Annotated in this window: 96 protein-coding genes and 1 other RNA gene (1 of these 97 running past the window's edge); 62 read left to right on the forward strand and 35 right to left on the reverse strand. The window is 32.1% G+C overall.

The genetic code is table 11. The features are described 5' to 3' along the window. Nucleotides 1-862 precede the first annotated feature (862 nt). Entirely contained in the window at nucleotides 863-1,429 is a 567-nt protein-coding gene (locus ACZIYX_RS00005) for a hypothetical protein (RefSeq protein WP_462680127.1), read from the forward strand. Between the two features lie 154 nt (nucleotides 1,430-1,583). On the opposite strand, the gene ACZIYX_RS00010 is transcribed toward ACZIYX_RS00005, so the two are convergent. Next, entirely contained in the window at nucleotides 1,584-2,417 is an 834-nt protein-coding gene (locus tag ACZIYX_RS00010) for an OmpA/MotB family protein (protein WP_462680128.1), read from the reverse strand. A gap of 325 nt (nucleotides 2,418-2,742) precedes the next feature. Between ACZIYX_RS00010 and ACZIYX_RS00015 the strand changes: the two genes are divergently transcribed. After that, nucleotides 2,743-3,711 (forward strand): peptidoglycan DD-metalloendopeptidase family protein, encoded by a 969-nt coding sequence (locus ACZIYX_RS00015; RefSeq protein WP_462680129.1) that lies wholly within the window; start codon nucleotides 2,743-2,745, stop codon nucleotides 3,709-3,711. 694 nt (nucleotides 3,712-4,405) lie between these two features. On the opposite strand, the gene ACZIYX_RS00020 is transcribed toward ACZIYX_RS00015, so the two are convergent. Beyond that, nucleotides 4,406-5,662 carry a response regulator gene (locus tag ACZIYX_RS00020; RefSeq protein WP_462680130.1) on the reverse strand — a complete coding sequence of 419 codons (1,257 nt, stop codon included), beginning with the start codon at nucleotides 5,660-5,662 and terminating at the stop codon, nucleotides 4,406-4,408. 355 nt (nucleotides 5,663-6,017) lie between these two features. Between ACZIYX_RS00020 and ACZIYX_RS00025 the strand changes: the two genes are divergently transcribed. From ACZIYX_RS00025 to ACZIYX_RS00040, 4 genes are all read left to right on the forward strand, one after another. Then, nucleotides 6,018-6,659 (forward strand): hypothetical protein, encoded by a 642-nt coding sequence (locus ACZIYX_RS00025; protein ID WP_462680131.1) that lies wholly within the window; start codon nucleotides 6,018-6,020, stop codon nucleotides 6,657-6,659. Between the two features lie 796 nt (nucleotides 6,660-7,455). Further along, the gene (locus ACZIYX_RS00030; protein WP_462680132.1) at nucleotides 7,456-12,594 is read left to right on the forward strand and encodes a zinc-dependent metalloprotease; all 5,139 of its coding nucleotides are present in this window, start codon (nucleotides 7,456-7,458) and stop codon (nucleotides 12,592-12,594) included. 290 nt (nucleotides 12,595-12,884) lie between these two features. Next, nucleotides 12,885-13,661 (forward strand): DUF3050 domain-containing protein, encoded by a 777-nt coding sequence (locus ACZIYX_RS00035; protein ID WP_462680133.1) that lies wholly within the window; start codon nucleotides 12,885-12,887, stop codon nucleotides 13,659-13,661. A gap of 155 nt (nucleotides 13,662-13,816) precedes the next feature. Continuing rightward, entirely contained in the window at nucleotides 13,817-17,968 is a 4,152-nt protein-coding gene (locus ACZIYX_RS00040; protein WP_462680134.1) for a CUB domain-containing protein, read from the forward strand. A gap of 397 nt (nucleotides 17,969-18,365) precedes the next feature. On the opposite strand, the gene ACZIYX_RS00045 is transcribed toward ACZIYX_RS00040, so the two are convergent. Next, nucleotides 18,366-18,902 carry a hypothetical protein gene (locus ACZIYX_RS00045; protein ID WP_462680135.1) on the reverse strand — a complete coding sequence of 179 codons (537 nt, stop codon included), beginning with the start codon at nucleotides 18,900-18,902 and terminating at the stop codon, nucleotides 18,366-18,368. Nucleotides 18,903-18,915: 13 nt separating this feature from the next. Further along, nucleotides 18,916-19,839 carry an OmpA family protein gene (locus ACZIYX_RS00050; protein WP_462680136.1) on the reverse strand — a complete coding sequence of 308 codons (924 nt, stop codon included), beginning with the start codon at nucleotides 19,837-19,839 and terminating at the stop codon, nucleotides 18,916-18,918. A 346-nt stretch (nucleotides 19,840-20,185) separates the two neighbouring features. On the opposite strand from ACZIYX_RS00050, the gene hisG reads away from it, so the two are divergent. The 19 genes from hisG (at nucleotide 20,186) to pdxH (ending at nucleotide 40,571) form a co-directional block, all read left to right on the forward strand. Next, nucleotides 20,186-21,043 carry an ATP phosphoribosyltransferase gene (gene hisG / locus ACZIYX_RS00055; protein ID WP_462680137.1) on the forward strand — a complete coding sequence of 286 codons (858 nt, stop codon included), beginning with the start codon at nucleotides 20,186-20,188 and terminating at the stop codon, nucleotides 21,041-21,043. Nucleotides 21,044-21,062: 19 nt separating this feature from the next. After that, a complete protein-coding gene (gene hisD, locus ACZIYX_RS00060) occupies nucleotides 21,063-22,373 on the forward strand; it encodes a histidinol dehydrogenase (RefSeq protein ID WP_462680138.1) in 1,311 nt (436 codons plus the stop codon). Continuing rightward, nucleotides 22,370-23,419 (forward strand): histidinol-phosphate transaminase, encoded by a 1,050-nt coding sequence (hisC, locus tag ACZIYX_RS00065; protein ID WP_462680139.1) that lies wholly within the window; start codon nucleotides 22,370-22,372, stop codon nucleotides 23,417-23,419. Before hisD ends, hisC begins: the two co-directional genes overlap by 4 nt. Before the next feature lie 100 nt (nucleotides 23,420-23,519). Then, entirely contained in the window at nucleotides 23,520-24,656 is a 1,137-nt protein-coding gene (gene hisB / locus ACZIYX_RS00070) for a bifunctional histidinol-phosphatase/imidazoleglycerol-phosphate dehydratase HisB (RefSeq protein WP_462680140.1), read from the forward strand. Between the two features lie 54 nt (nucleotides 24,657-24,710). Next, complete coding sequence (locus ACZIYX_RS00075; protein WP_462680141.1) at nucleotides 24,711-25,166, forward strand: GNAT family N-acetyltransferase; 456 nt, start codon at nucleotides 24,711-24,713, stop codon at nucleotides 25,164-25,166. Between the two features lie 46 nt (nucleotides 25,167-25,212). Further along, nucleotides 25,213-25,806, forward strand: coding sequence for an imidazole glycerol phosphate synthase subunit HisH (gene hisH / locus ACZIYX_RS00080; RefSeq protein ID WP_462680142.1), 594 nt, complete (start codon nucleotides 25,213-25,215; stop codon nucleotides 25,804-25,806). A gap of 141 nt (nucleotides 25,807-25,947) precedes the next feature. Further along, on the forward strand, nucleotides 25,948-26,673 hold the full coding sequence (gene hisA / locus ACZIYX_RS00085; protein ID WP_462680143.1) for a 1-(5-phosphoribosyl)-5-[(5-phosphoribosylamino)methylideneamino]imidazole-4-carboxamide isomerase: 726 nt from the start codon (nucleotides 25,948-25,950) through the stop codon (nucleotides 26,671-26,673). A 251-nt stretch (nucleotides 26,674-26,924) separates the two neighbouring features. Then, on the forward strand, nucleotides 26,925-27,680 hold the full coding sequence (gene hisF / locus ACZIYX_RS00090; RefSeq protein WP_462680144.1) for an imidazole glycerol phosphate synthase subunit HisF: 756 nt from the start codon (nucleotides 26,925-26,927) through the stop codon (nucleotides 27,678-27,680). A gap of 53 nt (nucleotides 27,681-27,733) precedes the next feature. Then, nucleotides 27,734-28,330, forward strand: a complete 597-nt coding sequence (gene hisIE, locus ACZIYX_RS00095; protein ID WP_462680145.1) for a bifunctional phosphoribosyl-AMP cyclohydrolase/phosphoribosyl-ATP diphosphatase HisIE — start codon at nucleotides 27,734-27,736, stop codon at nucleotides 28,328-28,330. 173 nt (nucleotides 28,331-28,503) lie between these two features. Next, nucleotides 28,504-31,293, forward strand: coding sequence for a gliding motility-associated C-terminal domain-containing protein (locus ACZIYX_RS00100; RefSeq protein ID WP_462680146.1), 2,790 nt, complete (start codon nucleotides 28,504-28,506; stop codon nucleotides 31,291-31,293). A gap of 4 nt (nucleotides 31,294-31,297) precedes the next feature. Next, nucleotides 31,298-32,215 carry a PorP/SprF family type IX secretion system membrane protein gene (locus tag ACZIYX_RS00105; RefSeq protein WP_462680147.1) on the forward strand — a complete coding sequence of 306 codons (918 nt, stop codon included), beginning with the start codon at nucleotides 31,298-31,300 and terminating at the stop codon, nucleotides 32,213-32,215. Beyond that, the gene (locus ACZIYX_RS00110) at nucleotides 32,216-34,309 is read left to right on the forward strand and encodes an OmpA family protein (protein ID WP_462680148.1); all 2,094 of its coding nucleotides are present in this window, start codon (nucleotides 32,216-32,218) and stop codon (nucleotides 34,307-34,309) included. Between the two features lie 200 nt (nucleotides 34,310-34,509). Further along, complete coding sequence (rpsA, locus tag ACZIYX_RS00115; RefSeq protein WP_462680149.1) at nucleotides 34,510-36,333, forward strand: 30S ribosomal protein S1; 1,824 nt, start codon at nucleotides 34,510-34,512, stop codon at nucleotides 36,331-36,333. A gap of 171 nt (nucleotides 36,334-36,504) precedes the next feature. Continuing rightward, nucleotides 36,505-37,044 carry a bifunctional pyr operon transcriptional regulator/uracil phosphoribosyltransferase PyrR gene (gene pyrR, locus ACZIYX_RS00120; protein ID WP_462680150.1) on the forward strand — a complete coding sequence of 180 codons (540 nt, stop codon included), beginning with the start codon at nucleotides 36,505-36,507 and terminating at the stop codon, nucleotides 37,042-37,044. A 43-nt stretch (nucleotides 37,045-37,087) separates the two neighbouring features. Next, the gene (locus ACZIYX_RS00125) at nucleotides 37,088-38,014 is read left to right on the forward strand and encodes an aspartate carbamoyltransferase catalytic subunit (RefSeq protein WP_462680151.1); all 927 of its coding nucleotides are present in this window, start codon (nucleotides 37,088-37,090) and stop codon (nucleotides 38,012-38,014) included. Between the two features lie 8 nt (nucleotides 38,015-38,022). Next, nucleotides 38,023-38,355, forward strand: coding sequence for a ribonuclease Z (locus ACZIYX_RS00130; protein ID WP_462680152.1), 333 nt, complete (start codon nucleotides 38,023-38,025; stop codon nucleotides 38,353-38,355). Between the two features lie 48 nt (nucleotides 38,356-38,403). Beyond that, the gene (locus ACZIYX_RS00135; protein ID WP_462680153.1) at nucleotides 38,404-38,865 is read left to right on the forward strand and encodes a thioredoxin family protein; all 462 of its coding nucleotides are present in this window, start codon (nucleotides 38,404-38,406) and stop codon (nucleotides 38,863-38,865) included. A 66-nt stretch (nucleotides 38,866-38,931) separates the two neighbouring features. Beyond that, a complete protein-coding gene (locus tag ACZIYX_RS00140; protein WP_462680154.1) occupies nucleotides 38,932-39,837 on the forward strand; it encodes a ribonuclease Z in 906 nt (301 codons plus the stop codon). An 86-nt stretch (nucleotides 39,838-39,923) separates the two neighbouring features. After that, on the forward strand, nucleotides 39,924-40,571 hold the full coding sequence (pdxH, locus tag ACZIYX_RS00145; protein ID WP_462680155.1) for a pyridoxamine 5'-phosphate oxidase: 648 nt from the start codon (nucleotides 39,924-39,926) through the stop codon (nucleotides 40,569-40,571). Between the two features lie 19 nt (nucleotides 40,572-40,590). On the opposite strand, the gene ACZIYX_RS00150 is transcribed toward pdxH, so the two are convergent. Then, the gene (locus ACZIYX_RS00150) at nucleotides 40,591-42,687 is read right to left on the reverse strand and encodes an OmpA family protein (RefSeq protein ID WP_462680156.1); all 2,097 of its coding nucleotides are present in this window, start codon (nucleotides 42,685-42,687) and stop codon (nucleotides 40,591-40,593) included. Nucleotides 42,688-43,185: 498 nt separating this feature from the next. Between ACZIYX_RS00150 and ACZIYX_RS00155 the strand changes: the two genes are divergently transcribed. The 4 genes from ACZIYX_RS00155 to ACZIYX_RS00170 all read left to right on the forward strand — a co-directional run bounded on the left by ACZIYX_RS00155 (nucleotide 43,186) and on the right by ACZIYX_RS00170 (nucleotide 47,388). Further along, nucleotides 43,186-43,671: a SixA phosphatase family protein gene (locus ACZIYX_RS00155; protein WP_462680157.1), complete on the forward strand. Its 486-nt coding sequence runs from the start codon at nucleotides 43,186-43,188 to the stop codon at nucleotides 43,669-43,671. Beyond that, a complete protein-coding gene (ppk1, locus tag ACZIYX_RS00160) occupies nucleotides 43,671-45,776 on the forward strand; it encodes a polyphosphate kinase 1 (RefSeq protein WP_462680158.1) in 2,106 nt (701 codons plus the stop codon). The genes ACZIYX_RS00155 and ppk1 overlap by 1 nt, the downstream gene beginning before the upstream one ends. 5 nt (nucleotides 45,777-45,781) lie before the next feature. Beyond that, nucleotides 45,782-46,681: a Ppx/GppA phosphatase family protein gene (locus tag ACZIYX_RS00165; protein WP_462680159.1), complete on the forward strand. Its 900-nt coding sequence runs from the start codon at nucleotides 45,782-45,784 to the stop codon at nucleotides 46,679-46,681. Between the two features lie 146 nt (nucleotides 46,682-46,827). Then, nucleotides 46,828-47,388 carry a porin family protein gene (locus tag ACZIYX_RS00170; RefSeq protein ID WP_462680160.1) on the forward strand — a complete coding sequence of 187 codons (561 nt, stop codon included), beginning with the start codon at nucleotides 46,828-46,830 and terminating at the stop codon, nucleotides 47,386-47,388. Between the two features lie 61 nt (nucleotides 47,389-47,449). On the opposite strand, the gene ACZIYX_RS00175 is transcribed toward ACZIYX_RS00170, so the two are convergent. Next, the gene (locus ACZIYX_RS00175; RefSeq protein WP_462680161.1) at nucleotides 47,450-48,124 is read right to left on the reverse strand and encodes a Crp/Fnr family transcriptional regulator; all 675 of its coding nucleotides are present in this window, start codon (nucleotides 48,122-48,124) and stop codon (nucleotides 47,450-47,452) included. Nucleotides 48,125-48,469: 345 nt separating this feature from the next. On the opposite strand from ACZIYX_RS00175, the gene ACZIYX_RS00180 reads away from it, so the two are divergent. The 3 genes from ACZIYX_RS00180 (at nucleotide 48,470) to ACZIYX_RS00190 (ending at nucleotide 53,193) form a co-directional block, all read left to right on the forward strand. Then, nucleotides 48,470-51,490 (forward strand): amino acid adenylation domain-containing protein, encoded by a 3,021-nt coding sequence (locus tag ACZIYX_RS00180; RefSeq protein ID WP_462680162.1) that lies wholly within the window; start codon nucleotides 48,470-48,472, stop codon nucleotides 51,488-51,490. Between the two features lie 130 nt (nucleotides 51,491-51,620). Beyond that, the gene (locus ACZIYX_RS00185; RefSeq protein ID WP_462680163.1) at nucleotides 51,621-52,415 is read left to right on the forward strand and encodes an enoyl-CoA hydratase; all 795 of its coding nucleotides are present in this window, start codon (nucleotides 51,621-51,623) and stop codon (nucleotides 52,413-52,415) included. A gap of 31 nt (nucleotides 52,416-52,446) precedes the next feature. Continuing rightward, nucleotides 52,447-53,193, forward strand: coding sequence for a DUF6733 family protein (locus ACZIYX_RS00190; RefSeq protein WP_462680164.1), 747 nt, complete (start codon nucleotides 52,447-52,449; stop codon nucleotides 53,191-53,193). 183 nt (nucleotides 53,194-53,376) lie between these two features. Here ACZIYX_RS00190 and ACZIYX_RS00195 read toward each other — a convergent pair whose 3' ends face one another. Beyond that, nucleotides 53,377-53,958 carry a MiaE family protein gene (locus tag ACZIYX_RS00195; RefSeq protein WP_462680165.1) on the reverse strand — a complete coding sequence of 194 codons (582 nt, stop codon included), beginning with the start codon at nucleotides 53,956-53,958 and terminating at the stop codon, nucleotides 53,377-53,379. Between the two features lie 490 nt (nucleotides 53,959-54,448). On the opposite strand from ACZIYX_RS00195, the gene ACZIYX_RS00200 reads away from it, so the two are divergent. Further along, a complete protein-coding gene (locus tag ACZIYX_RS00200; RefSeq protein ID WP_462680166.1) occupies nucleotides 54,449-55,204 on the forward strand; it encodes a hypothetical protein in 756 nt (251 codons plus the stop codon). A gap of 212 nt (nucleotides 55,205-55,416) precedes the next feature. Here ACZIYX_RS00200 and ACZIYX_RS00205 read toward each other — a convergent pair whose 3' ends face one another. Continuing rightward, entirely contained in the window at nucleotides 55,417-56,238 is an 822-nt protein-coding gene (locus ACZIYX_RS00205; protein WP_462680167.1) for a class I SAM-dependent methyltransferase, read from the reverse strand. Between the two features lie 26 nt (nucleotides 56,239-56,264). After that, nucleotides 56,265-56,555: a hypothetical protein gene (locus ACZIYX_RS00210; protein WP_462680168.1), complete on the reverse strand. Its 291-nt coding sequence runs from the start codon at nucleotides 56,553-56,555 to the stop codon at nucleotides 56,265-56,267. A 213-nt stretch (nucleotides 56,556-56,768) separates the two neighbouring features. On the opposite strand from ACZIYX_RS00210, the gene ACZIYX_RS00215 reads away from it, so the two are divergent. Together ACZIYX_RS00215 and ACZIYX_RS00220 are read left to right on the forward strand one after the other, a co-directional pair. Further along, nucleotides 56,769-57,086, forward strand: a complete 318-nt coding sequence (locus ACZIYX_RS00215) for a roadblock/LC7 domain-containing protein (RefSeq protein ID WP_462680169.1) — start codon at nucleotides 56,769-56,771, stop codon at nucleotides 57,084-57,086. A 39-nt stretch (nucleotides 57,087-57,125) separates the two neighbouring features. Next, nucleotides 57,126-57,500, forward strand: coding sequence for a hypothetical protein (locus tag ACZIYX_RS00220; RefSeq protein ID WP_462680170.1), 375 nt, complete (start codon nucleotides 57,126-57,128; stop codon nucleotides 57,498-57,500). 182 nt (nucleotides 57,501-57,682) lie between these two features. On the opposite strand, the gene ACZIYX_RS00225 is transcribed toward ACZIYX_RS00220, so the two are convergent. After that, nucleotides 57,683-58,141, reverse strand: coding sequence for a GyrI-like domain-containing protein (locus ACZIYX_RS00225; protein ID WP_462680171.1), 459 nt, complete (start codon nucleotides 58,139-58,141; stop codon nucleotides 57,683-57,685). 468 nt (nucleotides 58,142-58,609) lie between these two features. On the opposite strand from ACZIYX_RS00225, the gene ACZIYX_RS00230 reads away from it, so the two are divergent. After that, complete coding sequence (locus ACZIYX_RS00230) at nucleotides 58,610-59,701, forward strand: polysaccharide deacetylase family protein (RefSeq protein ID WP_462680172.1); 1,092 nt, start codon at nucleotides 58,610-58,612, stop codon at nucleotides 59,699-59,701. A gap of 449 nt (nucleotides 59,702-60,150) precedes the next feature. On the opposite strand, the gene ACZIYX_RS00235 is transcribed toward ACZIYX_RS00230, so the two are convergent. Further along, nucleotides 60,151-61,956, reverse strand: a complete 1,806-nt coding sequence (locus ACZIYX_RS00235) for a DNA polymerase III subunit gamma/tau (protein WP_462680173.1) — start codon at nucleotides 61,954-61,956, stop codon at nucleotides 60,151-60,153. A gap of 128 nt (nucleotides 61,957-62,084) precedes the next feature. Here ACZIYX_RS00235 and rnpB point away from each other — a divergent pair. From rnpB to bshA, 3 genes are all read left to right on the forward strand, one after another. Beyond that, nucleotides 62,085-62,396: RNase P RNA component class A (rnpB, locus tag ACZIYX_RS00240), an RNA gene on the forward strand. Between the two features lie 410 nt (nucleotides 62,397-62,806). After that, the gene (locus tag ACZIYX_RS00245) at nucleotides 62,807-63,427 is read left to right on the forward strand and encodes a hypothetical protein (RefSeq protein ID WP_462680174.1); all 621 of its coding nucleotides are present in this window, start codon (nucleotides 62,807-62,809) and stop codon (nucleotides 63,425-63,427) included. Between the two features lie 210 nt (nucleotides 63,428-63,637). Further along, nucleotides 63,638-64,780, forward strand: a complete 1,143-nt coding sequence (bshA, locus tag ACZIYX_RS00250) for an N-acetyl-alpha-D-glucosaminyl L-malate synthase BshA (RefSeq protein ID WP_462680175.1) — start codon at nucleotides 63,638-63,640, stop codon at nucleotides 64,778-64,780. A gap of 73 nt (nucleotides 64,781-64,853) precedes the next feature. Here the strand turns inward: bshA and ACZIYX_RS00255 are convergent, their stop codons facing one another. The 3 genes from ACZIYX_RS00255 to ACZIYX_RS00265 form a co-directional block, all read right to left on the reverse strand. Continuing rightward, nucleotides 64,854-65,381: a hypothetical protein gene (locus tag ACZIYX_RS00255; RefSeq protein WP_462680176.1), complete on the reverse strand. Its 528-nt coding sequence runs from the start codon at nucleotides 65,379-65,381 to the stop codon at nucleotides 64,854-64,856. 93 nt (nucleotides 65,382-65,474) lie between these two features. After that, on the reverse strand, nucleotides 65,475-65,972 hold the full coding sequence (locus ACZIYX_RS00260) for a hypothetical protein (protein ID WP_462680177.1): 498 nt from the start codon (nucleotides 65,970-65,972) through the stop codon (nucleotides 65,475-65,477). A 93-nt stretch (nucleotides 65,973-66,065) separates the two neighbouring features. Beyond that, nucleotides 66,066-66,878: a 2-oxoadipate dioxygenase/decarboxylase family protein gene (locus tag ACZIYX_RS00265; RefSeq protein ID WP_462680178.1), complete on the reverse strand. Its 813-nt coding sequence runs from the start codon at nucleotides 66,876-66,878 to the stop codon at nucleotides 66,066-66,068. Between the two features lie 161 nt (nucleotides 66,879-67,039). Between ACZIYX_RS00265 and ACZIYX_RS00270 the strand changes: the two genes are divergently transcribed. Together ACZIYX_RS00270 and ACZIYX_RS00275 are read left to right on the forward strand one after the other, a co-directional pair. Beyond that, a complete protein-coding gene (locus tag ACZIYX_RS00270) occupies nucleotides 67,040-67,525 on the forward strand; it encodes an Lrp/AsnC family transcriptional regulator (RefSeq protein WP_462680179.1) in 486 nt (161 codons plus the stop codon). After that, nucleotides 67,518-70,436, forward strand: a complete 2,919-nt coding sequence (locus ACZIYX_RS00275) for an FAD-binding and (Fe-S)-binding domain-containing protein (RefSeq protein WP_462680180.1) — start codon at nucleotides 67,518-67,520, stop codon at nucleotides 70,434-70,436. The genes ACZIYX_RS00270 and ACZIYX_RS00275 overlap by 8 nt, the downstream gene beginning before the upstream one ends. Before the next feature lie 251 nt (nucleotides 70,437-70,687). Here ACZIYX_RS00275 and ACZIYX_RS00280 read toward each other — a convergent pair whose 3' ends face one another. Further along, entirely contained in the window at nucleotides 70,688-71,893 is a 1,206-nt protein-coding gene (locus ACZIYX_RS00280; protein WP_462680181.1) for a tetratricopeptide repeat protein, read from the reverse strand. Nucleotides 71,894-72,308: 415 nt separating this feature from the next. Between ACZIYX_RS00280 and ACZIYX_RS00285 the strand changes: the two genes are divergently transcribed. Continuing rightward, nucleotides 72,309-72,494 (forward strand): hypothetical protein, encoded by a 186-nt coding sequence (locus ACZIYX_RS00285; protein WP_462680182.1) that lies wholly within the window; start codon nucleotides 72,309-72,311, stop codon nucleotides 72,492-72,494. A gap of 16 nt (nucleotides 72,495-72,510) precedes the next feature. Here ACZIYX_RS00285 and ACZIYX_RS00290 read toward each other — a convergent pair whose 3' ends face one another. From ACZIYX_RS00290 to gcvT, 3 genes are all read right to left on the reverse strand, one after another. Continuing rightward, nucleotides 72,511-72,924, reverse strand: coding sequence for a thiol-disulfide oxidoreductase DCC family protein (locus tag ACZIYX_RS00290; RefSeq protein WP_462680183.1), 414 nt, complete (start codon nucleotides 72,922-72,924; stop codon nucleotides 72,511-72,513). Nucleotides 72,925-73,004: 80 nt separating this feature from the next. Beyond that, nucleotides 73,005-73,820: a sugar nucleotide-binding protein gene (locus tag ACZIYX_RS00295; protein WP_462680184.1), complete on the reverse strand. Its 816-nt coding sequence runs from the start codon at nucleotides 73,818-73,820 to the stop codon at nucleotides 73,005-73,007. Between the two features lie 83 nt (nucleotides 73,821-73,903). After that, entirely contained in the window at nucleotides 73,904-74,986 is a 1,083-nt protein-coding gene (gcvT, locus tag ACZIYX_RS00300; protein WP_462680185.1) for a glycine cleavage system aminomethyltransferase GcvT, read from the reverse strand. Between the two features lie 397 nt (nucleotides 74,987-75,383). Between gcvT and ACZIYX_RS00305 the strand changes: the two genes are divergently transcribed. The 5 genes from ACZIYX_RS00305 (at nucleotide 75,384) to ACZIYX_RS00325 (ending at nucleotide 82,611) form a co-directional block, all read left to right on the forward strand. Continuing rightward, nucleotides 75,384-75,956: an RNA polymerase sigma-70 factor gene (locus ACZIYX_RS00305; protein WP_462680186.1), complete on the forward strand. Its 573-nt coding sequence runs from the start codon at nucleotides 75,384-75,386 to the stop codon at nucleotides 75,954-75,956. A 65-nt stretch (nucleotides 75,957-76,021) separates the two neighbouring features. Further along, entirely contained in the window at nucleotides 76,022-76,999 is a 978-nt protein-coding gene (locus ACZIYX_RS00310; RefSeq protein WP_462680187.1) for a FecR family protein, read from the forward strand. A gap of 138 nt (nucleotides 77,000-77,137) precedes the next feature. Beyond that, entirely contained in the window at nucleotides 77,138-80,458 is a 3,321-nt protein-coding gene (locus ACZIYX_RS00315; RefSeq protein WP_462680188.1) for a SusC/RagA family TonB-linked outer membrane protein, read from the forward strand. Nucleotides 80,459-80,468: 10 nt separating this feature from the next. After that, nucleotides 80,469-81,941 (forward strand): RagB/SusD family nutrient uptake outer membrane protein, encoded by a 1,473-nt coding sequence (locus ACZIYX_RS00320; protein WP_462680189.1) that lies wholly within the window; start codon nucleotides 80,469-80,471, stop codon nucleotides 81,939-81,941. 100 nt (nucleotides 81,942-82,041) lie between these two features. Next, complete coding sequence (locus ACZIYX_RS00325; protein WP_462680190.1) at nucleotides 82,042-82,611, forward strand: NUDIX domain-containing protein; 570 nt, start codon at nucleotides 82,042-82,044, stop codon at nucleotides 82,609-82,611. A 145-nt stretch (nucleotides 82,612-82,756) separates the two neighbouring features. Here ACZIYX_RS00325 and ACZIYX_RS00330 read toward each other — a convergent pair whose 3' ends face one another. Beyond that, the gene (locus tag ACZIYX_RS00330) at nucleotides 82,757-83,344 is read right to left on the reverse strand and encodes a hypothetical protein (protein ID WP_462680191.1); all 588 of its coding nucleotides are present in this window, start codon (nucleotides 83,342-83,344) and stop codon (nucleotides 82,757-82,759) included. A gap of 97 nt (nucleotides 83,345-83,441) precedes the next feature. Here ACZIYX_RS00330 and ACZIYX_RS00335 point away from each other — a divergent pair, with 97 nt between their 5' ends. After that, nucleotides 83,442-84,326 (forward strand): M28 family metallopeptidase, encoded by an 885-nt coding sequence (locus ACZIYX_RS00335; protein WP_462680192.1) that lies wholly within the window; start codon nucleotides 83,442-83,444, stop codon nucleotides 84,324-84,326. Nucleotides 84,327-84,359: 33 nt separating this feature from the next. Here the strand turns inward: ACZIYX_RS00335 and thrC are convergent, their stop codons facing one another. The 3 genes from thrC to thrA form a co-directional block, all read right to left on the reverse strand. Further along, entirely contained in the window at nucleotides 84,360-85,649 is a 1,290-nt protein-coding gene (gene thrC / locus ACZIYX_RS00340) for a threonine synthase (protein ID WP_462680193.1), read from the reverse strand. 147 nt (nucleotides 85,650-85,796) lie between these two features. Beyond that, on the reverse strand, nucleotides 85,797-86,720 hold the full coding sequence (locus ACZIYX_RS00345; RefSeq protein WP_462680194.1) for a homoserine kinase: 924 nt from the start codon (nucleotides 86,718-86,720) through the stop codon (nucleotides 85,797-85,799). 212 nt (nucleotides 86,721-86,932) lie between these two features. Continuing rightward, the gene (thrA, locus tag ACZIYX_RS00350; RefSeq protein ID WP_462680195.1) at nucleotides 86,933-89,380 is read right to left on the reverse strand and encodes a bifunctional aspartate kinase/homoserine dehydrogenase I; all 2,448 of its coding nucleotides are present in this window, start codon (nucleotides 89,378-89,380) and stop codon (nucleotides 86,933-86,935) included. A gap of 471 nt (nucleotides 89,381-89,851) precedes the next feature. Between thrA and ACZIYX_RS00355 the strand changes: the two genes are divergently transcribed. Together ACZIYX_RS00355 and ACZIYX_RS00360 are read left to right on the forward strand one after the other, a co-directional pair. Beyond that, on the forward strand, nucleotides 89,852-91,387 hold the full coding sequence (locus ACZIYX_RS00355) for an NAD(P)H-hydrate dehydratase (RefSeq protein WP_462680196.1): 1,536 nt from the start codon (nucleotides 89,852-89,854) through the stop codon (nucleotides 91,385-91,387). Nucleotides 91,388-91,488: 101 nt separating this feature from the next. Beyond that, nucleotides 91,489-92,376: an anti-sigma factor gene (locus tag ACZIYX_RS00360; protein ID WP_462680197.1), complete on the forward strand. Its 888-nt coding sequence runs from the start codon at nucleotides 91,489-91,491 to the stop codon at nucleotides 92,374-92,376. 49 nt (nucleotides 92,377-92,425) lie between these two features. Here the strand turns inward: ACZIYX_RS00360 and xerA are convergent, their stop codons facing one another. From xerA to ACZIYX_RS00375, 3 genes are all read right to left on the reverse strand, one after another. Next, nucleotides 92,426-93,325, reverse strand: coding sequence for a site-specific tyrosine recombinase/integron integrase (xerA, locus tag ACZIYX_RS00365; RefSeq protein WP_462680198.1), 900 nt, complete (start codon nucleotides 93,323-93,325; stop codon nucleotides 92,426-92,428). Nucleotides 93,326-93,336: 11 nt separating this feature from the next. Next, nucleotides 93,337-93,876, reverse strand: coding sequence for a hypothetical protein (locus ACZIYX_RS00370; protein WP_462680199.1), 540 nt, complete (start codon nucleotides 93,874-93,876; stop codon nucleotides 93,337-93,339). 239 nt (nucleotides 93,877-94,115) lie between these two features. Then, complete coding sequence (locus ACZIYX_RS00375; protein ID WP_462680200.1) at nucleotides 94,116-94,706, reverse strand: outer membrane beta-barrel protein; 591 nt, start codon at nucleotides 94,704-94,706, stop codon at nucleotides 94,116-94,118. Nucleotides 94,707-94,965: 259 nt separating this feature from the next. On the opposite strand from ACZIYX_RS00375, the gene ACZIYX_RS00380 reads away from it, so the two are divergent. From ACZIYX_RS00380 to aroQ, 3 genes are all read left to right on the forward strand, one after another. After that, nucleotides 94,966-95,610, forward strand: a complete 645-nt coding sequence (locus tag ACZIYX_RS00380) for a porin family protein (protein ID WP_462680201.1) — start codon at nucleotides 94,966-94,968, stop codon at nucleotides 95,608-95,610. 220 nt (nucleotides 95,611-95,830) lie between these two features. Then, nucleotides 95,831-96,460, forward strand: coding sequence for a porin family protein (locus tag ACZIYX_RS00385; RefSeq protein ID WP_462680202.1), 630 nt, complete (start codon nucleotides 95,831-95,833; stop codon nucleotides 96,458-96,460). A 17-nt stretch (nucleotides 96,461-96,477) separates the two neighbouring features. Continuing rightward, nucleotides 96,478-96,903 carry a type II 3-dehydroquinate dehydratase gene (gene aroQ, locus ACZIYX_RS00390; RefSeq protein WP_462680203.1) on the forward strand — a complete coding sequence of 142 codons (426 nt, stop codon included), beginning with the start codon at nucleotides 96,478-96,480 and terminating at the stop codon, nucleotides 96,901-96,903. A 208-nt stretch (nucleotides 96,904-97,111) separates the two neighbouring features. Here the strand turns inward: aroQ and lpdA are convergent, their stop codons facing one another. The 5 genes from lpdA to ACZIYX_RS00415 form a co-directional block, all read right to left on the reverse strand. Continuing rightward, nucleotides 97,112-98,503, reverse strand: a complete 1,392-nt coding sequence (gene lpdA / locus ACZIYX_RS00395; protein ID WP_462680204.1) for a dihydrolipoyl dehydrogenase — start codon at nucleotides 98,501-98,503, stop codon at nucleotides 97,112-97,114. Nucleotides 98,504-98,695: 192 nt separating this feature from the next. Beyond that, nucleotides 98,696-99,196, reverse strand: coding sequence for a hypothetical protein (locus tag ACZIYX_RS00400; protein ID WP_462680205.1), 501 nt, complete (start codon nucleotides 99,194-99,196; stop codon nucleotides 98,696-98,698). Nucleotides 99,197-99,224: 28 nt separating this feature from the next. Further along, nucleotides 99,225-99,620, reverse strand: coding sequence for a peptide-methionine (R)-S-oxide reductase MsrB (msrB, locus tag ACZIYX_RS00405; protein WP_462680206.1), 396 nt, complete (start codon nucleotides 99,618-99,620; stop codon nucleotides 99,225-99,227). Between the two features lies 1 nt (nucleotide 99,621). After that, complete coding sequence (gene msrB / locus ACZIYX_RS00410) at nucleotides 99,622-100,107, reverse strand: peptide-methionine (R)-S-oxide reductase MsrB (protein WP_462680207.1); 486 nt, start codon at nucleotides 100,105-100,107, stop codon at nucleotides 99,622-99,624. Nucleotides 100,108-100,275: 168 nt separating this feature from the next. Further along, complete coding sequence (locus tag ACZIYX_RS00415) at nucleotides 100,276-101,145, reverse strand: alpha/beta hydrolase (RefSeq protein WP_462680208.1); 870 nt, start codon at nucleotides 101,143-101,145, stop codon at nucleotides 100,276-100,278. A gap of 171 nt (nucleotides 101,146-101,316) precedes the next feature. On the opposite strand from ACZIYX_RS00415, the gene ACZIYX_RS00420 reads away from it, so the two are divergent. Beyond that, nucleotides 101,317-102,828 carry a DEAD/DEAH box helicase gene (locus ACZIYX_RS00420; protein WP_462680209.1) on the forward strand — a complete coding sequence of 504 codons (1,512 nt, stop codon included), beginning with the start codon at nucleotides 101,317-101,319 and terminating at the stop codon, nucleotides 102,826-102,828. Nucleotides 102,829-102,873: 45 nt separating this feature from the next. On the opposite strand, the gene ACZIYX_RS00425 is transcribed toward ACZIYX_RS00420, so the two are convergent. Genes ACZIYX_RS00425 through ACZIYX_RS00440 form a run of 4 tightly spaced genes read right to left on the reverse strand, consistent with a single transcriptional unit; the run spans nucleotide 102,874 to nucleotide 105,000 of the window. Beyond that, a complete protein-coding gene (locus ACZIYX_RS00425) occupies nucleotides 102,874-103,659 on the reverse strand; it encodes a PhzF family phenazine biosynthesis protein (protein WP_462680210.1) in 786 nt (261 codons plus the stop codon). An 11-nt stretch (nucleotides 103,660-103,670) separates the two neighbouring features. Continuing rightward, nucleotides 103,671-104,270 carry a short chain dehydrogenase gene (locus tag ACZIYX_RS00430; protein ID WP_462680211.1) on the reverse strand — a complete coding sequence of 200 codons (600 nt, stop codon included), beginning with the start codon at nucleotides 104,268-104,270 and terminating at the stop codon, nucleotides 103,671-103,673. Beyond that, nucleotides 104,267-104,632, reverse strand: a complete 366-nt coding sequence (locus tag ACZIYX_RS00435; protein ID WP_462680212.1) for a cupin domain-containing protein — start codon at nucleotides 104,630-104,632, stop codon at nucleotides 104,267-104,269. The genes ACZIYX_RS00430 and ACZIYX_RS00435 overlap by 4 nt, the downstream gene beginning before the upstream one ends. Before the next feature lie 56 nt (nucleotides 104,633-104,688). Then, nucleotides 104,689-105,000, reverse strand: a complete 312-nt coding sequence (locus ACZIYX_RS00440; RefSeq protein WP_462680213.1) for an ArsR/SmtB family transcription factor — start codon at nucleotides 104,998-105,000, stop codon at nucleotides 104,689-104,691. A gap of 559 nt (nucleotides 105,001-105,559) precedes the next feature. Here ACZIYX_RS00440 and ACZIYX_RS00445 point away from each other — a divergent pair. Beyond that, the gene (locus ACZIYX_RS00445) at nucleotides 105,560-106,774 is read left to right on the forward strand and encodes a class I SAM-dependent rRNA methyltransferase (RefSeq protein ID WP_462680214.1); all 1,215 of its coding nucleotides are present in this window, start codon (nucleotides 105,560-105,562) and stop codon (nucleotides 106,772-106,774) included. A gap of 113 nt (nucleotides 106,775-106,887) precedes the next feature. Here ACZIYX_RS00445 and ACZIYX_RS00450 read toward each other — a convergent pair whose 3' ends face one another. After that, nucleotides 106,888-107,760 carry a pirin family protein gene (locus ACZIYX_RS00450; RefSeq protein ID WP_462680215.1) on the reverse strand — a complete coding sequence of 291 codons (873 nt, stop codon included), beginning with the start codon at nucleotides 107,758-107,760 and terminating at the stop codon, nucleotides 106,888-106,890. A 255-nt stretch (nucleotides 107,761-108,015) separates the two neighbouring features. Between ACZIYX_RS00450 and ACZIYX_RS00455 the strand changes: the two genes are divergently transcribed. The 7 genes from ACZIYX_RS00455 to glgB all read left to right on the forward strand — a co-directional run. Then, the gene (locus ACZIYX_RS00455; protein WP_462680216.1) at nucleotides 108,016-109,329 is read left to right on the forward strand and encodes a cation:proton antiporter domain-containing protein; all 1,314 of its coding nucleotides are present in this window, start codon (nucleotides 108,016-108,018) and stop codon (nucleotides 109,327-109,329) included. Continuing rightward, the gene (locus ACZIYX_RS00460; RefSeq protein WP_462680217.1) at nucleotides 109,326-110,054 is read left to right on the forward strand and encodes a helix-turn-helix transcriptional regulator; all 729 of its coding nucleotides are present in this window, start codon (nucleotides 109,326-109,328) and stop codon (nucleotides 110,052-110,054) included. Before ACZIYX_RS00455 ends, ACZIYX_RS00460 begins: the two co-directional genes overlap by 4 nt. A 48-nt stretch (nucleotides 110,055-110,102) precedes the next feature. Further along, nucleotides 110,103-110,471 carry a hypothetical protein gene (locus ACZIYX_RS00465; RefSeq protein ID WP_462680218.1) on the forward strand — a complete coding sequence of 123 codons (369 nt, stop codon included), beginning with the start codon at nucleotides 110,103-110,105 and terminating at the stop codon, nucleotides 110,469-110,471. An 86-nt stretch (nucleotides 110,472-110,557) separates the two neighbouring features. Beyond that, nucleotides 110,558-111,358, forward strand: a complete 801-nt coding sequence (locus tag ACZIYX_RS00470; RefSeq protein ID WP_462680219.1) for a DNA alkylation repair protein — start codon at nucleotides 110,558-110,560, stop codon at nucleotides 111,356-111,358. Nucleotides 111,359-111,567: 209 nt separating this feature from the next. Further along, on the forward strand, nucleotides 111,568-112,986 hold the full coding sequence (locus tag ACZIYX_RS00475; RefSeq protein ID WP_462680220.1) for a glycogen synthase: 1,419 nt from the start codon (nucleotides 111,568-111,570) through the stop codon (nucleotides 112,984-112,986). Then, nucleotides 112,983-114,254, forward strand: a complete 1,272-nt coding sequence (locus ACZIYX_RS00480) for a glucose-1-phosphate adenylyltransferase (RefSeq protein WP_462680221.1) — start codon at nucleotides 112,983-112,985, stop codon at nucleotides 114,252-114,254. Before ACZIYX_RS00475 ends, ACZIYX_RS00480 begins: the two co-directional genes overlap by 4 nt. 12 nt (nucleotides 114,255-114,266) lie before the next feature. Next, nucleotides 114,267-115,343 carry the 5' portion of a 1,4-alpha-glucan branching protein GlgB gene (glgB, locus tag ACZIYX_RS00485; protein ID WP_462680222.1) on the forward strand. 834 nt of this gene lie beyond the right edge of the window, so only the first 1,077 of its 1,911 coding nucleotides appear in the window; the start codon lies at nucleotides 114,267-114,269; the stop codon falls past the right edge of the window.

Here is a 115,343-nt window from a genome sequence, read left to right on the forward strand (position 1 = left end):
GCGGTAATCTTGTCGAACATAACTGGCTCTTTACGACCATCTCTTTTTACTACATGCATTTTGTTCTATTTTTGAAAATATTAGTTTTTTAAAACAAGAATTATCCAAATTTAATCTCTCAAGAGGATCTGATTTTATAGGCCTGCTTCAAAAACAAAATATATTTTTTTAAAGCATGCCTCGTATACTTGTTCCGAGGTTGTTGATTCTATGCTAAAATTTATCTCATGCATCGTATACCAGTTGTGTGTTTGTAGAGTTAAATTTTCTTAAACTATTTTGGTACTTGCCATAAAAAAGGCAAAATTTTAACCGAAAGCGTTTCATATTAAAACTACATCATCCTTGGGGGGTAATAGAAAGTATACTTAGACTGTTTGTATTAGAAGGGGTAAAAGAAACAAAATCTGATTTAAAATCAAGATTAACCCCTGTTTTCTATACTAATAATTTGTTATTGCATTTTTTCATTTTGTGTTTTCATAGATTGGTTAATAATTAGCTAAAATTATCTAAAAAAAATGTAAGAAAAGTTATTTTTTTTATTGTTCACAAAAAATTAACTAGAATAAAGTAAGAAATGATCAAAAAATAACTAGTGTGTTTTGGTATCGATAATTAAACTTGAAATATTTATGTCTAATTTTAAAAGCTCTTTTATCCTCATTGATCGTCTGGTTCACCAAGGCTTGCCTTAATAGCTATATGTATTTAAGCAATATACTTAGGGAGCTTGCTCCCGACCGGGGTATTGGTTTATTGTAATAAAAAAACAAAGAGGTATTTTAAAATATGTTAAAAACTTGTTTTCTCTTTTTGATAAAAATGTGATTTCTTTGCCATCGGGAAAAAACAATCATAATTGGAACATAAGGAAAAAGAGCATATTAAAACGTATACTCGGTATAATTTTTTTAATAAAACGTACTGTGTTTTTAAAGGTGCTTCGTTACGAGAAATATCAAGAAGAAAACCTGCTTACAGAAGCGAATCAGGGAGTACATATTACTATACAAAACAAGGAGTTTACAGGTTGTCTAATCATTGGGGCAGAGCAGCAAAATGTCAATGGCGTTTGGTTTCGGATTTTCCAGCAGAGATAGATGATTTAAGGTTAGGATTTGCAAATTGGGAAGATTTTAGGGAAAATCTCGACCCAGATGTAGATGCATATTATATTTCTGTGGATTTTGATACCAAAAAGGTAAGTTATATGCATAAGGATAACCCGAGTTATGATACAATAGCTGTACTAAGACCTGCAGATGCTACTCGTAAGCTTATTAAACAAATTAAAAACCTGTTGGAAACCCACAAATGGGCCAAATATTATGATTTTGAAGATCTGGAAGAGTTTAGGGAAGAAGTGATAACCAGATTGATTAATAGTGATGTCACTTTAAATGAGTTACGACGCGAGTTGGTATAAAGTGCAACCAGATAAAAAAAGGGATAAAAGCTATTTTTAGCTTTTATCCCTTTTTTACTCCCTCATTGAGAGTCTAATTCCTTCTGGACTTACTTCCTGAAACAAAATATTTTTTTAGAAGCATAACAACCTCGTGGAACCTGCTCCAAAGTTATTAATTTGAAGAAAGCATTGCAAAAAACTTATCCATATTTGGTAACAAAACAATTCTTGTACGTCTGTTGATAGCCATATTTTCTTTAGTATCGTTTTCTACCAAAGGCTTATAACTACTTCTTCCCGATGCGATTAATTTGGCCGGATCAACAGAGTAATTTGATTGTAATTTTCTAACGATAGATGTAGCTCTCTTTACACTTAAATCCCAATTATCTTCTACAACCGCATTATTAATGGTTCTGGAGTCTGTATGACCTTCTACCATAACTTCTAAGCTTGGTTCAGAGTTAATAACATCTGCTAATTTTTTTAATATACCATCCGCTTTATTGCTAATTTTATAGCTTCCACTATTAAATAGCATTTTATCTGATATCGATATCATCACTACTGTGTTATCTATATCGATAGAAATATCTTCATCATTTTTAATATCATCAGATAATGAATTTTTCAGATTATGTGAAACGGCAAGATTCATAGAATCTTTTAAAGATGTGGCACCTTGTAATTTTTGTTGATCAATTTTGGACAAGGTCTGTCTCATTTTTTCCTTGGTTTTGTTTGATATTGCTACAATATCGTCCACCATCACCATTTTTTCATCATTTTCCTGGGTCAAAGAATTTATTTTTGCGTTATAGTCTGCTACTCTGGATTCTATTTTAGCAAACTTACCTTCTAGCTCTTGTTTTTCTACTGTAGTTTTTTGTAAAGTACTTTGTGTATTTTGTAATTCTTGCTCTAAAGCAACATACTTTTTCTTAGATACACAGGATGTCATAATTAGTACTCCGGACACCGCAACTAGTGTTATTGATCTTTTCATGGTTATTCAATTAATTATTAGTTGTTACATTAACTACAACTAATTTTATTTATTGTAACTCTGTTTATTAATATTTTCACATGAATTTCTTAAAAAATGTTAAATAATAAAAGGGAAATATTAACCTGTAAAAAGCATATAATTATATTAATCAGCGGGTCAATTAATAAGATATTGATTTTCAAAAGCATAAGATAGTTGCTGTAAAATAATTTTGCATTATTAACATTATGTTGTAATAACGTGTTACTTTTACAGTTATTTATTTAAAAAAATATTTATGCCAACAAACTGTTTCTATTTAATTAATAAAGTATAATAATTGATGTTTTTAATTAATAAAAAGCTTTTAACTTCTTTCCTGATTTTCTTACCATTCTTTATCGTATCTGCACAAGAGACATTAGCACAAAAAGAAAACATAGTAGTTGAGCATAAAAAAATAGTGGTACAAGGAAAAATAGTATGTCTGCCAATATATCCAAAAAATTATAATTATTTTGTTGAAGATGAGATTAGTGATGATGATTTACTGATGGAGAATATAGAAGAGTTTACTACAAATTGGGATAACCAACAGTTTAATCCCTATTGGGATGAACAGCTTACTTTTCCTTTTCAGTTAGAATTTAAGGATGAAGATTTTTCGTCTCCGGTTGATGGTAAAATGGTAGTTACATCTCGTTATGGATGGAGAAGGGGGCGACCCCACCAGGGAATCGATATTGATTTACATGTTGGAGATAGTGTGAGATCAATTTTGGATGGAAAAATAAGATATGTAGGATATCATGGGGGACATGGCAATACAGTAGTAATCAGGCATCATAACGGTTTGGAAACCGTATATGCGCATCTCTCGGAGATATTGGTCAAAGAAAATGAAGATATCAAAAAAGGAGAAGCTATAGGAAAAGGAGGGGTTACCGGAAACGCAAGAGGAAGTCATTTGCATCTTGAAGTTAGATATAAAGGAAAGAGTATTAATCCGGAATATCTGTTTGAGTTTGCTAATGATACCAAGGTTAGATCTGATGTTCTTTTTGTTACTAAAAAATGGGCTACTCCCAGATATCATAAATCTACTCGAAAAAGCAACATAGTATTGCATAAGACTATAGAGGATATAGCAAAAATTGAAGAAGAACAAAAAAAGATTTATACAGTACGAAAAGGAGATACTTTAAGCAGGATAGCAAATAAATATGGTTTGGCTATTTCAGAAATTTGTAAAAACAATGCATTAAGATCTAATTCTGTTTTAAAAATCGGGCAACAAATAATAATAAATTAAGAGTACAGAATCAATAAAAGTTTTGAGGGTCTGAAAAGTCAAACATCTTCTTTTTTATTATGAATTTTCTGAAAAAATTAGCTCTAAAAAAAGCTTCACCGAAAGAAGCAAAGAGTTTTTCAGAAGTAATTAATGGTAATTCAATCCGGATTATCCACGTCATTAAGTTACACTGTATCTTTTGAGGATTAAATATCTGTAAAAGCAAAATACCTATAAATACAATGATTTTCTTAGTTTTAGCATAGCAGTTTGTCCTGAGTTTATCGAAAGGAACTATGGTTATAAAAAATCAAATGTAATGGTTGTGTTTGCGGTAGATTAAAGGGATCAAGACCAATTGTTGTGTTTATGCAAAAATTAAAGGTGTAATGCCATTTTAACTTTGAAATAGCACTAATAAATTATTTCTTATTCATCTATTCTTCGTTAAAAAAGATAACCGTAACTACAGCTATGCTTGATACCAGATCAAGTCAGGCACAAGCTTTTTGCCTTGAATACTTAAAAAGTAAATTCAATTTCTATACGCACTATTTCAAAGTTAAAATAGTATAATAGATTTTCTATTGCATAATCCGGATTCAACTAAATTTTACCAAAAATTACTTTTCAGACAGCCCTATTTCCTGAGGCTTGCCCGCAGAAAACAAAATATATTTTTAGAAAGATACCCTTGTTGGTTTTTTATAAGCTACCCGTTTTTCATTTCAGGGTTATTTATATATTTATAAATCATTTCTAATAAATGGCTTTTGTTGTATGGTTTTATTATATAATCATTTAAGCCAGCTTGTACTATTTGTCGGTTTAACTGGGTAATATCTACTGCTGTTAAAGCTATAATAGGGACTTTTGTGTTAAACTCACGTATTCTCTTTGTGGTTCCTATACCATTTAGTTTTGGCATATTAATGTCCATCAAAATTATATTATAGTCATTTTTTTTGACTAATTCTATAGCATCAAAACCATTATTTACCGTTGTGCAATCAAAATGCTCTTTAGACAGTATTTTGTCGGCAACCAGAAGATTTAATTTATTGTCATCTACAATTAAAGCTTTTAAAGGAGCGCCAGAACAGGAGCCAGAACCTTGATTTGTTTCTTCAATGTCTGGTGTTTGTTCTTTAAAATCAACGACAAGTGCATACTCTGATCCTTTATGGGTGTTTTCTGGAATAATTATTTCCCCGTTGATGGACTGAGCAAGAATGTTTACGATTTTTGAATTAATACCAGTACCCAAATAAGTTCTTTTGGTATTTTTAACATTAATGAATTCCTGGTAGATAGATTTTTTATCCTCTACAGATACTTCATCGCCATCATGATTTATTTTAAAAGAAATAGTAGAAATATTGTCTTTTTTCTTAATCAAAGTTACAGAAAAATAAACGTTACCGTTTTTAGTAAATCGTAATGCATTACTCATTAAATTCATAAGTATTTGAGAAAGAATCCCAAAATCCCCATTAATCATTTTATCTATTTCCGGATCAAATTCAAAATGCAATGTGTTATCACTATTCTCAGTAGCATAGCTAAATGAATTTACAAGGTTTTGGATAACTTCTTTTAAGTTAAATAAAGTATTTTGTGCTGTAACTTCTTCAGAATTTAAAAAATTGATATGTAAAACATTATTTATAAGAGTGAACAGATAATCGCCTGAGAATTTTAAAGACTTTAGATTTTTATCATTTTTTAACTCAGGGTATTCTTCTTCTAAAAGATTAGCTAATCCCATTATACCATATAGAGGGGTTCTTAATTCCTGACTGAGGATTGAGATAAGATCCTGTTGTAAATGAAACTGCTTATCCGTTTCTTCAAACAAGGATTGTAATCTTATATCTTTTTCCTTAAGCTCTTTTTTGGTTTTTATATTTTGAAACCATAAAAACAGAAATATGGCAAAAAGTATTGCTCCTGCGATATAATATAGCATGTCGTTTTTTAAGAACAAAATAAGAAATATAGAGATTATCTAACAAGTATGAAGGTGTGTTTTTTCACATAATTTTAATAAATTAAAAGATCCTTAAAAAACAAGTAATTAATATTGTTTTTGTGTTAAAAAAAACAATTAATCTTTAAAATAATGTTAAAAAAATAAATTACAACATATTTTTAATTTCAAATAATTTACTATTTAATGATTATTTGGAGAAAAAAACGTAATTATTGTATAATAATACCGTCCTTTAAGAATAAAAAATGAGTTAATTTATATTTTAAAACGAATTAACAGTATTGAAAAAGTATAATATTTATCTTTACGTTATATATGTAATGCAGGAGCTATGAAAACTAAATTGTTTTTCTTTTTTTTATTATGTCTGGGAAATGTTATCTATGCACAAATAGAAAATAATTCTTCTTTGCGGATACATAATGAAAGTGAATTAAAGACAAATAATTTTAGTTTGTCTAAAGGCTTGTCTTCTCCAAATTTTAATTCCCCTCTATACACTCCTCCAAAAGAATTAGAGGAATACAGCAGACGTACTTCCACTTTTGATATAACAGGTAAGACTGATCTTTTAAAGCCAGAGGCTGAAGCTACTCCAAAATCATTTAAAGCTGAAAAAGAAATTAAAGAAGAATATAAAAAAGATCAATATTTAGGCGGTTTTAAAAGTAATGGTGAGTTTGTGCAATTAATTTTTCGGGATCATGGAGCAGTAGATGGTGATGTTGTTAGGGTTTTTGTTAATGATGATATTATTGTAGGTAGAGTTTTCCTTACCGGAGCCTTCCAGTCAACCAAAATTACACTTCTGAAAGGATTTAATAAAATTGAAATCCTTGCCTTAAATGAAGGGGAAGCAGCCCCTAATACTGCAGAATTTCATCTTTATGACGATCAGGGAAAATTAATAACAGGTAATGAGTGGAATCTTACCACTGGGGTTAAAGCAACCTTAGTTGTTGTTAAAGATTAGGGCAATATTTGTTTAATCCACATTAGTTTGATCCCTCATTAAAAGCCTAATACCATTTTAACTTTGAAACAATACTAATAATTATTTTTTTATCTGTTTTTTTGTTAAAAAAAAAAACATAACCATAACTGTCTTATAGTTAGTTATATAGAATCCCTGTATGCTTGATAGAAGATCAAGTCCGGTACATGCTTTTTGCCTTGAATATTTAAAAAATAGATCCCATTTCTATACACACGATTTCAAAGTTAAAATAGTCTTTAATTTCTCGGAGTTTGCCCAGAAAAAAAATATATTTTAAGAAGCGTATCTCGTGCATTTGCCTGGGTTATTGATTTTTTCTACTTTTTTATTGACTTTCTTAATTCAATACATATCTGGATTAAATAATCGTATATATCATAAAATATTTTAAACAATGTTTTGTGGTTTTTTTGTGTCTTAAATCACTTCGCTAATAAGAAAAAGCAGATCTGTGCAAATTAAAGAATGTGAATTTATATTTTGTTATAAGAACAGTCAACATCCTTAGGTAAAATAAAAACTTCAATAAAGGAATCAAATTAAGAAGTTTCTATAAAAAAATATAATGAAAAAAGGGATAGTAAAAAGTTTGGCATCCTCTTTTTTGTAGTATTAAAAAGCCTTTTTTTTGAGTGTAATTATCTGTTATATATATGTATAAGATTGTTCTTGTAGGATATTTGCATATATAGTATTAGTATGGGGTATTATTCAATATAAAATTTATTTTCATTAGTATAATTTTATTTTTTTAACACAAACTTTATTAATTATGAAATTTTATTTAAAAATACTAGTGGTATTGTTATTGTTTTATGGGGCGGTAATACAATCTCAGGAAGCACCTGATGAACCATGTTCATTTGATCAAGTAAGAAAACAATTTTATGATGATAATCCTGAAGAATACAGAAAATCGATTGCTTTTGAAGAAAAAGTTAAGCAAGAAACTTTATTAAAAAATGCAACTTTTAATAAAGCCGCAGGTAGCTATATTGTACCGGTGGTTTTTCATATCTATGGGGCAAAATATCCCAATGATAGTGATGGAAACATTAGAAATGTTACAGACGAAAGGGTTATGCAAGCTTTAAAAGATATTAATGATGATTTTAAAGGGTTTAACGATGCTGTTGATCCGGCATTTAAAAATGTTGAAGGAGGTATGAATATAGAGTTTAGGTTAGCTCAGGTAGATCCTAAAGGTAATACAACAACCGGTATTATTTACCACGAAACAAAAGAAGGATTTGGTCTGAACAGTAACGATGCAGAAATAGCAAAGTATGCCTGGGATAATTTTAAGTATATGAACATTCATATACAAGAAATTATTAAATCCGGAAGTACAACACAATCTGGTATTGCCTGGTTTCCGGCAAGAAACATGTCTGAAGAAGGTACTGCGAGAGTTGTTTATAACGGAAAGTATATACTTTATGCTCCACCAGCTTCCTCGCTAACGCATGAGTTTGGGCATTTTTTAGGTCTTCATCATACATTTGATAACGGTGGATGTGTTTCAGGCGATGATAATGGAGATAAAGTAGCAGATACCCCTCCAACAGATTCAGGAACGGCTTCAGAGCAAGGAGGCAGATCATGTAAAACAGGAGTTAAAAATTGCTTTGGTAATTTAATAAATCATCAAAATCACATGGATTATAATCCATGTGAATCTATGTTTACCAAAGGACAAGTTACCAGAATGGAGTCTTTTATGGACCATGAAGCTCGAATTACTTTGTGGCAAGATACTAATCTAATAGCCACAGGGGTTAAACAAGCAGATTTAGGTCCCAGAGTAATTTTTACCTATCAAAAAAGCGAAGATAGTGCAGTAGATCAGGCTTTGGCTTTTATAGAGGGGTTTAAAAATAATAATGGAGATATACTCAATAAAAAGAGGATAAAAGCAGTAAGTGGAGCTAAGTTTGCAGTTACAGGACAGATGCAGGAAGGTGTTCATTTTACAACTTCAAATGTTCCAGCTGGTTTAATAACAAAGATTACTGTAGAAGACAGTGAAAATGCATACATTACGTTTTCGGGCAATGCAATTAATCATAGTAAAGCAGATTCTAAAGAAATAAAAATAACTCTGTTAAATCCTTCTATTGTAGGAGGAGTTAATACTTTGTATTCTAAAACGGGGGTTTATGATATAAATTTTATAGATCCGTACAAGCCTTATTACGAAATGTATTCTCCTGCCATAGTAACAGGGCGCTCTGTTCAAAACTATTTTGATGTTATTCCTTCTCAATTCAATTCGTTGGTTATAGGCGGTCAATTTAGAACACGGTTACGTTCGTATGATGGAAATACCATTACTATAGACAATAATGCAATGGAGTTTGATATATTATGTAATACAAATACAATAAATGTAAAAAATCTGGCAGAAGGAACTACTATTAATACTAATATTTCTGGAACCTGGGTAGGAAGACAAGCAGTTGCAACATCTCCTCCCAGAGTAGCCGGGGCTGGTTATAATGCATGGCATGGCAAAACAGGATATGCAGCAATTAGAGTGCCTACAATAACAGGAGATTATGTGTATGGATGGCTAAAAATAACCGTTAAAGCAAATGGAGAATATGGAGAGTTAACCACTTTTGGGTTAAATCCGGATCCGGGTAAATCCATTCAGGCAAAAGTAGCTGTACCCAATTTGGTATACTCTGGCGATCGTTTTTTAGAATCTGTCAAGAATGATGGCACAATTGGTAATGAAATTACGGTACAGGTTAAGGATGCATCCTTATCTGTTTCTGGTACTTTGGTTTCTGGAACTCATTATAACATAAGAAATGTCCCTAAAGGATTAACATTTGTAGCCAAAGTAATAAATAATAAGCAAATTAACCTATCCATGAAAGGTATTGCAACAGAAAGTGACTGGGCTCATTATCAAGGATTTGTAAAAAATATAGAACTAAAATTTAAAAGCACAATTTTTTCTAATGGAGCAGGCTCTCAGGTAGAATTTAAAGAATACCCTCTTAATGTAGAATATATAGGAAGTGCTTATACAAAAGTACCTTCACCAATAAAGAGATTTACTGTAGGAAATGCTAATGAAAACGGAAGTGTTACAGTATTACCGTGGACATATAACCTGGAATTTACATCGGTATCCTATCAATTTCAGGAATATTCGGCAAGTAATTCTGGTAATGAATTTCCGGGAGTAAAATTTATTACATGGAGAAAAGATGCAGTAGCAAATGCTAATTATGAACTTACCCCATTAAGTGAAGGAACTGTTATAGGTATAAATAGTTCCTGGAAAAATGGAAGAGAATATAATGAAGGAAGAGGGCAGCACATGATAGATTCTGAAACTTATAAGGCATGGAGAGGAAAAACAGCTTATGCGGGGATTAGAATAAATAGATCGGGTAGAATGCATTATGGATGGGTTAAGATAAAAGTAGATACAAATGGGAGAACATTTGAAATCCTGGAATACGGACTGCAAGGTATACCCGATACCAGTATAAAAGCAGGAAGTAAAGATTCTAATGATGTAAAAACATATTGCGATGCCAAAACAAATAATGGTACAGAAGGAATTACCAAAGTAGAATTTGCCGGTATAAATAAGTCCTCATCGAGAGATGCCGCGGGATATTCTGATTATACAGGAAATACTGCTTTTGTTGCTCAAGGAAAAAGTTATCCCCTAAAAGTAAATGTTGTAGGATGGAATGGGGGCTCTGCAGCTAAAATTCATGCGTGGTTTGACTGGAATCAAGATTATGACTTTAATGACCCGGGAGAGGCTATAGTGGTAACCAAAACATCTAATGCAGTAGGTGAAATAACAGTAAATATACCTGCCAATGCCAGATTGGGTGTTACCCGTATGAGATTAAGGGTTGATGATAGAAATAGTAACCAGCCTTGTGGTACTTCTATAAACCGTGGAGAGGTAGAAGATTATCAAATTAGTATTGGTATAGCGAATGCATCATGCACAGACGGGGAACAAAATGGGGATGAGACAGGCATAGATTGCGGCGGTTCTTCTTGTAGCGATTGCATACCAGATCCAACCTGTAACGATGGTATCAAAAATGGAGACGAAACCGAAGTAGACTGTGGTGGAGAGTTTTGTGAGCCTTGCGAGATCTTTACAGAAGTTTGTGCTGCAACTGCAACCGGAACCGGAGATGGTATTGATATTAATAAAGTTTCTTTTGGGACAATAAATAACAGTTCTACAGGAGATGCACAGTATACAGACTATTCTAATATTTCTACAAGTCTTACAAGAGGAACCCAGGTATCATTAACTGTAACAACAAAGAACACTTGGAACCCTACTACGGTTGGAGTTTGGATTGACTGGAATAATGATAATGATTTTAGAGATGATGGCGAGCAGGTGTTGTATGTAAAAAATATCGATACAGGTAATTATACAAGCACTGTAACTGTACCAGCATCTGCAATAGGTAATACTTCATTACGTATGCGGGTACGATCCGGATATTATCTGGATATTTTAAAACCCTGCGGGACTATAACCTCTATAGGAGAAGTAGAAGATTACAGGGTATCTGTTGGAGGAATTATTACTCCAACCTGTACAGATGGTATTCAAAATGGAAATGAAACAGGTATAGATTGTGGAGGTTCTTGTTCTCCCTGTCCATCAAACGGAAACTATTGTGACGCTTCTACTACACAAAACACATTACATATTACCAATGTATCGTTTGGAAGTATTAATAATTCTACAGCTCATTCTCCATATTCAAACCATACCAATATTTCTAACAGTATTGAAAAAAATCAGGCAACACCATTAAGTGTAACATTAAATAATAATGGTTGGACATATAATGCAGTAGGGATATGGATTGACTGGAATAACAATGGGGATTTTACGGATTCGGGTGAAAAGGTATACTCCAGGTACGCAGCAGGTCCTTATACCGTAAATATTACTCCGCCAACAGCAGTGATTTCTAATACATCATTACGAATGAGAGTTAGGGTAGGGTATGGAAGTGAATCTAAAATAACTCCGTGTGGTATAGATACCTATCTGGGAGAAGTAGAGGACTATACCATTATTGTTACTGGAGATCCAATGCCTACGTGTACAGATGGTATCCAAAATGGAACAGAAACCGGAGTAGATTGTGGTGGTGATTGTTCTCCTTGTTCAACTAATATTACCTACTGTTCTGCAACGGGTAATAGCGGGCCAGAAGGCATAACTAATGTTGTTTTTGCAGGGATTAATAATAGTTCGACAAGAAATACTACAGGTTATGATAATTTTACCTCTGTATCTGCAAACGTAAATGCCGGAACACGCCATAATCTAAGAGTAACAATAGCAGGTTATAGTGGAGGAACAAATGATGAAATATATTCATTTTTTGATTGGAATCAGGATGGTGATTTTGCAGATCAGGGAGAGAGTTTTGCTCTAACCAAAACAACTGGTCTTATAGGGGATGTATCTGTAACAATACCACAAACAGCAAAAACAGGACTAACCAGAATGCGTTTGTTGGTTTCCTATTATGATAACGAAAAAAATCCATGCGATACAGGTACAAATGATGTACGTTATGGAGAGTACGAAGATTATACAATTAATATTACAGAATCCAAATCACTGTTTTTTGATAACTCATCTTTTACAATATCCCCAAACCCCGTTTCTGATGGGATATTAAATTTGAATTTTAATAGTAAAGAAACAGGATTGGTCAAAATACAAATGTATAATACCAATGGTGTCAAAGTAATGCAACATAATGAGTTTAAAGGCTCAGAACAAACCAAGTCAATTCAATTTAGTAAACAATTAAATAGTGGTTTATATTTGGCAAGAATCCAATTAGGAAACAAAGAACATACAGTAAGAATTATAATTGAATAATTTAGTATTCAAAAATAGTTTTATAAAAACGGAAGCTTTAAAGGCTTCCGTTTTTTTTTGAAATAGTCAATTATCTGGCGGCAAGCCCAAAGAACCGCTTAGCGAAAACTTTTTGTTTCATTTTGAAGCAAGCTTTGAAGAATAAAACCCCATAATGTGTGATTAAATTGGTATTAGACCCTCAATGAGGAGGTAAAATAAAGAAATAAACAAAATGTGTTTCTTTGCAATCAGAGTATTCCATTTTCAAAGGGAGGTACAATAAGTTAAGTAAAAATATAATAAGATTGATGAACAAAATAGATTATATAGAAAGTGAAATTGAAAAACTTCGATTAGAGCTCAAATCTCATAGATTGTACAACAGTTTATCTTCCTTAGAAGATATCAGGGTTTTTATGGAAAATCATGTTTTTGCTGTTTGGGATTTTATGTCTTTGCTTAAGGCACTTCAAATAAAATTAACAAGCATTTCCATACCTTGGTTACCAACAAACAATCCAAGTTTGTCCAGATTCATAAATGAAATTGTCTTTTCAGAAGAAAGTGATGTTAACGAACTGGGAGAAGCAAAAAGTCATTTTGAGATGTATTTGGATGCTATGCAACAAATTAAGGCAAATACAGCTACAATAGACTTGTTTATTCATAATATTAAATCAGGTAATACTATCGATCAGGCATTGTATAATGTTCAAGCCAGTAAAGCTGTTCAGGACTTTGTTAAATTTTCTTTTGCAGTAATAGCAACAAAAAAACTTCACGTAATTGCTTCTGCGTTTACTTTTGGAAGAGAAGACATAATACCAGATATGTTTATAGAAATTTTAAAAAATGCAGATTCAGAAAATAACCTATACAATAAATTGACCTATTATTTAGATAGACATATTCAATTAGATGGGGATGAACATGGACCTCTTGCTCTTAAGATGATTTCAGAATTATGCGGAAGTGATCTGGAAAAGTGGCAAGAAACCTTAGATATTGCTAAGCTGGCTCTTCAAGAAAGAATAAGATTATGGGACTACATAGCGGATTTGATAGAAAAGAGAAATAATAATTAAAAAGGAATAATAAGAGATGTATAATAAAAATAGTGAAGATATGCGAATCCGGTAATTAACATAACTTAAATGTTAATTTTAATTTAATTTTATGTTAAATTTGATTTAAAACCTTAAAAGTACTACTTTTAAACCTTAACTCAACTTTAACAAACATGAAAAAAAAATTGGTTCGCCCCATTTTAATGGGATCATCTTTATTTGCGTTATCATTATTTATGTACAATTCTTTAGAACAAGATAATTTTAAAGAAAATAATGAAACTACCAAAATAGTCAGTTTAAGAGAACAACACTCCGGGTTCTTAAACAAAAGTCCTTTTACAGAAACCCTGCAACTTACCAAAAAAGAAAGAAAAGCCAAAGGTCTTCCGCCAAATAAATATTTTGAGCAGATGTGGGAATTAACTATGAACCCGGCTACAGGAAAAATAGAGCCGGAAAATATCTATGCGGTTCAGGAACGGTTAAAAAACAGAACAACCAAAAGGGCACCGGGAGATGCTCAAAATAACCCTTGGATAGAGAGGGGGCCTAATGATATCGGAGGTCGTACAAGAGCTATTTTATTCGACCCTAATGATGCAACTAACCGAAAAGTATATGCTGGTGGAGTTAGTGGTGGATTATGGGTAAACAATGATATAACATCTGCAGCATCACAATGGGCAAGAGTACAAAATGTACCAGGAAACCTTTCTGTAACCTCTATAACTGTAGACCCAAGAAATAACAACACTTGGTATGTAGGTACAGGAGAGCAATACACTGCAGGAGCAGTTGTCGGTAATGGAGTATATCGCTCTACAGATGGAGGGACTACCTGGCAAGCATTAAATATTCCTGCCGCCGGTGGTGGTAATATCAATCATAATGCAAGTAATTTATTTGTTTCGGGTATTTTTTATGTAAATGATATAATTGCATGGAATAATACAGCACAAAATCGTACAGAATTATTTGTAGCAGTAGGAGCCCATATATATGGAAGTTCATCTTCTCCAAAAAATTGGTTGGGATTACAAACAGCAGGAATGTATCGATCTATAGATGGTGGAGCAAATTGGAACAGAGTAGAATCTGCCAATATGAGATACGAATTTAATGGTAATCCGTATTATTTTATCCCAAATGATTTTGAAGTAGGAGCAAACAACACGCTTTGGATGGGTACTATTAACTCTGCTTTAGGAAGTGGAGGAGGAAGAGTGTTTAGCTCTGCCGATGGTGCTACCTGGACAGAGGCAGCAGCCTCTCCATTAAGAGATTCTAATAGAGTAGAACTGGAGGCTTCAGCTACCAATGCCAATAAAATATATGCATTAACACAAGGAGTAGCACCAGATCCGACCAATGCTAATTTACTTAATGAACCCGTTCATATTTTTCGTTCGTTAGATGCTTTTGCTACTGCTCCTACAGAAACAGCATTGCCAAATGATGTAGATAATGGTATTCCTGCAAAGGATTTTACCAGAGGGCAATCTTTTTATGATTTAATGATTGAAGCAGATCCCACCAATGATAATATCTTGTATGTAGGAGGGATAGATCTTTTTAGATCTTCAAATAGTGGTAATGCATGGAGCCAGATATCAAAATGGTCTAATAACAATAACCTGGCAGGATTAAGAGCTTCTATCGTACATGCAGATCAACATGCAATGACTTTTAGACCAGGAAATTCAAATCAAGCAATTTTCGGTAATGATGGAGGTGTATTTTATGCAAACAGCTTATCTACAGCCGCTAATAATAATGTATTTGGAGCCAGAAACAATAACTATAATGTAACACAATATGTAAAAGCAGGTATAGGCCCTAATGGAGCAGGTGATATTAATGGTATTTTTACTGCAGGAGCACAAGATAATGGATCCCAGGCTTTTAGAAATGTTGTGGCTGGTATAAATGGCTCAGAAAACTTAACAGGAGGAGACGGTTTCTATACTTTTGTGGATAAAGATGGTGAATACATGATTGCTACCTATACCAACAATGTTATATACAGATTTAATTTACCTTGGGATGGTCGTAGCAGAATACAAGGAGGAGCTACCACTCTTGTAAATGATCCTAACAGTGGAGATTTTGTTAACCAGATGGGGTATGATGACAATGCTAATTTTTTATTATCCAATGCCTCAGCTTATAATACTGCAACCAGTTCTTGGGATTATTTTGTAAAAACAATAGATGTTGCAGGAAATAGAAATGCCAACATAACTAATGCAGCATTAACAGCCAAACCAACAGCGTTTGTGGCTTCTCCGTTTGCAAATAACACCTGGTATGTTGGTACAGCTTCAGGAGGTTTATTAAGATTAACAAATGTAGGAGTAGGGGCTGCTAATTGGGCAGCTGTAAATACTCCTTTTGTTGGATCGGTATCCTCTGTTCGATTAGGGGCTACTGCAAATGATATTATGGTAACAATGCATAATTATGGAGTAACCAGTGTTTGGTACTCATCAGATGCAGGGGTTAATTGGGTAAGTAAAGAAGGAGATTTGCCAAACATACCTGTTAGAGATATTTTACAAAATCCATTAGACAGAACCGAAGTTATTTTAGCTACTCAATTAGGAGTATGGGTAACCAGAAACTTTGATGCAGTAAATCCTAACTGGGTACAATCTTATAATGGAATGAGTGATGCAAGTGTTACATCTTTTGACTATTGGGAGATCAATGGAGATAGAAATAACAACACAATTATAGCTTCTACTTATGGTCGTGGGGTATTTACAGGATCATTTGCAGCAAATGGGGTACAAGATAATCAGGCACCAACAGCACCAACAAATTTAATTTCTTCTAATGTTACGCAAACAACAGTTGATTTAAACTGGACTGCATCTAATGATAATGTAGCAGTAACAGAATATGATGTATATCAAGATGGAGCTGTTATAGCAACAGTAAATACTACAAACAGAACAGTAACCGGGTTAACAGCTAATACTTCTTATGCTTTTAAAGTAAGAGCTAAAGATGCTGCAGGTAATGTATCTGCAGATAGTAATGTAGTTAATGTAACTACAAGTGCAGTTCCAGCCGATCCATGTAATGGGGGAACCATATTAACAGCAGACTCCGGAAGCTTTGAAGATGGTAGTGGCAATCAAAATTATGCTAATAATAGAAATTGTACCTGGTTAATTAAACCTGCTAACGGAGGTACTGTAACTCTAAATTTTGATACCTATAATACAGAGTCTGGATATGATTTTGTAACAATATATGATGGAGAGAATGCAAATGCAACTCAATTAGGTAGATTTTCTGGAGCTTCACTACCAAACCAACTAGTTTCTACAGGTAATGCTATGTTTGTTAGGTTTACAACAGATGGTTCTGTTACTGCATCCGGATGGTCTGCAAGATATACCTCTAATGTGCAAGTAGCAGCAACTTGTAATGATGGTATTCAAAATGGAAATGAAACAGGTGTAGATTGTGGAGGAGATTGCGCCCCTTGTAATGTAGTACAACCAGGTTGTGCAAACGGTATTAGTGCATTTCCTTATAATGAAGGGTTTGAAGGTGGATTTGGAAGTTGGACTCAAGGAGGGGGGGATAATTTTGATTGGATTCGCCTTTCGGGAGGAACTCCTTCTCAAAATACAGGACCAACGGCAGCACAAGAAGGTAACTTTTATGTTTATGTAGAAACTTCAACCCCTAATAACCCAAACAAAACCACTATTCTTAATTCGCCATGTTTTGATTTAACCGGAGTAAATTCGCCTGTTTTTTCTTTTAGGTATCACATGTTAGGTAATGCAGTTGGAGAGCTGAAATTAGAAGCAAGTAATGATGATGGAACTACATGGGCATCTGTTTGGAATAAATCAGGAACACAAGGAAATATATGGAACACAGCCAATGTTAACCTGAATGCTTATGCCGGAAGGTCTGTGAAAATGCGTTTTATTGGAACTTCCGGAAACTCCTGGCAAGGAGATATGGCTATAGATAATGTTTCTTTAACAGTTGCAAACGCTGGTCCTGTAGCAGGAAGAGCAAACGAAACTCTTGCTGATTTTACTCTGGAAGAAAAAGAAAAAGAAACATCTCTTAATGTAAGTTTTTATCCAAATCCGGTAGATGGAAACATTTTATATATAGAAACAAAAATAACATCTGAAATGAGTTACAGAATTATGAATATAACAGGTCAGATTGTTAATCAGGGAGTTATCAATAATAATAGTGTGAACGTTCAGGAATTATCTAAAGGAGTGTATATAATAGAATTAAGGACAGATACAAATAAAATAGTAGAACAATTTATCAAGAAATAACAGATTTAAAATTGTAATTGTAGTAAAAGAGGGTAGATGAAAAGTCAAACACCCTCTTTTTTATTGTGATTTTTTAAAAAAAAATAATTTTCAGAGAAGTTTTTATCGAAAGAAAATATCTTTTAAAAAAACAAATATTTTTTAGAAATCATTAATAGTAATCTATATACTGATTCACTCCATTTTTGTCTTTTCCTTATTTCGTAGCACTGCTATGAAGTGCAAAAAACACTTCAATGGATCAAAAAATAACAGTTTTTAGCCAGAATTAAAAAAGTTTAAACGACTTCACAGTATAATAACAAACAACAACGCCTTCATCTATTTTTTGAAGGCGTTATTATATATAGTATGTTTAGTTGGATTATAATTGGTATAAGAACTTATAAATAAAAAACTATTCTTTATTTTTAAGCTTTAGAGCCTGTTTGGTCCATTTATCCCGTTCGATTCTACCAGGAAAAAATTGAATTAAAGTAGTAACTGTTTCTATATCTTCTTTTGTAAACTTGCTAATTTGATCAAAAGTGTAAATACCTATACTATTTAGTTTTTCTTCAATAAACGGTCCTACACCACTTATTAGCTTTAAATCATCTTTCTGGGAAGCATCTGCTTTACCAAAGCTGTCAAAATTTAATTTTGGCTTTTCTTGATCGTTTGCAACAGATATTCCTCCGTGATCTCTGGTTTTAATAGCTTTAATATCATTGTTTGAAATAGGATCGTCCAGATTTATAGACCCGGAGAATGTTGAATTAGCTTTTATATTTGAGGCATTTTTAAGTAATGCATTTCTTTTTTCACAATCATCCAAAGCCTTTTTGTATTTATTTTTAATTGTCCATCGGGATAATAACCAACCTAATAAAAAAGCTAGTAATAATAGCAAGAATAGACACCACCAGTTTGTTTCATTTAAAAAATCCAGCATAGTTGTTATGTATTTAGTTTATTGTTATTTCAATTCGTCTGTTTTTAGCTCTGTTTTCTTCACTGTCATTTGGAGCAATAGGATCAGACTCTCCTTTAGATAAAGCTTTAATTTTATTTTCAGGAATACCTTGCGAAATCAAATAATCTTTTACATTGTCAGACCTTTGTTGTCCATACCATAGGTTAGATTCATCGGTTCCTACATCATCAGTATGCCCGATAATAGTAACAAACTTATTTGGGTATTTATCCAGATAATTTTTTAATTCTAGTGTATAATTAGATAAAGTAGCATCAGGTTGAAAAGTTTTTTGACCAAAGTCAGAATACAATGTTCTGTTGGCAATACTTTTTTCTACTTCAACAACTCGGGTTTCACTTAAGGTTTTAAAATTTAATTCTATTCCTCCTTCATAAGTACCATCATTAGAGTACTGATAGGAATAAGGTTTGGGTTTGGATATAATTCGATCAGGATTAATACCAGCTTCAACAAGTATGTTTTTAATAAAGTTAGCTCTGGCGGTACCTGTATCAATACTGTCGTTGTTTTCATCATTATTTTTGTAGCCGTATATAACAAGCTCTTGATCCTGATGTTTGCCCAGATAATTTGCAATTTGCTTATCAAACCCTTCTAAAGATTTAGGGATAAATACATCTGCATTTGTATTATTGATCTTTAGGTTTTCTACATACCTAAAAACCTCTTGGCTTTGCGGTCCTTTTGCATATAAACCTACCGTTTTTGATAAAGCAGCAATGCTATCCCCGTATGCTTTTTTTGCCAAAGCATCTGTATAAGGATTTATTTTTTCTTCTGTATAAGTAGTATTTATACCAGTATCTTTTCTGCACCAATTACACGAGTAATACCATCGCATTGCCAGACAGGCAAATAACAGGAAAATAAAAAAAGAGAATAAGTTTTTCATAGGCGTTGATTAAGATTAGTTTCTTAAAGTTATAAAAATGTTTATAATCAACCTATTATAGGCTCTAAATTCTATAAGATTAATAGAACAAAAAAGATAAATAACAAAAAAATAAGTTTAAATGCTTTCCATGAAAATAATTTTTTATAAATTCGCCACAGATTTAAAGAAAAAAATGAAAAATATATTCGTACATCATCATCATTCTTACATTTTCGCTCATGCGTGGTAGGTATGGTATGTGTATAACACAATAATATTTAAAAACCCGTTTGAGTAATTCAAACGGGTTTTTTCTTTTAAAACTTGTTTTTGAATTGGTCAGACATTAAACAACCAAATGACTATGTCAAAAATTAAAATTGCAATCCAAAAAAGCGGGCGTCTAAACGAAGATTCTGTTACTATATTAAAAGACTGCGGGATTTCGATAGATAATGGTAAAGACCAATTAAAAGCTGAGACACGCAATTTTCCTATGGAGGTTATGTTTTTGCGTAATGGGGATATTCCTCAATACTTAAGAGATGGCGTTGTAGATATTGCTATCATAGGAGAAAATGTGCTTATCGAAAAAGGAAAAGATATTAGTATAGCAGAGCACCTTAATTTTTCTAAGTGTAAAGTTTCTCTGGCTGTTCCAAAAGAGTTTGAATATAATTCGATCAAGGATTTAGAAGGTAAAAAAATTGCAACATCTTATCCCAATACCGTTAACGAGTATTTAGATAAACAAGGGATATCTGCAGAATTACACCAAATATCAGGGTCTGTAGAAATTGCACCAAATATAGGATTAGCAGATGCTATTTGCGATATTGTATCCAGCGGTAGCACACTATTCAAAAACAATCTAAAAGAAGTAGAAGTAATACTTACCTCAGAGGCAGTACTAGCTGTTTCTCCTAAAATATCCAACGAAAATAAAAAACTACTGGAAAAATTACAATTTAGAATTAGAGCAGTTTTAAAAGCAAGAAATTCTAAATATGTGTTGCTAAACGCTCCCAATGATAAAATAGAAACCATTGTTAATATATTGCCGGGGATGAGGAGCCCTACAGTATTGCCATTGGCAGAAAAAGGATGGAGTTCTATTCATACCGTTGTAGAGAAAAATAAATTTTGGGATATACTAGACGAGTTAAAAGCTGAAGGAGCAGAAGGTATACTGGTTTGCCCGATCGAAAAAATGGTATTATAAAAATCTCTATAATTATAAAATGAATAAAATATATAATCCAAATAAAGAAACCTGGAGCGAAATCCTAAAAAGACCTACACAAAGTGTAGCAGATATAGAACAAATTGTTTTGGATATCTTTAAAGAGGTTGATATTGAAGGAGATACAGCTATACAGAGATACACTCAAAAATTTGATAAAGTTACATTAGATTCTGTTTTAGTATCCGAAGAAGAAATCCAAACTGCAAAAAATAATATATCTCAGGATCTGAAAAATGCTATACTCTTAGCAAAATCTAATATTGAAGCTTTTCATGCTGCACAAAAAACAGATAAAGTTTCTGTCACAACAACAGCAGGGGTAAAATGCTGGCAAGAAAAAAGACCAATTCAAAAAGTAGGACTATATATTCCGGGAGGAACAGCCCCTTTGTTTTCGACTATTTTGATGTTAACTGTTCCTGCCAACATAGCAGGGTGTAAAGAAATAGTTTTGTGTACACCTCCAAACCAAGACGGTGAAATACATCCGGCTATATTATATACAGCAAATCTCTGCGGGGTAACCAAAATATGTAAAGTAGGAGGCATTCAGGCAATTGCAGGAATGACGTTTGGTACACAAACGATCCCACAGGTATATAAAATATTTGGGCCCGGTAATCAATTCGTTACAGTAGCAAAACAGTTGGCAACCAAGTTTGGTGTAGCCATAGATATGCCGGCAGGCCCAAGTGAGTTATTGGTGGTTGCAGACGATACTGCCAATGCTTCTTTTGTGGCATCGGATCTATTAAGTCAGGCAGAACATGGTGAAGACAGTCAGGTTATTTTGGTTTCTACCTCAAAAAAAATGATAGAAGATGTAGAAAAAGAAATTATAAAACAATGTAGTGTATTACCAAGAAAAGAAATAGCAGAAAAAGCAATAGCAAATTCAAAACTCATATATGTAATAAGCGATCAGGAAGCACTGGAATTAATTAACGAGTATGGGCCAGAGCATTTTATCGTATGTGTAAAAAATGAAGAATTTTATATTGATAATATTGGTAATGCAGGATCTGTATTTATAGGTAATTATACTCCGGAAAGTGCAGGGGATTATGCATCAGGAACCAATCATACCTTACCAACTAACGGGTATGCAAAACAATATAGTGGCGTTAATCTGGATAGTTTTATGAAATCTATGACATTTCAGAAAATATCTAAAGAAGGAATACTTAAAATAGGAAACGCTATTGAGTTAATGGCTGAAGCAGAAGGCTTGCAAGCGCATAAAAATGCAGTAACATTAAGGTTAGAAAAAATAAACCTTCAAGGTTTGGTAAAAAAAAAGAAATGAATAAAATACAATTCGATATAAAACAACTGGTTCGCAAGAATATTTTACATCTTAAAGCCTATAGTTCAGCCAGAGATGAGTTTACAGATTTTGATGCCAAAATGATTTTTTTGGATGCAAACGAAAACCCGTATGAAAACGGAGTGAACAGATATCCCGACCCACAGCAAAAAAATCTAAAGGCAGTATTGGCAAAACAAAAAAATATATCCAATAAAAACATACTTCTGGGCAATGGTAGTGACGAGGTATTAGATTTGATATTTAGAGCATTTTGCGAACCTGCAAAAGATAATATTATAACGTTACCACCAACATACGGGATGTATACGGTGTTAGCAAACATTAATAATGTTGAAGAGCAACAAGTGCAACTGGATAAAGATTTTCAACCAAATGTAGAAGAAATATTCAGGAAGATAAATACAGATTCTAAGGTGATATTTATATGCTCTCCCAATAACCCTTCTGGTAATTTAATCGAGCAAGATCGAATACAGCAAATTTTGGAGAGATTTAACGGAGTGGTAGTAATTGATGAAGCATATATCGATTTTACAAATAAAAAAAGTTGGATATCGGCTATTAAGCAGTACCCAAATCTTATAGTAACACAAACGTTATCCAAAGCCTATGGTTTAGCAGGTACCCGATTAGGTATTTGCTATGCTTCCGAAGAAATAATTAGTGTTTTAAATAAAATTAAACCACCATATAATATAAACGAGCTAACCCAGCAACGAGCATTGCAACGAGTTATAGAAGAACATAATGTTAAAAACGAAATAAAAAGTATTATAGAAGAGCGTGCTAAACTGCAAGAAGCACTATCTACAATATCTTTTGTAGAAAAAATTTTTCCCAGCGATGCAAATTTTATTTTAGTAAGGGTTGATGACGCAAACAAAAGGTATGATCAGCTAATTAAAGAAGGAATCGTAGTACGCAATAGAAGCACACAGCCTTTGTGTGAAAACACGTTAAGATTTACAGTAGGAACAGCTAAAGAAAATAAAATAGTAATAGAAGCTTTGAAAAAAATATAAATAAAAACAGGCACGATAAAAAAATAGTAAACACACAAGGCAATGATTATTTTAATCATCGAAGCCTCCATTTAACCTCTGAAAAAATACATATAGACACATGAAAAAGAAAGTATTATTTATAGATCGTGATGGCACGATCATTAAAGAAACAGTAGACGAGCAAATAGATGCATTTGAAAAAATGATATTTTATCCTAAAGCATTTACATATTTAGGTAAAATAGCTCAAGAATTAGATTATGAACTGGTAATGATTACGAATCAGGATGGTTTAGGTACTGATGCTTTTCCAGAAGACACCTTTTGGCCGGTACATAATTTTATTATAAAATCTTTTGAAAACGAAGGCGTAGTATTTAATAAAGTCTTTCTGGATAGAACTTTTCCGCATGAAAATGCCAATACTCGTAAACCAGGAACAGGTTTGTTAACCGAATATTTTTCTGAAGAGTATGATTTAGAAAATTCATTTGTAATAGGGGATCGTTTAACAGATATAGAGTTAGCAAAAAATCTTGGATCTAAAGGTATTTTTATTAATGATAATACCAATTTAGGAACTAGCGAGATTACTATTAAAAGAGAAGAACTAAATAATTTTATAGCTCTGGAGAGTAATGATTGGCAAAAAATATATGAATTTTTAAAACTAAAAGACCGTAGAGCAGAGATTTCCAGAAAAACTAACGAAACCGATATTTATATAAAACTTAACCTGGATGGTACCGGTAAAAGCAATATTAGTACAGGATTAGATTTTTTTGACCACATGTTGGATCAGATTGCACGTCATGGGCAAATGGATTTGGATATTAAAGTTGCAGGAGATCTGGAGGTAGACGAACATCATACTATCGAAGATACAGCAATAGCTTTGGGTGAAGTTTTTAGTAAAGCTTTAGGTAGCAAATTAGGTATAGAACGTTATGGCTTTTGTTTGCCAATGGATGATTGTTTAGCCCAGGTAGCTATTGATTTTGGAGGACGTAATTGGTTGGTTTGGGATGCAGAATTTCAACGTGAAATGATAGGTAAAATGCCTACAGAAATGTTTTTTCATTTTTTTAAATCTTTTACCGATGGTGCAAAAGCAAACCTAAATATTAAAGCTGAAGGTACTAATGAACACCATAAAATAGAAGCTATTTTTAAAGCTTTTGCCAAAGCAATAAAAGTAGCAGTAAAGCAGGATCCGGATAAAATGATTTTGCCAAGTACCAAAGGAGTCTTGTAAATTGTCTGAATTTTTTAATAAAAGTAAAAATTGATTGTAGAGAAAGAAAATCTAATGATAAAAATTGTAAGAACAAATTCAGAAAATAAAGATTTTATAGAACTGGTAAAACATTTGGATATAGACTTGGCAATCAGAGATGGGGAAGAACATTCTTTTTATGCGCAATTCAATAAAATCGATCTAATTAAATATGTTGTTGTTGCATATAGTAATGACGAAGCGGTTGCTTGCGGAGCAATTAAAGAATACAATAGCGTTGCGATGGAAGTAAAACGGATGTATACACTGCCAAAAGCAAGAGGAAAAGGTATTGCTTCTAAAATACTGTTAGAATTAGAAAATTGGGCAGCAGAACTATCGTATCAAAAATGTTTGTTAGAAACAGGAAATAAGCAACCAGAAGCTATTCATTTATATAAAAAGAATGGATACAAAATAGTTGCTAACTATGGTCAATATGCCGGTGTCAAAAACAGCGTGTGCTTTGAAAAAATAATAAAAAATTAGTATACCCATATAAGTCAGCATACTAAATAGCTATAAAATATAAAATATGAAAATTGTAATTATTGATTATGGGGCAGGAAATATCCAATCTATAAAATTTGCAATACAGCGATTAGGGTACCAAGCTATATTAAGCAATAATCCAGAAGAGATTAAAGCAGCAGATAAAGTTATATTTCCAGGGGTAGGAGAAGCGAGCAGTGCCATGCAAAAACTTAAGGATTCAGGATTAGATCTATTAATTTCTGAGCTTAAACAACCAGTTTTAGGAATTTGTTTGGGAATGCAATTAATGTGTAATCATACTCAAGAGGGAGATACCAAAGGATTAGGCATCTTTGATGTAGATGTAGTTCGATTTAATAAAGATGTAAAAGTACCACAAATAGGATGGAATCAGATAGAAGCTTTGGATTCTCCTTTGTTTAATGGAATTAATGAAAATGAATATATCTATTTAGTGCATAGTTATTATGCACCGGTAACAGAAGATACCGTTGCACAAACTAAATATGGAGTTACATACAGTACAGCTTTACAAAAAAATAATTTTTATGGCACTCAATTTCATCCCGAAAAAAGTAGTGTAGCAGGAGAGAGAATATTAGAGAATTTCTTGAAGTTAAAAAGTAGAAATTAGAAGTATAAATGGAGCAAATAAAAACCAAATAAATATTCTTCTTAATTCTTGCAAAGAAATTCGAAATATGAATTATTCACTTCAACGAAGCATCAAACAAACCTAATACTTAAGACTTAATACATATTATATCAAAAAAATATGAGAATAATACCAGCAATAGATATTATAGACGCAAAATGCGTTCGGCTCTCTAAGGGAGATTATGGTACAAAAAAAATATATAATGAAAACCCTTTGGAAGTTGCGAAAGAGTTTGAAGCACACGGAATTGAATATTTACACTTGGTAGATCTGGATGGCGCAAAATCCAAACACATAGTTAATCATAAAGTATTAGAGCTAATAGCTTCTAAAACCAATTTAAAAATTGATTTTGGAGGTGGATTAAAAACAGATAAAGATCTAAAAATAGCTTTTGAAAGTGGTGCAGATCAAGTAACAGGAGGTAGTATTGCTATAAAAGACCCTGTAACTTTTACATCCTGGATACAAAAATTTGGGACAGATAAAATCATCTTAGGAGCAGATGCTAATAACGAAAAAATAGCAGTAAGTGGTTGGCAAGAAGAAAGTGATAAAGAATTGATTCCTTTTATTAATGAGTATCAAAACCAAGGTATAACCTATGTTATTTGTACCGACATAAGTAAAGACGGGATGCTACAAGGACCATCTTTTGAGTTGTATCAAAGAATTTTAGAAAAAACAAATAATATTAAATTAATCGCATCGGGAGGAATTTCAACCTTTGATGAATTACCCAAATTAGCAGAAATAGGTTGTGAAGGTACTATTATAGGAAAAGCAATTTATGAAAACAGAATTAGCCTAAAACAATTAGAACAATATATTTTAAGTAAGTAAATGAAGCTGTCTAAAAAATCAAAATTTTAAATATTGTAAGTCTGAGTCTGTCAAAGACTAATTTATAACTAGTAGATTAAAAACTTCGACAAGCTCAGTTTGACAATTAGGCTACTGCTTTTTAGACATCTTCGTTTATTGATTATAAATATAAGAAATAAGTATAGTTTGAATTCTTATACTGAAATAGATTAAAAAACATTCAAAACCGAGTGAAAAACACTCAAATTTAAGTAAAAAAGTAGTAAATCATGTTAACAAAAAGAATTATACCCTGTCTGGATATAAAAAACGGACGAACAGTAAAAGGGATCAATTTTGTGGATTTGCGAGATGCCGGTGATCCCGTAGAACTTGCTGAAGCCTACTCAAAAGCAGGAGCAGATGAGTTAGTGTTTTTGGATATCTCGGCTACAGAAGAAAGAAGGAAAACGTTGGCAGACTTAGTACTTCGGGTTGCCGAAAAAGTAAACATACCTTTTACAGTAGGTGGTGGTATATCTTCTATAGAAGATGTGGATATATTATTGCAAAATGGTGCTGATAAAGTTTCTGTAAATTCATCTGCAGTAAAAAATCCACAACTAATTAATGATCTTGCAGCAAAATTTGGATCGCAATGTATAACGGTTGCTATAGATGCAAAACAGATTAACGGACAATGGATAGTACACCTTGTAGGAGGTAAAGTACCAACAAATTTAGATTTATTGGATTGGGCAAAAGAAGTCGAAAAACGAGGTGCAGGAGAAATTCTTTTTACATCTATGGATAACGACGGTACCAAAGATGGATTTGCCAACGAAGCATTATGCAAACTGTCTGAAGAATTAAATATTCCTATAATTGCTTCAGGCGGAGCAGGTAATATGCAACATTTTGTAGATACTTTTACAAAAGGAAAATCAGATGCAGCATTAGCAGCAAGTGTTTTTCATTTTAAAGAAATAAAAATTAAAGATTTAAAACAAACATTGCGGGACAACAAAATCCCCGTGAGATTATAAATAAAGTTTCAAAAATTAAAGTATATAGTATTTTGAAATAATTAAAAGAAACCATGAAAATAGACTTCCAAAAAAATAAAGACGGACTTGTTCCTGCAATTGTACAAGATGCAGTCACTAAAAATGTATTAATGCTTGGATATATGAACGAAGAAGCATATAACAAGACAATAGAAACCAAAAAAGTTACATTTTATAGCAGATCAAGAAAAAGATTATGGACAAAAGGAGAAGAAAGTGGTAACATTTTAAACCTTGTTGACATAAAGAGTGATTGCGATCGGGATTCGTTATTAGTTTTTGCAAATCCGGTAGGTCCAACTTGTCATACAGGAACAGATACATGTTGGAATATGGAGAATAAAAGTTCTTTTGGTTTTTTATCTCAATTAGAAAAAGTTATCCAAAATCGAAAAGAAAACCAAGAAGATACCACATCGTATGTAGCATCTCTGTTTAGAAAAGGGATTAACAAAATAGCTCAAAAAGTAGGAGAGGAAGCTGTAGAAGTTGTAATAGAAGCAAAAGACGATAATAAAGAATTGTTTTTAAATGAAAGCGCAGATTTGTTGTTTCATTACTTAATATTATTACAGGCAAAAGAGTGTAAGTTACAGGATATTGAAGAAATTTTGAAATCGAGAATTTAGAGTATATATAAATTTAAAAGAGAAACTATTTTTACAATATGGTTTTAAAGTAAATATGTATATATTTGCATGAAATTTTCCTACCCTTTCATATCCAAATTAATTTTTGAGATATATCATCTGTCTAAATCCAAGGATTTTAGATATTTAATGTTCATTAAAAAAAATCGATTTTGAAATATATTAGTAAGGTATCTATTTCTATAATAGTATTATTCGTAAATGTACAGATAACCTATTCGCAATGTAATCAGGCTCTTCCAGATATTAATAAATGTAATATGGAAAATATAGATTTTGATACCGATGGAGACCCTGATGGTATTATTAATTTATATACAGAAACAGGAACCACTATTACAGATGGTGTATGGAACATTGCGCCAGAGTTTAATATAGCATTTGATCCTGCAACAGGTAATTTATCGATGTGGGCATTACAAAATTCTACTACAGTGGCCACTCAAAACGATTATGCATTCGAATTGAAAAATGCAACCTGTGGAGACACACCGTTTAGGACAGTAAGATTAATTTTAGGTCCGTATTCTGGTGTTGCATTGCCTAGGTCCGGAACACTAAATGTAAATGCACAAGGTTGTGATTCTGAGACTTTTGATTTGTTTACAGCTTTTGTCCAAGATGATAAAATACCACCACCACATAGAAATGGAACCTGGACGTATAATGGTACTAGTCCAAACTTTAGAGGTTTTAATGATAAAGGTTCAGGTTTTAATGCAATTATACCATATCAACCCGGATTACCCAGAGTAGATCAGGAAACATTTGAATTTACATATCGTGTTCCTGGTATAACACCTTGTAGTCCATTCGAAGAAACAACAGTTAGGATTGCTATAGTACGACAAGTAGATTCAGGAGAATCTGGTCCTATTATTATTTGTGAAGACGATCTTTTGGCAGGAGTATATGATGTAGATATTAACTTAAGAGATGATCTTTATCTGCTTAATGAAGATATAGAAGGAGTATGGCTTCCGGATTTAGATCCTACCAATCAAATTTCAGACGCTCAGGACTCTCAAATTAATCTAAGACAACTATATAATACACTTATCGATGGGGGCAATAATTTAAGGTTTGGATGTGAGTCTTATGAATATAAATACATGGTCGAACAACGGTCTGGTGTTTGTGCAAATGATACAACTACAGTTAGTTTTACACTTTACGAACAATTACGACCTTTTATACAACCAAATGCACCACCTAAGATATGTAGCAATTTAATTCCTGGAGATTTTGAATTATTTGATTTGTTAGAATTTACAGCAGAAGGAGCTTTTAATTTTAAATATAACGACGATTATTATGTTAATTGGAATGTGGTTTCCAGTCCGGATGGTGGTGATTTGGGAGTAAGTAAACAACCTTCAGCGGTTGAAAACCCTCGACCTGCCGATTATAGGTATCGAGGAAAAATAAATACACATCTGGCGACACCAGGAATTTATGTATTCGAATATGCGGTAAGCCCAACCATAAATTGTCAATCTCAACCAGAAATTTGTAACCCGTTTGCTTCTCCTGGCGAAATTAATTATTGTGAGCATCCATGTGATATAATGAGTGCCCAGGTAACTATAGAAATTCTTCCTTTTGAATATGCAGGAGAAGACACAAAAGACATTAGCTTATGTGAATCCTTAGGACAAGTAGATCTTAGGAGTTTACTTAACACAAATGGAAGTGTTATTTCAACAACTGGGGTTTGGACAAATCCAGCGGGGGATATAATAGATAATACATTTGTTTTTCCAAATTTAAGCAGTAACCAAACATTTGTGTTTACATATACTACGACAAGTGCCGGAGGCTGTGTAGAAGCAGCAAATCTAACATTTACCATATATAAAGAACCAAATGCAGGAGAAGATGCAGCCACGACATTGTGTTCAGATAATTTAACAATAACCCTTTTTGATTTGTTGGGAGGTAATCCGGATACCACAGGTACTTGGGAAGGTCCATTTGGGTATACATCCTCGGATCATTTAGGTACGTTTGATATAACTAATGATATGTTACCAGTATTAGGCGCAGGAAACTACTTGTATACTGTTCCTGGTAATGATGGTTGTTCTACAGCAGATACATCTACAGTGATTATAACAATTGTAGAGCCATTAACTATAGGTAATGATCGTAGTGAAACTTTTTGTAAGACAGATGGAAGTGTTAACTTATACTCGCTTTTAGACAGGGATACACCACGTACAGGTATTTTTGAAGACACCGATAATACAAATGCTTTAACGACAGAAGGTATAGTACAATTCGAAACTTTAACAAACAATATCTACAATTTTAGATATGTGATAACAAATACACAACCATGTGATCAATCTTCCTTAAATGTTTCAATTCAGATAGTAGATTTGCCAATTCCGGTTGTCCCTGCACAAGAATTTTGTATTCTGGACGCCAAACGATTAGAAGATATCGAAGTAGATGTGTTAAATTATAATTGGTATACCACATTAGAGAGCAACACGCCAATCACGGATAATCCATTACTTTATGATAATCAGGTTTTTTATATAGCCACAGTAGATACAGATAATTGTGAGTCTGAAAGACTAAAAGTGGATATTGATATTTTGAACATAGGAGAAAGATTTGTAAACGGAGAATTGTGCACGCTTGACTTTCAAGACGGAGTTTCTCCTAATGGAGATAATCAAAATGATACGTTTGATTTATTAATAGATGGAGTATATAATATTCCTGAGGCATTCCCTGATTTTGACTTAAAAATTTATAACCGATACGGTAGTATTGTTTATGAAGGAAATAGTAATACAGAAGAGTTTAGAGGAGAAAGTAATATATCGGTAAGATTAGGAGACGATCTTCCATCGGGAACCTATTTTTATATTTTCACACCAAATTTTGAAAACAACTTACCAATTCAAGGAAGTTTTTACCTAAGCAGATAAAATAATGAAGTTAAAATTAATTTTTATACTAACTGTAGTTTTCTGCTCGGTAACACACGCCCAGCAAGAACCTCAATACTCACAATATATGTATAATATGAGTACCGTTAACCCTGCCTATGCAACAGGGCAAAGCGGTTTGATTTCTACAGGTATTTTGTATAGAAAACAGTGGACAGGAATAGAAGGATCTCCCCAAACAGCAAATGTTTTTGCTAATATTCCTATGAGTCAAAAAATAGAACTAAGTGTAAATTATGTAAATGATAAAATAGGGGATGCTATACCGGTTACTAATGATTATGCAAATGTTGATTTTGCATACATAACCAGAATTTCAGATAAAGCAAGATTATCCTACGGATTAAAAGCCGGGATTAATAGTTTTAAAATAAATCCTTCGGGTTCTGATGTGGCAACAGATCCTGCGTTTGCAGATAATACATCTACAACACAGTTAAATATAGGAGCAGGATTATATTTGTTTACCAATAATTTTTATGCAGGAATCTCTTCTCCAAATCTTTTACCGAGCGATATAGATATTGATGGGATAGGAGTAGCACAAACAAAAACACATATATATGGTGTTTTTGGATATGTTTTTGATTTTGTCAATGAAGTAAAATTAAAACCATCTATGGTTATTAAGCAGGTTTTAGACTCTCCTTTAACCTTTGATCTTTCTATAAATTCACTAATTTACGATAAGTTCGAATTAGGAATATCTTATAGATATACAGACTCTTTTATTGCATTGGCAGGCTTTAATATTACCCAAAACCTAAAAGTAGGATACTCTTATGATTTTAGTGTTAGTGAGTTAAGCGGTTATAATAATGGTAGTCATGAGATAGTGTTGCTCTTTAATTTTGACCTTTTGAAATACAGTAAAAAATATTCCTCTCCAAGATTTTTCTAAATGATAAAGACTAAGATATTACTATTAATAACGGTACTGATTACTCAGATAACTTTTTCACAAAGTAAAGGCAGAGCAGATCGTTTTTTTGAAAAAGGAGATTATTTAAACGCTTCTTTAGAATACGAAGGAGAATTAAATAAAGAAGGATATACAAAACATATACTTCAAAATATTACCACGTCCTATTATAATACTTTTAAATTCAGACAAGCATACCGATACCTTAAAATGTTAACATCTGGCAAGTTTTATGACAAAGATAAAACGTATGATAATAGATATAACTTTATGATGTACCAGGTTTTATCTGCATTAGGCGAATATGAAAAATCAATTGATTTTTTGTATCTGTATAAAACGAATAATACAATAAGAGATTTTAGTAAATCAGAGGCGATATCTATAATTGAAGATTTTAAATTAAAAGATGATGATTATGTTATAAAAAGCGTTTCCTTTAATTCTGAAGCATCAGAATTTGGGGCAGTAAAAAGAGATAGTGTAATATACTTTACAACAGATAGAAGTCCTTATAGCCCTTTAGATAAAAATTATAAATGGACACATCGCCCATTTTTGGATATCTATAAAGTTACAGTAGATCAAAGCAATAACCCAATAACAAAAGAAGAGACTATTTCAAAATCGATAAACTCTAAACTTCATGAAGGTAACTTTTGTTTTACAGTAGATGGTAATACCATGTATTTGTCAAAAAGTAATTCTGAAAAAGGAAAAAAGAAATTTGACAGTATTCATAATAATTCTGTTCACTTGTACAAAGCTATTAAAGTAGATGGAAAATGGTCAAAACCAGAAAAATTAGAATTTAATGATATCCATTACTCTATAGAGCATCCAGCTTTAAATGCAGAGGAAAATAAATTATATTTCAGTTCTGATATGCCTGGAGGTTATGGTGATTTTGATTTATATTATGTAGATGTTAATCAGGATGGAACCTATGGTAACCCTGTTAATCTTGGACCAACAATTAATACAGAAAACAGAGAACAATTTCCTTTTATTTCTAACGACGGACACTTGTTTTTTTCCTCTAATGGTCATTTAGGATTAGGCATGATGGATATTTTTGTTTCAGAATTAAAAAAAGATGAGTTTACACGACCAGTTAATCTGGGAGTACCTGTTAATTCTAGTTTTGATGATTTTTCTTTATCCTATTATAACAAAACAGATGGATTTTTTGCTTCTAATCGTAAAAAAGCAGGAGATGATATATATTCCTTTTCTCAGGTAGGAGATATTTTTCCGAAAGAATACAGGGCTTATTTTGAAATAAGGGATTTTGCCACAGATAATTATATAGCAAACTCTGATGTGATTTTATTGAATAATGATAATGAAATGATTTATGAAAGTCAATTAGATTCTATAGCAAGTTTTGATCTTAAAATATTTCCTGGCAGATATAATTTTAAAGCCTCGGCAGATGGTTACAAAACAAGAACCAAGCCTTTGATTGTAAAAGAAAAAGAAGAAGAGACCTATATAGTATATTTGGATAAGTCCGGAAGTAAAGAAGACGTTACTTTTAATGAAAATGGAGAACAAATAAAAAAATCTACTAATGATACGATAACCATTGTAGAGCGCACTGTAATAAACTCTTCGGATACAAAAAACAGAAAAGAAGAAATTACTAAGGACAGGCTTAGAGAAATTCTTTTGGCAGATAAAGATGGACCTCCTGTAATAGAAAAAAATGGGAAATTGTATTTTGATATGCCACCGATTTATTTTGATTACGATAAATGGAATATACGCGCGGATTCTAAAAAAGTATTAGATAAACTGGCCTTAAAATTAGAAAGGTACAAGACAGTATATATCAATATAAGTTCACATACAGATAGTAGAGGGACAGAAACATATAACCAGGTTCTGTCTGCAAAAAGAGCAGAGTCAACCCGTAATTATCTGGCACTTGTAGGGTATGTAAATGCAAGAAGAATGCAGTTTGTAGGGTTTGGAGAATCAGAACCTTTAATTGATTGTGATAGTAAAACTTGTACAGAAGAAGATCATCAAATAAACAGAAGGAGTGAATTTGAAATTATTGAATTTTAAGCAATTAAAGATATCTTGTGTTATCCAAAACAGAAACTAAGATATTAAATAATTGTTTTCTAATAAATTAAATCGTAGTTTTGCACTCCTTTTTAGCGAATAAGAGAATTAAAAAGGGATGAGTTAATCTTTAATTAATGCTTCTGTGTAATTTTCGCGTTGATTCTCAGTGATATACAGAATACAAATATTTATCTTCAATGTCTGAAGAAACAAAAAACACAGACGTTCAGGAAGTAGAGAATGAAGCGATAGCTCAATCTCCGGTACAAGTAAACCCTGAACAATTCTTAAAAGATTTTAACTGGCATAACTACGAAGAGGGAATTGACCCTATCGAAGATTCTAAATTAGAAGAGTTTGAACAGTTAGTAGCAGAAAATTTTGTAGACACCTTAAATGATGAGGTAGTAATGGGAACAGTAATAAATATTACTGATCGTGATGCTATCATCGATATTAACGCAAAAAGCGAAGGTGTTATTTCATTAAACGAATTTCGTTACAATCCTGACCTTAAGGTAGGAGACAAAGTTGAAGTTTTAATCGACGTTCGTGAAGATTCTACAGGGCAATTGGTATTATCACACCGTAAAGCCCGTGTAATAAAAGCTTGGGACAGAGTAAATGGTGCTCATGATAGTGGTGAAATAGTAAATGGTTTTGTGAAATGCAGAACTAAAGGAGGTATGATTGTAGACGTATTCGGTATCGAAGCGTTCTTGCCAGGTTCTCAGATTGATGTAAAACCAATTCGTGATTATGATGCGTATGTTGGTAAAACAATGGAGTTTAAAGTGGTTAAAATCAATCACGAATTCAAAAACGTTGTAGTATCTCATAAAGCTCTTATCGAAGCAGATATTGAAGAGCAGAAAAAAGAAATTATTGGTCAGTTAGAAAAAGGTCAGGTATTAGAAGGTACTGTTAAGAATGTTACTTCTTACGGTGTATTTGTTGATCTTGGAGGAGTTGACGGACTTGTTCATATTACAGATCTTTCTTGGTCAAGAATCAACCATCCAAATGAGATTGTTGAATTGGATCAAAAGCTGAACGTTGTTATTTTAGATTTTGATGAAGCTAAAACACGTATCCAGTTAGGTCTTAAACAATTAAAACCTCACCCATGGGAAGCTCTTGATAAAGATCTTAAAGTAGGTGATAAAGTTAAAGGTAAAGTAGTTGTTATTGCAGATTACGGTGCTTTTATTGAAGTAGAAGAAGGAGTAGAAGGATTAATTCACGTTTCTGAAATGTCTTGGTCTACACATTTACGTTCTGCTCAGGATTTTGTAAAAGTTGGAGATCAGGTAGAAGCTGTAATCCTTACTTTGGATAGAGAAGAACGCAAAATGTCTCTGGGTATAAAACAATTAACTCCAGATCCTTGGACAGACATTACCAATAAATATCCTGTAGGTTCCAGACACAATGGTATTGTTCGTAACTTTACAAACTTTGGAGTATTTGTAGAGCTAGAAGAAGGTATCGATGGATTAATATATATATCTGATCTTTCATGGACTAAGAAAATTAAACATCCTTCAGATTTTACAAGCGTAGGAGATAAACTGGATGTTGTAGTTCTTGAATTAGACGTAGAAGGACGTAAATTAAGTTTAGGCCATAAGCAAACAGAAGAAAATCCTTGGGATAAATACGAAGTTGATTTTGCTGTTGGAACCAAACATACCGCTAAAATTGGAGAGATTGTTGATAAAGGAGCTACAATCGACTTTAACGAAGATATCATTGCTTTTATTCCTGCTCGTCATCTTGAAAAAGAAGATGGAAGCAAATTAAAGCAAGGAGATGAAGCAGAATTCCAAATAATTGAATTTAATAAAGAATTCAAGAGAGTGGTTGCTTCTCATACATCTTTATTTAAAGAAGAAGAAGCTAAAATTGTTAAACAAGCCGCTAAAAAAGCCGCTAGTAGTACTTCTTCAGAAAAAACTACTCTTGGTGATATAGACGCATTAGCAGATCTTAAAGCTAAAATGGAAAAAGGAGAGAATTAATTTTCTTTAAACTTTTATACATAATTATAAAAAAGGTTGTTCGTAAGAACAGCCTTTTTTAGTTATAAAAAATGTAAAGGCACCAATGAAGTTTTATTTTTTACTGTTATTACTAATACAATAATCGTAAAATTTCATTACTTTTGTACTCCAGATATCTATTTGGAGATTATGAGTCAAAAACTACTACTTAGTGCAAAAGAAATTGATATAATTCTGCACCGTTTGGCTTGTCAATTAATAGAAAATCATACGCATTTTAAAGATACCGTTTTAATAGGAATACAACCAAGGGGAGCCTTTCTTGCAAATAGAATTAAAAGCATTTTAGTTGAAAAATACCAGGTTAAGGAAATAAACCTGGGATACCTTGATATCACTTTTTATAGAGATGACTTTAGACGAGGAGAGAAAATTTTGGAAGCAAATAAAACCCATATTGATTTTGTGGTCGAAGATAAGCGTATAGTATTTATTGACGATGTTTTATATACGGGCAGAAGTATCAGGGCAGCTTTAACTGCTATGCAGTCTTTTGGGAGACCGCAAGAAATAGAATTATTAACACTAATAGACAGGCGTTTTAGCAGGCATTTACCAATACAACCAAATTACAGGGGCAGGCAAGTAGATGCTATTAATAAAGAAAAAGTAAAAGTCCTTTGGATAGAAAATGATGGTGAAGATGCCGTATATCTGATAGATAATTAAACTTTTGAATAAAACAGTTTGTTAAAAAAATAAATTAATACGAATGAGCGAATTAAGTGTAAACCACTTACTAGGAATAAAATATCTTAACCAAAAAGATATTAATCTAATCTTTGAAACGGCAGATCACTTTAAAGAAGTGATTAACAGACCAATAAAAAAAGTTCCTTCGCTTAGAGATATCACAATAGCTAATCTTTTTTTTGAAAATAGTACTCGAACCAGATTATCTTTTGAATTGGCAGAAAAAAGACTCTCTGCAGATGTAATAAACTTTTCAGCAGCATCTTCTTCAGTAAAAAAAGGAGAAACACTTATAGACACTGTTAATAATATCCTTTCTATGAAAGTCGATATGGTTGTTATGAGACATCCAAACCCTGGTGCAGGTGTGTTTTTATCCAAACATGTAAATGCAAGTATTGTTAATGCAGGAGATGGTGCCCATGAGCATCCTACACAAGCTCTGTTGGATTCCTATTCTATTCGGGAAAAACTAGGCGAAGTAAGAGGGAAAAAAGTAGTAATCGTAGGAGATGTATTACACTCAAGAGTTGCACTTTCTAATATATTTGCTTTAAAATTACAAGGAGCAGAAGTAAAAGTATGCGGGCCAAAAACACTCATTCCAAAATATATAGGGAAACTTGGAGTACAAGTAGAGACTGATCTTAAAAAAGCACTGGAGTGGTGCGATGTAGCAAATATGTTACGCGTGCAAAATGAAAGAATGGAAATAAGTTATTTTCCTTCTACCAGAGAGTATACACAACAATTTGGAGTCAATAAAAAATTATTGGATAGTCTGGATAAAGAAATTGTAATTATGCACCCAGGACCAATCAATCGTGGAGTAGAAATCACGAGCGATGTTGCTGATTCTAATCAAGCCATTATATTGGATCAGGTACAAAATGGAGTTGCAGTGAGAATGGCTGTAATTTATCTTTTAGCTTCAAAAATTAAATAATACTATTTATGATTTTTAATAAAGAAGGATCAACGACTATTATAACACAAGAAAAAACTACTATCGTAGAACTTGTTAATGGTATTGAAAGCAAGTACGATTCCCTGAAAAACGATAACATTATAATTAATCTTTTTTCTCTAAAACAAATTTCAGTTAGTGATATCAACGAGTTTTTATTATTATCAAAAAAATATAAAACAGCCAAACGGTCTTTTGTTATTGTTAGCGATAAAATAGCTTATGATGATGTTTCTAACGAAATAACCATTGTTCCAACATTACAAGAAGCTTATGATCTGGTTGAAATGGAAGAAATAGAGAGAGATTTAGGGTTTTAAAAAAGACTAATTTTGTAATCATCCGGTTTTTATTTCGTCTGATGTATTATGAAAAAATTAGTACCTCTTATATTAGTATTCTTATTTGTTTTTTTTAATAACGATATAATTATTGCTCAGGATTGGAAATACGATCTTCAGGAAGCAAAATTACTGGCAAAAAAAACAGATCAAAACATTGTGCTGTTTTTTACAGGATCAGATTGGTGCCCCTCTTGTATAAAATTAGAAAAAAATGTTTTTTCCAATGAAGATTTTAAAGCTTTTGCAAAAGATAATTTTGTATGGCTTAAAGCTGATTTCCCAAAACGAAAAAAGAATAAACTCTCTGTAGACCAACAAAATAAAAATAAGTATCTGGCAAATGAGTACAATAAAAAATGGGTGTTTCCTGTGATTTTAGTCTTGGATAAAGAAGCAAGAGTACTTGGGGTTACCGGTTATAGAAGAGGCTTTGGATCAAAAGAATACATATCTTTACTAACCTCTTTTGATTCTTTTAATCATTAAAATAGGATTTATGCATTAGATTGAATTATATTCACGACCCATATACTAAAAAATAGAAAAAATAATTTGAAACTTACAATCTTAGGTTGTTATTCTGCAACCCCCAGAACATTTACCAACCCTACATCACAAGTATTAGAAATTAATAATCATATTTTTTTGATTGATTGTGGTGAAGGTACCCAAGTAGAATTAAGGCGAAATAAAATTAAATTTTCGAGGATTCAACATATTTTTATCTCTCACCTTCATGGAGATCATTTTTATGGATTAATTGGTTTAGTTTCAACATATAGATTGCTTAACAGGGATACACCATTACATATTCATGGTCCCAAAGGCATAAAAGAAGCAATTATTTTACAGCTGAAACTTTCTAATTCATGGACCGATTACCCATTACATTTTCATGAATTAACAAATGCAGAACCCGAAGTTGTTTTTGAAGATGAAAAAGTAATAGTTAGCACAATACCATTACAGCATAGGATATATTGTAATGGGTTTTTGTTTAAAGAAAAAGCAGGAGACAGAACCTTGTTGATAAATGAAGTAGAGAATTATAAAATTGATAAGGCATATTACCGTTCAATTAAAAAGGGGAAGGATATTGTTTTGGAGAATGGTGTTGTGGTTTCTAATGAAAAACTTACATTACCCCCTAAACCAACTAAAAGTTATGCATACTGTAGCGATACTAAGTATGATGAAGCAAAAATTCCTTTAATTAAAAATACTACTGTTTTATATCACGAATCTACATTCTTAGAAAGCCATAATCATTTATGCACAAAAACCGGGCACAGCTCGGCTATTGAAGCAGCAACCATAGCAAAGAAAGCAAATGTTGGAACCCTGATATTAGGGCATTATTCTACTAGATATGAAAATATCGAATTGTTTAGAGAAGAGGCTAAAACAGTTTTTGATGAAGTAGAAATAGCTGATGATGGTAAAGTGTTTGAATATTGAAACAGACAGCTATTGTTTTATTTATATAGTTTCTGGTTTAGAATTATTATAAATTTGTAAAGTATAAATAATAATTTAAAATATCGATGAACAGAGATCTTACAACATACCGAAAATCTTATGAAAAAAGTTTTTTAGAAGAAAAAGATCTTCCAGAATCTCCTTTTACACTTTTTTCGGAATGGTTTAAAGAAGTCGAAGCTGCCGGTGGAGTAGAAGAAACCAATGCAATGACGGTAACAACAATAGGATTAGACGGTTTTCCCAAAGCACGAATTGTATTATTAAAGCATTTTGATGAAAATGGTTTTGTTTTTTATACAAATTACGATTCAGAAAAAGGAAAGGCTATTGCAAATAATAATAAAATCTGTATTTCTTTTTTTTGGCCAAATCTGGAAAGACAAGTTATTATAAAGGGGCTTGCTCAAAAGATAAAAGAAGAAGTCAGTACCCGTTATTTTTTATCCCGTCCCAGAGGAAGCCAATTAGGGGCTTTAGCATCTTGCCAAAGCGAAGTGATTTTGTCAAGAGAGTCTTTGGAGAATAAATTAAAATCCCTAGAGGAGCAGTATAAGGAAAAGGAAATACCCAAGCCAGAATTTTGGGGCGGTTATTGTATAGATCCTGTTGAATTTGAATTTTGGCAAGGTAGAGCAAACAGATTGCACGATCGTATAAGGTTTTCTGCTAAAGAAAAAAATAGTTGGTCTACAAGTAGATTGTCTCCTTAATTTTTTATTAAACAGTAAGTTACATTATTACAAAGCTGGATCTTCTATTCTTTTGGTACTGGTCTTCAGAGCAATCTTTGCCATCTTTACAGTTGTTAACAGGTTTGCTTTCTCCAAAACCAACATAAGAAAGAATCCTGTTTTTAGAAATATTTTTGCTTAATAAGTAGTTGTATATAGATTCTGCTCTTTTTTGAGAAAGAGTAAGATTGTAATTTTCATCACCTCTGCTATCCGAATGGGTTTCAATTTTGATAACCATATTAGGATAGTCTTCATTCATAATTTTAACAACCTTATCCAGTTCAAATTCTGCTTTTTCAGTAATATCCCATTTATCAAAATCAAAATAAATCTCATTTAAGTTAATAAGATCATTTATCGTTTTATTTAATATTATATCCGATTTTAAAGATGATTTATCTGGTGTTGCTTTTGAAGGCAAAATACCATCTGGAGAAATACCACCATTTTCTGTATTGTTAGATTTTTTTATCTCATCGGTTTCTCCGGGTATTAATGCTGTAAACCCACTATCCATTCTTTTTTTGGGGATAGATACCAAACGATTAGCATTTGGGCAATTTAAAGTGCTAATATCTATAGCTAATTTAAACTGGTAATAATCTGGCAAGCTGCAAGAATTAATATGATTATATCCTTTAGAGTATTTTACAGTTTCATTTAATGTTCCGTTAAACTCTGCGGTAACAGGCTGATCAATCACCATTATGTCATCTAGTGTGCTAATACCTTCACAACCAGTATCTACGATTACATTATAGCTAATTTTAAAAGGTTCGCTATCCGTTTTTACCATTTTATCAGGTATAGCAAAGCTTAAAGTTCTGGATTCTTCGTCAAACTTGACTTTAACTTTTTTGGAAGGTAATATCATAGATTTTTCTGAAAAAATAACATTCTTAGGTAAAACATCTTTGATAGTAGTATTTCTGGCATCGTCATTACCATCATTATATATGGTAAGATTATAAGTTATTTCCTGATTGGGAGCCAAAAGATCCTCAGGATGTATATAATCATTAGTAGCAGTATATTTTGATCTTTTCACGATATGAATTGCTGGTTCATATATTTCAATACTAAAAGCAACAGCCATAACCGAATACCCATCATTGTTGGTCGATAATCTAAAATTAGCCTCAGTTTGATTATTGCCAATAATACTGTTTCGTGTATTTTTTATATCAAATAAATCAGCGTCATATCCTAAAGTATTTTCACTGGCAGGTACTCTGGATGTAACATTTTTGCCATTTTCAGTAATATTAGCGTTAAAAAAATTGTTCATGGGGTTAATACCATCAGCAAGACTTTTGTATTTATTTGTTTCATTGGACATTACTTGAAAACGGTCTCCAATAATGCCTTTATCTCCTTCATAAGCTATAACCCCTATTTTTCCGTGAACAGATCCATTAGGTATAGTTTGAAAATTATTAAAAGAAAAAGCAACAGGTTTTGCTTTGGAATCAATATTTACAAAACCATCATATACATAAAATCTTTTTCTGGGTTTAGTATCATCCTCATAAATAACTATCATTGTCCAACCTCCGGCAAGCCCGTTCCCTAAAGTAGGATCATCATTTACAGAAGTTGTGGTGGCAGGAATATTAGCCACAGTGTACGTTCCTATAGGGTTTTCTAAATTTAATATATCCGCAGTTATATCTTTATAACAAGAATATTGCTTAAACAAAGATTCATTGTCATGATAATAATCATGAATTATTTTTCCGTCATTAATAGTGGTATAGGATTCTTTTCCCGGATATTTTATTTTAACAGAGGTAATATCGTGTTTTCTGTTTGCATCTGCATAAGCCGCTGTCCAGTATAAACCAACATGCTTAATAGTATTGCAGTTAAAGTCGATATCAAAATCTGCGCTACTGGAATTAAAAGTTGAAGGGTCATTATCGATATCAATAAACCCCATTCGGAACTGATTATTTAAACCACCCTCATTATAACTCTTATTAGGATCAAATACATTAGATCCATCATCGTTGCTAACCTTACCCAAAATCGTATTCGAAACAAATTTAAAGTCTCCTTTTAGAGTAAGTTCTGTCCGTTTCTTTAAAGGCACCTCTACTTGACTATATGTAATTGAACAAACAAAACAACACACACACGTAAGCAGTGATAAATTTTGAAGCCTGATATTTTTTAATCTCTTGGTAATCAATTTTTCCACTTTTTTGTTTTTAATAACCCTAAAATAATATTATGATAAATCTGTACTCATAATGTTTGGGAGAAACACTCTGATTTAAGGGAAAACCGTATGTAAATTTATATTTTAACATTTAATTAAAGGAGAAAAAAATGATGTTTTCGATGTAAATGTCATTTTTGTCGATTAAAATCAGATGTATATAATATTCATTTTCATTTAATTAGCAAAAATCCTACTCTTTTTCAACAACTGTTCGTTAATAAAAATTTATTTAGAATTAAAAGAATCGATCTGTGTCAGAATACATACAAAATACATATTTTTATATCCTTAATATTAAGATTTTTGAAATCGAATCCTTAAACTTGTATAAAATAACTTCGTTTTTATAAAAATAGTATCAAATACATGAAAACTTTATATATAATCAGACATGCAAAATCTTCATGGGGGTTTAATTTGCCTGATGATCAAAGACCACTTAATGAAAGAGGTTTAAAAGATGCAGAATTAATTGGAAAACAGTTAAAAACAATAGTAAAACCAATAGATAGAGTTTTGTGTAGCCCGGCAAAAAGAGCACATAGTACAGCAAAAATTATATGCGACCAATTAAATATATCTGAAGATATATTTTTTTTAGAACCAGATCTTTATGATTTTGAAGGATCCAAAGTAATTAATGTTATCAAAAATTGCGAAAACACAATTCAAACTTTAATGATATTTGGACATAATCATGCTTTTACTTCTATTGCAAATTTGTTAGGAAACGTATATATAGATAACTTACCAACTACCGGGGTTGTTGCTATAGAATTTGAAGCGGAAAACTGGAAGGATATAAATGTAGGAAAAAACCTTCTAACTATTTTTCCTAAAACCCTCAAATAATGGCAGAAAAGTATACAAATCAATATATAAACAGAGAATTAAGTTGGTTACAATTCAATGCAAGAGTATTACAAGAAGCTTCGGATAATACCGTGCCCCTATTAGAAAGGTTACGTTTTATAGGTATATTCTCTAATAATTTAGACGAATTCTTTAAAGTTAGATATGCTACAATTAAAAGAATAGACCTTGCAGGTAAAGATGGTAAAAATGTTCTTAAAGGAACAACGGCAAGTAAACTGCTGGAAAAAATAACAGCAATAGTTATTAAACAACAAGAAGAAAGCCTTAAAGCTATAGATGTAATAAAAGAAGAACTTAAACAAAGAGGTATTTTTATTATCGATGAAAATCAAGTAACACTCGATCAGGATGCATTTGTACGCAATTATTTTGTTAGTAAGGTTAGCCCGGCTCTTGTAACCTATATCCTTAATGATTTAGAAAAATTTCCCCATTTAAAAGATAGTGTAGCATATCTGGCAGTAAAATTGGTGCTCAAAGAAAAAATACCAAAAGAAGGAAGGATTTCAAAAATATTGCAACAAACTACTAAAGAAAAAATATATGCACTTATAGAGATTCCTAAGGATACAGATAGATTTGTAGTACTTCCTGAAAAAAACGGGAAACAATATATTATTATTTTAGATGATCTGATAAGATATTGCATGCATATAAATTTTAGTATTTTTGATTATATAAGTGCCTCTGCACACATGATTAAAATTACCAGAGATGCACAACTGGATTTTGATAATGATTTAAGTAAGAGCTTTATACAAAAAATTTCGAGCAGTGTAAAATCCAGAAGAGATGGCGAGCCGGTAAGATTTGTATACGACCAAACTATAGAAAAAGACACCCTCAATTTTTTGATGGAAAAAATGGGGGTGGATAATACAGATAGTATTATACCAGGAGGGAAATATCATAACCGAAGAGATTACATGGATTTTCCGGATCTTGGAGATGAAAGTTTGGTTTACCAACAAATGAAACCTTTAGCAATACCAGATCTTGTTTTACAAGGTAGTTTGTTGGATAAAATTGCTAAAAAAGACTTTTTGCAATATACCCCGTACCATACATTTTCATATACCGTAAAATTTTTAAGAGAATCTGCTATTGATCCCAAAGTAAAGAGTATAAAAATAACAATTTACAGGTTGGCAAATATCTCGCATATAGCCAGTTCTCTTATAAATGCAGCAAAAAATGGCAAAAATGTTTTGGTTCAGATCGAGTTACAGGCACGTTTTGACGAAGCAGCAAATATTAGATACGCAGAACAAATGCAAAGAGAAGGTGTGAATTTAATTTTTGGTGTAACAGGATTAAAAGTACACTGTAAAGCATGTGTTATTGAAAGAGAAGAAAGAGGAAAACTAAAAAGATACGGGTTTATAAGCACAGGAAATTTTAACGAATCTACAGCAAAAATATATACAGATTATACCTTGTTTACAACCAATGAAGATATCTTAAAAGAAACAAACAGAATTTTTAATTTTTTTGAAATAAATTATAAAACATATCGATATAAACATTTACTGGTCTCTCCCCATTATACCAGATCATCCTTGGTAAAATTAATAGATAAAGAAATTGGCAATATAAGTAAAGGTGTGCCTGCAAGTATCAAACTTAAACTTAACAGCCTAAGTGATTATGATATGATCGACAAGTTATATGAAGCAAGTAGGGCAGGAGTAAAAATAGACCTGATTATTCGGGGTATATGTTGTTTGATACCAGGGATTCCGGGAATGAGTGAAAACATTAGGGCTATAAGTGTAGTAGATAAGTTTTTAGAACACCCAAGGCTATATATATTCCAAAATGGAGGAAACCCAAAAGTCTATATATCTTCTGCAGATTGGATGACTCGTAATTTAGATAGAAGAGTAGAAATATCTTGCCCTATTTATGACGAAGATATTAAATTAGAATTAATAGATACTTTTAATATATGTTGGAGTGATAATGTCAAAGCCAGAAAACTTTCTAAAGATCAGGATAATGCTTACATTAGAAACGATAAAGAAAAAGTAAGATCGCAAATAGCAACTTATGACTATTACTTAAAAAAACTTGGAAATTAATTATTTTGTTAAAGATAGAAAAATACGGAGCTATTGATATTGGCTCTAATGCAGTAAGATTGCTAATAAGCAGCGTTCATCAAGAAGACGGTAAAGCTACCAGATTCAAAAAAACAAGTCTGGTTCGGGTACCTATTCGTCTTGGAGAAGATGTTTTTAAATCTAAAGAAGTATCTCACGAAAATATCACAAGAATGGTGGATACAATGCAGGCATATCAGCTATTAATGAGAACACATAAAGTAGTTAGATATAAAGCCTGTGCAACATCGGCGATGAGAGAAGCTGAGAACGGAGAAGAAATTGTACAACTCATAAAGGAAAAAACAGGAATCCAAATACATATTATTGATGGTAACCATGAAGCAGCAATAATTGCAATGACAGACTTACACCAATTAATTAATACAGATGCAACATATTTATATGTAGATGTAGGTGGAGGTAGTACTGAATTTACATTATATCATAATGGAAATAGTATAGTATCAAGGTCTTTTAAGTTGGGAACAGTAAGATTACTTAATGATTTAGTTTCTGAACAAGTTTGGGAAGATGTAGAATATTGGATAAAGAAAAATACAGAAAACTACAACAGGGTAGCATTAATTGGATCCGGAGGGAATATTAATAATATTTTCAAAAATAGCGGAAAAAGCATGGGGAAACCATTATCCTTTCTATACCTTAGTTCTTACTATAAATTGCTTAATTCTTTAACATACGAAGAGCGAATTTGGCAACTTAATTTGAACCAAGACAGAGCAGATGTTATTGTACCAGCAGTTAGAATATATCTTTCTGCAATGAAATGGAGCAATGCAAGAGAAATACATGTACCAAAAATTGGATTGTCTGATGGTATAATAAAATCACTATATAATGAAAAAATTAATAGCCAGTAAAATCTGTACTAAGCATTTTTAAACAGTTTTAAAAAGATTATTGTGAAAATAATTTAAATAGATTATTTAATATAGAATAAATGATTTCTCTTTATAAATCTATTTTTTTATGTTAAATTGTATTCATAATAAAACATCAAGTTACTATGAGAAAAAACATACTATTTACAGCTGTCTTTTTTGTATTTGGAGTATTGCTATCTAATGCTCAGGAAGTTTCCTATGGGATAAGAATAGGAGCAAACCTTAGCTCTATTAGCTCTAATGATATACCCAAAGATCTTGAAGATAGCAGATTAGGGATTGTTGCAGGTTTTTTGGCAGAATACCCCTTAACAGAAAAATGGAGTGTTCAACCAGAATTTCAATACTCTTCTCTTGGTAATGATGATAAATCCTTAAATGTAGATTATCTACAACTACCTGTTTTTCTTAAGTATAATTTTTCAAACTATTTCAACATCCATGCAGGACCCCAGATTGGGCTCAAAATATGGGAATGGGAAGATGATAATGTAATAGAAACTAATTTTAATACTTTCAATATTTCGGCAGTTGGTGGGATTGGAGCAAATATCACAGAAAACTTTTTTGCAGATCTACGCTATGATTTTGGGTTGTCCAATATAATTGATGACAAAAATATTCCCGAAGGAGCAAAAGGAAACACCAGAAACATCCAGCTTTCGGTAGGATATAAATTATAGAACACATATTAATATATAGCTAAAAAAGGCATAGGTTTTTTTAAACCTATGCCTTTTTTAGCTAATTACTATAATTGTTAGGACTGTTTAGTTTATAATAATTAAAAAAACTCTTCCTCAATGTAATATTGTTCTTTTGATAATTTATTAGGGAACGGTTTTTTAAACCACTAATTATACTATTGGTGGTCACTCTGGATGTTCTTATATAATTACCTAACTCATCTTGATTAAAAGGAGAATTTATAATTATTGTTTCATTAAGAAAATCTGAAGAACATTCAAATTTTTCTTTAAACTCTATAATAGCATTAATTAACCTTAATTCTGTAGATCTTATTTGCAGGTTTTTTATCCTCTTTTCGAGCTCAGAGTATTCCAAATCCAAAATATATAAAAGATCTTTATACAAAAAATTATTTTTCTTGATGACATCATAAATGTCATTTATCTTAAATTCATATATTATTGTTTTTGCACACAATGACTCTGAGGAAAATAAAGAGTACATTCTGCCAAAAATAATGTCTGTTCCAAAAATTTGATTCTTAGCTAATAAAACAGGTATTATTTCTTCCCCATTATTAGTGATACAACATATTTTTACTACTCCTTCCTTAATAAGGTAAATTTTTTCAGAAAAACATTCATTGTTTTTAATGATCTCATTTTGTTTATAAAATTTACAGGTATACTTCTCTTTCTTTATTAGAATATCAAATAACTCCAGATTCATTGTCTTGTTGAGTTTAGTTTAGTTAATCATGATAAACTGTTAAAATCAAAGAATATTATTAAAATTATGTTTCTTTTTTAATGCAAATCCATAAATTTTATGAGTTATACCAGTAATTTTTTAATATTCATAAATAAAAAAAAAGAGATTTTGTGTTAGATTTTTTATATCAATACTAATAATACAAATCTAATTTCGGGATAGAATTTTAACCCTTAATTAGCACAAAATCATGAAAATAATAGATTTAAAATCTAAAGACAATTTTGATCCATATAGTAGTAGTCATTTATCTTCTTCTGATATTTTATTAAATAAATTAAAAATCAAATAGACTTTCAAACAATGGAAACCACAGTTTCTCATGATATTTCTGAAGCAGAAATACGTGATACCTTTGGGCCTGTACCCTTAGTACCAGGTGATACTTTTTTAAAATCTAAAATTACAAATTTATCATTATCAGACCAATATCTTTTTCAAAGATTTGGACAAGGTCCCATTACAAGAGTACCATACAGATGCATACATCATGCATTTGAAGCAAATGCAGCAGTAAATCCAAACAGCATAGCTGTTAGCTATTTAACAGAAGAAATTACTTATGGGGAGTTAAATAACCAGGCTAATTTGCTTGCTTTAGAACTTATAAAAAGCGGGGTTCAAAAAGGAGATAATGTTGGTTTGTTTATACAACGATCAATACCTATGATAGTTGGGATACTAGCTATTTTAAAAGCAGGAGCAGCCTATGTTCCCCAGCATATTGGGTTAGCCAAAGAGAGCCAGTTGCGATATGTAGTTAAATCGGCATCTATAAATATAATTTTAACTCTTTCAGAACATAAAGATTCTGTTCCGGTAATTGAAAGCACAAAACATATATGCATAGATGATTTTTTGAAATCTTCGTACAGAAAACCTGAAGAAGAAATAAAACAACCCAATGTAGCAGTTACAGAAAATGATGTTTGTTATATAATTTTTACTTCGGGAACCACCGGGGATCCCAATGGAGTTCAGGTTACTCATGGTAATACATGTAATATTCTTCTCACATCACCGGGTAATTTAGGAATGAGACCAGGATTAAAAGTAGGGCAAATATTAAGTATTGCTTTTGATATGTCTGTATGGGAAATACTGGGAAGCCTTGCAAACGGGGCAACTTTGGTTATTAGAGGAAAAAATATTCAAGAAACAGTAAGCAAAGTAGACGTAGTAATTTCTACACCAACGATTCTTAGCTCATTAGACGTCGAATTGTGTAAAAACGTCAAGGTCGCAATAGTTGCAGGAGAACCATGTCCAAGAGTTCTGGCAGAAAAATGGTCCTCATTTTGTGCTTTTCATAATTCTTGTGGCCCAACAGAGATTACTATAATAAATACAGTAAAACGTTTTTTTCCAACAGATGAATTACTCACGATAGGAAAACCCACACCCAATAATACAGTATATATATTGAACGAGGATTTAACACCTTGTGCTATAGGTGAGGTAGGAGAAATGTGGGCCGGGGGCCTTTGTGTAACCAAAGGATATATAAATAATCAAGTTCTTACAAACGAAAGATATTTGGAGGATCCATTTCTTGGGGAAGGAAAAAAAATGTTCCGAACAAGAGATTTAGGAAGATGGACTCTGGATGGTGAACTTGAACATTTGGGAAGAACTGACGATCAGGTAAAAATATGTGGTTTTAGAGTAGAACTGGATTCTGTTTCCTCTATAATTGAAAAAATGCCAGAAAGTAAAAGAGCAATAACTTTAAAAAAAGACAACAGAACATTAATATCCTTTGTTAGCCCAGAAACCGTAAATAGCGAAAAAGTTAAAGAAGCAGTTGCCGAAGTGCTTCCATATTATTGTGTGCCGGCTATAGTTATAACAATGAAAGAATTGCCTATGACCAACAGAGGAAAAATTGATAAAAGAAAATTATTAGATAGTATTTCTCAATATCAAACATCAATGGATACAGAAACAATAATTAAAGATCAGGAAACAAAAAAAAACAGCCAGGTTTTTGATTTAGACAAAATACAACTCCCCCCTCAAAAAAAAACGTTTAGCAGAATATGGAAAGGAGAAAAACTTATGCATTATTACAGGTTGTTTGCTTTGCTTTTGGCTGCTAATATCGGAGTCTTAATTTATGGAATAACAGAAGCAGGGTGGTGGTCTGTAGAGAACATAAGACTAGATATAATTTCAAAAATAGCATTAATAAATTTTACTATTGGGATTTTGATAAGACAACAGTATATTATTAATTTTTTGTTTTGGATAGCAACCAGTATTCCAACCAGTTGGCCGCTTTCTATACGGCGAAGAGCAGGAAAAGTATATCATTTTGGAGGCATTCATATAGGAGGTACAATTAGCGGGACTTTATGGTTTACAGTCTTTATGGGATCTTTGTATTATGATTTTTTTAATAGCTTTAATCAACAACCCAAAAGCATAACCTTGTTATGGATTACATCGGTACTTACAGGAATCTTGATTTATATGATAATCATGGCTTTACCAGGGATGAGGGCAAAATTTCATGATAATTTTGAAAGAACACATCGTTTTGGAGGGTGGACCGCACTACTTTTATTCTGGGTGCAAATACTTTTGATAATCAAACAACAAAACTCTGAAATAAATTTTTCAGAAGCTTTATATAATTCATTTAGTTTTTGGATGTTGGTATTGATTACTGTTAGTATTGCTTTACCATGGCTGCGTCTTAAAAAAGTTAAAGTAGATATTACCAAACCTTCTAACCATGTTATTTTGGCCAGATTTAATTATGGCGAAACTCCTTTTGCCGGCTCTTCTACAGCAATAAGCAGAGATCCGTTAATGGAATGGCACTCCTTTGCAAACGTACCAGAACCAGGTAAAGAAGGGTTTAGGCTAACAATTTCTCGTGCAGGAGATTGGACAGGAGATCTTATAGATGATATGCCGAAATACTTATGGGTAAAAGGTATAACAACCGCAGGAGTAGGAAATGTAGATAAATTATTTAAAAAAGTTATCTGGGTGGCCACGGGTAGTGGGATTGGGCCATGTTTGCCACATCTTTTTTCACACGAAACCCCTGCTCGTTTAATATGGGCAACACGAAACCCAAGAAAAACCTACGGGGATGATTTGGTAGATGAAATTCTGGAATCACAACCAGAAGCATTGATATGGGATACAGACGAGCATGGAAAACCAGACATGGTAAAACTGGCATATAAAGCGTATAAAGAATTTAATGCCGAGGCAGTAATCTGTATCTCCAACAAAAAACTGACCTGGCAAGTAGTTTACGGCATGGAAAGCAGAGGGATTCCCGCGTATGGAGCGATTTGGGATTCTTAAAAAAATTAAATAAAGAACACAAACTCATCTTTTTTTATACAATAACGCACAGCAAAATCTGTAAATTTTTTAAAGACTTTCTTCCAAAAACAGAAAGATTGCAGGGAGATGCTGTGCAAAAATAAAACCTATGGATAATATCAAAATCGAACAAAGAAAACGGGTGGCGATTATAACTTTAAATCGCCCAAAAGCACTAAATGCACTAAACAATGCATTGATGCAAGAAATGGTATCTGCAATGCAAAAACTGGATAAGGATCCAGAAGTAGGATGTTTTGTAATCACAGGATCCGAAAAAGCATTTGCAGCAGGAGCAGATATAAAAGAAATGAAGGATAAATCCTATTTGGAGATGTTTCATGAAGATTATTTTGCCGGATGGGAAGCTTTTACAGCTATCAGAACCCCAAAAATAGCTGCCGTATCGGGGTATGCTCTGGGAGGTGGGTGTGAATTAGCCATGATGTGCGACATTATTTATGCATCAACAACGGCAATATTTGGACAACCAGAAATAAAACTAGGGGTAATACCAGGTATTGGAGGTACACAAAGACTAACCAAACTGGTTGGTAAAACCAAAGCAATGGATCTAATCTTAACTGGTCGGCTCATGCATGCCGAAGAGGCAGAGCAATCTGGGTTGGTATCCAGAATCGTACCAGCAGAAAAATTAATAGAAGAGTCTTTACAAGCAGCACAACTAATCGCATCTTATAGCAAAACCTCGGTAATGATAGCCAAAGAAACAATAGACAGAGCTACCGAGTTAAGCCTTAGAGAAGGAGTACTTTATGAAAGAAGGGTGTTTCATGCACTATTTGCAACAGAACATCAAAAGGAAGGTATGCAGGCTTTTGTAGAGAAAAGAACACCAGACTTTAGTAAATCAAATCAAGCACAAACCATTCAAACATTTTAATTATTAAAACTTATTTAAAAAAAATCATATCATGAAAAAAATCATAATCGTATTTGTAGCATTATTTATGCAATATAGCTTGATACAAGCACAGGAAGAAACAAAACAAGAAACCAAAAAGAAAGCAAACTTAGCAGTAAAAGTTATACAAAATAGTGTAGCTGGTTTTTCACCATTATTTGTCGGAAGTTTTGAAACCAATAAAAATTTTGATATTACTTTTTATAGTATGTTCTGGACAAATACCTCTTTTGGGAATGTAAAATCCGGAAGCGATCAATTACTGGAAACAGGAGTAGGGTTAGGATTTAAGGCAGCAAACAATAAACTATACCTAAATCCGGGAATAGGATTAGCACATGGTAAATTCTTTTCTAATATAGAAGGAACACAGATCGCCGAAGCCGTTATCCCTAATTTTTTCTTAGCATATCACGATAATATTTTTGATGTAGAAGGGTATGTTGCCTACTATAAATCTATTAGGGACAGAGAAACAATTGATACCAGAGATTTATTTTTACTTTGGGCAGCTCCGGGAATAAACATTAGTAAAAGAGTAGTTGTAGGAGCCTTTTTTGAAGAACTGGCGTTCATGAATTTAGAAAAAGAATCCGATGGTAATAAAAATATCCAGGTATACAGGTTTTTAGGACCATCTGTAAAATTAAAATTAGATAATGGAATGGCATTTAGATTCTCTGGTGGAGCCAATTTAGTTTCAGATGTTGGAGCTTCAGATGAGTTTTATAAAGTATCTGCTTTCATTCCTTTTTAAATATAGCTAAATTAATATGAAATGGTATAAAAGATTTATAAAGGAAAAAATCGAAGTTCAAGGCAAAAAATAGTTTGAAAGCCCGTTTTCACAGTTCAGATTTTTATAGTAATCTAAAATGTGATGTAATGAATAAGGCTATCCTGTTGGGTAGCCTTATTCTATTTTGTACCAAGTATATTGCTATCCGTGAATAGTTTCTTTTTTACCAAGGTCTTTCATTATATTGGCTTCAAAAATTAATAAATCCTGCCATTTTTTATCTACTTCTTCCCGATCTCCATATTGACGGGCAAAATTTAAAAACATAGTATAGTGATTTGCTTCACTTACCATCAAGCTTCGATAAAAATCTGCCAGTTCCTGATCTTCTAGCTCCTCAGATAATAATTTAAAGCGTTCACAACTTCTGGCTTCAATTAGCGCAGCATATAATAAACGATGTATAAGTTGCGTGGTTCTGCTGCCTCCTTTCGGAAAAAAAGTAATTAATTGCAATACATATTCGTCTTTTCTGTCTCTTCCCAAAACCCACCCACGAGCAATGATCTTATCATGAACCATTTTAAAATGGCTGATTTCCTCTTTAACTAGTTTAGTCATTTCTTGTACCAACTCTGTATATTCAGGAAAACTAACAATAAGGGATATTGCGGTAGAAGTGGCCTTTTGCTCACAATATGCGTGATCTGTAAGGATTTCTTCCATGTTTTTTTCTGCTATGTTTACCCATCTAGGATCGGTAGGAAGTTTTAAACCAAGCATTTATCTTTTTTATTTAGTTATTAATAAAACCAGTGGTTACAAAGATATTATAATATTGCAAAACAGTACCAGGTGTTTAAGGATTGATTCTGTAAAGAGTAAAATAGATAATCTCGAAAGCACAATATGTTTGTACTGTTTTACTATAAAAAAGCAAAGGAGTTATCATTGGTAAGATAAGGGTAACCGTACTAATTAAAAAGGTTTAAGTGTTTGTTTTTCAGGTTGATATTGTATTTGTGAAGCGATATAAACAGTACTAATATGGTCGTGTTCCTGTAAGCGTTTTTTGAAATTAATTTATACATTTAGAGTATTAGTATACTATAAAAAAATATCTGTTGAGTGTGTAATTATTACAGACTTAAAAATAAAAGTAATCAACAAAATATTCGATTGAGTAGCTACTATCAATTTTTGATTACAAATAAGAGGAACCTGAAAATCTTATTAATTTAGAGTAGGGACTAAAACTAAAAATCAATAAATCATGTCAACAATAAACTGGAATAACGGGAGACTAATAGAGCTTAATCAAGGAGATACAGCAACTAGTACTGGTAGTTTAAATAATGGGCAATTATATTGTTTGTTTTTTTATAACGCAGCAGGAAACGATGCTTCTACAGTGTTAAACATTGTTTGGTCAAATTCTCAACCACCTGTGCAAGTTACAGTTCCTGGTACTACTATGAACCAAGGATTGGCTGCATTGTGTTTTGTTAATGGAAGCCAAACAAATACAGTATCTGTAGCAATAACCAACGGAAATCAGGGTGCAAAAATTCAAGCCTTCATTGGTAGCGTAAAAATGCCTTTAGATACAGAAGGTATTAATAACACAAAACTAGAATTAAATGGTGAAGAGCAAGCATTTAAGAAATTTACTCGTTTTTATGCAGTTCCTGAATCGCACTGGTATTCGGCTCGTATCCAAAGCAATATTAACCAATTTACATCTGTACAGTTTTCAGAAAGCAAGGCTCAGGTATATATTGTAAATAAATTGGTGGATCCAAATAATGTGATCAAGTATGCTGGAAATTCTCAAGAACTGGTTACAGTAATTCCTTCAGATACACAGTCTGTAGCATTTAATTTGCAAGGTAATGGGCAACAACTTGTTTGGATAAATGCAGATAGTACACAAAATAGTAATGATGCTACTATAGCAGTACAATCATTGAGTAGTTTGTATAACGAAAATATCACAAGTCAGGCAGAAGCTTTGGCCAGCATGGTTTAGATTGATTTCGTTTTTTGAATGAAAGCATTATAGGTTTTGGCCCGCAATGCAGGGTATAATTCTCCGGGGCTTGCCCCGGAGTAATTGACTAAAGTATTAAATATTTTGATAGGTTGTTTTTTGCTTTTAAAAAACCTATAATACTTTCATTTATTTTGTATTAAGCCCAGAGCAAGCTCACTATACAAAAAAGGATAGCAGGATAATAAAAATCAATATCTTTCTAAAATATACATATTTTCATTAAGTATCTGAGTTTTATTCTTGATGGCACTATCCTTAATATAGATTTTTGACAATTGAAATTCATCTATATGCTCTTTTAGTAAATACCCTTCTAGGTTTTTATAATATGAAGCAGGTATTGTTTGATGGGCAAAAGGTTCGTTAGTGTCATTATTACTATCAAAATAGTTTAATAAGCGTTTATATACTTCTGTGTTTTCAACTTCGGGTAAGTACGATACACATCCTATCAGATCTCCTTCGTTTTGTAACTCTCTAAAAATGTTAAATAATTTGTTTGTGGTATTTTGATTTAGAAAAAATAACACTCCTTCCAAAAGAATAAAAATTGGTTTGTTTTTTATTAAAGGACGCAGGGTTTCAATGATTTCTTTTTCTGTTCTTTGATTAAAATCAATTACAGAATATTGGATTTTACGATAGGGAAGTTTTCCTTGGCGGATCCACGAATCAATTTTCTCTTTTTTATAATCAATAATATCTTGTTTGTCGATTTCAATAGTAGTAACATTATCTTCCATAAGAAATTGATACATGCTAAAACCAGCTCCAAAGTTGATTAAAGTACCGCCACTGTTTTTTATGAAAAACAATTTCAGAGTCTCATAAAAAAAACGATTTCTAATACTATGCAAAATGGCTTCATCTTTAGAAATTGTTTCTAAAATAGAAGGAATCAGAGCTTCGGTTTTGGGATTATTCCATAATTTGGCATAAATATCTTTACTGATATCCTCATAATATGACCGGTATGTAGAAATTACAAAAGCAGTTTCATGTATTTGCATAACTTTTGAGTATAAGAGTATTAATATCAAAAACGACTTCTCCTTTTTCCAAAATAACCCCCTTTTATTTTTTCTGTATATGTTTGTGTTGCTTTTGTAGTATCTTCAGAACTTATATAATCGTGATCTAAGGCAGGAACTTTTTTGTTCTTTTGTGTACTTTCTAATTCTTTAAGAGTTAATCGCTCTATAATATCAGAAATATCTTCCGTTTTTACAGAATACTTTCCTTTAGATATTCTATAAGAATTAAATTCTTCTTTTCTTTTATTAAGAACTGTTTTTAATTCTGAATAGGGTAGTTGTATTAAAATCATAATTGTGCGTAGGTAAATAGATTAGAACTAATTTTAAAAAAAATCGGCAATACAAATAATTAATTAATTATAACGTTATAATAGTGTCAAATATAATAAATATCGATGAAAGGTAAAAAAAATACGATGAAAGAATTTTTTTTTCTTTTTAAATCAATTTTATTTTTATATTTACAGAACAATAAACAGAAATATCCTTCTAAATAGAAACTAATGCATGATCTTAAAAAGATAAAAGAAGACACAGAAGCCAGTGTTGTTATATTAACAGACAATAAAGGTGATGTGATCGATTCTTTGGGTACAGAATTTGACAGTAATCTTGCTATGATGACAGAAACAGCATTTTCTATGTGCAATGCCATTTTAAAAGATATAGTTGGTTCTGATATGGACCAATTAATGGCTAAATCAGCAGATAGTTTTTTTATAGCAAACAGACTGGATAAAGATTCTATTTTATTAGTAGTCTCTAACAATTTGTCTAAGCTCGGATTACTTCTTAAGTATATGAGTTCTGTACAAAAATAATTTTAATTTAATAATCTAAAAACTTAAATCAATCAAACTATGTCAAATTTTTTAGAACAATTTATCGAAGATGTTAAAACTAATGTCCCTGGTTATGTTGCGGTTACAATAACCGAGGTAAGCACTGGTGTTTGTTATGTATCCAATTCAGAAAAAAAAGATTTTGATCCTGAAATAGCATCGGCTTATAACTTAGAAGTAGTAAAAGCTAAACAAAATGCTATAAAAGCATTAGGCTTAAAATCAAACATTCAGGACATTTTAATAACTCTTAATAATCAAATCCATATTATAGATCTTTCTGAAAATGGAGAGTACTTTATCTATTTAGCTGTGGATTCTTCAAAAGCAAATTTAGGAATGACCAGAGCGCTTCTTAAAAAATATAAGAAAGATGTAGTATCTCAACTATAATTTATTTCCTGTAAAATAATAGTTAAAATATTATTATACATGCAATAAGGGATACTTGTTAGTAAATAAAAAAGTCTCAATAGCTTAAAAGTTTATGAGACTTTTTTATTTCTTAATATTGAATAAATGCTAAAAATATAGATAATAATTAAGTATATAATCTATTGCGGAGGCTTTTGATTTTATGATATGCTTACATAAATATCAACTTCAGCATCTTTAGGGTTTTTTGCATCGTCGCCATATATTTCAAAATCGGTAGTATACAATCTGTTTAAATTTGTTTCCCAAATATTCACCCATTTATCATAAACTATTCCCTTAGTAATATCTCCTTTTGCAGTATATCTGGAGTATACATTTTTTTTAATTTGTATACCAACCATTCCCTCAGGAACAGTATTTATGTTTTTTACTTTGCACCCTATAATTGTAGTATATCCTTCTGTATGATCACTTTCATAATCGGTATATATTACATAAATAGAATTTTCGAGTTTATTAGGGATTTTATAGATAGTTTCTTTTCCTGTAAAAGTGTTCCACAATTCAGGAATATCCTTAATGAATTGCTCTTTTTTTCCAGTTGTACGTACAGAGATTCCAATTACCCAAAAAGGTGCAAGTTTTGTTTTTATCATATTCTTAAATCATTAAAAGTTTAATTGTGCAACAAAACTAAGTGGGATTAATGACAAGAGTATGTCAGTAGTATATTATACATTGTATTATTTAATTGTAGTAAATCGTGTTTATTACTATATAGATTTTTAAAAACAATAATAGTATCATAGTTTTTTCTCTGAGTTCTTCAATAAATACAATTCTTTTGGGTTTCATTTTGTAATAATCTCTCTAAAAATCATCCATCCATATATAAAAAAAGAAAAATTCTACCTCTGGTTTGATAGCCAATTGCGTTTTCTTGTGTTATGTATTGTATAAAAAAACTATGATTATATTAACAAAATTTAATTTTATTAATATAACTCATGCATACATTTTAATTATGTTTAAAACCCATGGGTTTTTGCGTTTTTTGTGACAATGAATTAACAAATATTATTAATTTAGATGAATAAATTAATAATATAATTAACCAACTATTTATGAAAAAAACAACTTATGTTTCTCTGTTAATAGCCTTATTAACATGCGTTACGTCTTGCGAAAATGACTATGATTTAATAGTAATTGAACACATTAAAAATGTTGAAATAGAAATTTCTAAATGGAAAAACAATACCAAAGGAGTATATTCTTTAATACACGATGATTTTGGTATAACCAGCACAAATGGAATTATAAATCATGCCGATGAGATAGCCCGTAAACATGATATAAAATTTGGTTTTGCTATAGTAACAAGTCAAGTAAATCAAGAGGAGTGGCAGGCTGCCAAAAGATTAATCAGTAATGGACACGAACCTATAAATCATACACATAATCATTATTGCGGGCATAATGTTAGCTGGTGTCCTACTCAATTTTGGGATGCTGATGATTTTGATATTGAAATAGATAAAAGCCATCAGTTAATTTTTGAAAACACAGAAAAAGAACCTTTGTTTTTTGCTTTTCCTTTTGACCAATATACCCCAGATATGTTGAAGTATCTTATGGATAAAAAATATTTGGGGGCACGTTCAGGTGCATTTACTCAAGAATTAAGCCCGGATTTTTTGAATGATAATACGACACCATATTTTGATCTTAAATTTTATGCTCATGCTCCAGGTCTACCAATAGAGAACCTTAGTGAATTAGCTTTTTTGGCCGCAAAAAAAAGCCAGTGGGCAATACGAGAAGTTCATGGGGTTGAAGATAATTCATGGGGTAGTATCCCAGAAAAGGATTATACAGAACATATTATGGTGTTAGAAGAACTACAAAAAAACAGGGAGTTGTGGGTTGCTCCTCCATCACAAGTTATCCAATATTTAGAAACAAGCAAGCATACTGGTTTTGATGTAAGCCAAGAAGGGGCTACGTTGAATATGACTTTTGTATATGATGGAGAGGAAAATATAAGCTCTGAGATAACATTTCTGATGAAAATCCCTAAAGAAATAGATGTTAAAAGAATAATTTCTGATGCAGGAGAGTCCATACCATATCAAATAAGTTCAGATAATAAAATTTTATTTAATCTCAACCCAAGTAAAATTAGAAAATTGAAAATCAAATTTAAAAGAGCTTAGTAAATCCAAAGTGTAATTGGTATAACGTAATCTTAAAAAAAGAAGAGGGTGTCTAAAAAGTCAGACACCCTCTTTTTTTATTATGAATACTTCAAAAAACCGACTCTAAAAGAAGGTTTTACTGAAAGAAATAAAGTTTTTTTTAGAAAATACTACAAATAATTTAGCTTAATTTTATCAAAAATTACTTTTTAGACAGCCTCTTCTTTTTTAAGATTATTGAAAAGATATATAAACCATTTTAAAGTTAAAATCTTGTGTATAAAAATTGAATTTATTTTTTAAGTACTCAAGGTAAAAAACTTGTGAAAGATTTCGATCTGGCACCATATATAGTACTGTGCAGAGCTAAGCATAAATGTAGTTGTGGCTATATTTTTTAACGAAGAATAGGTGAAAAAGGAATAATTTATTAGTGCTGTTTTAAAATTGAACAGGTGTTTTTTGTACTATATGTCTAAATCAAATAAAGAGCGCAATTTATCTATCAGAGGATTTTTTTCTCGAAGTTTCTCGTATTTATCCTGTGGCGTAAATGCGTATTTTTTTGAAGCCTCCTCGTTTACCGTTATTTTAAGTTCGATACTATAGTTATCTAATTTTTTATATAAAAACTGTAATAACCCCGATTGTGCATTTTCCAAATCCACCTTCATCGATTGGTTAGGCAATTCTAATACAACATTACCATCTTGCAGAGATGGGATATTCATAGCAAACATAGAACCTATAATACGTTCCCCTTTTTTATCTTGCATTTTCCCATATTCTATCCATGCAGCTTGCATTTCAGATTCTGTAAATTCTTCAGCAGGCAAGTTTTTTGGGTCTACTATTTTTTCTTCTTTATTTTCTTCATGTTCCTTTTTCTTTTTAATACTGCTTAATGATAATCCAGATGTTCTTCTTTCCCGGTTTATTAAAGGCTTTTTTTTCTCGTCAAATGCAGTATCTATACCTGTAATACTGGTTTTTTTGACGGAAATAGAGTCAGGATTGTTCTTTTCAACGTAGATGGAAGGTGTTTTTATTTCTTCTTTTTTTTCGGTAAGATTAGAAGGTATTTCTTGTTTTTTAACAGATTCGGCTTTTTCTAAAGCTTTTTCTTTTACTTCAGAAGAAATTTTGACTGCTTCAATTCCTTTTTCTTTAAAATAGGAAGGTGGAATTATGTATGGCTGGTCATTTTTTTTTTCTCCATCCGTAAGGATAGAGGCAAGTTGCATCAGGCATAATTCGACCAGTAATCTTTGGTTTCGACTGGCCTTATATTTTAGGTCACAGTCGTTAGCAAGATCAATACCTTTGATAAGAAACTCATAAGGAGATTTTTTGGATTGCTCAAAATACTTGGCTTTGGTTTGTTCTCCTACCTCAAGCAGATGTATAGTGGCTTGATTTTTACAAACCAATAGATCTCTAAAGTGAGATGCCAAACCAGATATAAAATGATGCCCGTCAAATCCTTGAGCAAGAATTTCATTAAATTCTAAAAGTAATTGTGGAATATTGTTTTCGATTATAAAATCGGTTGCTTTAAAATAAGTTTCATAATCCAGTACATTAAGATTTTCGGTAACTGCTTGTCTGGTAAGGTTTTTACCGCTAAAACTAACTACTCTGTCAAATATAGATAAAGCATCCCGCATGGCTCCATCTGCTTTTTGAGCAATAATCTGCAATGCGTCTTCATCTGCATTAATTCCTTCTTGTTCTGCTACCTGCATCAAATGATTTTTTGCATCGGTTACAGTAATACGCTTAAAATCAAATATTTGACAACGTGATAAAATAGTTGGAATTATCTTGTGTTTTTCTGTAGTTGCTAAAATAAAAATAGCATGTTTAGGTGGTTCTTCTAAGGTTTTTAAGAAAGCATTAAAAGCAGCTTGAGAAAGCATGTGTACCTCATCTATAATATACACTTTGTATTTTCCAACTTGGGGAGGGATTCGTACCTGATCAATAAGGCTTCTAATATCATCTACAGAATTGTTAGAGGCAGCATCAAGTTCAAAAATATTAAAAGCAAAATCTTCATCAGGGTTTTGGTTTCCTTCCTGATTAATTGTTTTTGCCAAAATTCTGGCACAAGATGTTTTTCCAACACCACGGGGCCCGGTAAATAATAATGCCTGAGCCAAATGATTATTTTCTATGGCATTAAGCAAAGTATTTGTAATAGCTTGCTGCCCCACAACATCCTTAAAGGTCTGTGGTCTGTATTTACGTGCCGATACTATAAAATGCTCCATCGTTACAAAGTTAAAAATTGCTTAGAAATAATGAATTTTAGCCCTCGATTTTTATTGTTAGTTATTAACAGTCAAAAAATAATTCATAATTCGGATTTCAAGTCTTATAATTATAATACTTTTGCAGCAAAGCAGATCACCTTATCGCTGTTCGCTTTAGCGAAGAGAGGAAAGTCCGGACACCGTAGCACAGTATAGCGGGTAATACCCGTCCGTCGTAAGGCGAGGACAAGTGCAACAGAAAGTATGTACAGATAATGCTGTAGTGAAACCAGGTAAACTCTATGCGGTGCAACGCCATGTAAACCAGCTTTTGAGGGTTGTGCGCCCAATGTTGGAGGGTAGGCGGTTAGAGCCAGTAAGTAATTACTGACCTAGATAAATGATAAGGGCTTTAATTTATTTAAAGAACAGAATCCGGCTTATGATCTGCTTTTTCTTATTGTAATATAGAATTTGATGAAGTTTTGTGATAAAAAACTCATCCTGAATTTTAAAATCATTTTTTAATATTTTCTTCACGTTTCGTTTTTGCCCGACAATGTAATTGCATTTAAAAAAGAAATTATTGTTGGATAGAGTATAAAAGAAAAAATAAATGATTCTTCTCTAAATATAGCTTCTTCACCTATAAAATTACATACCCTTAAGAAAGAGAAGAGATTTGAATACAATAATTGCAAAAAATATTTTTACATGTATAATTGTTTGATTAACATTAATTTAATAAATGTTTTAGAACATTATTTATTTTTATTAAAGTAATTTTATAGTGTCATGTAAGTCAATATTTTTTAAATATTTTAAAACCTAAAATTCAAAGTATTCAAACTCTTAAAACCTAAAAATTATGAAAAAAATATTTTTTTTAACAGTTACGATTTTAACTATTTTTTCTTGTACAAAGGAAGACTTAAATTCTGAAATTCAAACAAAAGACGTAAAACTTATCTATAATCAAATTGAATATAAGGCAACCTTGGATGAGAATGGTAAGTTACAGTTACCTGAACTTAACCAAAATATCCAAAATGCTATTGTGAATGGACATAGTTTAGAGTTAGATGATACTAATAGTATTTATTTATTTGATACTGAAACGGAAGAAATGGATTTTATTAAAAATAACTTAAATATTTCAGATTTTAGTACTAAAAATAATAAAGTAGCAGGAGCTACTGGGTATTTTTATGAACATAAAAATTATGGAGGAGGATTTAGAACAGGGGCTGACACTTTTAATATTTATAACCTTAATAATGCTCCTTATCATTTTAATGACAAAATATCATCAACAAAAATACAGAACACCACCACTTCATTTTATGTAGTAATTTTCTATCAACATAAAAATTTTGGTGGTAGTTCCCATACCAAAATAGTCTCTCCTAATTCAACAGGTTATATTTCTAATTTCGATAACATTGGATTTAATGATAAAACTAGTTCTATTAAAGGTTATTTTTTGTAAAAAGTTTAAATTACTTCAAGTAGTATTATGATTACATGATTTTTTTTTGAATTTTGTTTTTTAAAATATTTAAAAATTTAAGCCCGGATATTTAAAATTTTCCGGGCTTTTTTGATGTTGTTTTTTTAGACAAGTATACTTTTTACAAATCCTTTAACAAAATCTAATACTAATTTTCTTGTACCTTGTACCACAAGAAAAATTACCTGAATGAAAATTGCTATTGTTTGTTATCCTACTTTTGGGGGTAGTGGTGTTGTGGCTACAGAATTAGGAATTGCCCTTGCCAAATTAGGTAACGAGGTACATTTTATAACCTATAAACAACCTGTTCGGTTAAACCTTTTAAGTCCCAATATTCATTTTCATGAAGTATCGGTGCCTAAATATCCGCTATTTCATTATCAACCTTATGAACTGGCATTATCCAGTAAATTAGTAGACACTATAAAAAAATATAATATTGATGTTCTTCATGTGCATTATGCTATTCCCCATGCATACGCAGGGTATATGGCAAAAAAAATGCTGGAAGAAGAAGGAGTATATATACCTATGGTAACTACGTTACATGGTACAGATATTACATTGGTGGGCAATCACCCTTTTTATAAACCAGCAGTTACCTTTAGTATTAATAATAGTGATATAGTTACCTCGGTTTCAGAAAGCCTTAAAGAAGATACTTTACGTTTGTTTGATATTAAAAAAGAGATTGAAGTTGTTCCAAATTTTATTGATGTAAGTCAAAGAAAAACGAGTTTTACCGATTGTCAGCGAGAATTAATGGCACTTCCTCAAGAACGTATTATAACTCATATCAGTAATTTTAGAAAGGTAAAACGTATTGTAGACATAGTAGATATATTTTATAATGTTCAGAAAAAAATGCCAGCAAAATTATTGATGGTAGGAGAGGGACCAGAACGTGAATTTGCTGAGAAAAAATGCAAGGAATTAGGGATTAAAAACAAAGTGGTTTTCTTTGGAAATAGCAATGAGATTGATAAAATACTTTGTTTTTCAGATTTATTTTTACTTCCATCAGAAACAGAAAGTTTTGGTTTGGCGGCATTAGAAGCAATGGTAAATAAAGTACCGGTAATATCCAGTAATGCAGGAGGTATCCCAGAGGTTAACACACATGGGGTTTCTGGATATTTGAGTGATGTAGGAAATATAGAAGAAATGTCTGAAAATGCTATCCGAATTTTGGAAGACGATGCTACATTAAATACTTTTAAAGAAAATGCTTATAAAGAAGCTACAAGATTTGATATAAACAGAATTATACCTTTGTATCTAAAAACTTATGATAATGCTTTGGCTACATATAATATAGGTAAATTATAAAATAAAATACCGTTATCCTTTTTTAAAGATAACGGTATTTTGAGTATTAATATTTTACTGAATTAGTACATATTTAAAATACATATCTGGCAGAAATACCTACACTTGCTCCAACCTGATCTACATTGTATCTGTCTAAATTATGAAAATCGTATGTAGGTCGAATACTAAATGCAACTTGAAGCGGGAAATCAAAACGATAATCAACCCCAAAATCCGCCCCTATAAATGGGAAAAATTTACCATCTCTGTCATACCAAACATTGTCAAAGCCTAAGTAACGAGATTTGAAATCAACATATCCAAATCCAGCACCTGGACCAGCAAACCAATTTAATTTATCCCAGATATTGTATGACCAGTGTAAAAATGCAGCAGAACGATATGTACTAATATAAGAATTTGATTTAAAGCTTAGATTAACATCGATTCTATTATGATCACTTAAAACTCGTCGTTGGTATGTAATTTCAGGACCAAATCCTTCATCCCCAATAAACCCCTCAGATAATCGAATTCCTATAGCATTATCAGGAATATCTTGCGCTTGCAACTGTGAAACTGAAATAATAGTTAATAATACAAAAAAAAGTTTTTTCATAATTTATAAAGATTTAATTGATTGTATAAGTAATTCATAAAATGCTTTTAGTAGTTTGAAGCTTTGTTTAAGCTATTATCGAGAGATCAGATTTCAATCAAATTTATATCTGGCACTTACACCAAAATTAAAGCTGATATCGTCATCATTGGTATAATTATCAAAGTATATTTCTGGTCTAAAATCAAGAGAAATTAATAAAGGGAAATTAAAATTGTACTCAATACCTATATCTCCTGCAATAAGACCAAAAGTTTTTAAATTATTTTTGTCAGAAAAAGTGCTGTCAAAATCTACTAACCCACCTCCGATTCCCGGACCAACATACCAATTAAAGCCTCTGTCTATAGCAAATACCCATTGGTAAATCCCTGTTAATTTTAAGGCATTATAATTTCTTTTACTTTGTATACCAAGCCCAAATTCTATTCTGTTTTTAGAATTTAAAGCAACCTGATACGATGCCTCTGCCCAAAAACCGTCACTTTCGCTTAAACGTAAACCAAGAGTGTGCTTAGAAATTTCCTGAGACTGCATGCTGTATACACAAGTAAAAAGCAAAATAATTACAAAAAATAATCCTTTCGACATAGTTAATAAAAACAAGATGTTTATTACCTCGCTATAAACGTCGAATATCATTTATTATGCAAATAAAAACCTTAAATTTTTGTTAATATTATGTCAGTCTTTTTGTAGTTGCATATCAGTGCTTTCAAATATTTTATCTGCTGAATCTGCAATAAAACCACTAAAAATAATACCATCTGTATTTTGGTAACGATAAGAAAACTCATAGTAGCAAGAAGTAATTTCTTTAACGTTTTCTTCAAATTCAACCATAACCACATCTGCAAGGATACTGGACTGCTCTAATAATAAAGAAGGAGAACCTTTTATCTCACCACCCGAAATGTTCATTTTAAAACCATTTTGTTTCAAAAAATCATTAACCTCAGACAGGTTGTTAAAAGTATCTAGTTTATTAACATCTACTGTAAAGTGGTTAGAGCAAAACCCGTTAACATACATCCATGCTGCATATTCTGATTCAGAAAGAAGTTTTTGATAAATATCAAAAGACAAATTTTGCCATACTCTTCCTTTTAAAATAAGATCTTTTTGTAAAAACATATTAGGATCAACAGTATCTAATATACCACTTACAAAACCACGCAATTCTACAGAAAATTCTTCCAAAAGTAATTCGCTGATAAATATCTTGGGGGCATCAGGATTGTTTTTATGCTCAAAATGTTTAGCATATAACTTTTTAGCTTTAAAATAATACTCTTCTTTATATTCATATCCTAAAGCAATAAATGGCTTTGCCAAAACATCAATATTTACTCTAGGGTCATTAAAAGTTCGTATAGCAATATGATCATTAAAAACAGTATTGCCTTCTGTTTCAAATAACGTTTTGATTTTTTGTGCAGAAGGGGTCTTTTCTGTATACTGTTTCCAGAGTTCTTCAAAAAAATATGTCAAATTCATTATGATTATGTTTTTATATCCTGCAAAATTATTAGTTTTGACTATTATTTTATTTATGAATACTTATATTACTCTGTACGAGGTTGTTTTTGTGTCAAATTGATTTACATCAATCAAGTTGTTATCGTTTTGACATTTAATTTTTTAATTTTTTGATTAGTATGAATCATTTTGATTATATAGACCAGCAAATACTATTGCAGATACGAGAAGATGCCAGAAAGCCATTCTCACAAATAGCAGATAATTTAAAAATTTCAAACTCTTTGGTACATCAAAGAATTAAGAAATTAAAACAACAAGGGGTTATAAAAAAGGCAGAGTTTATTGTAGATGAAAAACGAATTGGCTTTAAAACCAAATCTTATGTAGGAATTACTCTTAAAGAAGCACGATATGCATCAGATGTAGTAGAAGGATTAAAAAAGATTCCCGAAATATTAGAGTGCAATTATGTTTCAGGTCAATATGCGATCTTCTTCCTTATTTTTGCTTACGACAATCAGCACTTACGAAAAATCTTATACGATCAGGTGCATCAAATTGAAGGTGTTGCGGGGACAGATAGTTTTATTTGTTTTGACACCAATTTTAAAAGACAGGTTTCTCTGGATTCTTTAGGAAAGAAAAATGCGTATAATGGATAAAAGTTTATGGTTTTCTTTGCAAAAAGAACTGGAAGGGGAATTAAAATTTGATAGATTGATCAAATCTTTATACGCTACCGATGCATCTGTGTACCGAAGGGTTCCTGTGGCAGTTGTTTTTCCGAAATCTATAATGGATTTAAAAAAAGTAATAGCATTTGCCTCAAAAAACAAAATAGGGCTTATTCCAAGAACAGCAGGAACCTCTCTGGCAGGACAATGTGTAGGAGATGGGATTGTAGTAGACGTTTCTAAGTATTTTACAAAAATAATCTCGGTAGATAAAGAAAAAAAAACAGCAGTAGTCGAGCCGGGAGTAATCAGGGATGATCTTAACCGGTTTTTAAAACCATTAGGGTTGTTTTTTGGTCCCAATACATCTACATCCAATCGTTGTATGATTGGGGGCATGGTAGGCAATAATAGCAGCGGTACAACCTCTATACAATATGGGGTTACCAGAGATAAAGTTTTAAAATTAAATACTATCTTGTCTGATGGCAGCGAGGTTATATTTTCTGAAATATCACAGCATGAATTTGAATTGAAAAAAGATTCAGACTCGTTGGAAGGAAAAATTTACAGACATATCTATCAAGAACTTTCTTCCAAAGCCGTGCAACAACAGATAGCCAATAATTTTCCGAAACCCGAAATTCATAGGCGCAATACAGGATATGCTATTGATGAACTAATTGATTCCAACGTTTTTTCTGATGTTTCCATACCATTTAATATGTGCAAGCTTTTATCTGGTAGTGAAGGAACTTTGGCATTTACCACAGAAATTACATTACAACTAGACGAATTGCCCCCACAACAATCGTTAATGATTGCAGCGCATTTTAAAAGTATTGAAGATTGTATGAAAGCGGTAGTGCCTGTTATGCAACATTCGTTATACACCTGCGAGATGATGGATAAAACCATTCTGGATTGTACAAAAAACAATACCGAACAATTTAAGAACAGGTTTTTTATTGTAGAAGATCCAAAAGCAATTTTAATGCTGGAACTTAGGGCAGAGGATATAGAGCATTTAACAATCCAAAAGCAAGAACTATTAAGAACACTCCAAAACTCTGGATTAAGCTATGCAAATCCTGTACTGCAAGGATCAGAGATCGATCAGGCACTAGAGCTTAGAAAAGCAGGATTAGGATTATTGGGCAATATTGTAGGGGACAAAAAAGCAGTAGCGTGTATTGAAGATACTGCAGTTGCAATATCTGATCTGGCGGATTATATACAGGAGTTCAGCGATTTGATGAAATCGTACGACCAACAAGCAGTATACTATGCACATGCAGGGGCAGGGGAGATACATCTTAGGCCAATTCTGGATCTTAAAAAAAGCGAAGATGTGGTTCTTTTCAAAAAAATTACAGATGATGTCGCTTCTTTGGTAAAAAAATATAAAGGATCTATGAGCGGGGAACATGGGGATGGTATTGTAAGAGCAGGATATATTCCTTTTATGATAGGAGAAGAAAATTACCAGATATTAAGGAGTTTGAAAAACACCTTTGACCCGAACAACATTTTTAATCCGGGTAAGATTGTAGATGCATACCCTATGGATCAACAATTGCGATATGAAATAGATAGAAAAGAGCCGGAGATCCCTACATTACTTGATTTTAGCGATTCATTAGGGATTCTTAGAGCTGCAGAAAAATGTAATGGTAGCGGAGATTGCAGAAAATCTGTAGAAGCAGGAGGGACAATGTGCCCAAGTTACAGGGCTACCAAAAATGAAAAAGATACTACAAGGGGAAGAGCAAACGCTCTGCGAGAGTTTTTGACCAATAGTGAAAAGGCAAATAAATTTAACAATAAGGAGCTAAAAGAAGTTTTTGACCTGTGTATTAGTTGTAAAGGCTGCTCTGGTGAATGCCCGTCTAATGTGGATATGGCAACTTTAAAAGCTGAATTTGAATACCAATACCAAAAAGAAAATGGAGTATCCTTGCGAACCAGACTATTTGCAAATTCTAATACTCTAAATGATCTTGGAAGGATTGCTCCAGGAGTAACCAATTTTTTCTTTAAAAATAAAATAACCTCCGGGCTTTTAAAATCTGTATTAGGTATTGCCAAAAATAGGGATTTGCCATTGTTGAGCAAACAATCTTTGCGAACTTGGTGTGTACAGAATCTAGAGAAAATACAACCGGAACATCCAATAAAAATGGTTTACTTTTTTATAGATGAATTTACCAATCATCTGGATGTAGAAATCGGTATAGATGCCATTAAAGTACTTACCAGATTACATTATAAAATTAAGGTAGTGGACCATAAAGAAAGTGGGCGAACTTTTATTTCTAAAGGAATATTAGAAAAAGCACAAACACTTGCAAACCATAATATAAATGTTTTTGGGAATCTAATAACCAATGAGACCCCGTTAATAGGGTTGGAACCATCGGCAATCCTTACTTTTAGGGATGAATACCTAAGATTGGCAAAAGATAAAGAAAAAGCAAAATATATAGCAACACATACGTTTTTGATTGACGAATTTTTGAACAATGAAATACAAAGCGGCAATATAAACTCGAATCAATTTATTAAAGAACCAAAAACCATTAAAATACATGGGCATTGCCATCAAAAAGCCTTATCCGGTATACATAACACTTTTGTAATGCTCAACTTGCCCGAAAATTATAAAGTAACGATCATACCATCAGGGTGCTGTGGTATGGCGGGATCTTTTGGGTATGAAAAAGAGCACTATGATATTAGTATGCAAATAGGGGAGCAAACATTGTTTCCGGCAGTTCGAAAAGCACCAAAAGATACGATTATTGCAGCGGCAGGTACAAGTTGCAGGCATCAAATCATGGATGGAACCAAACGCAAATCACAACACCCTGTTAGTATTTTAAAGGAGGCACTATTATAATATCATTTACACTTTGAATTTACTGTTAAAAAGAAAACGGACTTTTATTACGGTAAATTCAAAGTGTAATTAAATAGTTTGTGGGAATTAACTTTTTAGATTTTTTTCCATTGTAATTTTCTTGTGAGAAGGAAGTATTTACACCTTCTAAATTATTTTTTAACTCAAATAAGTTAATTTCTTGGGAAAAAGTTAATAAGTTAAAAGGTGGTACTTCGGTAAACTTAGCAGAACCAGAGAGGCTTAGGGGATCAACTACCGGCAGGCTTTAATAATTGGTCTCTGAGCTCTATAAGTTTGATTTTAAGTAGTTTTGATCCTGATTTATCTATTTCCAGAATCTTGTTGTTCAATATATAAAGTGCCGTTTCTAGATCTTGGGTTGCTGCTATTTGAGCCTCAATAGCACTAGCTATAACATCAGATTCTTGCGAAAAATACCGGGCTCTGGGATTTTTGAACTTTTTCACTTGCTCTTCTGCTTCCCTTAGGTTCCCTGTTGAAAAATAGTAATCAGCCAAAAATGCTCGTGCCAGCATTTCATAAAATATCTCGCTATTTTCCAAAAAACTAACTGCGATTTTCAGTAATGAAATAGCTTCATCTTTCTTTCCGGTTTCCCAAAGATATCTTGAATAATAAATGTCGAAAACGTATTTATCTCTATCATCCTTTTGTTTGCCTAGTTTTAATCCACTTTCGTAAAATTGTTTAGCATCTTCAATCTTGTTTTGAGTCAGCAATGTTTCTCCTAAATTAGTGTTTGCCTCAATAATTGCATGTCTGTCATTATCAATTTTGGCTTGTTCAACAGCCATACGCCCATACTCTTCAGATTTTGGCAAGTCGTTGATTAACCTGTGTTGCCAGGTAAGATTCATCAAAGTGTACCATCTTCCATTATTCTTTTCTGTTTGGGCATAATAGTCATTGGCAAATTTCATGTACTCAATGGCATCTGTAAGTGGTACGGTTCCAGAAACCGTTGCATCATAACCATAATTGTTATAAACCATTGCTTTTGCATCATCATCACCTAATTGATTAACAACAAACATTTGTCGTTTTTGATGTTCAAGGGTTTCATCAAAACCTTTGCCAAGTGTAAAATAAGCCCAGCTCAATGTATTATTGAGCTTATATTCCATTGGGTAGTTTTTAATAATTTTGCAGAGTTCACTTCCGTTTTCTCCATAAATTACGGCATTATTAAATTCGCCTGATAGTGCCGAAGCTCTTGCAATGAGATAATTAGATTCTATTGCTCCAATTGTGTCCGCAATGTTTATGTATGTCTCAAGAGCCTCTGTAGCAAAATTGATTGCAGATGAAAATTCTTTAGTTTCAATAGCATTCAGAGCATTTCCCTTTAAGCTATCTGCCTTTTTTTTATGAGAGTCTTCATTACAGGAAATAAGGATTAGGATTAAAAATGTAAAAAATGTTAAATCTTTCATTGTTTTTTATTTTAGCCTGTAACTAAGATAAATAATTTGCGAGGATTTTTGCATAAAAAACCAACATCAATAGGCTATATAGCACGTATATGTTTTGAATGATAAATATACGTCACACATAAGTCTTTTTGTAAGATTAAATTTTGTGTTAGAATGTATATATATTCGTATCGTTCACAATTTTCTCAGACTATTCACAATGTATTTGTGTCATTTACAGTTCTCTCAGACTATTCATAATGTATTCGTTCTGTTTATAATTCTCTCGGATTCTACACAATATATTCATGTTGTAGTTTTGCTGGGATAAAAATAAAATAGGGGTTTTTACCCCTGTACAATATTAGGTAAAACCCCCTTACAGATAATGATTTATATATATACATTTGTAATATCACACAAAACACTTATAACAATGAAACGCCTTTTACTACCCATAATACTTATTACATTTGCTGTAATATGCCTAAGCATAGTTCATATTGATAATGTAAATAGATTGGATGCTCAATCTGATGAGCTGAGAAAAAAATATACTACAGAGCAATACAAAGTAGAAAAACCAACAAATACTTCGATTGTTCTTCCAGAACTAAAATGAAGAGTCCATAAGGATTCTATTGATCAATAAAAAGGGCTTTAAGCTCTGGGGTAGGAATCATACAGCTTTCTTTTTTACCAAACCATTTATATCGGTTTTTGGCTATTATGTTGTATATCCAATCCCTAAAAAAAGTAGGAAAAATAAGGAAAACCGAAAGTAAGGGATATAATCCGGACAGCTGTTTTGCAATGTGCAGGGCAGCTGTTGATTTATAGTAATAAGCCAATTTGGGATCAATTAGCAAAATAGAATCTAATTGGGTGGTATCAATTTTTCTTTCTGCAATTAATTTTTTGCCAATTTCACTTTGTAACGAAGCATAGCGAAATACGTTTTTTTTATCCCGTTTAATAATAAAATTTATAGCGCCATTGCACAAATTGCAAACACCATCAAATAATATGATTTTTTTTCCTTCTTCGACCATACTACAAAGATAGCAGGAATCGCTAATTAGAAACAATCAATTATGAATTTGTTAAGATTACAATTTTTAAATCAATTGTACTAATTTGCTTTTACAGAATCAATAACTTCTGTTGTGGTTATTTGTAAGTCTTTTGGTAGTTTATTGTCTCTTGGTAAAACAGCTAAATAGCGATCATCATTAGAGTCAAATACTTTTTTAAAAACCGGGTCTTCCAATTCTAAAACATCACATATTTCTTTGATAAGATCTAAATGATAAATTAAGTCTGTACTACCCAAATGGTATATCCCTTTTTTATTGCGATTTATAATATAATGTATTTGTTGTGTAAGCTTGGATATAGAAGTTACATTAATAATCACGTTTGGAAACACCTCTATTGGGGCTTTAAGGTCATAAAGAGTTTTAATTTCTTTGATTCTGGGAGTGGTAGCACCAAATACCATAGGAACCCGGGCAATTACATATTTGTTGGCAGGCAATCGCATTAAAGCATTTTCAATTTTTATTTTAAACCTTCCAAATACACTGTCACTTAGTGTTTTATCGTATTCATAAGAAGGATAGTTACTAAAAGAATCAAATACATTAGCACTAGAAATAAAAATTAAGCGGGATTTATTTTGTTGTATCCATTGTATTATTCGTTGATGAGCATCTAATTGAGAATTAAAATTACCTCTCAAGGCAGTAATGATAACAGATGGCTTAAGATTATCCAATAAAATAGAAATATCTTCAAGCTCCATATCATAAGAAAAGAACTTTTGATTTTTTTCAAAGAAGGTATTATCGGTACAATATGTACCATACGTATCAAAATAAGAATTAAGCTCTTTATAAAGCGCATTTCCTATAAATCCACTAGCCCCTATGATTAAAATTTTTTTCAAAATTAGTTCTATAAAAAAGTTAAGTTTCAAATATTACCATCGGTAACTTTTGAAACTTAACAATATTGTTTTTATTATAAAAATTAGTTTTTATAAAAAGGTAATTTTACTACAGTAGCAGGAATAGCATTTTTACGTACCTGAATATTAATTTTACTTCCTGGTTCTGCAAGAACCGAAGGAACGTATCCAAGCCCGATTCCTTTTCCCAAAGATGGGGACATGGTTCCAGAGGTAACTACTCCAATAGTTTTGCCGTTACCGTCTACAATATCATATCCTTGGCGAGGAATACCTCTCTCCTCTAATTCAAAGCCTACCAATTTTCGTTCTGCACCATGTTCTTTTTGTTTTGCCAGAGCTTCTGCATGGACAAAATCTTTAGAAAACTTAGTAACCCATCCAAGCCCTGCTTCGATCGGAGAGGTGGTGTCATCGATATCGTTACCATAAAGGCAGTATCCCATTTCTAGTCGTAATGTATCTCTTGCAGCAAGACCAACAGGTTTAATGCCATAATCAGCCCCGGCTTCAAATACATTGTCCCATATTTGTTTTACTTCAGAATTTTTACAATAAATTTCGAAACCACCACTACCGGTATATCCTGTAGATGATATAATTACATTTTCTATTCCTGCAAAGTCTGCAACTTCAAAAGTATAAAATTTCATTGTTTCTAAGTCTACCGAAGTTAAACTTTGCATTGCAGCAGCTGCTTTTGGGCCTTGAATCGCCAATAACGAATATTCGCTCGATAAATCCCTCATTGTTGCCCCCATACTATTATGACTGCTAATCCAATCCCAATCTTTTTGAATATTGGAAGCATTAACTACCAAAAGGTATTTTTCGTCTGCAATTTTGTATACAATCAAGTCATCTACGATACCGCCTTTATCATTGGGCAAACAACTATATTGTGCTTTTCCGTTGCCCAATTTGGAAGCATCATTAGAAGTAACTTTTTGAATCAGGTCCAAAGCCATAGGTCCAGTTATAAGAAATTCACCCATGTGCGATACATCAAAAACCCCAACATTATTGCGTACTGTTTCGTGTTCTGTATTAACACCTTCATAAGATACAGGCATGTTAAAACCAGCAAAAGGAACCATTTTGGCACCCAAAGCGATATGAGTTTCTGTTAAAGCAGTATTTTGCATAATAAAAGAGTATTTATAGTATTGTAAAATTGATGCCGAAAGTAAAAAACTTTATGTAGGTATACAATGAAGTGGTTTAAACTTTTTTCAATTCGCTGTAAAAATGGTTCTTTTTATCCATTTTTTATATTTTATTGCTTCGTAACTGATTTGTATTGATAAATTGAACCAATAAACAATAGATAATAAGAATTACTAAAATAATTTCAAGGAAAAACCGTTAGTGTTAAAATTCTAATAAATTTAAGGGAATAGTAGGGAGTATTTAGAAGTGCTTATAATTTAACTTTTGTTAAAACTTTAACAATACCTTTATTAAGTTAAAGTTTTTAATGTTAATTATTTGTTAGCTCAGCATTAAAAAAAATATTTACCTTTACATGAATAATAGCATTGATTGAAAAGGGAATTACAAATAACAAATAGTTTTTTCATTAAAAATATTAATGAAGGGGATAAGGAAGCTTTCAAAATACTTTTTGAACTTTACTATTCCAGACTATTGTATGTAGCTCAAAATTATGTTTCTAATAAAGAAGATGCAGAAGAAATAGTACAAGATGTATTTGTTAAAATTTGGAAAAAAAGAAAGACTATTTCATCCAATATTAATGGGTACATGTTTAAAGTCACAAAAAACTCCTGCCTTGATTATCTGAGATCCCAAAAAACCAAGCTTAGTAGTGTAAATAATACATTACAACTTGAAGCTTTCCTTAATTATAATGCGTTGGAAGATAGTACGGCTTCATCTATTATAGAAAAAGAGCTGGAGCAAAAAATATTGAAAAGTATAGAGTTACTTCCTGATAAATGCAAGGAAGTTTTTATGAAAAGCAGGATAGAAGGTTTAAAAAACAAAGAAATATCGGGGGAATTAGATATTTCTGTAAAAACAGTTGAAAATCACATGTCTAAAGCTTTAAAACACATGAGGATACATCTTCGTGAATTTCTTTCTTTATTTTAAAAAAAGAAAAGTACATTAGGGGGAACCAAATTTTTATACGTCTGTATAGATATAAAAAGATATTAATGCAAGATAAGGATCTATTAAAATATATTAAGGGAGAATGCTCCCCCGATGAAAAAAAATCTGTAATTGAATGGGTTAAAACCGATAATGAAAATCAAAAGCGTTTTAATATACTAAAAGCAGAATATATTGCCTCTGCTTTAAGCACATTCGATAATCAAGATATAGACATACCATACTGTAATTTTTTAGCTAAAAGATCTGGCAAAAAGAAATACTATTCTATAGCCATTATTGCGTCTGTAATAATAATCCCTTTTGTTAGTTGGTTTGTTTTTAATACTTCTTCAAATAATAATAAAATTGTAGATAACACAGAGTTTTTGGGGTCTAATACCCAAAGTGTTACTACCGGATTTGGCGACCATAAAAAGGTTACATTACCAGACGGTTCTACTGTTGTTTTAAATTCGGGGAGCACTCTGTTATTTTCCAAAAAATTTGAAGGAAACGTAAGAAAAGTAGCTTTAACAGGAGAAGCATTTTTTGATATAAAAAAAAATATAGACAAACCTTTTATAGTAACTACAAATCATATTAAAATAAAAGTTTTGGGAACTTCTTTTAATATTAAATCTTATCCTGATGATGAAAAAACAGAAACTACATTGGTTACCGGTAAAGTTGAAGTTATTCAAAACAAAAAGAAAGAATCTGTGTTTTTAAAGCCATCTGAAAGAGCAACTTTTTATACAAATAACAATAAAATAAGCGTGGATAGTGTAAACTCCTATAACATAGTTGCCTGGCAAGAAGGTAAGCTGATTTTTGATAAAACACCTTTGAAACAAGTTGTATCTGATTTAAAAAGAAATTATAATGTAGAGTTTATGATTATGTCAGATTCTCTTTTTAAATATAAATATACAGGAAAGTTTGACAATTTAACCCTCGAAGAGGTTCTCGAACTTCTTAAAATATCTTCTCCAATTAATTATAAGTACGAGAATAATAAAATTATACTGGATTCAGAATAAAAATAAAGAAGAGAGTGCTGTAACACTCTCTTCTTATAATAATTTAATTAAACTCATCAATCGGAATAATTAAATAAATAGCTTGTAAAATTATGAAAAAAAACTTTAAGATGTTTTTTAAAACATCTGATATGTATTATGAAAATTTATTCATCATTTATTTGTTTCCTTATTGCGAACTTATTTTCATTTAATATATACTCACAAGGGTTTTCTGTTTCTTTAATGGATACTCCTTTGCAAAATGTAATTGAAGATATAGAAGAAAAGAGCAAGTATCGTTTTTTCTATAATAACAACCTTATCGATACTTCAAAAAAAGTATCTTTAAAATCTAATGGTTATAAAATAAAAAAAATACTACGATTGTTATTTAATGAGACTAATATTGATTTTAGAATCATTAAAAATCAGATTGTTTTGTTTCCTAAAAACACAAAAACATCTGGAAAAGTATTAAAAGATTTTTTGATCCGCACCAAAAACGAATCAGCAGAATACATTAAAAAAAAGAAGTCCAAAAAAAATACAATATCCTCAAACATTGTAAAAGGTACTGTAACAAGCGAAGATAATCTTGCACTGCCAGGGGTTAATATATGGGTCAAGGATAGTAACAAAGGAAGCTCAACCAATTTTAACGGAGATTATGAGATTGAAGCTAACACAGGTGACAAATTAGTGTTTTCTTATATTGGTTTTGAAACTATGGAAACAAAAGTTGATAGAAGATTTATAGATATAGTTTTAAGAGAAAATATAAGTAACCTCGAAAAAGTTATTATTACAGGATATGGTGTCCAAAAAAAAAACAGGCTTACAGGTTCTGTATTAAACCTCAATCCTGCAACAATAACCAAAGGGTCAAGAGCATCGGTTCAAGAAAGTATTCAAGGTAATATTGCAGGAGTACAGGTAACTTCAAGAAGTGGCCAACCCGGATCTGTACCAAATGTTAGAATTCGTGGAGTTGGTTCTTTTCAATCTTCCTCTCCATTATATGTAATAGATGGATTTCAAACAAAAGACCCCAATATAATGGCATCCTTAAATACTAACGATATCGAGGTGATCTCGGTTTTAAAAGATGCTGCGGCTACATCTATTTATGGGGTAAGAGGGGCAAATGGAGTAATCGTAATAAAAACCAAATCAGGGATATCCGGAGAAACCCGGGCATCATATAATACACAATCCGGTTTTTCGTCTCCAACAGTTGCGGGTAGATTTAAAGCATTAAATACACAAGAATTTCAAGAATTATTGATTGAAGGGGTTCAAAATGCAAAAATACGCAATAACAAAAATGAAGCCCTAGAGTTTTTGGTTAACAATGGCTTTCGTCCGGATATTAATACAGATTGGTATGATCTGCTTACCAGAGATGCATTTTACCAACAACATAATATTTCTGTAAAAGGAGGTTCTGATAAGACAAGGTTTTTTTTATCTGGCGGATATTTTAATCAGGAAGGTGTCATTCTGGCTTCGCAATTTGAACGAATGAATACAAGATTAAAAATGGATCACGAATTTACAGATGATTTTATGATAGATGTAAATATTTCTTATAGCAAATCAATTTCTAAAAAAAGGCCTTCCGGAGGCTTCTTTGCTAACCCGGTTCGGTCCATATACAGGTTACGACCAGATATCTCTCCTTTTAATGAAGATGGTACTTTTAATTTTGATTTTAATGATACACAAAACCCGTTGGCTCAAGCGCAAAAAGAAATACGAAAAGATATAAATCATACAATACTTGCCGGAGCAGGATTGTCTTATCAAATTTTGGATGATCTTGTTTATGAGTCTTTGATAAATATTAATCAAACATTTCAGGATGAATTTATCCGGTTGCCCGCTGGTTTTGGCGATGCCAGACCTACTGGTCGTGGAGAACAGGATTCTAATTTTTTATTTTCCTGGTTATTCAGAAATCTATTGAAATATAACCTGAACTGGAAAAAAAATGATATATCGGTATTTGGAGGATATGAATTGCAAAAAACAAGAAATAAGTTTACAGATCTTACTGTAGAGAATATCCCGGATGGTTTTGAAGACTTAAACAATGGCAGCCTGTTTACCTTAGCCTCTACCAATAAGGCCCAGGAAGGTCTTAATTCTATTTTCTTTAATGCAGAGTATGCTCATGACAATACCTATTTGATAAGTGGGTCTGTAAGACGTGATGGATCTTCAACTTTTGGTAAAAACAATAAATTTGCCGTGTTCTGGTCGGTTGGAATTGGTTGGAATATCGCTAATGAGCCTTTTATGAAGTCTGTGGGTTTTGTAAAAGATATAAAGCTAAGGACAAGCTACGGAATTAATGGAAATGATCCTGAAACAGGAATATTTGATCTGTTTAAGGTTAATGATTATAATGGCAACCCGGGGGTAATTTTTAACTCTGTAGGAAACCCTAATATAAAATGGGAGCTTAATAAAGCTTTTAATATAGGTGTTGACTATTCTTTTTTTAATAATAGAGTTCAGGGTAGCCTGGATTGGTATTTAAGAGAAACAAAAGATTTACTTAGGTTACGACCAATTTCTGCTGCAAATGGAGACGGGGGAGAGTCTAATATAGATGAAGGAAATAATATAGCAGATAATATTGGATCTATGCAAAATAAAGGGCTTGAATTGGATATTACTACTCGAAACATAGTTTCTGCCAATGATGGGTTTAATTGGAAAACAAGCTTGAGTTTTTCGACAAATAAAAATAAAGTCACAAAATTAACCGATAAAGAAAGTAAACCTATAATAGATCAAACCAGGATAATTGCTTTGGGAGAAAGTATTGAAACATTTTATATGCCAAGATATGCAGGTGTTGACCCAAATAATGGTAATGCACTTTGGTATACAGATGATACCAGAACAAAAGTAACAACCAATTATAACAATGCAAAAGAGGTAATTATTGGTAAGGCAACTCCCGATTTTTATGCAGGTATCAGAAATACAATTTCTTATAAAAGGATCACACTTGATTTTCAGTTATATACAGCTTGGGGAGGTTTGGTATATGATACATGGAACAGATTTACCAATAGTGATGGATCCAGACGGCTTTCTTCGACAGGTAATGTAAGTAGGGGGACTTTTGAAAGAAGGTGGCAAAAACCAGGAGATATAACAGATGTTCCTGTTTTTGTATATGGTAACGAGCAATCTGGCAGCTCTGCATTTAGGTCCAGCAGATTTATTTATGATGGGAGCTATGTAAGATTAAGAGAAGCTACAATATCGTATGATTTTATACCAGAATTGGCCAATAAAATGAAGCTTTCTAACGTTCGGGTTTATATAAAAGGAAACAACCTATATACTTTTATAAAAGATGATAGGCTGGAGAGGGATCCCGAATCTGGCTATGATGGGAGGCTAAATCAAGAAATCCCTATTTCTAAAACATTGTTTTTGGGGTTGGATATCACTTTTTGAAAAAAATATTATGAGAAAATACATTGTATACCATATAGGTGTTTTAACATTTTTTGATCTGAAATTTGTTCATTCTAGTGCTTCGTGTGCAAAAAGCATATTATATAGTATACTATTCCTTTCAATAATATCCTGCGAGGATACTTTGGAACAACGGTTTTCAGACTCGGTAGAAGTAACAGATGCCATTACAGACCTAAACTCTTTAAATCTGGCAACTAATGGTGCATATAGTTTTTTGGCACATTTTGCGTACTATAACAGGAACTTTATCTTAATTCCGGAAATAATGTCTGACAATGCTTTTATTAATGCATTTGATAATACAGGAAGGTTTTTAGAGTTTGATAATTATATTGTAAATGCAAACGATACCCGGGCCGAAGAAATCTATAATATTATGTCTCGCGTAATTGCAACAACCTCTATAGTTATTAATAAAGCAAATAATATATCTTTTATCGAAAGTGAAAAAAAAAATGCAAATCATTATACAGGAGAAATGCATGCTTTGAGGGCTTTGACCTTTCATAATTTTTTGCTGTTATTTGCCCAACCATACAATTTTACTTCAGAGGCATCCCATTTGGGAGTTCCAATACCAAATTTTGACCTATTGGGGGATGGAGAAAATATTCAGGAACCAGGAAGAAGCACGGTAGCACAGGTATATACCCAGATTGTAAATGATCTTTTGATAGCTATAGATTTGATGCAGGAAAAACCAAATCCTTTTAGATTTAACCTTTTTTCGGCAAAAGCCTTATTGGCAAGAGTCTGTTTACACATGCAAAATTGGGAAAAAGCAAGGGATATTGCCCAAGATGTAATTTTGAACAGTAACAAAAATCTACTAACAAGAGAAGAGTATTTGAATAGTTGGTCAGAGGATTTTAATGAAGAAAGCTTATTTGTAGTCTCAAACGTAAAAACAGATAACTCCGGAACCAGTTCTATAGGTCAATTTTATTTAAAACTTAAAGATGCGTTTGCTACAAATGATTTTAAAAATACATTATCAGATACAGATATCCGCAAAGAGCTGTACCCGGTATTTGGCTCTATGAACTTAGTAGCAAAATTTCCTCGTACTATAATACAAGACGACAATATACAAGTACTAAGGCTGTCTGAAATGTATTTGATAAAAGCAGAAGCCCATGCACAATTAAATGAAATAACAGAAGCTCAACAAACACTGGATGTAATTACCCAACGGGCAGATTCTAAAACTATAGAACCTAGTACAGAAACAGGACAAATATTGTTGAATAAAATTTTATTAGAAAGAAGAAAAGAGCTGGCTTATGAAGGTTTCAGGCTTTTTGATCTTACCCGATATGGGATCACTTTTAATAAATATAGACAGGACGCTAATCCTATTCAAGTTATTGCTCCTTCAAACAAAACAATCCTGCCAATACCTATAGAAGAAATTAATGTAAATCCAAATATTGCCAATCAACAAAATCCCGGGTATTAAAAAACATATTTCTAATCTAAAAATAACTTCGGCAAAGTAAAAAAGCTATTTTTTTACAGTATATTATCTTGCTAATAAATAATACCCGAACCCTTAATAAATGAAATATAATATTTTGAATGAGAATTTGGTTTATGATGGCTTTTTAAAAATCAAAAAAGCTACAATTACCCATGATAGTTTTTATAAAAATACCCGCATAACTTGTTCCAGAGAAATGCTGGATCGAGGGGATAGTGTTGCAGTTTTGTTGTTTGAAAAGGATACAAACCAATTTATATTTATAGACCAATTTAGATATCCAACAATTAAACAAGGTACAGGTTGGCTTAAAGAAATTCCCGCAGGAGAATTAGAGTTTGATGAAGACCCTGTAAAATGTGCTATTAGAGAAGTTGAAGAAGAAACAGGGTATATAGTTAATCATTTGGATCATATTAGTACATTTTATGCTACTCCCGGAGGATCTTCAGAAAGGATGTATTTGTATTTTGGAGAAGTTATGAAAAAAGATAAAGTGTATACAGGAGGTGGTTTACAAGAAGAAAATGAAGATATTTTGTTGTATAAATATGATGCATCAAAAATAGATACATTATTAAATTCTGGGATTATAAATGATGCAAAATCTATTATTGCATTACAATGGTATAAAATTAATAAACTTTGACAAAGGTATAGGGTCTGCATAAAATAATGATATCAAATCTGGTACTGCAAAAACTATTTTTATTGAGGTAAAAAAGGTTTTTGCAGTACCAGATTAAATAGTAAACGTTTTTTAATACATAGATTATATAAAATAATAGCCGGTATTATTTACAATCTGTTTGAATATCAATTAGATTTAATTTTTTCCAAATTTGATGCTCAAGAGGTTTTGGAGAAACATTAAACAATACCAAATGTTTATTTATGCCCTTACAAAATCTATAATCTACAATTGCATTTAAGTCTACTTCTTTTTTTGTAGTGAAAGCATCATAAGTGATTATTTTTCCTACGTATACAGAATCATTTACTTTTTCAAAAAAAGCTTTAGAAGCAAAAGGTTCTTTAAATTTTCCGGGTTCTTTTTCTGAAACCATATTCATTAAACCATCATAGTAGAGCTCCATTTCAGATTCTAGTTTTTGTGCAGATAGCTTAGGATTTTGGTCTATTTGCCATAAAAAAGCGTACGAAAAATAATCCGTAGCATTTTCTTTTCCCCATCCCGGAGCGAAACGAATATATTCGACACCAGAATAATGTAAAGAATTAGCAAAATCTAAGGGAAATTTAATAACTTCGCCTCTCCAATCATCAGGGGCTTGTAATAAATTTTTTTCAGTATTACCTTTGTCACATTGTGTAAAAAGAATGAGGATTAATATAAAAGGTATGATTTTTGAGTAAGTCATATTAGAGATTTATTTATTTGATAAAATTACAAAATTGTTTAATTACAGATTTTTCCTAGATTTGTCTCAAAAGGAAAGAATACAAAACCTACAAAAAATGAATTATTATAGAACATTTTTACTACTATTTGTTTTCGCAGTTCAGGTAGCCCCAGCTCAAACTGAACAAGATAAAACAGAAGCCGAAATCATTAATGTGCAACGAACAGTTGTTGCACAACTTACAGGGCATGAACCCATAAAAGGTAAGAAAAAATTAACTAGTAGATTTACTAATTCTGAAAGAAAAGCTACCGCAGATTTTTTATTTAGTTCTTTAAAAGATATAGGGCTTCAGCCGGATAAACATGAGTATAATGTAAAAGATAAAACCGGGACTATATTTAATGGATTAAATATATTTGCAGAAATACCTGCTACTAATGGTAGTGACGAATGGGTAATTATTGCTGCACATTATGATACTGTAGAAAACAGCCCTGGTGCAGTTCATAATGCCACAGGTGTAGCGATAGCTTATTATGTAGCTATGAAAATAGCACAATTAGAACAGCGCAATAAAAACTTTATGGTCGTGTTTTTTGACCATTGGAAAAGTAATATGGTTGGTACCAGGGTATTCGCCAAAAAACTAAAAGATGAAGCATACAAGGTACATTCAATGCACAGATCAGATTATATTGGATGGGATAATGACGAAGATAGAGCTATTGAAATGTTAGCGTCAAATTTAAGCCTGGAATCTTTGTATCGTATAGAGTCTCCTGTGCCAATATATAAAAGAACGGTTGCTACACCAGAAAGCAGGTTCTTTGCTAATTTTGGTTTTGAAACCGTTACACTTACTGCGGAATTAAAGAATGCAGATAATTCTCCGTTTGTTCGTCAAAGTGAAGATAAATATACTACAGTAAACTTCAAATACCTGGCATCTACTACAAGCATAGTATATAAGGTAATGAAATCTTTAGCAAAAGAATAAGAAATAGTATTGTCAAAATGTAAAAAAGAGTTCTTACCTAAGTAAGAACTCTTTTAAATTTTCATAACTTTTAATAGCTATGCTATGCTTTTCTTTATGCATTACTTTTTCAATTTGCGAAGGGATTTCTACAACGGTATTTAATGTTTCTTCTACAATGTCCAAAAATTTTACAGGATGTGCAGTTTCTAAAAATATACCATAGTCTTCATTTTTTAAACCTTGTTTTTTTAGCCCTAAATATCCAACAGCTCCATGTGGATCTGCTATATATCCTGTTTGAGCATATATTGTTTTCATAGCTTCTTTAGTTTGATCATCTGTAAAACTATATGCCGAAAAATTATTTTTTAAAGCCGAAAAATTATTATTAAAAAGGTTTTGTATTCTTATAAAATTACTTGGATTACCAACATCCATAGCATTAGAAATGGTTGCTTTTGATGGTTTTGGATCGTAAGCAGATGTTTCTAAATAACGAACAACAGTGTCGTTTACATTAGTGGATGCCACAAAATGTTTTACAGGAAGACCTAATTTACCAGCAACAATCCCTGCACATATATTGCCAAAGTTACCACTGGGCACCGAAAATGTAATATCCTTTTTTAAGTGTTTTACTTGTTTGTAAGCAAATAAAAAATAAAACAATTGCGGTAACCATCTGGCCACATTTATAGAATTGGCAGACGTTAATTGTTTGTAATTGGTTATAGTGGTATCCAAAAATGCAGTTTTTACCATATCCTGACAGTCATCAAAAACACCATTTACCTCTAACGCTGTTATATTTTGCCCCAGAGTTGTTAATTGTTTTTCTTGTATGTCACTAACTTTTCCACTAGGGTACAGGATAACAACATCTACACCTTTTACCCCCAAAAAACCATTGGCTACAGCTCCTCCTGTATCTCCCGAAGTTGCAACCAAAACGGTAACATGGTTTTGGTTGTCCCTGTTAAAATACCCCAAACACCTTGCCATAAAACGCGCCCCCACATCTTTAAATGCCATAGTAGGGCCATGAAATAATTCTAAAGTTGCAATGTTGTTTTCAATTTCTACTACCGGAAAATCAAAGCTCAATACATCTTTTAAGATATCCCGCAACTCTTCTTCAGGTATTTCTGTGCCTACAAATTGTTGTATAGCCTGATATGCTATCTCGATATTGTCAAAATTTTCAATGTTCTCAAAAAAAGATTCGGGCAAAGGAGTAATTTCTTCAGGAAAATACAGCCCTTTGTCTGGTGCCAAACCTTTTATTACAGCTTCAGAGAATGTTACTTTTGGCGCGTTGTTATTTAAACTATAATATTGCATTGTTATATTCTTCTTTTTACGTTACACGATAGCAGAAAACTAAATTTCTGCTAAAATTTTTATAAAAATAAGTTCAGAATTTTTATCACAAGGGCAGGGTAGTGCCAAAGCTTTTAATTAGGACCCCTATTTTTTACAATTTTAGATTCAATTTATTATTTTAATTCCCTGATCGTTTATTTTTGAAATATGAATATCAAAATCGATCCCTGTTTTACTATAAATTTCTTTTATGGTGCCTGCAACATTGTTAGCTACTTCCATACCTTTGCATAAAGCAAAAATAGATGGTCCTGATCCTGATATTCCTGCACCCAAAGCTCCTTTCTGTATTGCTGCCCTTTTTACTGTATCAAATTCCGGAATCAAAATGGATCGTAAAGGCTCTATGATTACATCTTCTAAGCTTCTTCCAATAAGTTCGTAATCTTCTGTAAACAAACCTGCTACCAGACCTCCAACATTTCCCCATTGCTGAATTGCTTTTTTTAAAGTAACATTGTGTTTAATAACAGATCGGGAGTCTGATGTTTTTACCTCAATCTGAGGATGAATTACGGTCATTACAAGATCCTTTGGCGAATGTAATTTTATTACATCCAAAGGGGTATAACTTCTTACTAAAGTAAAACCGCCCAAAAGGGCAGGGGCTACATTATCGGCATGTGCGTTACCACTGGCTAATTTTTCACCTTGCATTGCAAATTCTACCAATTTTTGTGGGGTATATGGATTTCCTAAAAGGTGATTTACAGCCCATACAGCGCCGGCGCTACTGGCGGCGCTACTACCTATACCACTACCTGCTTTAATTTTTTTGTAAATCTCAATAGAAACCCCAATATCTTTTCCGTACTCGGCAAAAAAAGATTGTATAGCAACACCAGCTACATTTTTATGAGTTTCAAGAGGAAGATCTGCCCCTTCTATTTTCGTAATTTTTACTCCGGGTTCTTCTGTAAGGGAAATCACCATTTCATCCCCTACAGTATCTAAACAACACCCCAGAACGTCAAATCCGCAAGAAAGATTGGCAACAGTAGCCGGAGCAAATATTTTGATGCTTTTCATCTGTTGGTTTTTATAGTTTTATTAGTATCAAATTCGTTTTGATACAAAATGAAAGTAAATTTATCATAATGTCTTTATGAGTTTATTTTTAATCCCTAATTTGAGAGTTTAATTCTTTGGGGCTTATCTTAAACAAAATATTTTTTTAACATACCTTGCGAGCTTGCTCCCGGGTTGTTAATTTTATCCCAATTTTCAAAGGTAAACAAATGCTATTTACTTTTTCCAACTCTAATAATATCGGCAAATATTCCTGATGCTGTAACTTCTGCACCAGCACCGGCACCTCTAATAATAAGTGGTTGTTTAGGATACCTGTCTGTATAAAACAATACAATGTTATCACTTCCTTCCAAATTATAAAAGGGATGACCTACAGGGATGTGTTGTAATCCGACCTTTGCTTTTCCTTTTTCATATTGAGCAACATATTTTAATCTGCATTCTTTTTTGTTGGCTTCTTCTAATATTCCTTCAAAATGTTGTTCATTTTTTAGCAGGGATTTTAAAAAATCTTCTACATTTTTGGTTTCCAAACTTTCTAAAGGAAGAAAGGCTTCTTTTTCGATATTATCAAGTTCCATAACCTGCCCGCTCTCTCTGGCAAGAATCAAAATTTTGCGTGCCACATCAACTCCGCTCAAATCGATTTTTGGATCTGGTTCTGTATATCCTTCTTCCTGTGCTTTTTTTACAATGTCATGAAAAGTAACACCTTTTGTATAATTATTGAACACAAAATTAAGACTGCCGGATAAGACTGCTTGTATTTTATGTATGTTATCTCCGGATGCGACTAAGTTATTAAGGGTATCTATAATAGGCAATCCGGCTCCAACATTTGTTTCATATAAAAACGGGGCATTAAACTTTCTGGATAAATCCTGTAGTTCCTCATAATTGGCATACTCATCTGCACATGCGATCTTGTTACAAGTAACAACAGCCATACTTTCTGCCAAATAATGTTTATATACTTTTGCAATGTCTGGGTTAGCAGTATTGTCTACAAATATAGTGTTACGAAGGTTCATCTCTTTTGCTTTTTCAAAAAAAGAGGTTGCTTCTGCTTTTTCGCCATTATGTAAAGTTTCTTGCCATATATTCAGATCTATTCCATTTTCGTTGAAAACCATTTTTTGCGAATTAGAAATCCCTGCTACCCGAATTTTTAATCGTAATTTATCTTTAAGGTATTTGTCTTGTTGTTGTAATTGCCCTAATAATTTACTTCCAACATTTCCAACACCAGTTATAAATAAATTTAATTGTTTTGTTTTTACTTCAAAAAACTGTTCATGCAGTGTGTTTAAAGCTTTTTTAATATCTTTTTCTTCAATTACCACAGAAATATTTTTTTCTGAAGCTCCTTGAGCAATGGCTCTTATGTTTACATTGTTTTTACCCAAAGTGCTAAACATTTTACCACTTAATCCTTGGTGATTATACATATTGTCTCCAACCAAAGCAACGATAGCTACACTGTATTCTATTTTTACCGGATCCAGTTTGTGTTTGGATATTTCAAATTCAAATGCTATGTCCAATACGGATTTAGCTTTTTCTGCTTCTATGGCTTCTACTGCAAGACAGATAGAATGTTCAGACGATGCTTGTGTAATTAATATAACGTTGATGTTTTCTAAAAACAATGCTTCGAATAAACGTTTAGAGAATCCCGGGATTCCTACCATTCCGCTTCCTTCTAAAGAAATAATTGCAATATTATCGATATGGCTGATCCCTGTAACCGGATTTTTTCTGTCTGTAACATTTCTGGTAATTAATGTACCCGAGTCTGAAGGCTTAAATGTGTTTTTAATTGCTATAGGGATATTTTTTTCTAAAACCGGATGTATAGTAGGAGGGTAAATAACTTTTGCCCCAAAATGAGAAAGCTCCATCGCTTCTTGATACGAAATATGATAAACAGGTTTAGCTTGTTTTACCAACTTGGGGTTAGCAGTGTACATACCACTAACATCTGTCCAGATTTGTAATTCTTTTGCATTAATAGCTGCGGCAAGTATTGCAGCAGTAAAATCAGAACCACCTCTTCCCAGAGTAGTAGGTTCATCGTCTTGTGTTTTTGCTACAAAACCAGGAAAAAGACTTATTTTATGGGTATTATTATGCGCAAACTCTTTAATTCTTCGATTAGTCTCATTATAATCGATAGTAGCTTTGGTATTGATAGTTTTAATTATAAACTCTCTGGAGTCTTTTAAAACGATATCCAATCCTCTTACTTTTGCTGCTTCAGAAATGATATAAGAAGATAATATTTCTCCAAAACCAGCAATTACTGCGGCTGTTTTTACAGATAACTCGCTTAAAAGATAAACTCCTTCGCATAAAGATTCCAAAGAATTAAGTTTAGCTTTAACCTTGCTTATTATTGCGCTTTGTGATACAACTGGTATAAGGGCTTTTACGGTTTCTAAGTGTCTTTTTTCAATTTCTGAAAGCGTGTTTTTATAATTTTCATTATTAGCCGAAGCTTCTTCTCCTGCTAGCAATAAAAGATCTGTAATGCCTCCCAATGCTGAAACCACCACATATACCTGCTGGTCTTGAGATTGTTGATTTATGATTTCTATTACGCTTTCTATTGTTTCTGCATTTGCTACAGAAGAACCTCCAAATTTTAGAACGTTCATGGTGTTTTATGGATTGAAATTAATAATAAGATGATTATTGTGTAGTTTTTTTATGTAGACTACACTGTGTATTATGGCGAAAGTATATATATAAATTAACCCCTAGGGGTAATGATAATTGTAGTACCAGTAATAATAGAAGAACCCTTAGAAACAATAATAGTCTTTAAGGTAAGTAATAAAGCCGATAAGAAAACGATACTAAACATTACTTTTCTTTACTTTGTGAGTCCAAATGTATAATTTTTTATTTTTAAAGAAAATTAAAACAAGGATGTTCTTAAACTTTTGCTAATTCAATAATAAATAGCTTTTTTTGATGTGATATTCTTATGTAAAATTCAAATTTGATGATAATAAAAGCCAGTGCTTAAAGTTTTTTTAGCCTTTATTTACTCATACAAGAATAACCAGTAAGCTTTAATAATATATATACACAAATTAAACAACTATTAAAACAGACTATAACTTATGAAAATATTTTCGGCACAACAGATGCGAGAAGCAGATCAAGCTACAATGAATACAGAACAAATCACATCTTTGGAATTGATGGAACGTGCTGCAACACAAATTTTTAATCTAATACATAACAGATTACAGGGGTCTTCTGTGTTAATTCATGTTTTTTGTGGTATTGGTAATAACGGGGGAGATGGCCTTGTAATCTCCAGGCTATTACTAGAACACGGGTATACTATAAAAACATATATTGTAAACTTTAGTGACAATAGATCTAAGGATTTTTTAATAAACTACGATCGGTTAAAAGAAATCTCTAAAGACTGGCCAATACAACTTAAATCTGAAGAAGATTTACCAGAAATTAGCAGAGAAGATATGATTATAGATGCAATTTTTGGTATTGGTTTAAACAGGCCTTTAGTACCTTGGGTAACATCATTGATAAAACATATTAATAAAGCAAGATGCTTTACATTGTCTATAGATATTCCTTCTGGTTTGTATACAGATAAAGCTCCCGAAAACCCGGAAGGGGTTATTTATGCAGATGTAACAGTAACATTTCAATTACCAAAACTAGTTTTCTTTTTGCCAGAAACCGGGATTTATACCAGAGATCTGGAAGTTATAGATATTGGATTAGATCGTTCTTTTTTAATTCAAAATCCGGGAATTGGTATTTTGATTAGTAAAAATGAAGTATTACCATTATATCGCCCAAGACCTAAGTTTAGTCATAAAGGAATTTATGGGCATGGTATGATTATAGGAGGAAGCTATGGTAAAATAGGAAGTGTGGTTTTGGCCACAAAAGCAGCATTAAAAACGGGTGCAGGGCTAATTACAGCATATATACCCGAATGTGGATATCAAGTACTGCAAAGTACTGTGCCCGAAGCGATGGTAATTACCGATAATGATGATGAATTAGAAGAAATCAAACTGGATTTTAAAGCTTCTGCGATAGGAATAGGTATTGGTTTAGGAACAGGAACAAAAACAACAAAAGCTTTTGAAGAGTTTTTGACAGAAAATAAATCTCCTCTTGTGATTGATGCCGATGGGATAAATATTTTGTCGAATAACCCCAAAATTATAGAAAAGCTTCCTGAAAATACGATATTGACTCCACATCCAAAAGAATTAGAACGATTGATAGGAGGGTGGAAAGATGATTTTGATAAAATTGAAAAGACCAAAGTATTTTCAAAAGCACATAATTGTATAATTGTAATTAAAGGCGCTAATTCTATTACGGTATTTGAAAATCAATTGTATATAAATAATAACGGAAATCCGGGAATGGCTACAGCAGGAAGTGGTGATGTGCTTACAGGTATTATTACCGGATTGTTGTCACAAGGATATGATCCCTTACATGCTGCTGTTTTTGGTGTGTATTTGCATGGTAGTGCCGGGGATATAGCAGTGCAAAAAACTGGTTTTGAGGGATTAATAGCCAGCGAAATAGTTTCTCATATAGGATCATCGTTTTTAGAATTATTTAAAAGTCCGGATACACAAAAACCAGATATACAATAGTTTTGCCGCTATTTTTTTATATATAAAAATCAATACTTTATATATACTTTTATTGCTACTTTTGAGTTTTTATTTATATAAGGTAAAAATTTTAAAGCAAAATGATGACAAAGAAAATTTTAATTTTACTACCTGTTTTTATACTGGTATTATTTAATTCATGTTCTAAAGATGATGATAATGGTCCTGCTGTTACAACTATTACAGTAGATACTATTGGTTTGGAACCTCTTAATGGAGGTACTTCGTACCAAGGATGGCTTATTGTAGATGGAAAACCAAAGCCCACTGCAAAATTTACAGATCCTTCGGGGCTTGTAAAATTAGAAGTATTAGTATCTGATATAGAAAAAACTTCGCAGTTTGTTTTGACTATAGAACCCAAAGGGGATAACGATGATATCCCATCTAATGCAAAAATACTGGTTGGAGATTTTAAAGGTACTGCAGCACAGCTTAGTTTTTCATCTGTTGTAACTGATTTGACTAATATTTCTGGTCGGTTTTTTCTGGCAACACCTACAGATAATGTAAATGATGTTAACAATGGTAATGATGAGTATGGAGTATGGTTTATGAATAGTGATAATACAGCGGGTTTATCACTTCCTGTGCTAGGAAATGGATGGAAATATGAAGGTTGGGTTGATTTTGATGGCAAGGTTTTATCAACGGGTACATTTTCTAAAGTTAATACTGTTGATGATGGTAATTTTTTTAAGGGATCAGGAGGGACAGTACCTGCGTTTCCGGGAGAAGATTTTCTTGTTATACCAAGCCAAATACCATTAACAGGAATTACATTGCCTGCAAAAGTAACGGGTAAAAAAGTATTTATTACAATAGAGCCTTTTCAGGATAATGATCCTGCTCCGTTTTTTATAAAACCACTTTCTAAAACAGCAGGAATAACTACAGGGGCAGAAAACCCTGTAATTATGGACGTTTCTACAGAAGTACCTTCTGGTAGAGTAACAAGACCAAACTAAATATTTCAGATAAAAAAAGAGTACTTATAGCTTTATGGGTACTCTTTTTTTATCCTCTTCTGGGATGAAAATTGTCCATTACTTCTCTTAAGTGACTTCTGTCTATATGCATATATATTTCTGTGGTAGTAATACTTTCATGTCCCAACATTAATTGGATTGCTCTTAAATCTGCTCCGTTTTCTAATAGGTGCGTGGCAAAAGAATGTCTGAAAGTGTGCGGGCTAACTTGTTTACGTATTCCGGATTTTTCTACCAAGCGTTTTATAATTATAAAAATCATAGCCCGGGTGAGTCCTTTTCCTCTTCGGTTTAAAAATAAGGTATCCTCGTGCCCTTTTTGTATATTGATATGATTTCTAACTTCGGTTTTGTAGATATTTATATATTTTTTGGTAACATCTCCTATTGGTACAAAACGTTGTTTATCTCCTTTTCCGGTAACGCTAATATATCCTTCATTAAAAAACATGTCAGACATTTTTAATGTAATCAACTCACTTACTCGTAAGCCACATCCATATAAGGTTTCAATAATGGCACGGTTACGTTCTCCTTCGGGTTTTCCAAGATCGATTTTTGAAATAATAAGGTCAATCTCTTCTACAGATAAAGTATCGGGTAGTTTTCTTCCTATTCTGGGGGATTCAACAAGTTCCATAGGGTTAGTTTCTCTGTAATTTTCAAAAACAAGAAAATTAAAAAAACTTTTTAGACCAGAGATAATTCTGGATTGTGATCTGGGGTTAACCAATTTTGCGGTTTCAAAAATAAATTGTTGTACTATTTCTTTTTCTATAGAAAGGGGAGTAGCGATAATGTTTTGATTTTCAATAAATTTCAATAATCTTTCTATGTCTAAAATGTAATTAACGACCGAGTTTTCTGAAAGCCCTCTTTCAATACGTAAATAATGTTCAAAATCTTTAATTGCATGGTCCCACCTCACATGTTAAAATTTTATAAATGAATAACAAAACCTATATTAAATTGAAAAGCATCACTATACAAGTTATCATTCAAGCTAAAATTGTATCGCAATCCTGGTTCTATACTTGTTGTGCTTCCTATAAAAAAAGCATACCCTCCTTGAACGCCAAAATAAGAAGGATCTTCACTTTGTTCTATACTCACGGCACTATAATCAATCTGAACGGGTATAATTCCTTTAATATAGTATTTGGCACCTATTTTATAAGAAAAAGTCTCTATAGATTTTGATTCTTTGCCTGTATCTACAAATCCATAACCAAGTCCTATTTTTAAGGCCAGATCATCCATTACAAAATACCCTGCTTCTGCACCAAGGTTTAATACAGATCCTTTATTGTTAGAAAAACTAGTGTATTGGATACTGGTAGTATTGACAGAGCTTGAACTACCAAAATTTGTATTAGCCTCAATTAACCATTTGCCTTTTAAGGTATGATCTTTATTTTGAGCATGTACAGATATTAAACTGCTAATAACTATAGAAATAGATGTAAAAAATATTTTCATTTTACTTCACTTAGAATTGTTTGAAACTTGTTGCTAAACTATTTAATTTACTTGTATCCTGCGTTAATTAGTTCTTAATTTTATAAAATAGTTTATTAGGATTGTATTATAATTATAGTTTAAATAAGAAATACCACTTCAAACAAATGAGGTGGCATTTCTATTAAAAATCTTATTCTGTTTTATAAAATGGGCTTTTAAATATATTTTTTTAGAACTTTGCCAAATTTTATAATTATTTAAAATTTATATACTAAACCTATATTGATATTGGTAAGGTTAGTTCTAAGCTCAAACGTATTTAAAGATTCTGCATTATCAACGTCTGGTTTAGAAGTTCTGTATCCCAGTATACCCCATAAAACTTCTAATGCAAAATTGTCACTTATAAAGTAGTTTAAACCAGGAGAAAGACCAAGTCCAAATCCATTTAATTTTGCATCAGGTTGTCCTAATGTTTCATCTTTAGATGATATATAGTTAGCTTCTAGTTGTCCAAAAACAGAAAACTTATTGGCAGGAGAAAAATAATATCTTCCAAATGCTCCTAAACTGATTTCAGAATCTGTTTCTTTTAGTGATCCGTTTTCATTTTTTATGCTTTCAAATTTTACCTGCGCACCTACTGCTATATCATCAGAAACAAAAAAACCTGCTCGGGGAGCTATCTCAAATCTATTTGTTTTATTGTCCCCTTGTTTTTGAGATACAAATCCAAATCCTCCTGAAATGAAAATATCTCCTTTAGCAAATCCTGCTCCATTTTCTTCTTGAGCACTTGCCAAAGTAAAACTAACTACTGCCAAGGCAGCTAATATTATTTTTTTCATAATAATTAAATTGGTTTAAAATTAACTCCAAAAGTATAGATATTACTTGTATAAAATGTTAATTAGTTCTTAATTTTAATACTATATTTCTATATCCTGGTTTTCAATGATTCGTTTCTATTGTAGAAATAAAAAGCCTTTTCAAATTTAATGATTTCATTTTACCGAGTTCATTTTTAATTCATAAAAGCATAGATATTTTTGGTTTATTGATTGCATTAAATATATTTTTGCCGCATAATTTATAAAACCTATTATGATGAAAAAATTATTAGTATTTGCAGCTCTAACTTCTTTTAGTTTGGTGACTACAGCACAAGAAGAGAACGTAAGATTTGGTGCAAAGGCAGGGATCAATATTTCAAATTATGGGGGAGACGATTATGATGGTATTTCTCCTGACTTGAAAACAGGTTTTCATCTTGGAATGGTAGCTGAAATTCCGGTTACAGATAAATTTGCTTTTCAACCAGAAGTTTTATACTCAACTCAAGGTGCTAAATTAGAAGAAAAGTCTACTTATTTTGGGATTATCGGTAATTTTGATGTTAAATCTAAATTAGATTATATTAATGTTCCTTTAATGGCAAAATATTATATAGCTCAAGGTTTAAGCCTTCAGGCAGGACCACAGATTGGCTTTTTAGTTTCAGCTAAATTAGAAAGTGAAAATACTTTAGGAACTGAAACTGAAAAAATAGATGAGGATATTAAAAAACGGTTTAAAAGCATTGATTTTGGACTAAATTTTGGTTTAGGGTACCAATTAGATATGGGAGTTTTCTTTGATGCCAGATATAATTTAGGATTGTCTGATATAAATGATATTAAATTTGAAGAAGGAGACAAAGAGTTTAAAATAAAAAATAATGTAATTCAATTATCAGTAGGATATAAGTTCTAATCTGTTTTTTTTAGACCTTTACAATTATATTTTAAAAGCATTTCGAATTTATCGGGATGCTTTTTTTGTTGCCATATATTAGATTATTAAAAAATAGAATTACTTTTGAGTATATAATCAAAATTCTAAAATAGAGAACATAATAAATGGGGTTAAGCCATAATTTTTTGGATTATTTAGAATTTGTATATGTCCAAACTAGTTAAAAATATATAAATATATGAAAGGTGTTTTTTTTCTAATCACAAGCTTATTATTCATTTCGGTTACTGGTTTATATGCACAAGATGAAGATAAAGTACTATATACACGTGCGGGGTTTAAGTTTGGAGCCAATTATGCAAATATAACAGGGGATATAAAAGATACAGATGCAAGAGTTCGCATGCATTTGGGTGCGGTTATAGAGTTTCCTGTATCGCAACGTTTTTTTGTACAGGCAGAGGTGTTATATTCTGCTCAGGGGTATAAATTTAAAGAAGAGGGAATAGAAAACAAAATCAGTTTGAATTATTTGACATTGCCAATTATTGCCAAATATTATTTTACAGACAAGTTTAGCCTGGAAACCGGTCCACAAATAGCAACTCTTGCCAATGCAGCAGAATCGGGAAAGGATACTCCGGACGAATTTTTTGATTCTTTTAAAAATTTTGATTTTAGTTGGAATCTGGGAGCCGGATATAAGTTAGAGAGTGGATTGTTTTTTCAATTAAGATATAATTTGGGTTTGACCAATATTAATGATTTAGATACACCAGATATTAATTTTAATCATTCTGTGACACAATTATCTGTTGGGTATTTATTTAAGACAAAAAATAACAGAAGACAAAACGAAGAATTTTAAATAAACTGAGTAGTTTTATGAAGATATTGATTTTAAACGGGCCAAATCTTAATTTGTTGGGGAAAAGAGAACCCGGTATCTATGGAAATCAAACTTTTGAAGAGTTTTTTGCCGCATTACAGTTTCAGTTTAAAGAAATAGAACTAGCTTATTTTCAATCTAATATAGAAGGGGAGCTTATTACTAAACTACAAGAATCAGAAGATGAATTTGATGGAGTTGTCCTTAATGCAGGAGCATATACACATACATCTATAGGGATTGGTGATGCAATTAAGGCAATATCTGTACCTGTAGTCGAAGTTCATATTTCTAATACTTTTGGAAGAGAAGAGTTTAGGCATCAATCTTATATTTCGCCCAATGCCAGGGGTGTTATTTTGGGGTTTGGTATGCAAAGCTATACACTGGCAATTCAAAGTTTTTTGTTGAAGAAAAAATAATAAAGACACCAACTTTAGTATAAAATAAACAAATCGTGGATACGAAGACCTTTTAGTTTTCGGTAAAAGCTTTACAAGGGGATTAGAGTATAAATTAAAAAATGCGGGGTTAATTTAAAAACTAACCCCGCATTTTTTAATTTATAAAACACTCATAACAGCTAAGTACTTATAAGTAAAAACACTTAGAGTTAACTGTGTTTTAGTTTTAAATATGAATTACTTCGCCATAAGCATCTGCAACAGCTTCCATAACAGCTTCACTCATCGTTGGGTGAGGATGTATGGTTTTTAATACTTCATGACCTGTAGTTTCTAGTTTACGTCCCAAAACGGCTTCTGCTATCATATCGGTAACCCCTGCGCCTATCATGTGGCATCCTAACCATTCACCATACTTAGCATCAAAAATAACCTTTACAAAACCATCTTTGGTTCCTGCAGCACTGGCTTTACCAGAAGCAGAGAAGGGAAATTTACCTATTTTTAATTCATAACCAGCTTCTTTGGCTTGTTTTTCTGTCATTCCTACACTGGCAATTTCGGGAGTAGCATAGGTACATCCGGGTATATTGCCATAATCTATAGGTTCTACATGCATTCCTGCAATTTTTTCTACACAGGTAATTCCTTCGGCAGAAGCAACATGCGCCAGGGCAGGACCAGGAACTACATCTCCGATTGCATATATTCCCGGAATATTGGTTTGATACCAATCATTAACAACGATCTTGTCTCTGTCTGTAGCTACCCCTAATTCTTCTAAACCAATATTTTCTATATTTGTTTTAATACCTACTGCAGATAAAAGGATATCGGCTTCGATAATTTCTTCTCCTTTTTTGGTTTTTACCGTTGCTTTAACTCCATTACCAGATACATCTACACTTTCTACAGAAGAATTGGTCATAACTTTAATACCTGCTTTTTTGAAACTACGTTCAAATTGCTTAGAAACTTCTTCATCTTCCAGGGGAACAAGGTTAGGTAAAAATTCTACAATAGTAACTTCTGTTCCCATTGCATTATAAAAATGTGCAAATTCTACACCAATAGCTCCAGAACCTACAACAATCATTTTCTTTGGCTGTGATGCTAATGTCATAGCCTCTCTGTACCCAATTACTTTTTTGCCATCCTGAGGTAAATTAGGTAACTCTCTGGATCTGGCTCCGGTTGCAACAATAATATGTTTTGCTTCATAATCTGTTGCTTTTCCATCCGCAGCGGTAACTGTTAATGTATTGTTGGTTTTTAGCTTACCGAAACCTTCAATAACATCAATTTTATTTTTTTTCATAAGGAACTGAATTCCTTTACTCATTCCGTCTGCAACACCGCGACTACGTTTTACGACAGCATCAAAATCTTTATCAAAGTTATCTATAGTAAGTCCGTAATCTGAGGCATGCTTGAGGTATTCAAATACTTGTGCACTTTTTAATAATGCTTTTGTAGGAATACACCCCCAGTTTAAACATACACCTCCTAAGCTTTCTTTTTCAACAACAGCAGTTTTAAAACCTAATTGTGAAGCTCTTATTGCAGTTACATACCCTCCGGGGCCACTACCTAAAACGATGATATCATATGTGTTCATAAATGTCAATTTTTTGAAGTCACGAATTTAAGGATAATTAAGCTAATGAAAAAAGTATTTAGATATTCGCTAATAATAAGATTAATACAAAATCCAATAAAAAACACCAGGTTATATAAATCTGGTGTTAATTTTTAATGTTTTTTATCGAATTTGTTGTCAAAAACAGCGATAAATGTAATTTTAAGTTTTCTAAAACTCTAACCGTAATGCAGATTGCACAGCATTAAAATCTGATAAATCTACCTTGGTGTTTTTTGCAAAAGCAGAAGGTACTACTACTATTCTGAATACTTGATTTTGGGTAATATCAGCGGCAAGGGCATTTAGATCATCGCTATCCAAAATTATTTCTATACTGGCTTTGTTTTGTTGCTCATTGAAAATAAAATTGTATCTAAATGTTGCAAACCCACTTGGTGAAAAATTAAAAGTTATGGGTAGTGGTTCCCATACGTCTAAATTTCGTTGAGCGGATTCTATAGGGTCAAGAATATAAACTAATGCTACATCTGCATTAAACACTTCGACATTGTCAGGAACTAATGCTTCTACAGCAAAACCATTGGCAGCATTAAAAGTCCTGGTCACTTCAAATGTTCTTGCTATTGTATCCAGATCGACATCATCATCATTATGGCAAGAAGTAAATATTAAAGTTGTTAAAAATAGTAATGTTAAGATTTTTTTCATGAATATCAATTTTTGTTTATTAAGCTTTTTATTTTTTATCTAGGTCTATACTAACCGAGTTTACACAATACCGCTGCCCTGAGGGGGTAGGCCCATCATCAAAAACATGCCCTATGTGCCCTCCACAGTTTGCACAAACTATCTCTGTTCTAATCATACCATGCGAAGAATCTTTTATATATTCTATAGCACCCTCGATAGATGCATCAAAACTTGGCCAGCCACATCCAGAATCAAATTTGGAACTACTATCAAATAAAGGTTCTTTACACGCCATACAAATATAAGTACCTTTCTCAAATAGCATATTATATTCTCCTGTAAAAGGTCTTTCGGTTCCTTTTTGTCGCAATACTCGGTATTGCTCTTCAGAAAGCTGTGCTTTCCATTCGCTTTCTGTTTTTTTTATTGGGTATTTACTCATTTTATTTTTTATTTGGTAAAAAAGTCATAGCATCACCATTAATGCAATGCCGCATTCCTGTAGTTTCTTTTGGGCCATCATTAAACACATGTCCTAAATGTCCGCCACAAGTTCCGCAACGCAACTCAGATCTGGCATATCCCAATTTATAATCTACATCTTTATCGATACTCCCCTCTATAGCGCGATCAAAACTGGGCCATCCTGTACCACTATCAAATTTATATTTACTTTCATACAAAGGAGTATTGCACGCTGCGCAGTGAAACACACCCGAAGCATATATTTTGTTTAGAGAGCTTGAAAATGGTCTTTCGGTTCCTGCTTGTCTTAAAATATAATATTGTTCAGAGGTTAAAACCTCTTTCCATTCTGCATCAGTTTTAGAAACAGCATACCTTTTTTCTTTTTTTACTGTCTTTTTTTGGGCATTGCTTGTACAACTTATTGTTAGAACTCCTAAACATACTAAAATTAAATGTTTCATCTTTTTTTTAATAAAGTTAAATAAAAGTTTTAATCCCTCATTGAGAAGTTTATTCCCTACAAGCTTGTCTAGAAATAAAATATATTTTCGAAATCATAAATCGTTAGCTTGCTCCGAGGTTATTGATTTATTAGTCGTACAAATTTTATTTGAATAACACAGCAACAACTATTCCAAAATGAATTGTATAATTTTGTATATAACATTTGGGTCTCCCAAAATTTTTCTATGCCCTAGTTTTTCGGTTATTAATAATTCGCTGTTTTCTAGGTTATCACTGATTTCCCGGGCAGCACTGTAGTGAACGTCTACATCATTTACATCGTGTACTACCAATGTAGGGGTGGTTATTCCTTTTGCAGAAACAGCTCCCGAGTAATTATCTAAATCTTCCCCGTATTTTTTGTCAAAATACGCTTTTAAAAGCTTTCCTACCTTTTGGTTCAGGTGTAAATTTTTGACAAAATTTCGGGTAATTGCAGAGATACTGTTTGCGGTGCCTATTATGACCAGTTTTTTTATTTTCAAACCATATTTGGTTGTTCTTAATAAAGACATTCCTCCCAAAGAATGCCCTATTGCTGCTTCAAAAGGACCGTGTGTTTTTTCTAATTGATTTATAGTTTCAATAAAATATGGCAACATGCTCCTTTTACCAGGTGATTTACCATGGGCAGGAGCATCAAAACTTACGGTACTATACCCATGATTTAATAATTGATCTGCAATTTTTGATAACTGTGTACCACTCCCTGACCATCCGTGAACCAACAGGATTTTCTTTTTAGAAACGCCATAATTGTATACAATTACTTGTCTGTTAATTTTTTGTATATATATTTTTTCTTTTTTGCTCTGCTCATACATTTTTTTTTCTCTATCTGGTATTTTATAGCCAAAGGGAGTTAAAAATATCTTGGCAGCATATCTGGAAGCTAAAAAAGGAGAAGCAAAATTTAAAATTTTTGCTGTATATAAAATGGGTTTTGGAATTAAAAGTGCTTGAACAGGAATTAAATCTTTATCAATTTTTGGCATCGAATCGGTATTTATTTTGAGTGTTAAAATTAAAATAACAAAAGCTTTGGTATTAAACAATTATAAATAATTAACAGATAAGAATTATAAGTTCTGGAAATATATTTTCGTTATTCTTTCATATAACCTTCAAAAGTGCTTAGTTTTGTAGCTTATTTTAATAAAAGATTCATGGGATTACAACCCACAGAGATTGACAAAAAAGAACTATACGATTATCAGCAACGGGATATTGATAAAATATTTAGCCGATTAGAAGAATTTCCCAAAAAATATAATTTGTTGTACCAACTCCCAACAGGAGGGGGAAAAACTGTTATTTTTTCTGAGATCGTTAGGAGATATATAGAGTCTGCCAAAAAAAAGGTGGTAGTTCTTACGCATCGTATTGAGCTCTGTGCCCAAACTTCAAAAATGCTAAAAGAATTTAGTGTCAAAAATAAAATCATAAACAGTTCTGTAAAAGAACTTGACGACCAAAACGAATATATGTGTTTTGTTGCTATGGTAGAGACGTTAAATAACAGGCTGAATGAAGATGATGTAGAACTGCGTAATGTAGGAATGGTAATTATTGATGAGGCTCATTATAATTCGTTTAGAAAGCTTTTTCGATTTTTTAAAAACTGCTTTATTTTGGGGGTTACAGCAACACCGCTAAGCTCTAATATGAAGCTTCCTATGAAAGATAATTATAATGAGCTGATTGTAGGGGATACCATAAGTTCTTTAATTGAAAGTGGGTTTTTGGCAAAACCTGTAATTTATACATTTGATGTAGGTTTAGGCTCTTTGAAAATTGGTATGAATGGAGATTATACTGTAAAATCTTCTGAAGAGTTATATACTAATATGCAAATGCAGGACAAACTTTTGCATGCGTATGAAGAAAGATCTAAAGGTAAAAAAACATTGATCTTTAATAATGGTATTAATACTTCTGTTTATGTATATGAAACTTTTAGGAAAGCAGGATATCCTATCAGACATTTAGATAACACAAACAGTAAGCAAGAAAGGGAAGATATTTTGGAATGGTTTAAGAACACTGAAGATGCAATACTTACTTCGGTTAGTATTTTAACTACAGGGTTTGATGAACCTACGGTAGAAACAGTTATCCTGAACAGAGCTACAAAATCACTTACCCTGTATTTTCAAATGATAGGAAGAGGGTCCCGAATTTTACCAACAAAACAAGAATTTACTATTTTGGACCTTGGAAATAATACGGCAAGATTTGGGTTGTGGAATTCAGAGATAGATTGGCAATCCATTTTTAGGTCCCCCGATTTTTATTATGATAACTTGGTAGGGGATGAAGAGATCGAAAGAAATTTTAGATATGTGCTTCCTGATGAATTACGAAAAGAATTTGGAAATTCTAAAGACATTGAGTTTGATATAGAAGAAGAATATTCTAAAACCAAAAAATTTGGATTAAGAAGTTTGACGGTATTAGAAAACTCTATAGAGCAACATGCAAAAATGTGTGTACAAAATAGTGAAGATGTTTTTGATGCCCGAATTTTAAGCAGGCTTTTGGATAAGGATATAGAATACCGGGTGCGCAGGTATTCTTATTGTATTAGTAAAAGCACTAAAAATTACAGAGATTGGTTAGAAGAGGATTATAAACGAAAACTAAGAACCAAAATTAACCAGTTATTTATGGAAAATTAGTTCTAAACCAACTCTCCATAAATAATGATTTAAAAAACAGAGTTTTTATATTTCAATTTCTCCTGTTAAATATGGAACAGAATATCCGCTAAGAAAAACACGATCCCCATCTATTTTACAATCTAATTCTCCTTTTCGCGCCGATAATTGTTGTGCTTTAAGTGTTGTTTTATTTAATCTTTCTGCCCAAAAGGGTACTAAAGAAGCATGAGCTGATCCGGTTACTGGGTCTTCTGGCTGTATAATCCCATTTGCATCAAACACACGAGAAACAAAGTCTGCATTTCTTCCTTTTGAAGTAAGTATGATACACAAATAAGGTAATTTTTTTAGTAAACTCAGATCAGGTATTTCATTTAATACATCTTCTTCAGAGCAAAGTTCTATTATTATATCTCTTGCAGCAAAAGTGGCAATGGGTTTTGATTTTAATGCGTTAAAGACTTCATCGGGGATTTTGACAGGCGCGGGTGGTCTGGAAGGGAAATCTAATGTAATAGATCCATTTTCTTCTTTTTTAGCTTTTAAAATCCCACTTTTTGAAGAAAATGTCACTTCATTAATAGCAGAGTCTATATAATTAAAAATCACAAAAGCAGATGCCAGAGTTGCGTGCCCGCACAAATCAATTTCTGCATGTGGCATAAACCATCTTATTTCATAAATGTCTCCTTTTTTTACAAAATACCCTGTTTCTGCCAGATTATTTTCTATCGCAATATTTTGTAAAGTTTGATCGTCTAACCAATATGGTAAATGGCAAATAGCGGCTGGATTTCCTCCAAACAAGGTTTTGGTAAAAGCATCGATTTGATATATCGGAATTTTCATTTTTTTCATTTTTAATATATTTTATATACTCCTCCTGTGCCAGAGTTGTTTAGAATTTGTCTGTAAACACCTACAACATCTTCTATCTTAACCGGAAAATACCCTGCAAATTTTTTATCTTCAGGAAAAGCCCCTGCTATAGCTCCCGGAGCAACAGCATTAAGTCTTATGCCTCGGGGCAGTTCGTTTGATGCCGAGTTAACAAAACTATGTATAGCACCGTTAATCAGAGATGAACCCACAGTGTTTGGTTCATAATGTTCGCCAAGAATACCTGTTGTTAATAGTATAGAAGCATTGTCGTTTACATACTTTTGTGCTACATGAACCAAGTTTACCTGACCCATTAATTTACTTTGTATACCAACCAGATAATCTTCTTCAGTAAGATTAGAAAAAGGTTTCCATACAGCAATTCCTGCGGTATTAATTATAATATCCAATTGTGGCAACTTATCCAGTAATGCCTGTATAGATTCCTTTTTAGTAATATCAACAGGGCAGGACTTACTATTTCTATGCGCACCGTATACATAATCATAATCTGTTTTTAGATTATTATAAATGGCAGCGCCAATAGTACCTGTAGAACCTATAACCAATATTTTCATATATTCTCCAACTTATTTTTTGTTAGTTCATCTATTATATTTCCTGTATTTACAGTGTTTTTTGGTTCAATTAGCATTACAGAAACTTCTTTTTCTGCAACCGGCCTGTGTTCAGTTCCTTTAGGGACAATAACAAACTCATTTTCATGTATGTTGATGGTTTTATCCCTAAACTCCATTTTAAATTCGCCTTTAAGAACATAAAACATTTCATCTTCATTGTCATGTTTATGCCAAACAAATTCTCCTTCAAATTTTACTAGTTTTACATGTAAATCATTTATTTCACCAACAATCCTGGGGTTCCAATGATCTGAAAAAAGCGATAATTTACTCTCAATATTTATTTTTTTTAGTTCCATATAAAAAATTTTAATAATTATATATTTAATTTTATGAATATGTTTATTGTTTTTTTTTACAATATTTTATTAATAGAGTTTAAAAATTGCTGAATAACTGCTTCATTTCTTTTAAAATAGGTCCATTTACCATGTCGTGTGGTAATAAGCAAACCGCATTTTTGCATATTGTTGAGATAATGAGATATCGTTGGTTGTGATAAACCAGTTTTATCCTGAATATTTTGCCCGCATACCCCGTCATTAAAATGACCTAATTCTTTATGTGGAGGAAAATTTGCCTCAGGGTCCTTTAACCATTTTAAAATATCCATTCTTGTAGAGTTAGACAAAACTTTATGGATTTCTAGTATTTCTTTATCGTTCATTTTACAAATATATATATTTAATTTTATAAATATGATAATTGATGTAACAAAACTTGAATCCCCCCTCCTGTTACTTGCAAAAAGCTAAGCCGAAGTATAGTTACAGTTATACTTTTTAATGAAGAACTGATAAAAAAGAAATAATTTATTAGCACGATTCAAAGTTAAAATGGGATTAATATACAGGTTAGCTGTTAGAGTACTTATCTTGAGATTCATTAGAATAAATGCTTATTTACTATAAAACAGTACTTTTTTTATGCTTTTACTGTATTTGGATATAGCCAACAATACATTATTTTTGCAATATAAGTAATACATTGTTAGATTATTATGTATTTAGATTAGCTAAAATATTTACACAAATCAAATTTTCACAAGATCTAAATGATATAAGAATCTTGATACAGAACATTTTTTTTGAATGTTATAATTCGGGCTTCTTTATTATTAAACATTACTTTAAAATCTATTTTAAAAACGGGACTATTTTTATAAAGTCTCGTTTTTTTATTTTTTATTTTAAAAGAATAAAAAAATTATAGTATTCTTGCCTGCAATGAATATCATACCAAATATAGAAACAAAAAGACTTGCTGTTAAACTAAGGTTTTCTGCAGAAAAGATGGTGAAACGGCAACATCCCTGGGTATTTTCTGAAAGTATCATTAAGCAAAATGCAGAAGGAGGAGCGGGGGATATAGTTATTGTTTACGATAACAAGAAAAATATTTTTTTGGCTTGTGGGCTATATGATCCATATTCGCCAATACGTATAAAACTTATTCAATTCGGAAAATCTGCACAAATCAACGAGGATTGGTTTGTAAATAAAATAACCCTGGCTTTTGAAAAAAGAAAAGCTTTGTTAGAAACCGATACGAATAGTTACCGGTTATTGTTTGGTGAAAATGATAACCTTCCTGGTTTTATTGCGGATATATATGATACTATTTTGGTAATTAAATTATATTCTCATATTTGGATTCCTTATCTAAACCATATTGTAAAACATTTAATTACTACTACAAAGTGTGAAACTGTAGTTTTAAGATTAAGCAGATCACTACAGACAAAAGGAAATTTGTATGGGCTTAAAGATGGTAAAGTTATTTACGGTACACTAAAAAATGAAGTAGTCGTTTTTAAAGAGCATGGTGTTTTATTTTCTGCCAATGTAATTCACGGACATAAAACCGGGTATTTTTTGGATCACCGTCATAATAGAAAAAGAGTAGGGGAGCTTGCTAATAACAAAACTGTTTTGGATGTGTTTTCTTATGCAGGAGGTTTTTCGGTTCATGCTTTAAAAGGGGGAGCAACACAAGTTGCCAGTTTGGATATTAGCAAACAGGCACTTGATATGGCAAAAGAAAATGCAGCATTAAATACGCATACAGGAAAACATACTATTATTGTAGCAGATGCTTTTGATGGTTTACAAGCATGGATAAACGAGAAAAAACAATTTGATATTGTTGTAATAGATCCTCCTTCATTTGCAAAACGGGAAAGCGAAATAGATAAAGCAAAAAACAGCTATGCCAGACTGGCAAAACTTGGAGCAAAACTAGTAGCCCGCAAAGGGATATTAATACTGGCATCTTGTTCTTCGAGGGTTACGGCAGAAGATTTTTTTGCAATCTCTGAAGAAAATATCCTATCCTCTGGAAGGACTTTTACTATACTGGAAAAAACATATCATGATACAGATCATCCTATTTCGTTTCCTGAAGGTGCTTATTTAAAATGTGGATATTATAAGCTGAATTAACAGCATTAAAATATAAAAAGGGTATATGAGGTAGCAGTAATAGTTATACCATTTTAACTTTGAAACCGACCTCTAAAAAGTTTTTTTAGAACAACACACTATACAATATTAAATTATTTAGGCATCGCAATATAGGTATTGTCATTATTAACTTTAGGAAACTCTTTATTTTGCCAGCGTAATTTTGCCATTTCGATTTTTTCAATGCTAGAAGACACAAAATTCCAATATATATAGCGTTCTTCTTTAAATGGTTGTCCTCCAAATAGTAACAGATGTGTTTCGGGTTGTAAAACTACAGAACAAGTATCTTCGGTTTTAGAAACGAGCATATTACCTTCTTTAATAACGTCGTTGCAAGCTTCAATAGCCCCTTTTACAATACAAATACCGATTTCTCCTTGCAGTTCTCCCTTAATTTGCAATTCATAACGTTGTTTAGTCTTTATTTCTACCATAAATAATTGAGAGTGCACTGGTACTGGCGATGTTTTACTATATCCTTTTCCGGCAATCAGGCAAAATTCAGTCCCATTATCATTCCATCTGGGTAAACTATTAGCTTCAAAGTGATAAAATTTTGGTTCTGTATCCTCTTGTTCTTTAGGCAAAGCTACCCAAATCTGGTATCCATGAACAATAAACTCCGATGTGCCTCTAAGATTCTTTGGAGTTCGTTCTGTATGGGCAACTCCTTTTCCGGCAACCATCCAGTTTACAGATCCGGGGGATATACGCTGGTTTGTACCAGTACTATCTTTATGTTGCAATTGTCCTTCGAGCATATAGGTTAATGTCGACAAACCAATGTGAGGATGTTGATCGACATCCATATAATGTCCTTTTTTTACAGTAGTTGGTCCTATATGGTCAATAAATATAAAAGGACCAACCATTCTTTTTTTTCTAAAAGGTATAAGCCTGCCAACCAAAAAATCGCCAATATCACGACTTCGTTCCTCTATAATCAATCCTTTATTAGACATATACTTTTTTTTAAAAAATAAATACGAGCTGTAAATTTAGGTATTTCGTTTTTAGTACACATTGCAGAGTTTTATTTTGAGGCTAGCCTCAAAATAAAAGAGAAAGTTCTGTTGGAATATAAACCAAAGCCAAAATAGTCTAATTTATTTAATGAAGATTAAACGATTAATGACTAACTTTTTTACTCAAAATAATTTACTATCTTTTCCTTCATTTACAAATCAACTTGCATTATTGGTTATACAATCTGCTTTATGGAAATATTTTCTTCGTACAATGTTATTATAGAAATTTCAGTAATTATTATTTTATCTTTTATTTTTAATGGAATCGCAAAAAAAACCAATGTGCCTGCGGTATTACTTTTAATTATTTTAGGAGTTATTTTGCAATATATTCTAAAAGCTTTTGGAGGAAGTGCTGTTGATTTTTTTCCTATGTTAGAAGTTCTGGGTATTGTAGGACTAATTATGATTGTATTAGAAGCAGCTTTAGAATTAGAGCTAAAGAGTGATAAATTGATACCTATTTTTAAATCCCTTGCTATTGCTTTGATAGGCTTAATTGCTTCAGCATTTATTGCAGCAGTGATTTTAAAGGCTTTAATACCAGAAATGACAATGTTATCTGCCTGGATATATGCTACTCCGTTATCGATACTTTCCAGTGCTATTATTATACCAAGTGTTTCTTCTTTGCCTAAAGAAAAAAAAGAATTTCATATTTATGAAAGCACATTTTCTGATATTTTGGGGATTATGCTATTTTATTTTCTTGCAGGCAGATTAAATCCTGCAGAAGATGCTGGGGTTGGGGGTTTCTTTTTAAATCTTATAATCACCATCATAATTTCTTTAATAGCTAGTTATGCTATTATTTTGATATTTCAGAAAATTAAAAGTCAGGTTAAACTTTTTTTACTTATTTCTGTCTTATTATTGTTATACGCATTGGGTAAAAAAATGCATTTATCTTCTTTAATTATAATCTTGATTTTCGGATTGGTAATAACCAATATGAAGCTGTTTTTTAGCGGGAAACTAAGGACATACCTTGATCTCGAAAAGGCAAAATCCATCTATCACGAATTACATGTTATTACTGCCGAAACCGCTTTTGTTGTTCGCACTTTATTTTTTGTTATTTTTGGACTAACCATAGTGTTATCTTCTCTTTTAAGTTTAAAAGTTACTGTAATAAGTATTTTGATATTAATATCTATTTATGCGATACGATATGGTTTATTACTTCTTTTTATGGGAAAAGATATTTCTCCTCAATTATTTATAGCCCCAAGAGGATTGATTACGGTGCTATTGTTTTATGCAATTCCTGCCGAAGCTACAATTGAAGGGTTTGAACCAGGGGTGTTATTGTTTGTTATTATAGGAACCAGCTTGATAATGACTGGCGGAATGATACGGGACAAAAAAATGATTTCAACTAAATTGTCTGCAAACAAACCAGAAGAGAATATGGAAGAAACGGAATATTTTATTAATAATACTACAGATTTAAGTGAAATTGATGAGATTGCACCATCAAATGAAACCAAACCAGAGCAATGAAACGACTACATCGATTAACAGCAATATTAGTAAAACTACAATCCAAAAAAATTGTTCAAGCTGCAGAATTGGCAAGTAAATTTGAAGTTAGTTTGCGTACTATATATCGGGATATGCAAGCATTAACAGATGCAGGAGTGCCAATTGGGGCAGAAGCAGGAACAGGGTATTTTTTGGTAGACGGGTATTCTTTGCCTCCGGTTATGTTTACAGAAAAAGAAGCTAACGCCTTACTTACAGCCTCTAAGATTATAAATACAAATAATGACCAATCTCTTATTAACGAATATCAGGATGCTATAGATAAAGTAATAGCTGTTTTAAGAACAACACAAAAAGAAAAATTAAAAATTCTGGATCAGCGTGTGTTTACCTATAATCGGGAACAAATAAAACCCAGTACCTCTTTGTCTGTTATTCAACAAGCAATTACCGATTTTAGGGTTTTAGAGATCCAGTATACTACCGCGGCTAAAGAGTTTAGCAAAAGGTTAGTCGAGCCATTAGGGGTATATTTTACTAATAATACATGGATTATGATTGCGCATTGCAGGCTAAGAAATGATTACAGGGAGTTTAGAACCGATCGTATTATAAATCTTATTGAAACACAAGAGCTTTTTCCTCCAAAACATTTTAGTCTGGAAGAGTATTATAAAAAATGTGCACAAGAGTATAACTTTTCTATTTCTTCTCAAAAAACTACTGACATAGGGTTGTCATAAGCCTAACCTAGTTTTGATTATAATTCTGAATGTTTAATAATAATTATCATGATAAACCTGTTGTTTAATTGTGTAAAAGAACCTAATCAAAATCTAATGTCAGCCAATACCAAACCAAAAGCTATAGAAATAGTCTTATTCGAAATAAATCCGGGATATACAGAAAAAGAAGCTACAACGGCATTATCCTCTCTTAACGACATTATAAAACTATATTACGGTTTTATAGAAAGGATTACCGCAAAAAATGAAAATGGAAAATATATGGATATTATTTATTGGAGGGATATAAAGTCTGCTAAATCCGCAGCAGCAGATATTACTCAAAACGAAAAAGCAGCCGCTATTTTTTCAATAATAAAACCACAATCGGTGCAAATGTATCATTTTGATATATTTAATCAATTTGAAGAATAATACTTGATAATTAATTATTTTATGTTTTGTGTGCTATCATTTTTAATAAATTTGATAGCGCAGCTTTTTTGATCTAATTTTATAAAATGATACCAGAATATATTCTTAAAAGAAAAGGAGCCAGAAGTTTTAAAGATTTAGATAAAACGGTTTTGGAATATTTGAATAAAGGAAATATCCAAACAGCTAATTTAATAGAGTGGTTAGCAGTAGATCAATTAGTCTTACTTAAAAACATCTTAACAGATTTAGGAAAATTAGATTGGTATGATAGTTTTTATGAAAGTATATCTGCACAGCAAAAACCTTCAGCAAATTCTAATACCAAGATAATAGGACATACGTTTTTACAATTGACCAAAGATCAAAGTATCATAGATTATCTTTCAAATCATACCTCTGATGTACCCAGATGTTGGGCTGCACATTGGCTAGGAGTCAAAGAAACCAAAATCCATAAAAATTTAGAAGTAATTCTTCCTTTTGCTGCGGATTCTCATTTTGGAGTTAGAGAAGTAGCAATATTTGCTTCTAAAAACACTATTATTGATAACCTGGATATTGCAATAGATATTTTATCTCAATGGACATCTGATAAAGACGAGAATATCAGACGATTTGCTGTAGAGGCTACCAGACCAATAGGTGTATGGACTAAAAAAATTGACAAACTAAAAGAATCTCCTGAAAAAGCAATAACAATATTAGAACCACTTAAATCTGACGATTCTAAATACGTAAGGGATTCTGTAGGCAATTGGTTAAATGATGCCAGTAAAACAAGACCAGATTGGGTAATAAAAGTATGTAATAAATGGCAAAAACAATCTCCAACAAAACAAACAGGATATATTATAAAAAAAGCTTTGCGAACAATAGATAAATAACAAAAAAATAACCTGAGATTTACGGTTTTCACTTCTTTTGACAAAAAGAGTAATGATAATAAAAAATTTTGATTATATTTTTATTAAATAATCATTATTACTTGTTCTTTTTGAGATAATAATACTCTGTTTTTATTCCCTTTTTCATAGTTTTAAATGATTTTTACAATTACTTAAAAATCATTAAAATAATCAGGTAAATCTAGTTCATGAATATTCTTCATACAAGTTTCGAATGTTACCCTATAGCCAAAGTTGGAGGATTAGCAGATGTAGTGGGAGCATTGCCAAAATATCAAAAAAAAACAGGGCTTAACACCAGTGTAATTACTCCTTTTTATAATAATCCATATATACAAAAATCAAAGCTGGAAACGGTGTATACCAATATAATTCCCTTAGCTGAGATTACATATCCATTTTCTATAAAAAAAATAATATCCCCGGATTTAAGGTTTGATGCATATCTGGTTTATATCGAAGGGATGTTGGACAGGCCAAATGTATATAACTATAAGGACGATCCAGAACGATGTATTACTTTTCAATTAGCAGTTTTGGATTGGATATCAGGTATAGATATAGCCCCCGATATTGTACATTGTCACGATCATCATACCGGATTAATACCATTTATGATGTCTCATGCATATAAATATGAAAAATTACAAAGAATACCAACCGTTTTGACCATTCATAATGCACAATATCAAGGACAATTATCTTTTGATAAGTTGAATTATTTACCAGATTTTGATAAACAAAAAATAGGATTGTTAGATTGGGACAACTGCATTAACCCTTTGGCATCAGGAATTAAATGTGCTTGGCAGGTAACTGCTGTTTCTAACAGTTATATGCACGAATTGCAAGAAAAAGCTAATGGTTTGGAAAACCTTTTAAAGCACGAACAAAAAAAATGTGTAGGGATTCTTAATGGTATTGATACAAAAACATGGGATCCTGAAACAGATCCTATGGTTATTAAAAATTATAACAGGACCAGTGCCGTAGAAAACCGAAAAGAAAATAAAAATTGGATATGCAATCATTTTAACCTGGATACAAACAAACCCCTATTTGGTTTTATAGGAAGACTTGTTGATGAAAAAGGAGCAGATCTTTTGCCAGATATTATAAAAGAATCCTTAACCAATAACAACACTATCAATATTTTGATTTTAGGTTCTGGAAATTTAGAGACAGAAGAACGCTTACAGTCCTTGCAAAAAGAGTTTTCGGGTAAATACAATGTGTTTATAGGCTATGATGAAAAACTATCTCGTATAATATATGCCGGAGTAGATTTTTTATTAATGCCATCACGGGTAGAACCATGTGGGTTAAACCAGTTATATGCACTACGATACGGTACTATACCAATAGTAAGAAGAACAGGGGGGCTTAAAGATACAGTAATTGATATAGAAGAAAATGGCTTTGGAATATGCCATAATGATAGCTCTGTACGGGATGTTTGCCATGCTGTACAACGAGCTGTTACTTTGTACAAGGATCAAAAAAAATATGGGGAAATACAACAACAAATAATGCAAATCGATCACTCCTGGAGTCGGTCTGCGCACCAATATGTAACCATATATGAAACACTAATACAATATAAATGATCAACAAAAAAGTTCTTGCCATTATTTTGGGCGGGGGTCAGGGAACCCGATTATCTCCTCTTACAGATCAACGATCTAAACCCGCAGTATCTATAGCCGGAAAATACAGATTAGTAGATATTCCTATTTCAAACTGTATTCATTGCGATATAAAAAGGATGTTTGTACTTACCCAGTTCAATTCGGCATCGTTAAACAGACATATAAAAAACACTTATGTCTTTAGTAATTTTAGTGATGCTTTTGTAGATATATTGGCAGCAGAACAAACTCCCGATAATAAAACATGGTATCAGGGAACAGCAGATGCAGTGCGGCAATCCATGTACCAACTACTTAACCATGAGTTCGAATATGCATTGATACTGTCTGGAGATCAACTATATCAAATGGATTTTAATGAAATGCTAGACGCTCATGCTAATAAAGGAGCCGATATTTCTATAGCTACCATACCCGTTAAATCCAAAGAAGCCACACAATTCGGGATTCTAAAAACAGATGAAAACAGTTTTATTTCTTCATTTATAGAAAAACCAAGCTTAGAAAAACTTTCGGGATGGGAGTCTGAAGTAAGCCCGGATATGCAAAAAGAAGAAAGAAACTATCTGGCCTCTATGGGGATTTATATCTTTAATAAGCAATTATTAATAGATATATTATCTAATACAAATACGATAGACTTTGGAAAAGAAATTATTCCGCAATCTATAATCAAAAACAAAGTACTTGCATATCAATACGAAGGATATTGGACAGATATAGGTAATGTTCCTGCTTTTTTTGAAGCCAACATAAGTTTAACAGATGATATTCCCAAATTTGATCTGTTCAACAAAAACCATTCTGTATTAACCAGACCCAGGGTACTACCTCCTTCAAAAATTTCGGGAACCAGATTAGACAAATCCATGATTGCAGAAGGATGTATTATTAATGCCAAAGAAATAGAACGGTCTGTAATTGGTATTCGATCCAGAATAGGTAAAGATACCTGTATTAAGAATACTTATATGATAGGAGGCAATTCGTATCAGGACATGCAGGAGTTAGATAAAGATTGTGATCAAGGAATCCCCCCGATAGGAGTAGGAAATCGATGTTATATAAATAATACCATAATTGATAAAGATGCCCGTATAGGAAATGATGTTGTTATAAATGGAGGACCCCATTTGGAAGATACAGAGCAAGATGCCTATGTAATACGAGAAGGGGTTGTTGTAATAAAAAGAGGAACTGTAATCCCGGATGGGTTTAAATTATAACCAAATAAAAATATGGGTATTGTAACCTCTTATAGCCTGTTTTCAGAATTTGATATTTATCTCTTTAAATCAGGTAAACACTATCGGCTGTTTGAAAAAATGGGATCTCATCCAACTTCTATTAATGGAATATCAGGAACTTATTTTGCAGTATGGGCACCATCTGCAAAATCTGTTTCTGTAATCGGGGATTTTAATCATTGGACAGAAGGTGAGCATTTGTTAAATGTGCGTTGGGATCAATCTGGTATATGGGAAGGATTTATCCCTGACATAAAAAAAGGGGATGTTTATAAATATAAAATTCGTTCTAACCATAACGATATACAAACAGAAAAAGCAGATCCCTATGCGAGACGATGTGAGCACCCCCCAAAAACAGCCTCTGTAGTATGGGAAGATGAATATCAATGGACTGATAACCATTGGCTGCAAAAACGAAAAAAACATAATGCAAACCATGCCCCTTTTTCTGTATACGAAGTACATCTGGGATCCTGGAAAAAACATACAGAAGAAAACAGATCCTTATCTTATATAGAACTGGCAGACGAACTGGTTGCGTATGTTAAAAAAATGGAATTTACCCATGTAGAACTAATGCCGGTAATGGAGTACCCTTATGATCCTTCATGGGGATACCAACTTACAGGATATTTTGCACCAACATCCCGTTTTGGATATCCGGATGAATTTAAGCTTTTGGTCGATAAATTTCATGCCAACGATATTGCCGTTATTCTGGATTGGGTGCCTTCTCATTTCCCCGAAGACACCCATGGATTGGGGCTTTTTGATGGAACTAGCTTATACGAACACCCCGATAAAAGAAAAGGATATCACCCGGATTGGAAAAGCTTGGTTTTTAATTATGGGCGTAATGAAGTAAAAAGCTTTTTGATTAGCAATGCAGTTTTTTGGTTGGATCAATATCATATCGACGGTTTACGGGTAGATGCAGTTGCATCTATGCTTTTTTTGGATTATTCAAGAAAAGAAGGTGAATGGGAACCTAATATATTTGGTGGCAGAGAAAACTTAGAAGCAATTACCTTCATGAAAGAACTAAATGAAGAGATCTATAAAAGT

The sequence above is a fragment of the Aquimarina sp. genome, from assembly GCF_977115655.1.

What these genes read in the sequence shown, in the direction of transcription:
- ppk1 (WP_462680158.1), top strand. Translation starts at nt 43,671, where the DNA reads ATGGCAGAAAAGTATACAAATCAATATATAAACAGAGAATTAAGTTGG.
- hisC (WP_462680139.1), top strand. Translation starts at nt 22,370, where the DNA reads ATGAATAAAATACAATTCGATATAAAACAACTGGTTCGCAAGAATATT.
- ACZIYX_RS00475 (WP_462680220.1), top strand. Translation starts at nt 111,568, where the DNA reads ATGAATATTCTTCATACAAGTTTCGAATGTTACCCTATAGCCAAAGTT.
- ACZIYX_RS00220 (WP_462680170.1), top strand. Translation starts at nt 57,126, where the DNA reads ATGTCAAATTTTTTAGAACAATTTATCGAAGATGTTAAAACTAATGTC.
- ACZIYX_RS00255 (WP_462680176.1), bottom strand. Translation starts at nt 65,381, where the DNA reads ATGAAAAAACTTTTTTTTGTATTATTAACTATTATTTCAGTTTCACAG.
- ACZIYX_RS00400 (WP_462680205.1), bottom strand. Translation starts at nt 99,196, where the DNA reads ATGAAAAAAATCTTAACATTACTATTTTTAACAACTTTAATATTTACT.
- ACZIYX_RS00015 (WP_462680129.1), top strand. Translation starts at nt 2,743, where the DNA reads ATGTTTTTAATTAATAAAAAGCTTTTAACTTCTTTCCTGATTTTCTTA.
- ACZIYX_RS00325 (WP_462680190.1), top strand. Translation starts at nt 82,042, where the DNA reads ATGAAATATAATATTTTGAATGAGAATTTGGTTTATGATGGCTTTTTA.
- ACZIYX_RS00180 (WP_462680162.1), top strand. Translation starts at nt 48,470, where the DNA reads ATGGAAACCACAGTTTCTCATGATATTTCTGAAGCAGAAATACGTGAT.
- ACZIYX_RS00460 (WP_462680217.1), top strand. Translation starts at nt 109,326, where the DNA reads ATGAAACGACTACATCGATTAACAGCAATATTAGTAAAACTACAATCC.
- hisH (WP_462680142.1), top strand. Translation starts at nt 25,213, where the DNA reads ATGAAAATTGTAATTATTGATTATGGGGCAGGAAATATCCAATCTATA.
- hisG (WP_462680137.1), top strand. Translation starts at nt 20,186, where the DNA reads ATGTCAAAAATTAAAATTGCAATCCAAAAAAGCGGGCGTCTAAACGAA.
- ACZIYX_RS00210 (WP_462680168.1), bottom strand. Translation starts at nt 56,555, where the DNA reads ATGATTTTAATACAACTACCCTATTCAGAATTAAAAACAGTTCTTAAT.
- ACZIYX_RS00025 (WP_462680131.1), top strand. Translation starts at nt 6,018, where the DNA reads ATGAAAACTAAATTGTTTTTCTTTTTTTTATTATGTCTGGGAAATGTT.
- ACZIYX_RS00435 (WP_462680212.1), bottom strand. Translation starts at nt 104,632, where the DNA reads ATGGAACTAAAAAAAATAAATATTGAGAGTAAATTATCGCTTTTTTCA.
- ACZIYX_RS00020 (WP_462680130.1), bottom strand. Translation starts at nt 5,662, where the DNA reads ATGCTATATTATATCGCAGGAGCAATACTTTTTGCCATATTTCTGTTT.
- ACZIYX_RS00050 (WP_462680136.1), bottom strand. Translation starts at nt 19,839, where the DNA reads ATGAAAAACTTATTCTCTTTTTTTATTTTCCTGTTATTTGCCTGTCTG.
- ACZIYX_RS00035 (WP_462680133.1), top strand. Translation starts at nt 12,885, where the DNA reads ATGAACAAAATAGATTATATAGAAAGTGAAATTGAAAAACTTCGATTA.
- ACZIYX_RS00315 (WP_462680188.1), top strand. Translation starts at nt 77,138, where the DNA reads ATGAAAATTTATTCATCATTTATTTGTTTCCTTATTGCGAACTTATTT.
- ACZIYX_RS00040 (WP_462680134.1), top strand. Translation starts at nt 13,817, where the DNA reads ATGAAAAAAAAATTGGTTCGCCCCATTTTAATGGGATCATCTTTATTT.
- ACZIYX_RS00215 (WP_462680169.1), top strand. Translation starts at nt 56,769, where the DNA reads ATGCATGATCTTAAAAAGATAAAAGAAGACACAGAAGCCAGTGTTGTT.
- ACZIYX_RS00135 (WP_462680153.1), top strand. Translation starts at nt 38,404, where the DNA reads ATGAAAAAATTAGTACCTCTTATATTAGTATTCTTATTTGTTTTTTTT.
- ACZIYX_RS00465 (WP_462680218.1), top strand. Translation starts at nt 110,103, where the DNA reads ATGATAAACCTGTTGTTTAATTGTGTAAAAGAACCTAATCAAAATCTA.
- ACZIYX_RS00130 (WP_462680152.1), top strand. Translation starts at nt 38,023, where the DNA reads ATGATTTTTAATAAAGAAGGATCAACGACTATTATAACACAAGAAAAA.
- ACZIYX_RS00310 (WP_462680187.1), top strand. Translation starts at nt 76,022, where the DNA reads ATGCAAGATAAGGATCTATTAAAATATATTAAGGGAGAATGCTCCCCC.
- ACZIYX_RS00075 (WP_462680141.1), top strand. Translation starts at nt 24,711, where the DNA reads ATGATAAAAATTGTAAGAACAAATTCAGAAAATAAAGATTTTATAGAA.
- ACZIYX_RS00155 (WP_462680157.1), top strand. Translation starts at nt 43,186, where the DNA reads ATGAAAACTTTATATATAATCAGACATGCAAAATCTTCATGGGGGTTT.
- lpdA (WP_462680204.1), bottom strand. Translation starts at nt 98,503, where the DNA reads ATGAACACATATGATATCATCGTTTTAGGTAGTGGCCCCGGAGGGTAT.
- ACZIYX_RS00265 (WP_462680178.1), bottom strand. Translation starts at nt 66,878, where the DNA reads ATGAATTTGACATATTTTTTTGAAGAACTCTGGAAACAGTATACAGAA.
- pdxH (WP_462680155.1), top strand. Translation starts at nt 39,924, where the DNA reads ATGAACAGAGATCTTACAACATACCGAAAATCTTATGAAAAAAGTTTT.
- thrA (WP_462680195.1), bottom strand. Translation starts at nt 89,380, where the DNA reads ATGAACGTTCTAAAATTTGGAGGTTCTTCTGTAGCAAATGCAGAAACA.
- bshA (WP_462680175.1), top strand. Translation starts at nt 63,638, where the DNA reads ATGAAAATTGCTATTGTTTGTTATCCTACTTTTGGGGGTAGTGGTGTT.
- ACZIYX_RS00415 (WP_462680208.1), bottom strand. Translation starts at nt 101,145, where the DNA reads ATGCCAAAAATTGATAAAGATTTAATTCCTGTTCAAGCACTTTTAATT.
- hisD (WP_462680138.1), top strand. Translation starts at nt 21,063, where the DNA reads ATGAATAAAATATATAATCCAAATAAAGAAACCTGGAGCGAAATCCTA.
- hisA (WP_462680143.1), top strand. Translation starts at nt 25,948, where the DNA reads ATGAGAATAATACCAGCAATAGATATTATAGACGCAAAATGCGTTCGG.
- aroQ (WP_462680203.1), top strand. Translation starts at nt 96,478, where the DNA reads ATGAAGATATTGATTTTAAACGGGCCAAATCTTAATTTGTTGGGGAAA.
- hisB (WP_462680140.1), top strand. Translation starts at nt 23,520, where the DNA reads ATGAAAAAGAAAGTATTATTTATAGATCGTGATGGCACGATCATTAAA.
- rpsA (WP_462680149.1), top strand. Translation starts at nt 34,510, where the DNA reads ATGTCTGAAGAAACAAAAAACACAGACGTTCAGGAAGTAGAGAATGAA.
- ACZIYX_RS00205 (WP_462680167.1), bottom strand. Translation starts at nt 56,238, where the DNA reads ATGCAAATACATGAAACTGCTTTTGTAATTTCTACATACCGGTCATAT.
- ACZIYX_RS00480 (WP_462680221.1), top strand. Translation starts at nt 112,983, where the DNA reads ATGATCAACAAAAAAGTTCTTGCCATTATTTTGGGCGGGGGTCAGGGA.
- ACZIYX_RS00185 (WP_462680163.1), top strand. Translation starts at nt 51,621, where the DNA reads ATGGATAATATCAAAATCGAACAAAGAAAACGGGTGGCGATTATAACT.
- ACZIYX_RS00195 (WP_462680165.1), bottom strand. Translation starts at nt 53,958, where the DNA reads ATGCTTGGTTTAAAACTTCCTACCGATCCTAGATGGGTAAACATAGCA.
- thrC (WP_462680193.1), bottom strand. Translation starts at nt 85,649, where the DNA reads ATGCAATATTATAGTTTAAATAACAACGCGCCAAAAGTAACATTCTCT.
- ACZIYX_RS00360 (WP_462680197.1), top strand. Translation starts at nt 91,489, where the DNA reads ATGATGACAAAGAAAATTTTAATTTTACTACCTGTTTTTATACTGGTA.
- ACZIYX_RS00045 (WP_462680135.1), bottom strand. Translation starts at nt 18,902, where the DNA reads ATGCTGGATTTTTTAAATGAAACAAACTGGTGGTGTCTATTCTTGCTA.
- ACZIYX_RS00110 (WP_462680148.1), top strand. Translation starts at nt 32,216, where the DNA reads ATGATAAAGACTAAGATATTACTATTAATAACGGTACTGATTACTCAG.
- hisF (WP_462680144.1), top strand. Translation starts at nt 26,925, where the DNA reads ATGTTAACAAAAAGAATTATACCCTGTCTGGATATAAAAAACGGACGA.
- ACZIYX_RS00225 (WP_462680171.1), bottom strand. Translation starts at nt 58,141, where the DNA reads ATGATAAAAACAAAACTTGCACCTTTTTGGGTAATTGGAATCTCTGTA.
- ACZIYX_RS00275 (WP_462680180.1), top strand. Translation starts at nt 67,518, where the DNA reads ATGGATAAAAGTTTATGGTTTTCTTTGCAAAAAGAACTGGAAGGGGAA.
- ACZIYX_RS00200 (WP_462680166.1), top strand. Translation starts at nt 54,449, where the DNA reads ATGTCAACAATAAACTGGAATAACGGGAGACTAATAGAGCTTAATCAA.
- ACZIYX_RS00335 (WP_462680192.1), top strand. Translation starts at nt 83,442, where the DNA reads ATGAATTATTATAGAACATTTTTACTACTATTTGTTTTCGCAGTTCAG.
- ACZIYX_RS00450 (WP_462680215.1), bottom strand. Translation starts at nt 107,760, where the DNA reads ATGTCTAATAAAGGATTGATTATAGAGGAACGAAGTCGTGATATTGGC.
- ACZIYX_RS00260 (WP_462680177.1), bottom strand. Translation starts at nt 65,972, where the DNA reads ATGTCGAAAGGATTATTTTTTGTAATTATTTTGCTTTTTACTTGTGTA.
- ACZIYX_RS00425 (WP_462680210.1), bottom strand. Translation starts at nt 103,659, where the DNA reads ATGAAAATTCCGATATATCAAATCGATGCTTTTACCAAAACCTTGTTT.
- ACZIYX_RS00170 (WP_462680160.1), top strand. Translation starts at nt 46,828, where the DNA reads ATGAGAAAAAACATACTATTTACAGCTGTCTTTTTTGTATTTGGAGTA.
- msrB (WP_462680206.1), bottom strand. Translation starts at nt 99,620, where the DNA reads ATGAGTAAATACCCAATAAAAAAAACAGAAAGCGAATGGAAAGCACAG.
- ACZIYX_RS00270 (WP_462680179.1), top strand. Translation starts at nt 67,040, where the DNA reads ATGAATCATTTTGATTATATAGACCAGCAAATACTATTGCAGATACGA.
- ACZIYX_RS00230 (WP_462680172.1), top strand. Translation starts at nt 58,610, where the DNA reads ATGAAAAAAACAACTTATGTTTCTCTGTTAATAGCCTTATTAACATGC.
- ACZIYX_RS00455 (WP_462680216.1), top strand. Translation starts at nt 108,016, where the DNA reads ATGGAAATATTTTCTTCGTACAATGTTATTATAGAAATTTCAGTAATT.
- ACZIYX_RS00345 (WP_462680194.1), bottom strand. Translation starts at nt 86,720, where the DNA reads ATGAAAAGCATCAAAATATTTGCTCCGGCTACTGTTGCCAATCTTTCT.
- ACZIYX_RS00105 (WP_462680147.1), top strand. Translation starts at nt 31,298, where the DNA reads ATGAAGTTAAAATTAATTTTTATACTAACTGTAGTTTTCTGCTCGGTA.
- ACZIYX_RS00175 (WP_462680161.1), bottom strand. Translation starts at nt 48,124, where the DNA reads ATGAATCTGGAGTTATTTGATATTCTAATAAAGAAAGAGAAGTATACC.
- ACZIYX_RS00470 (WP_462680219.1), top strand. Translation starts at nt 110,558, where the DNA reads ATGATACCAGAATATATTCTTAAAAGAAAAGGAGCCAGAAGTTTTAAA.
- gcvT (WP_462680185.1), bottom strand. Translation starts at nt 74,986, where the DNA reads ATGCAAAATACTGCTTTAACAGAAACTCATATCGCTTTGGGTGCCAAA.
- ACZIYX_RS00280 (WP_462680181.1), bottom strand. Translation starts at nt 71,893, where the DNA reads ATGAAAGATTTAACATTTTTTACATTTTTAATCCTAATCCTTATTTCC.
- pyrR (WP_462680150.1), top strand. Translation starts at nt 36,505, where the DNA reads ATGAGTCAAAAACTACTACTTAGTGCAAAAGAAATTGATATAATTCTG.
- ACZIYX_RS00330 (WP_462680191.1), bottom strand. Translation starts at nt 83,344, where the DNA reads ATGACTTACTCAAAAATCATACCTTTTATATTAATCCTCATTCTTTTT.
- ACZIYX_RS00370 (WP_462680199.1), bottom strand. Translation starts at nt 93,876, where the DNA reads ATGAAAATATTTTTTACATCTATTTCTATAGTTATTAGCAGTTTAATA.
- ACZIYX_RS00420 (WP_462680209.1), top strand. Translation starts at nt 101,317, where the DNA reads ATGGGATTACAACCCACAGAGATTGACAAAAAAGAACTATACGATTAT.
- ACZIYX_RS00235 (WP_462680173.1), bottom strand. Translation starts at nt 61,956, where the DNA reads ATGGAGCATTTTATAGTATCGGCACGTAAATACAGACCACAGACCTTT.
- hisIE (WP_462680145.1), top strand. Translation starts at nt 27,734, where the DNA reads ATGAAAATAGACTTCCAAAAAAATAAAGACGGACTTGTTCCTGCAATT.
- ACZIYX_RS00245 (WP_462680174.1), top strand. Translation starts at nt 62,807, where the DNA reads ATGAAAAAAATATTTTTTTTAACAGTTACGATTTTAACTATTTTTTCT.
- ACZIYX_RS00190 (WP_462680164.1), top strand. Translation starts at nt 52,447, where the DNA reads ATGAAAAAAATCATAATCGTATTTGTAGCATTATTTATGCAATATAGC.
- ACZIYX_RS00010 (WP_462680128.1), bottom strand. Translation starts at nt 2,417, where the DNA reads ATGAAAAGATCAATAACACTAGTTGCGGTGTCCGGAGTACTAATTATG.
- ACZIYX_RS00385 (WP_462680202.1), top strand. Translation starts at nt 95,831, where the DNA reads ATGAAAGGTGTTTTTTTTCTAATCACAAGCTTATTATTCATTTCGGTT.
- ACZIYX_RS00320 (WP_462680189.1), top strand. Translation starts at nt 80,469, where the DNA reads ATGAGAAAATACATTGTATACCATATAGGTGTTTTAACATTTTTTGAT.
- ACZIYX_RS00375 (WP_462680200.1), bottom strand. Translation starts at nt 94,706, where the DNA reads ATGAAAAAAATAATATTAGCTGCCTTGGCAGTAGTTAGTTTTACTTTG.
- ACZIYX_RS00445 (WP_462680214.1), top strand. Translation starts at nt 105,560, where the DNA reads ATGAATATCATACCAAATATAGAAACAAAAAGACTTGCTGTTAAACTA.
- ACZIYX_RS00290 (WP_462680183.1), bottom strand. Translation starts at nt 72,924, where the DNA reads ATGGTCGAAGAAGGAAAAAAAATCATATTATTTGATGGTGTTTGCAAT.
- ACZIYX_RS00285 (WP_462680182.1), top strand. Translation starts at nt 72,309, where the DNA reads ATGAAACGCCTTTTACTACCCATAATACTTATTACATTTGCTGTAATA.
- ACZIYX_RS00125 (WP_462680151.1), top strand. Translation starts at nt 37,088, where the DNA reads ATGAGCGAATTAAGTGTAAACCACTTACTAGGAATAAAATATCTTAAC.
- ACZIYX_RS00430 (WP_462680211.1), bottom strand. Translation starts at nt 104,270, where the DNA reads ATGAAAATATTGGTTATAGGTTCTACAGGTACTATTGGCGCTGCCATT.
- ACZIYX_RS00030 (WP_462680132.1), top strand. Translation starts at nt 7,456, where the DNA reads ATGAAATTTTATTTAAAAATACTAGTGGTATTGTTATTGTTTTATGGG.
- ACZIYX_RS00355 (WP_462680196.1), top strand. Translation starts at nt 89,852, where the DNA reads ATGAAAATATTTTCGGCACAACAGATGCGAGAAGCAGATCAAGCTACA.
- msrB (WP_462680207.1), bottom strand. Translation starts at nt 100,107, where the DNA reads ATGAAACATTTAATTTTAGTATGTTTAGGAGTTCTAACAATAAGTTGT.
- ACZIYX_RS00380 (WP_462680201.1), top strand. Translation starts at nt 94,966, where the DNA reads ATGAAAAAATTATTAGTATTTGCAGCTCTAACTTCTTTTAGTTTGGTG.
- ACZIYX_RS00440 (WP_462680213.1), bottom strand. Translation starts at nt 105,000, where the DNA reads ATGAACGATAAAGAAATACTAGAAATCCATAAAGTTTTGTCTAACTCT.